Origin of the sequence: Streptomyces spiramyceticus (assembly GCF_028807635.1) — a bacterium.
GTDB classification, from domain to species: Bacteria; Actinomycetota; Actinomycetes; order Streptomycetales; family Streptomycetaceae; genus Streptomyces; species Streptomyces spiramyceticus.
Map to the genome: position 1 here is coordinate 4502182 of NZ_JARBAX010000001.1, position 114014 is coordinate 4616195.

Genomic DNA, 114014 nt, shown 5'->3' on the forward strand with positions numbered 1-114014 from the left:
GCCGCCCGGGCTGATGTCGAGCAGCCCGGCGAGCGTGTCGTCGGCTGTCACGTACCCGATGTCGAGGAGCTGGGACGTGGGCTCCAGGCCCTGTGCCCGCATGTCCTCGGTGTACGAGGTGAGTTGGAGGGCCTGCGAGACCTTGGGCTTGGCCACGAAGGTGCCCTTGCCCTGGATCCGTTCGAGACGGCCCTCGACGACCAGTTCCTGCAGCGCCTGGCGCACGGTCGTGCGTGACGTGTCGAACTCGGCTGCCAGGGTCCGCTCCGGCGGCACCGGCGTACCCGGCGGCAGCGTTTCCGTCATATCCAGCAAATGCCGCTTTAGCCGGTAGTACTTGGGTACGCGCGCCGTGCGAGTCGCCGGCCCGCCCTCGGCTTCTGTGCCGCCCCCGTCCGTGGCCATGACCCGCCTTCCCGACTTCTGTGCTGCTGCCGTCACCGGCTCCTCCGACTGTCGCGGCTCACATGGTGGCACGGCCTCGTCACGGGACGTCGCCCTTACTCAGGTGTCGGTCCGATAACGGACGCGAGTGCCCTTCTTATACACCCTTGACACCCCTAAAGGTCTAGGCCAAGCTCCCGGTACTGGTCTAAACCATTAAAGACCAGGTCCCAGCCCCACGGGCAGGCCCCTGTGCAGCGACTCCAGTTTCAGGAGTGATGCGACAGGAGCGATACGACGCAACTCCCGGGCGGTGTGGGGATTCTCTTGCATCCCTGAGGAGGGTGGCGTGAAGCGCAAGCTCATCGCGGCAATTGGTGCGACGGCCATGATGGCTTCGGTCGCGGCGTGTGGTTCCGGAGACTCCAACGCTTCCAAGGACCCCAAGGAGCGCAACGAGACGCTCACCGTCTGGCTGATGGTCGACGCTCAGAGCACGTGGCCCGAGCTGGTCAAGGACGTCAACGCCCAGTTCAAGGCGAAGTACCCCAAGACCAAGGTGAACGTCCAGTACCAGCAGTGGGGCGACAAGGCCAAGAAGCTGGACGCCGCGCTCGCCGGTGACAAGTACCCGGACGTCGTGGAGCTCGGCAACACCGAGACGATGACGTACATCCTCAACGGTGCTCTCGGCGAGATCGACCCGAAGAAGTACGAGAATTCCGACACCTGGATCAAGGGCCTCAAGGACACCTGTTCCTTCGAGGGCAAGCAGTACTGCGTGCCCTACTACGCGGGCGCCCGCGTCGCGCTCTACAACAAGGACATGTTCAAGGCGGGCACCGGCTCCGACAAGCTGCCCCAGACCGAGGCCGACCTGACCAAGGCCCTCGACAAGGTCGGCAAGAAGTACGACAAGGACAAGGCGTTCTCGCCGCTCTACCTGCCGGGCCGCTACTGGTACGCCGCCATGTCGTACGTCGCCGCGTACGGCGGCCAGATAGCCAAGTACGACGAGGGCACGAAGGAGTGGAAGTCCTCCCTCTCCACGCCCGAGGCGCAGAAGGGCATCAAGCACTTCACCGACCTGGTCGACACGTACAACAACGGCGACAAGACCAAGGACGAGCAGGACCACGCCAACGTCATGGCCAATGAGAAGACCGCTCTTCTATACGGCAACGGCTGGGAAGCCGGCAGCGTCATCGACCCCAAGGGCAACGGCAACGCCAAGCTGAAGGACAAGATCGGCGTCGCCGGTATGCCCGGCCCCGATGGCAAGGCCCTGCCGTCCTTCATCGGCGGCTCCGACCTCGCCACCATCTCCAAGTCCAAGGTCCAGGACCTCGGCGAGGAGTGGATCTCGATGTTCACGAGCGCGAAGTCGCAGGAGGTCCTCGCCTCCAAGAACATCCTGCCGAACAACACCAAGCAGCTCGCACCGCTGAAGGCCAAGCCGGAGACCGCTCCGATCGCCAACGCCGTGCCCGACGCCTGGTTCACGCCGATCGCCCCGGGCTGGACGGCCATCGAGAAGAAGGAAATTCTCGAAGTCATGCTGCTCGACATCATCAAGGGCAAGTCGGTCGAGGACGCCACCAAGGCGGCCGACGCGGAGATCGACAAGCTGATCAACGCAGAGTCCTGAACCAGAGCCTCTTGATCGCTCGCGGGGGTGGCGGTTCCTTCGGGAACCGCTGCCCCCGCCCTCCGGTATCCGGCCCGAACGGAAGGCAGCCAGCACAATGAGTGCCGCCGACATTCAAGCAGCAGACCCCCCGGCAACCATGGATCAGGCCCCCGAGGTCATCGGCCCCGAGCCGTCCGAGGGCGCGTCGCGCAGGCCGCGGAAGGCCGGCGCCCTGCTGCCGTACCTCCTGATAGCCCCCGCGTTCGTCGCGATCGCTGCCGTGTTCGTCTGGCCGCTGGTCAAGACGGTGATCATGTCCTTCCAGGACGTCGGCCGCCGCGAACTGTGGACCGGGGAAGCCGCCCCCTGGGTGGGATTCGACCAGTTCACCGAGATCCTCGGCGACGGCGAGTTCTGGGACGTCGTCGTACGCACGATCGTCTTCATGGCCGCCTGCGTGGTGTCCACGATGGTGATCGGGCTCGGCCTCGCCATGGTGATGCAGCGCATGTCCACCTGGGCCCGGCTGCTGCTCACGGCCGCGCTCATCGCGGCCTGGTCGATGCCGCTGCTCGTGGCGACCTCGATCTTCCGCTGGTTCGCCGACTCCGACTACGGCGTACTGAACATGGTGCTGACGGAGTATCTGGGCCTGGACTTCCAGGGCCACAACTGGTTCCTCGACTCCACGCAGGGCTTCACCATCATCGGCGGGGTCGTCGTCTGGGGCGCTGTCCCCTTCGTCACCATCACGCTCTACGCCGCCCTGACCCAGGTCCCCAAGGAGCTGGAGGAGGCCGCGTCGCTCGACGGCGCCGGCACCGGCGGCGTATTCCGTTATGTCACCTGGCCGGTCATCAAGCCGGTCTTCCAGATGGTCGCCACCCTGTCGGTGATCTGGGACTTCAATGTCTTCGGCCAGGTCTTCCTGATCCGCGGCAACAAGCCGGAACCGGAGTACGCGCTGCTCGGCCTCTACTCCTTCGAGAAGGCATTCGAGTCCAACTCCTTCAGCCAGGGCGCGGCGATCTCCCTCATCACGGTCCTGCTGCTGTCCGGCGTCGCCGTGTACTACCTGCGCCAGCTGCTCAAGATCGGAGAGGTCGAGTGAGCGTCTCCACTCCCCAGGTCCTGCGACCCGACCGCAAGAAGAACCGGCTGCTCTTCAATGTCGTAGGGCTGCTGGCCTTCGTCGTCATGGCCTTCCCGGTCTACTGGCTGGTCATCAGCGCACTGCGGCCGAACAGTGAAATCCGCAGCTACGACCAGACGTTGTGGCCCTCGTCGATCACCTTCGACAACTTCCAGCGGGCCATCAACATGCCGAACTTCGGCACGGCGATCCAGTCCAGCCTGATCATCTGTGTCACCGCGGTCGTCGGCGCCATGGTGCTCTCCACCATCGCCGCCTTCGCGATCGGCCGCTTCCGGTTCTTCGGCCGCAAGGCCTTCATGATGGTGCTGCTCGTCGTGCAGCTGCTGCCGCCGACCGCGATGCTCATCCCCATCTACATCCAGCTCAACGACCTGGGCGGGCTCAACGAGTACTGGGGCGTGACGACCATCTATCTCGTCTCCACGCTGCCCTTCGCGACCTGGATGATCCGCGGCTTCGTGATCAACATTCCGAAGGAGCTGGAGGAGTCCGCGATGGTGGACGGCTGCAGCCGGATGGGCGCCTTCTGGCGCGTCATCTTCCCGCTGCTCGCCCCCGGCCTCGCCGCCGCCTCGATCTTCTCGCTGATCAACGCGTGGAACGAGTACCTCCTCGCGTACGTCGTGCTCCAGGACAACGACAAATACACGCTCAATGTGTGGCTCATGAACTTCACCACCTCCCGCGGTGTGGACTACGGCGCGCTGATGGCCGCCTCGACGCTCATCGCCATCCCGGTCGTTGTCTTCTTCATGATCGTCCAGAAGAAGATGGCATCGGGTCTCACCTCCGGCGCAGTGAAGGGGTAACGCTCCCATGACGACCTTCGCACGTGGCACTGACACTCTGACGCGCGACGCCCTCGCCGTCCTCCAGCCGGGCTTCCTCGGCACCGCCGCCCCCGACTGGCTGCTGCGCCGTGTCGGTGAAGGGCTCACGTCCGTCGGCCTGTTCGGCCGCAACATCGCCTCTCCCGGGCAACTGGCGGCGCTCACCGCGCAGTTGCGCGCCGAACGCGACGACGTGCTCGTCGCGATCGACGAGGAGGGTGGTGACGTCACCCGCCTCGAAGTCCGGAACGGCTCGTCCTTCCCCGGCAATCTCGCGCTCGGCGCCGTCGACGACACCGAACTGACCAGGGCCGTCGCCCGCGAACTCGGCCGTCGGCTGGCAGAGTGCGGCGTCAACCTCAACTGGGCGCCGTCCGCCGACGTCAACTCGAATCCGGGCAATCCGGTCATCGGTGTACGTTCCTTCGGCGCCGACCCGCAGCTCGTGGCCCGGCACACGGCGGCGTACATCGAGGGTCTGCAGTCCTCCGGTGTCGCCGCGTGCACCAAGCACTTCCCCGGCCACGGCGACACCGCCGTCGATTCGCACCACGCGCTGCCCCGCATTGATGTGGATCTCGCCACGTTGCACGCCCGTGAGCTGGTGCCTTTCCGTGCCGCGATCGACGCGGGCTCCAAATCTGTGATGAGCGCGCATATCCTTCTTCCTGCGCTCGACCCGGCCCGCCCGGCGACTCTGAGCCCGCGGATCCTGACCGGTCTGCTGCGCGAGGAGCTGGGCTACGAAGGGCTTGTCATCACCGACGGCATGGAGATGCAGGCCATCTCCGCGACGTACGGCATCGAGCGTGGCAGCGTCCTGGCGATCGCCGCCGGCGCCGACGCGATCTGTGTCGGCGGCGGACTGGCGGACGACGAGACCGTGCTGCGGCTGCGCGATGCGCTGGTCGCAGCCGTACGGGACGGCGAACTGCCCGAGGAACGGCTGGCCGACGCGGCCGCCCGCGTGCGCGCGCTCGCGGGCTGGACGCGGCAGACCAGGGGGGCCCGGGGGGCTTCGGGGCCGGGCGTGGCTTCACAGGAGGGGACCGCGCCCGGCTCCGAAACCAGCATCGGCCTGGTGGCGGCCCGCCGCGCGCTGCGCATCACCCGGGGCGCGGACGCCACTCCAGCCATGGCAGCCGCTCCCGTCACCTCCGCGCCGTACGTCGCCGCCTTCACCCCCGTCGCGAACATCGCCGTCGGGGACGAAACGCCGTGGGGCGTGGCGGCCGAGCTCGCGCGACTGCTTCCGGGCACCGAGACGGACACGTACAGCAGCGAGGACTCCATGGCCGCGACGCAGGTTCTCGCAGCCGCCGGGGACCGCCGGATCGTCGCCGTTGTACGGGACATCCACCGCCACCCGTGGATGGGCGCGGCACTCGACGTCCTGCTCGCGGCACGCCCCGACACGGTCGTCGTCGAGATGGGAGTGCCCCAGGCGCCGCCGAGGGGCGCCCTGCACATCGCGACGCACGGCGCCGCGCGAGTGTGCGGGCTGGCGGCGGCGGAGGTCGTCGCGGGCGTCTGACCACACGAGCGTCTGACCACACGAGCGTCTGACGACACGAGCGTCTGACGACACGACGGTGCCGGGGTCCCACAGAGGGGCCCCGGCACCGTCATGTCATGCGTCTCAGTGCCTTACAGCCCCTGCCAGGCCGGCTTCGCCGCGTACGTCGCCCGGAAGTAGTCGGCGAGCTTCAGCTTGGACGCCGCCGCCTCGTCTACGACGACCGTCGCGTGCGGGTGCAGCTGGAGCGCGGAGGCCGGCACCAGCGCGGCGACCGGCCCCTCGACGGTCTGCGCCACCGCCTCGGCCTTGCCCTCACCGGTGGCGAGCAGCACCAGGTGGCGGGCCTCCAGGATGGTGCCTATGCCCTGGGTGATGACGTGGTGGGGCACCTGGTCGATGTCGCCGTCGAAGAACCGCGCGTTGTCGACGCGGGTCTGCTCGGTCAGCGTCTTGATCCGGGTGCGGGAGGCGAGCGAGGAGCAGGGCTCGTTGAAGCCGATGTGCCCGTCGGTGCCTATGCCGAGCAGCTGGAGGTCGACGCCGCCCGCCTCGGCGAGCGCACGGTCGTATGCCTCGCACGCGGCCTGGATGTCGTCGGCGGAGCCGTCGGGTCCCATGAAGGACGCCTCGGACAGGCCGAGCGGCTCGACGACCTCGCGCAGCACGACCGAGCGGTACGACTCGGGATGCCCGGCGGGCAGGCCGACGTACTCGTCCAGCTGGCAGATCCGGGCACGCGACGCGTCGACGGCGCCGGAGCGGACCTTGGCGGTCAGCGCTTCGTAGATGGGCAGCGGGGACGAACCGGTGGCCACGCCGAGCAGCGCGCCGGGCTTGCGGCCCAGCAGGTCGACGATCCCTGCCGCGATGAGCTCGCCGCCCGCTCCGGCGTCCGGAACGATGACAACTTCCACGCTGATCCTGCCGATCTGAAGAGGGAGCCAGTATGGTGGTATAGACCAATCTAGCAGAGCTCCGGTGTACGTCAGGGGGCTTTCGCCAGGCGGACAACAGGCGGACGAACGGACTCTCGTGGTCGACTGGGACCGTGGCGGCGTTCGTCACTCTGGAGGCACTGAGCATGGTCGAGCAGCCCGGCAGGATCATGTCCGGCGAGATGGCGGAGCAGCCCGCGGTGCTGCGCCGGATCCTCGAAACCGGCGCCCCGAGAATCCGTGAGACCGCACAGGCGATCGCCGCGAGGAAACCGCGCTTCGTGCTCCTCACCGCCCGCGGTACGTCGGACAACGCGGCGCTCTACGCGAAGTACCTGCTGGAGATCCGGCTCGGTCTGCCGTGCGGGCTGACCTCCATGTCCACGACGACGGCGTACGGCGCCAGGCCCGACCTCAGTGACGTGCTGGTCATCACGGTCAGCCAGTCCGGCGGCTCGCCCGACCTGGTGGCCTCCACCAGGGCGGCGCGCGCGGCGGGCGCGGTCACCCTCGCCGTGACCAACAATCCGGACTCGGCGCTGGCCGCGGTCAGTGAGTACCACATCGACATCCAGGCGGGCCCGGAGAAGGCCCTGCCCGCCACGAAGACGTACACCGCCTCGCTCCTCGCCCTCTACCTCTTCGTCGAGGGCCTGCGGGGCGGCGACGGCACGGCCGCACAGGTCCTGCCCGAACTCGCGGAGCAGATCCTGGCCCGCAAGGCGGAGATCAAGCAGCTCGCCGCCCGCTACCGTTTCGCCGAGCGCATGGTCATCACATCGCGCGGCTACGGCTATCCGACGGCCAAGGAGGCGGCGCTCAAGCTGATGGAGACGAGCTACATCCCCGCCCTCTCCTACTCCGGAGCCGACCTGCTGCACGGCCCGCTCGCCATGGTCGACAACATCTCGCCGGTCATCGCGGTCGTCACGGCCGGCAAGGGCGGCGAGGCGCTCCAGCCCGTACTGGACCGCCTGCGGGGCCGGGGCGCGGACCTGTTCGTGATCGGCCCGAAGGCACAGGTCGATGCCGCGTCGGCGGGCTTCGTCCTCTCCATGGAGGGCGTCGCGGAGGAACTCCAGCCGATTCTGGAGATCCTCCCGCTTCAGCTCCTGGCGTACGAGGTGACGATCGCCCGAGGTCAGGACCCGGACGCCCCCCGAGCCCTGGCCAAAGTCACCGAAACCCACTGACCCTGCGGGCCCGGCCATGATTTGATCCAGCAGGGCCATAGACACAAGTTAATGGTCTAGTCCACAATGTGCAGGTAAAAAGCTTCCTCCCTCCCCGCACAGGAGGGCGGAACGAGGCACCGGTCGCTCTCTGCCCTGACTGCGTACCGGTACCTCTGTCGGCCGCGCGGGACCGCACATCCGCCGGCCTGAGTAGCTCCGGGCTGCGGTGCCGGCAGGGCTGAGGGTCCCTGCCAGGCGCCGCGGCCATGGGGTCGCCCGAGCGGCGGTACGCTCGCACACGTGCCCTCCATGAACGACCTCGTCCGCCAGCACACCGCTCTGAGTGAAACCGACCTCGAGTGGCTCCACCTGCTGGTCTCGGAGTGGCAGCTGCTCTCCGACCTCTCCTTCGCCGACCTCGTCCTGTGGGTCCCCACGCTGGACGGCACCCGCTATGTGTCCGTCGCCCAGATGCGGCCCAACACCGGGCCGACCTCCTACCAGGACGACATGGTCGGCCACCTCGTCCCGCGCGGCCGCCGCCCCCTCCTCGACGCCGCCCTCGACGAAGGCCGGATAGTGCGCGAGGGCGACCCCGAGTGGCGGGAGGAGGTCCCGGTCCGGGTCGAGTCGATTCCCGTACGCCGCGAGGGCCGCGTACTCGGAGTGATCGCACGCAATACGAACCTGCTGACCGTACGCACGCCCAGCCGCCTCGAACTGACCTACCTCCAGAGCGCCTCCGACCTGGCCCAGATGATCGCCGCGGGGTCCTTCCCGTTCCCCGGCCAGCAGGTCGACATGGACGCGTCACCGCGCGCCGGAGACGGCCTGATCAGGCTCGACGCGGACGGCATCGTCCAGTACGCGTCGCCGAACGCCCTCTCCGCGTACCACCGCCTCGGCCTCGCCTCCGACCTCGTCGGCCACCACCTGGGCCAGGCCACCGCCGAACTCGCCCCCTCCCGCGGCCCGGTGGACGAAGCGCTGGTCAAGCTGGCCAGCGGCTGGGCGCCGCGCGAGACCGAAGTCGAGGGCAACGGCGGGGTGATCCAGCTGCGCGCGATCCCGCTCAAGCCCAAGGGCACCCGCATCGGATCGCTCGTACTGTGCCGGGACGTCACGGAACTGCGCCGCCGCGAGCGGGAGTTGATCACCAAGGACGCCACCATCCGGGAGATCCACCACAGGGTGAAGAACAACCTCCAGACGGTGGCGGCGCTGCTGCGCCTCCAGGCCCGCAGGATGGATTCGGAGCAGGGGCGCGAGGCGCTCAACGAGGCGGTACGCCGCGTCGGCTCGATCGCGATCGTCCACGAGACGCTCTCGCAGAACCTCGACGAGCGCGTGGAGTTCGACGACATCGCCGACCGGGTGATCGCGATGGTCGCCGAAATCTCGCCCGGCAAGGTCAAGTGCCGCCGTACGGGCCGTTTCGGCATCCTCGACGCCGAGGTCGCGACCCCGCTGGCGATGGTCCTCACCGAGATCATGCAGAACGCCCTGGAGCACGCTTTCGCACCTGCGGAGCAGGGATCGGTCGAGGTCGCGGCGGTGCGCGGCGGCGACCGCAAGGACGCGCGGCTGCTGATCACGGTGCAGGACGACGGGCGCGGACTGCCCGAGGGGTTCGACCCGAAGCGGACCGGCAATCTGGGGCTGCAGATCGTACGGACCCTGGTGGAGGGCGAGTTGGGCGGGACGTTCGACATGGTCCCCGGCCCGGAGGGCGGTACGCAGGTCCTGCTCGACATCCCCGTCAGGGCCGACAAGTAGAAAGCAGCGAGCCCCGGACCGAGAACGGTCCGGGGCTCACTGTGCGCATCGGGGGGTACTGCGCGCTGCGGCTCGGGGCGGGTGGTGCGTACGCGCTCTCAACGGTTTATGCCGTCAAGGCACACGCGCCGCCAAGCTCAGGCTCGAAGCAGGGGGAATCAGGCGGTCGCGTTACGCGCCCGGTTGCGGGCGGCGCGGCGCTTCATTGCGCGTCGCTCGTCCTCGCTGAGTCCACCCCAGACGCCGGAGTCCTGACCGGACTCGAGCGCCCACTGCAGGCACTGCTCCATGACGGGGCAGCGGCGGCAGACGGCCTTGGCTTCCTCGATCTGCAGCAGCGCAGGACCGGTGTTGCCGATGGGGAAGAACAGCTCCGGGTCTTCCTCACGACAAACGGCGTTGTGACGCCAGTCCATGGCTGCTACCTCTCCTTGGTATTACAAGCACGTTGCTTGTGAATGTGAACGCTTTCACGAATCCCCCCGCAAGTGAAGGGCCGACTGCCAGTTGCCTGGTGTGGTCCTTGTGAAGGAGGGGTTCTTGCTCTCAGTGGAGGCCGGTGTTGCGGGCCGTCCCGATCGCCATGTAGAGATTCGCAAACCTCGGCAGCGGATACAACCCCTTCCGGAAAGTTTTTTTTGATTCCTCGGTGTCGGCTAGGTCACAGCCGTACTTCCATGGGGTGGACCCCAGTAGATACGTTCGAGTTAAAGGACTTTTGCGCGTTCCGCTCACACAATCACACGCAGTGCACGGCGTACGCCTGTGAACGTCACGCTAGTACGCAGTCCTAGGTGGTCGCCGTCCATCTGGAAGGGCAGCGGAGCCTTTGAATGCAAGGTGAAGTCCGTCAAGTCATGCAGCGTTACCGCGTGCTTACCGTGCGGACCGCGATCAGGACTTGAAGTGAGCAGCTGGGTCGCATAACGGGCCACCGTGGGGGTGGACATCCGGCTGAGGGCGAGTACGTCCAGGGCCTTGTCGAAGGAGGCCTCGGGGGACGCGTACATCGGGCGATTCCCCAGGTAGGTCCATGGTGCGGTGTTGCAGACTATGGAAAGCACAAGATCTTTTACGGGGTCGTGGCCCGGCCGCTCCAGGGTGATCAGCCCGTGCAGGCGGTGCGGTTCCTCCAGGAATTGGCGTACCACCTGGCGCACGTAGAGGGCGTGGGTCGAGCGCTTTCCGCGCTCCCGCTGCTGCTCGACCCTGCCGATCACTCCCGCGTCGAAACCGAGCCCCGCCGTGAACGTGAACCAGCGGCCCGGGACGGATTCGTCCTCGGTGCCCGGCGTGCCGCCCGCGTGCCCGAGGCCGACCGTGCGCTCGCTGCGCGTGCTCAGGGCGTCCAGAATGGCGCCGGTCGCCTCGACGGCGTCGTTGGGCAGCCCCAGCGCTCGGGCGAATACGTTCGTGGAGCCACCGGGGACGACCGCGAGGCGCGGCAGCCGGTCGGGGTCGGGCCCGGCGTGCAGGAGCCCGTTGACGACCTCGTTGACGGTGCCGTCGCCACCGAGCGCGACGACCAGGTCGATCTCCTTGCTCTGCGCGGCCTGCCGGGCCAGGTCGCGGGCGTGTCCGCGGTACTCGGTGGTCACCGCTTCCAGCTTCATCTCGCTGGCGAGGGCATGAATCAGGACATCGCGGGTGCGTGCGCTGGTGGTGGTTGCTGCCGGGTTGACCACGAGGAGTGAGCGCATGCGCAGCAGCCTACCTACTTGGGGGTACCCGGCCCAGACCTGGCCCGCTGGGGCGGCCGCTACGCTGCAGGGGTGAGTACTGAGCAGCCCGAGCAAGAGCAGGCACCCGCCGCCGAACCCCGACCCTCCAGGCTGACGGCCGCCGCGGCGCTCGCCGCGCTTGAGGGCCTGGCCCTGATCGCCGGTGGCGCGTACATGCTCGTAATGGGACTGATCGGCAGCCCCGACAAGCCGGAGCAGGCGGAGATGGGCGGCCTGACCCTGCTCGTCCTCGCGGTGCTGCCGCTGGTGGCCGCGCGCGGACTGCTCAAGTGCCGGGCGTGGAGCCGGGGGCCGGCCATCATCACGCAGCTCATGGCGCTGCCGGTGGCCTGGACTCTGCTGCGCTCGGAGGGCTCACTGCTGATCCCGGCCGGAATCGTGCTCGCCGCGGTGGCCGTGACGTCACTGGTGCTGCTGGTCAACCCGCAGACCACGCAGGCGCTGGGAATCCGCAGCGCCCGCGACGCATAGCGTCACGGGCGCAGCGACAGCGTCAAGGATCACTCCTCGACGAGGAGCCTTTCGCGGAGCTGGGCCAGCGTGCGGGCCAGCAGGCGCGAGACATGCATCTGGGAGATGCCGACCTCCTGCGCGATCTGCGACTGCGTCATGTTCCCGAAGAAGCGAAGCAGCAGAATCCGCTTCTCCCGGGGCGGAAGATCCTCCAGCAGCGGCTTGAGTGACTCCCGGTACTCGACACCCTCCAGCGCCTCGTCCTCCGCGCCCAGCGTGTCAGCGACGGCCGGGGAATCGTCGTCCGTGTCCGGGACGTCCAGCGACAGCGTGCTGTACGCGTTGGCCGACTCCAGGCCCTCCAGGACCTCTTCCTCCGAGATCCCGAGGCGCTCGGCCAGCTCGTGCACCGTCGGGGAACGACCGTGCTGCTGGGAGAGCTCCGCCGTGGCCGTCGTCAGCGACAGGCGCAGTTCCTGAAGCCGGCGCGGCACCCGGACCGCCCAGCCCTTGTCGCGGAAGTGCCGCTTGATCTCACCGACGACGGTCGGTGTCGCGTACGTCGAGAACTCGACGCCGCGCTCCGGATCGAACCGGTCCACCGACTTGATCAGCCCGATCGTGGCGACCTGGGTCAGGTCGTCGAGAGGCTCGCCGCGGTTGCGGAACCGCCGCGCGAGGTGCTCGACCAGCGGAAGGTGCATCCGCACAAGACGGTTGCGCAGCTCCGCCTTCTCCATCGATCCGTCCGGCAGTTTGCGCAGCTCGATGAACATCGAGCGCGCACCACTGCGATCGTGCGGATCATGGCGTCCGTGATCCTTGGAGTGCTCTTCGTGCTCGCTCATCTGGCCCGCCCGCTCTGCCTGCTCCGCCGCCGCCGTGCCCACCAAGCCCTCCACCAGGCCGTCCACCGGGTGGGGGCGGGCCTGCTGCTCAGGGAGACCCGTCGGCTGGAGCGCGGACTCGACCGGAGTCGCGCGCCCTCCCGCGGGCGTCTTTGGGCTGAGCTCCTCGTTGCGCACCGGCCCGTCCCCGTTCCTCACGCCGGCCCGGGTCCCGCGCCGCGCTGTTTGTACAGGCTGATGGTGACCGTACGGTCCTCCGCGACCGTGGAGTCGACCTTGCCCGCGAGTGCGGAGAGCACCGTCCAGGCGAACGTGTCGCGCTCGGGCGCGCGCCCGTCGGTGGTCGGGGCCGACACCGTCACGTCGAGGGAGTCGTCGACGAGCCGGAAGACGCAGCTGAGGACGGAGCCCGGCACGGCCTGCTGAAGCAGGATCGCGCAGGCCTCGTCGACCGCGATGCGCAGGTCCTCGATCTCGTCGAGGGTGAAGTCCAAGCGCGCCGCAAGGCCGGCAGTGGCCGTACGCAGCACGGACAGATAGGCACCTGCAGCGGGCAGCCGGACTTCCACGAAGTCCTGGGTCCCGGGCTCGCCTGCGATCTGGGACACCCTCACCTCCAAGGTGGCACAAGCTCTTTCGGGGGTCCGAGAGGGGGCACCCCCCGGAGCCACGCGGTACGTCGTTCGCCGGTGACGCTATCGCGATCCACTCTTCCGTGTCGCCAGGGCCCCTGCCCGGCGACATGTCACTCATGGTAAGCACATGGGTACGGACAGTGGCTAGGGGTCTGCGGTGCCCAATTGCAGAGAACCAGCGCCGGGTTGACGTACCCACACGTCAGACGATCGAACCGTCCACCGTGCACCAACGCCAGTCTGCCCCCGGTTCCAAGCTGCGCAGTACCGGATGACGGGCCTCCTTGGAGTGCGCGGAAGCATGCCGGTACGGCGACGAGTCGCAGCACCCCACGTGCCCGCACTGCAGGCAGAGCCGCAGTTGTACGGGATGGCTGCCGACCGCCAGGCATTCCGGGCAGGTGTCACTCAGCGGAGTCGGTTCGGGGTGCGGCAGCTCGGCGACGTGCGGGCACTCGTTCATGATGGCCAGGTTACGACGTACGAACGGATGAGGGCGGGGCCGGAACCGATGGACGCATTGCCACTGCTGCTCCTGGTCGCGGGCAGCGCAGTCGTCGCCGGGGCGGCCCGCAGAACGCCAATCCCCGCACCGCTGCTGCTCGTCGCGGTCGGGCTCGCGGCGGCGTACATCCCGGGGGCGCCCGACTACACACTGCAACCGGACATCGTGCTGCCACTGCTGCTGCCGCCCCTGCTGCACACCGCGGCTCTGGACAGCTCGTACCTGGACCTGCGGGCGAACGTCCGGCCCGTCGCCTTCCTGTCGGTCGGCTATGTGCTGTTCGCGACCGTGATCGTCGGCTACCTCGCGTATCTCGTCGTTCCCGGCCTCCCGCTGACCTCCGCGCTGGTGCTCGGCGCGGTGATCGCGCCGCCCGACGCGGTGGCCGCGACGGCCATCGCGCGCCGGGTCGGGCTGCCGCCGCGCATCACCGCGATCCTCCAGGGCGAGTCGCTGGTCAACGACGCCACCGCGATCACCGCGTTCAAGGTGGCGGTCGCGGCGGCGGTGGGGGAGGGCGCGAGCTGGGTAGGCGGGATCGGGGAATTCGCGGTCGCTGCGGTCGGCGGGGTCGGGGTGGGCCTGCTGCTGATGGTGCCGCTGCACTGGCTCCGTACGCACCTCAAGGAGGCGCTGCTGCAGAACACGCTGTCGCTGCTGATCCCCTTCGTGGCGTACGCGGCGGCCGAGTACGTACACGCCTCGGGAGTGCTCGCGGTGGTCGTCGTCGCCCTCTACCTGGGACATCGCTCCTGGCAGGTCGACTTCGCGACCAGGCTCCAGGAGCACGCCGTCTGGAAGATGGTCTCCTTCGTCCTTGAATCGGCCGTGTTCGCGCTCATCGGGCTTCAACTGCCGTACGTCCTCGACGGACTCGGCCGGTACGGGGGCGGGCAGGCCGCCTGGTACGCGTTCGCGGTCTTCGCCGCGGTGGTCGTGGTGCGCTTCGTCTGGGTCTTCCCGGCGACGTATCTGCCACGGATCATGTCGGCGCGCATCCGCGAGCGGGAGCCCGGCGTGACCTGGACTTCACCGGTGATCGTGGGGTGGGCCGGGATGCGCGGGGTGGTCTCCCTCGCCATCGCCTTCTCGATCCCGCTGACCGTGGACCAGGGCGAACCGTTCCCCGAGCGGAACCTGGTGCTCTTCCTGACCTTTACGACTGTGATCGCGACACTCGTCGTCCAGGGCCTCACCCTCGCGCCGCTGATCCGCCTCCTCAAGCTGCCGAGGCGCGACACGTACGCCGAGACGCTCGCCGAGGCACAGGCCCAGAGCGAGGCGTCTGCGGCCGCCGAGGCCCGGCTCGACGAGCTCCTCGCCGACCCCCGCAACGCGCTGCCGCAGCCGCTCGCCGACCGGCTGCGCACGGTCCTCGAACGGCGGCGCAACGCGGTCTGGGAGCGGCTCGGCGGGGTCAACGAGGAGACGGGGGAGTCGGCGGACGACACGTACCGGCGGCTCGCCGGGGAGATGATCGCCGCCGAGCGCGCGGTCTTCGTGGAGCTGCGGGACCGGCGGCAGATCGACGACGAGATGCTGCGCTCGCTGATGAGGAGGCTGGACCTGGAGGAAGCGGCGGCCTACCGGGCGGATGCCGACTGACCGGGCCGGTCGGGCTGATCCGGCTGACCCGGCTAACCCGGCTGACCTGTGATGACGGCCGCGACGGTGGTGCCGGGCGGGAAGGCGCCCTCGGTGGCCAGCGTGGTCAGTCCGTACAGCATCTTGGCGACGTAGAGCCGCTCGACCGGCAGCCCGTGGCGGGCCTCGAAGTCCTCGGCGAACGCGTCGAGTTCGGGGGTGGTGCGGGCGTATCCGCCGAAGTGGAAGCGGTCGTCGAGGCGCCAGTCGCCGGTGGGGCCGCCGAAAGCGGTGAGCTGGAGGGCGCGTATGTCGTCGCCGAGGAAGCCGCCCTTGAGGACCGGGAACCCGATGGCCCGCTGCCCCGGCCCCAGGCCCGCCGCCAGGCCCGCGAGCGTCCCGCCGGTGCCGCAGGCGACGCCGACGACGTCGGCGGCCCCGCGCAGTTCCTTCCCGAGGGCGGTGCAGCCCTGGGCGGCGAGTGCGTTGCTGCCGCCTTCGGGGACGACATGGACGTCCCCGGCGGCCGCGCTGAGGATCTCCGCCAGGACCTCGGGGTCCGATTTGCGGCGGTAGGTCGCGCGGTCCACGAAGTGCAGGCGCATGCCGTCCGCCGCGCACTGGGCCAGGGAGGGGTTGAGGGGGCGGCCGGCGAGCTCGTCGCCGCGTACGACGCCGATCGTCGGGAAGCCGAGGAGGCGGCCGGCCGCGGCCGTCGCCCGCAGGTGGTTGGAGTACGCGCCGCCGAAGGTCAGCACGGTGCGCCCGGCCGCCGCGCGCAGGTTCGGCGCGAGTTTGCGCCACTTGTTGCCGGGGAGGTCCGGGTGGATCAGGTCGTCGCGCTTGAGCAGCAGACGTACGCCGTGACGGGCGAAGCGCTCGTCCTCGGCCTGCTGCAGCGGCGAGGGGAGCCGCGGCCGCAGGCGGGAGAGGTCGAGCGCTTCGGGGGGCACGGCCCCATTGTCCCAGTGGTCCCGCCGGTGCGCGTGCTTGAGGTGGTTGCTTACTTGAGGCGGTTGTGGATGCGCTCGCGCATGGTGTTCATCGAGAAGCCGCGCGGGTCGATCTTGCCGGGCTGCCATTCGCGATGGCCGATGACGGAGCGGGAGTTCCACCCGTGCCACCGGCAGACCGCGGCCGCCGCCCGCTCGATCGTTTCCAGCTGTGCCGCGGGCCAGGGGTCTTCGCCGTCACCGAGGTTCTCGCACTCGAAGCCGTAGAAGTGCCGGTTTCCGTCGGTGTTGGCCTCGTTGTCGGTCGGCAGGGCCCTCTCCGCGATGACGGCGCGCAGTACGTCGTCGTCGCCCAGTCCCGCGTGATTGGCGCGGCCGTAGCCGACGAGATGGAGCGAGCCGTTCTTGGCGATCACGCCGTGGCAGAGCGGTCCGGGGAGGCTCGCATAGCCGTCGCGGCAGATACGCACGGTGTTGGCGGTGCCTGAGGTGACGGTGTGGTGAATCATCACGCCGTGCACGGGGCCCCAAGGGCCCTTGTGGTTGCGGTTGTGCGTACGCCAGTCGCCGACCTCGACGACAGTGATTCCTTCGTCTCTCAGTACGTCGAGGAAGTTGCCCGCGGACATGGGTGAGGCCATGACCGCCTCCTTAGGTGAGATTCGGATCGTCTCGTACGCCGCTTGTACCGGAACACCGTTGGCAGGGCTATCCGTTCGGGACATGAGCGAGCTGTTTCAGTCAGTTGTCGGCGAGGAACTGTGCTCTGCCCCGGCATCGATGATCTAGTCACACTCTTTTGTGTAATGGCGCGTCGACTCCCCGCACTGCAAGGCTTTTCCGTGCAGGTCAGCTCATGATCGAGAGGGAGTCAGATGTCGGTCGAGGCAGGTTCCGAGGTCCGCGAAGAGCAGGTTCAGCCGCAGCAGAGTCTCGGTACGGCCGCTGCGCGGAACTTGGCCACCACCACCAAGTCCGCACCGCAGATGCAGGAGATCACCTCACGGTGGCTGCTGCGGATGCTGCCATGGGTTCAGGTCCAGGGCGGTACGTACAGGGTAAACCGTCGGCTCAGTTTCGCGGTGGGCGACGGACGGGTGACGTTCGTACAGACAGGAGACCGCGTCGAGGTCGTCCCAGCCGAGCTCAGCGAGCTGCCGGCGCTCCGGACCTTCGACGACGAGGCGGTGCTCGGTGAGCTGGCACAGCGGTGCGAGCAGCGGGAGTTCGCGTCCGGGGAAGTGATCGCTGCCGCCGGTGATGCCGCGGACACGGTGTATCTGCTGGCGCACGGCAGGGTCGAGAAGGTCGGCGACGGGCCGTACGACGACGAGGCGGTGCTCGGCTTCCTCGCCGACGGGGCGTACTTCGGCGACCAGGCACTCGTGGAGGAGGACGCCACCTGGGGGTACACGGTCCGCGCGGCGACCGCGTGCACCGTGCTGACGCTGTCCCGCCAGTCCGTACTGACGCTGGCGGACCGCGCGGAGTCGCTGGGCGACCATCTCGCGCAGGTCCGCTCCCTGCCGCGCCAGCGGACGAACAAATACGGCGAGGCGCACATCGACCTCTCCGCAGGACATGTCGGCGAGGCCGTTGTCCCGCACACCTTTGTCGACTACGAGGTGGCGCCGCGCGAGTACGAACTGAGCGTCGCCCAGACGGTGCTGAAGGTCCACAGCCGGGTCGCCGACCTCTACAACCAGCCAATGAACCAGACCGAGCAGCAGTTGCGGCTCACGGTCGAGGCGCTGCGCGAGCGTCAGGAAGACGAACTCATCAACCACCGTGAGTTCGGCCTGCTCAACAACTGCGACTACGGGCAGCGCTTCCAGCCGCACGACGGTGTGCCGACCCCGGACGACATGGACGACCTGCTGTCGCGGCGGCGCAGCTCCAAGCTCTTCCTGGCCCACCCGCGCGCCATCGCCGCGTTCGGGCGCGAGTGCAACAAGCGCGGCCTCTACCCGGAGAGCGTGGAGATCGGCGGCAGCCGGGTGGTCTCCTGGCGCGGCGTCCCGATCTTCCCCTGCAACAAGATCCCGGTGAGCGACGCCGGTACGACCTCGATCATCTGCATGCGTACGGGCGAGGCCGAGCAGGGCGTCATCGGGCTCCAGCAGAGCGGCATCCCGGACGAGATCGAGCCGAGCCTCTCGGTGCGCTTCATGGGCATCGACGAGCAGGCGATCATCTCGTACCTCGTTACGGCGTACTACTCGGCGGCGATCCTCGTGCCGGACGCGCTGGGTGTGCTGGAGAACGTCGAGATCGGCAGGTGGGGTTAGCGGGCGCAGTCGCGAGGCGGTTCGTGCGTCCGGTTCAGGGCATCACCGAAGCACTGCTGGAGGAAGTGACCGTGACCATGACCAGAGCGGAAGCGGCCGCCCCGGAGGGGCACGAGGCTGCGGCGCTTCTCGAACGGACCCGCAGCGCTGTCAATCCCCAACTGCGCAGTACCGTCGAGAGCCTGCCGGGTTCCATACGCCGTATCGCGATGTACCACTTCGGCTGGGAGCAGGCGGACGGTACGCCCGCCTCGGGGCAGGCGGGCAAGGCGATCAGGCCCGCTCTCGTCCTCGCTTCCGCCCAGGCCCTCGGCGGTGACCCGCGGCAGGCCGTGCGGGCGGCAGCGGCCGTGGAGCTCGCGCACAACTTCACCCTGCTCCATGACGACGTCATGGACGAGGACCCGACCCGCAGAAACCGGCCCACCGCCTGGACGGTCTTCGGTGTCCCGGACGCGATCGTCGCCGGGGACGCCATGTGCGCGCTCGCGCTGCGGCAGCTGGCCGAGGATCCGCACCCGGCGGCGGCCCAGGCGTCGGCGCGGCTCGCCGCCTGTGTCATCGAGCTGTGCGAGGGACAGCAGGCGGACTGCGAACTCGAACGGCGCGGCCCGCAGGATGTGTCGATCGACGAGTGCCTGTCGATGGCCGAGGCCAAAACGGGCGCGCTGCTCGGCTGCGCGTGCGCACTCGGCGCGCTCTACGCGGGAGCGGACGAGGAGGAGGTCGCGGCCATGGACGCCTTCGGGAGGGAAGCGGGCCTGGCGTTCCAGCTCATCGACGACCTGATCGGGATCTGGGGCGACCCCGACCAGACGGGCAAGCCGGTGGGCGCGGATCTGGCCGCCCACAAGAAATCGCTCCCGGTGGTGGCGGCACTGGCCTCGGGCACCGAGGCGGCCGACGAGCTGGCGGGGCTCTACCGGGGGCCGCTGGACGCCGCCGCCGTCCAGCGCGCCGCCGAGGCCGTCGACCGGGCGGGCGGCAGGGACTGGGCACAGGGACATGCGGCGGACCGGATGGCCCGGGCCGTGCACCATCTGTCGCGGGCGGTGCCCGACCTGGGGGCGGCGGGAGACCTCCTGTCGCTGGCGGAGTTCGTCACACGCAGAACCCGCTGATCAGCTGCCTCTGTGCGGGCGTCCGGGAGGGAGGCCCCGGGCGTCCGCGCATGCACTGATTCACCATGCAGGCGCCAACTCTAGGATCGCGTACGTCAGTTACGTACCCGAGAGAGGGCCGGACCGTGGGCGTGGGCGTGGACGTAGAGATACGGCAGGCGGGGGAGAGCGACCGCGAGGCGCTCGTACGGCTGCTGGACGAGGCCTTCATGGACGACCCGGTGAGCAGCTGGGTCTTCCCCGACCGGGAACACCGCCGTCGCGTGCACGGCACCTTCCTCGGCGTCTTTCTCGACGTGGCTCTCCGTGAGGGGCGTGTCGACGTCACCGAGGACGGATCGGCGGCCGCCCTCTGGCTCCAGGTGCCGGCCGGTCCGCCCGAGGAGGACGACACTCCCGTACGGATGAGGGAAACCGCCGACCCGGACAACGAACGGGCCGAACTGAGCGGCCGGTTGACGGGCGAGGTGCATCCGCACGACCGGGCCCACGAGTATCTGCTGCTCATCGCCGTCTCGCCGGAGCGCCAGGGAGAGGGGCTCGGCACCGCGCTGATCGAGCCGGTCCTGGAGCGCTGCGACCGCGACGGCGTGCCCGCCTATCTGGAGGCGAGCAGTGCGCGCAGCAGCAAGCTGTACGAGCGGCTCGGTTTCGCCTTCACCGGCCGTACGGTCGATCTTCCCGACGGCCCCCACATGTGGCCCATGTGGCGCGAGCCGCTCGCCTGACGCGGCGGCGCGCTCCTCAACTTTCCTGACCTCCCTAACTTCCCTCCAGGGAAAGGCCCTTGCGTAACCACTACGGATGGACCACTATGCACGGAGTGGTTGCGGGACGGGTGATGCACGCCGACCGGCTCCCGCATCCCCTCCTTGCCTTCCGACCAGAGGATCAGCTTGCGCAAGCTCACGTACTACGTCGGTATGTCCCTCGACGGTTTCATCGCGGCGCCCGACGGCGCCTACGACATGTATCCGCTGAGCGAGTCCTTCATCAAGGACTTCCTCATCGGTGAGTACCCGGACTGTCTGCCCACCCCTGCGCGTCAGCAGCTCGGCGTGGACGACCTGGAGAACAAGCACTTCGACACGATGCTTCAGGGGCGGGCAACCTATGACGCGGCTCTGGAGATGGGGATCGCCAGCCCGTACAAGCACCTGCGCCAGTACGTCGTGTCGCGCAGTATCGACAAGTCGCCGGATCCCGACGTCGAGATCATCTCCGGTGATGTCGCGGCCAAGGTCCGGGAGCTCAAGCAGGAGGACGGCCTCGGGATCTACCTGGCGGGCGGGGCGAATCTCGCGGCTCAGCTGCTGGACGAGATCGACGAGGTGGTCGTCAAGCTGTACCCGATCGTGCTCGGTTCGGGCATCCCGCTGTTCTCGGCCGGGTTCGGCGTCCACAACTTCACGCTCGACGCGGCGCCTCCGCGGACGTACGACAATGGGGCCGTGGTCCTGAAGTACAGCAAGGTCCGCTGACCCGGACCGGGGGCGGTGCCGTACTCGAACGGGCTAAAGTCCGGCCCATGACAGGAGAGCCATGGGCCGGCTGGTACCGCGATCGCAAGGGTTCCGTCGCCGTCGGGATCACGACGGACGGACAGCGGCTGCGCACGCGCATCAGGGGAGTCGACTTCGAGGGCGACAGCTTCGACGCGCTGGAGCCGGTGCAGGGGGAGGGCGGGGGCGGCAGTGCGATATTCGCGCTGTCGGACGGTGGCTCGCTCTGCGACTGCGTACTTGAGTGGGACATACCGATTCCGGTGTACGCGGACGGGCGGGTGCACCGGGCCACGCTCAGCTGCCTGCTGACCCTCGGCCGACCGCTTCCCACGGGTGGCATCGACCGTGAACACCTTTCCCTGACGCTGCACTTCGACGGCGCCGCGTACGAATCCGAGCGCGCCGAGAACGACTTCGAGCACGCGCTGACGGTGATACAGCGGCGGCTGCCGGAGGGGGCGTACATGCGGGCGTGCATTTCCTGCGCCTTCTCGGACTATCACCCTGCGGGCAGCGGGCTGTTCGGCAATCTCGCCTGCTTCCGGCGGATCAAGGACGAGTACCGGGCGATCGAGAGCGGGCGGGAGCTGCTTCGGCTGTGGGACCTGCGGTCCGGCTTCGTGCAGGAGACGTGGGCTTGCGCGGACTTTGAGCGGAGGCCGCCGGAGGGGGCGGGTTATCGGGGCCCGTTTCCGTATGTTCGGGCGGGGACAGGCGAGTTGGCCGCGTCTGGCAAGCGCGGGGTGCGGTCTGCGTCCTCCTCCTCGGCGGTGGGGTAGGGCGAGGCGGGGTCGCGGCGGAGGTTTCTGTTGCCGGGGCCGCCGTCGACGACGGACTCGGCATCCGTCCCTGCGGGCGGCCGGTCCGTCGTGAGGCGGTCACCTCGTATCCAGAAGGTCCGCTCTTCCCGCTCCGGCAGGACGATGCCCCGTACTCGCAAGTCGGCTCCCTTTGTTGCCGATTGGGAGCCGCCTGTACGTGTACGGGGCATCCAGGGGTCAGGAGGCCGCCGGGACGAACCCGTTCTGCCAGAGCTGGTTGACCCTGTTGCGCTCATTCCGGTCGGGGGTGGCGTTCTGGCAGGAGGTGCCGGGGCCGCCGCCGGACATCAGCTCGCTGCACGGGCCCGAGTAGTGGTCCGGCAGACCGAGGACATGGCCGGTCTCGTGGGCGGTGACGCGGGTCGAGTTGTACTGCTGGTTCTGGCGGTAGTCGAGGAAGATGTACCCGCTGCCGTGGCCGTCGGTGCTGGCGTACGAGCCGCGGGGGTCGTTGCCCTCGCGGTAGGTGAAGTCCGGGTTGGAGCCTTCCTGGAGCTTCACGTTGGAGACGGAGCTGTTCCATATCTGGGTGCTGCTGGCTATCTGGCTGCGGAAGCTGGGCGCGTTCGCCGCGGAGTAGACGACGGTGACGGCCTGCGCGCCGGGGTTCGCGGCGCGCTTCTCGGCGACCGACTTCTTCACGGCCTCGAAGAAGGCCTTGGTGGCCGCGGCGTTCTCCTTGGACTTCTCGTACGAGATGTACGAGACGTACGAGGGGTGCGAGCTGTACGAGCCGTACTGCGCGGGTGCGGCGTTGTGGGGGGCCGCCGCATTCGCGGGTACGGCGCCGAGGGTCGCAGCGGCGAGGCCGAGGCCGAGGGCGGTGGTGAGGACGGTCCTGGTGTGTCTCATGTGGGGGGCTCCTACTCGTCCGGGGAACGTGAAACGTGAACGGTTCGGTAGGGGAGAGTGTCGGGGAGCCCGGGCCGGTGCGGATGATGCCAACCGGCGATAGCGCGAGCGCATCACGTCGGCCAACCACCATGAAACCGGGGGCGATTCGTGTGGTTGTGGTGTCTGGTGTGACGCGAGGGGCCCGCTTACGCTCGGGGTATGGAGCTCGAGGTGAGGCACCTCCGTGCGCTGTGCGCCATCGCCGAGGCCGGCAGCCTGCACAAAGCCGCCCGAAGTCTCGGCATGAGCCAGCCGTCCCTGACCACGCAGCTCCGCCGCATCGAGAACTCCCTGGGCGCGGAGCTGTTCTCGCGCGAGCGCACCGGGTGCCGGCCGACGCCCCTGGGATACGCGGTGCTGAGCAGGGCGCGTCCGCTCGTCGAGCAGATGAGTGCGCTCGTGGCCGAGACGAGGGCAGCCGCGGCCCGTACGACGGAAGGCCCGCATCTGCGGATCGGCGCCACCGCCAGCCGTGTCATCGCGAACTGGCTGCGCAGGCTCCGTGTCCGGCTGCCCGGCACGGACACCTCACTCCATGTCGACGTATCGGCAAACGCGCTGCTGCGGAAGCTCGCGGCCGGGCAGCTCGATGTCGCCTTCGTGCACGAGGTGGAGGGCTCTCCGCTGCGGATGCCCGACGGCCTCGTGCAGCGCGTACTCGTCGAACGGGAGCCGCAGTTCATCTCGATGTCGCTGGATCATCCGGCGGCCGCCCGGCCGGTGGTGGAACTGGCGGATGTGGCCGCCGACCGGTGGATGGTCGACCCGACGGTGGACGGCGAATGGGACGGTCTGCGCCGCGTATTCGCCGAAGCCGGTCTCAATCCGCCTGTCCTGTACGGGGATTACCTCACTGCTGCCTCCCTGATCGTGATCGGCGAGGCGGTCGCGCCCTGCCAGCCGACGTCCGGTCCGCGCGACGACATGGCGATACGGCCGTTGCGCGGCGACCCGCTCGCCGTACGCCTGCTGCTGGTGTCGCGGCCCGGGTTCGCCGAGGCGGCGGCGGTGTACGCCGACCTGGAGGCGGCGTACCGCGACGCGGCGATGCGGGCGGCCGGGTACCGCCAGTGGCTACTGCGCAACGAGAGCCCGCTGCTGGCGGGGAGCGCGGTGGCGTGACGGAGCAGCCGTACGGCCCCGTCCCGTCGGTCCCGGTGCGATCCGCTCGGTCCGGAAGTTCCACCGGCGGCAGCCGTACACCTGATGGCGGTGCGAAGAAATGCGGCCCGGCCCCCGCCCCTTGATGCTGTACGGGCACCAGGCCACCGAAGCAGCTGAAGGGGATCCCTCATGACCCACGTCATCGCCGTCACCGGAGCCACCGGACAGGTCGGCCGCCGCGTCGCCAGGGGGCTCGCCGCCGCGGATCCGGACGCCCGCCCCGCCCTGCGCCTCCTCTGCCGCGACCCCTCCCGTCTGCCCGACCTGCCCGGCGCGGTCAAGGCGGCGCCCGCCGCCTATGGCGACGCTGACGCGATGCGCGCGGCCATCGACGGCGCCGACACGCTCTTCCTCGTCTCCGCGCACGAGAGCGCCGACCGCGTGCGCGAACACAAGAGCGCTGTGGACGCGGCGGTCGCGGCGGGCGTGCAGCGGATCGTGTACTTGTCCTTGCTCGGCGCGGCGCCGGACGCGACGTTCACCTTCGCCCGCGACCACTGGCACACCGAGCAGTACATCCGCGCCACCGCCCTGCGCCACACCTTCCTGCGCGACAGCTTCTACCAGGCCGCGTTCCCCGCCATGACCGGCGAGGACGGCGTGATGCGCGGCCCGGGCGGCGACGGGAGGGTCTCGGCCGTCGCGCACGAGGACGTGGCGGACGCGGCAGTCGCCGTACTCCTCGGCGAGGGCCACGACGGTGCGACGTACGACCTCACCGGAGGCGAGGCCCTGTCGCTCGCCGAGATCGCGCAGGAGCTGAGCCGGGTCACCGGGCGCACCGTCACCTACGTACCCGAGACGCGCGAAGAGGCGTACGCGTCACGGGAGCGGTACGGCGCCGAGGCGTGGGAAGTCGCGGGCTGGGTGTCGTCGTACGAGGCCATCGCGAACGGCGAGATGGCAGCCGTCTCCGACGCCGTGCCCCGCCTGACGGGTCACCCGGCCAAGACCTTCGCCGAGTACCTCAAGGAACACCCCAGGAGGTACCGGCACCTGGTCAGCGGCATGGGAGAGGGGCAGCGGCATGGGTGAGGTCCGCCCCCGCTGCCGACGGGCGTACGCCTCACAGCGCGCATGGGGCGAGACCTGGCTGGAGGAGGAAGCTGACCGCCTGAAACCGGCGGCGTCAGAGGCCGGTGGCGTCAGAGGGCGAGCTCGTAAGTGATCTCCTCCGTCGGACACTCCGCCACCATGTTCTCCAGCGCCGCCAGCTCTCCCGAATCCACAGCCAGCTTCCAACGCCCCTTCACCGCCGCCCACTCGGCGATGTACCGGCAGTCCGCACTGTCGTCGGACGGCTCCCACCGCGCCGGATCCCTGTCCCCCTTGAGACGCTTCTCGGCGGCGGTCACGGCCGCGAGCACCCTGGGGTCGGCCATGTCGTTCGCGTACCGCTCCCGCTCCTCGTCGCTCCACGCCGACGCACCGCTGCGCCACGCCTCGGCGAGCGGCACCAGGTGGTCGACGTCGAGCGCTCCGGCGCCGGTGTGGTCCTTCTTGTCGTAGTACGAGTGCCACGCGCCTCCCGTGATGGTGCACCACCGGTCGACGGCGGGCGGCGTCGTCGCCTCCGCGATGATCACCTCGGCACGGGTGTCGCAGCCGTCCTGGTCCGGATCGGTCCAGTGCCTGAACTTCCCCACGCTGTACCCGGCGCTGTCCTCGGCGGCGACCGGCAGATCGGCGATGGCCTTCTCGACCGTGGTACTGACCGTGTCACCGGGCGCGGCGGCGGCGCCTGGCGCCGAGCCTGCGGCGACTGCCGCCGTAATCATCAACACCGACACCAGGGAGCTGAGCTTGCGCATGCTGATCCCTCCAACTCGTACGGACGGACCAGTAGTAGCGGCCCCTGTCCGCCGGACGTACCGGACAGGTGCCGTAAACCACACGAATGTGGGTGCCGGGTGCGCCGCCCCTGCTCAAGTGCGCCGCAGGCTCCGCCCGCTCTGTCCCGGATGCCGAAGCCGAAGCCGAAGCCGAGGCCGAAGCTGAAGCCGCCACGCCCGGTCGCCCAGCAGCGACATCGCGGCCGGCAGCAGGACGCCGCGTACCACCGTCGCCTCCAACGGCACGAAAAACGCCGACAGCACCCGGCTCCGCGCGGATGCCGGGTGCTGTCGGTCGTACCGGAAAAGGTGACTTGGTGGAGGTCAGGCCTTCTTCGTCTCCTAGTAATGGACCGGGTTGGTGACCTGCGGGGATCTTCCCTGTGGGTCGCTGACCTGGCCTTTTATCGATTGCTTGCGATGGGGTACGACGGTCTTGATCGGGTGTCCTGCGGACTCTGTGCGGACTGCTGCTGCGGCGCTCCGCCGTCGGAGTAGTGGTTGGCCTACTCCTGAAGCGGGGCGTTGGTCCAGAAGGAGTGGGCCCTTCTCAGAAGCTCCTCGGCGGCGTCGCCGTACGATGCCGCACTGCTCAGCGCGGCGAAGGCTTTGTCGTACAGGTCGAGCTCACTCTGTTCCGTGATGTCCACGGAGGACGAGACGAGTTCCACGTGGGCCCGATCGCCATCGCCGTAGATGTTGAACCCGTGGACGGGGAACAGGTCCACCCGCGCGGTGGAGGGAAGGATCCCGAGTGTGAGACAGGCCAGGCCGAGCTCTCGCAGGAGGCGCTCGACCTGTTGTCGCATGACCTCGGGCCCGCCGATGTTCGTGTAGAGAGCCTGCTCCCCGAGGACGACGTCGTAGTGGTGCTCGCCGTCGTACAGAACCTGCTGTCGCTGCATGCGCTTGGCGACGCCCGCAGGCACGTCGTTCGGGACACCGAGGAAATCCACGACCTGGCCGAGGACCACGGTGGCGTATGCCTCGGTCTGGAGCGTGCCCCAGATCATCGTGGGCACGTACGCCTTGCCCTCGCGCGTGTTCTGGTACCAGCGCACCACGTCGTCCTGAGTCGCTTCCGTACCAGTGGACAGACGATCCGTCCAGGGAACTGAACTGGTCACCGCACCCCCTCCTGAATGGTGCCGCCGGAGCGGCTTCGATGGGCGTAGCCGTTCCGGTCGAGGATGGCGCCGAGCATCCGATCTTGTAAGAGCGGGAATCGGTCAGGTCACGCGCTCGATCTCGATGGTGAGGGCACCGAGGGCTTCCTTCTCGGGGCCGTAGATGGTGCGGATGTTGACGAGTTGCTGCTCGCGAGTGGCGGTTGGGTTGACGTTTACCGGGCCCTCGCCGTCGAGGAGGGCCTCGAAGTCGGGGTATTCGGTGACGCGGAGGACGTTCACGTCGCAGGTCTCGTCGGTTCCCTTGATGCGGAAGCGGATGATGTCGCCGGCTGCGAGGTCGGCGAGGTGCGGGTACTTGACCCGCACCTCGATGGTCTTGATGCCCGCGGCGACGAGCTCGAAGTACTGGCGGTAGAGGTTGAGCTCACGGACGCGGGCGGTGCTGTTGGTCATGGGGCGGGAACGTCCTGGAGGTTGGTGCAGTCATGATGCGGTTGAACTCGGCGGCCGACCCTAGTCGTGCCTCCGGGACACGGGCACGAGGGGAGGTGGAGCAGCAGCTGAAGTGTCGGCGCCGGAGACCTGGGGCTCATTCTCCGAACCGGGCTCGGAAGGGGGCGTCGCGAGGCCGGGAACGTGCCGCAGCGCGATAGGGACCCCGCCGGTGGCCAGATAGGGGATCTGGACCACCAGATAGATCAGCGGGGCGAGGAGAACCAGGTACTCGGCGCTGAGCCCTAGGGCCTTGAATCCCGCAACCAACCCGACCCCGGTGAGAAAGGCCAGGACGTGGCCCAGGACCATACGCCACGGCAGTGGTGCCTCGACCGATACGGAGTCCGCTGCAGTGGACTCCCCCGGAGGGACCATGTTCAGGGGCTCCTGGCGACCGAGGGTGTCGATCAGGCCCACGATGTGCTCGGCGAGGGCCGTCGCATGAGAACGATCACGCAGACAGGCTTCGAATTCGTTCTCCAGCCGATGGGACATGCCGACGCACTGCGTCAACAAGGCTGCGCGCGGGCCTGCTTTGCGAGATACACCGAACTGCGCGTAGGTGATGAGCGCCTCGCTGAGTCTCTCCACGTTCCTGCTCAGCTGCGCCGTTGTCGCGGATGTTGCCTTGCTCTCATCCGCATGGGTCTGGCACGCCACGAGAGTGCTCACAGCAGCCCACTGCACATACGCAGGCGATCGTCCGCGTCTGATCGCTATCAGGTCGAGCTGGACGTAACACACCGTGAGTAAGAAGAACGCATACGAAGGCAACCACATCTCCATCGCCATGTCCCAGTGGTGCTCCACGAGCGCCGTGAGCGATGCACCCGTGAAGATCGTGATGAGCGACAGGAGCAAGAGGGAGACAGAAGCCGCCCAGCGGCCCCGCTCCGCCAGAGCCCAGAGCTTCAGTTCGACCTCACCCCACTTCTTCGGATGCCGGATGCCCAGCCCGTTCAGCGCACCTTCGGCTTCGCGGATCAGCGCCCGCACCCGTGACTCCGTGCGGCCCCGCAAGAAGGGGGTTCGGTTGATCAGCCGACCTGGCTTTCTGACAGGACGGGCCACGAAGGCGAAGCCGGCCAGAACCGCCGCGGGGGTTACAACAGTGGCTAGAGCCGACATAGCCGCATAGAAGTGAAGGAGGAACTTCAACACCGGTCCCTTCAGCCCAGGAGGGGCATCGGCGTCTCTATCGCCAACCGTCGAGGGAGACTTCCGGGCCGCCGGCAAGATACCGATGGAGGGCGCTGGCGGTGGTGTCCACAAACTCCTCGGGGATGGCGTCGGCGTCGATCCAGCGGACCTGGGAGTGCTTGCGGGGTTCGCGGTTCTCGGGTTCGCCGGTCCATTCGTGGGCGGCGAAGACGACCGTGAGGAAGCCGTTAGGGGCTTCGACGCCCCAGGCGCCGTGGATGACATGGGCCACCTTGAGGGCATCCGGCTTCACTGTGAGGCCGGTCTCCTCGTAGAGCTCGCGAACTGCGGTCTCGGTGACCGGCTCGCCCGGCTCGCTCTTGCCGACGGGGAGATCCCACATGCCCTGGGCGAACTTGGCGTTCTCGCTGCGCTGGAGGAGGACGACGCGGTTGGTGGCCTTGTCGTGAACGATGACCGCGGCGACCAGCAGGGTCATCGATTCGAGCGCCGACTTGAGGGCATTCGGCTGGTCGTCGGTCTGCTGGGTCACGGTGTTCCTTTCGTCGGACGGGTTGTCCGGCATGTTAGGCGAGGGCCTCGCGGGCGCGGCGGGCGAGATCGGCGGCGCCGGGTACTTTGCGCCGCTGGTAGACCGCGAGGGTGGAGCGGATCGAGGTGATCGCCTTGCGGGTGCGGTCTGAGGTCATGCCTTCCATGAGAACCAGGGCTTGGGCCCAGGCGGCGACGGCTTCGTCGGCGCGGGCCTGGGCGGCGAGGCTGTCGCCGAGGTCGGCGTGGGTGAGGGCGTGGACGCGTTTGTACTTTTCCGGGTCCCAGCGGGTGAGGGCATCCCGGTGCTGTTGCTCGGTGCCGATGTGGTCGGCGAGGTCGGTCAATGTGCGGGCGGTGTGGCTGGCCACGGTGCCGGCGGCGGGGCCGCTGACGCGGGAGTAGCTGGGCTGGGGGCCGTCGTCCCGTAGGAGGGCGTCTTCGGCAGCGAGGAGGGCGCGTGCGGCCGAGGGGTGCTCGTTGACGGCCGCGTAGGCGCGGGCTTGGGTGATGTGGTGGAGGGCTTCGGTCTGGCCGTCGATGTGGCCGGTGCCTTGAGCAAGGGCGGCTGCGGCGAGGTCGACGCAGTGGTGGGGCTGTTTGAGGCTGAGGGCCTGGTGGGCGAGGGCTCTCATCATCCAGGCGGCGTGGCCGTGGGGGTCGGCTTCGCAGGCGAGCTGGTAGCCGACCTGGTAGTAGCGCTGGGCGGCGCCCTCCTGGCCGAGGTCGTGGTGCTTCCATCCTGCAAGGTAGGCGAGTTCGGCGACCGCGCCGAAGGCTGCCCGGCGTAAGGCTTCGCTGGGGAAGCGGGCGCGGAGCATGGGTGCTGCGGTGTCGGCGAGGTACGCGGTGACTGTGGTCAGGCCGTGGCCGCCGCCCAGGCGTTCGTCTGCGGCGCTGAAGGCCGTGGTGATCTGTCGTACGACGTCCACGTCCTCCACGCCGATCACGGATGTGCCTGTGCGGGCGCGGAGCATGCGGGTGGTGGCCTCGTGGTCGTAGCCGAGCGGCATCGCGACGCCGGCCGTGGTGAAGGCCGCGATGGCGAGGAAGCGGCGGCGCTCGACGTCGGCGCGCCCGAGGTCGGTGACGGCGAGAACGGGGTCGGATTCCGCCAGCTCTTCGGCGTCGGCTGCGCGGAGGCCGATCTCGGTCTGGGTGATCGTGCGTCGCGCTCGGCGGGAAAGCGCCTCGGCGAGGTACTGGCCCACTCGCCCGGACGGCGCGCGGGTGCCGTTCACCCAGTGGGAGATGGCCGACTTGTTGGTCTGGAGGATCTCGCCGTTCTCGGCGGCGATGCGCTGCACGTCCCTGGCGAGAGCCTCGTAGGTGCAGGCAACCGCGTCGATGACCTCGCGCAGACGGGAGTTGGGTTCTCGCTGCGCCGCCACGATCGCCTCCACTCCGGAGCTGTAAACCGCGTATACCGCTTCAACTGCCTTCCACCGTACCCACTGTGCGTGACCGCCGGTTCACTTATCAGCAGCCGCCCGGAACGGCGCAACCGTGAACCAGGCTCCCCCTGGGTCCGGGCGGCTCCCCGAAGTTCCGTACACCCACACCGGGGTCGGGCATTCCTGTGCCCGAATCCGGCCGAACAGAGACGGAGACACGGTGACCACCATCGACACCACGGCCATCACGGTCGAGCTGCCCGAGGCGTTCGACGCGCGCTGGAGCCGCCTGCCCGGCATCCAGGTCGACGGCCGGCGCATCACCATCGACCCGGCCGAGTACTTCTTCCGCTTCGAGTCGAACACCTGGCTCGTCGCCGACTGGGAGCTCGTCGAGGCCCAGCTCCTGGACGTGGCCGAGACGACCGAGAGCGCGGTCGAGCAGCTCGCGCTGGACTTCATCAAGCAGCACGGCGAGTCCACCGCAGACGCCGCTCGGGTGCTCAGCGTTGCGTACGAGGTGTACGCGTACCTCTTCCGCGACGAGCACCTGGCCGGTCTCGGCCTGCCGCAGATCACCGCCGAGCACCTGCGGATGCTCCGCGAGGCCGCCACGCTCATGGCGCTCAACAAGGTCGAGCTGGACGGGCACATCTCCAACGTCGGCCCGTGCTGGTTCTTCCCCGCCGCCACCTCCGTCGTCTTCGACCTGGACGACGAGATGGGCGGCATGCTCGACGAGGTCTACCACGGCGGCTGGTTCAACGAGCACCGCCGCATCGAGTCCATCAAGGCCCACGCCGCGCTCGGTGGACGGCTCGTGCACGGCTGCCAGTCCGTGCCGGACCAGACCGGCGGCGTCGTGGCGCCTTACGGTGCCTCGATGGCCAACTTCCGCGACGACCTGGCCGCGTTCAAGGCGGGCTGGATCGAGCAGGTCTACGCCCACCGCGTGAGCCCCGCCGCGTAACCCCACCGATCGGGCTCCGGGGCGGGCCGGCACCTCTTGCCCGCCCCGGCACGCCTTCCACCTCACCGGAGCCCCTCATGAACGCGAATCCCAGCGCCGAACTCCTGGACAACCTGCTCACCTTGGCCGGCCAGGCCACCGCCGTGCGTGAGGAGGTACGCGTGTGGTCCATGTCCGGCGTCGAACGCGTGACCTTCACCGACGGCACCACGGCCATCTTCAAGTACGCCAAGAGGCCCTTCGACAGCGAGGACCAGGCCCTCCGCCTGGCTCACACACTCGGCGTCCCCGTCCCTCAGGTCCACGCCTCCGCCGTCCTTGACGGCTGGCTCGGCATGCTCATGGAAGACCTCGGCCCCGCCGTCCGCGAGGCCGACGACCTCGACGGCGTCGCCGCGGCCGTGGTCCTGCACGGCACCCGTACGGCTCCCGCCCTGCCCGTCCTCGACCAGGGACGGCTGGGCACGCTGCCGGCCCGGGCGCTGGAGCACCTGGACCAACTGCGTAAGGCCGAACGGTGGCAGGACGCGGACGACGTCGAGGACGCGCTCGACCGGATCGCCCAGGCCGCCGAGGCCCGCTCGGCCGGAGCGATGCTGGCGCCGTTCGGCTGGGTGCACTCCGAGTTCCACCCGACCAGCCTGCACATCGGCGAGCGCGACTGGCGGCTGCTGGACTTCGCCCGCGCCTTCACCGGTCCCGGCCTGCTCGACCTCGCCAGCTGGCACGGCACCGTCGAGCCCCCGCACCCCGTACGTCTGCGCGTCTTTCTGGAGCAGTACGTCACGGCTGGCGGCACCTCCGACGCCCTCGCCCCGCGCGGCGGGCTCATCGCGGAGAACTGGGCCCTGGGCTGGCACCGCATGTGGGCCGTCGAGTGGTTCATGGAGCAGTCCATCCGCTGGATCGACGACCCGGCCACCGACCCCGCCTACATCAAGGCCGTCCGCCGCCACCTCACCGACGTCCTCCACCTCCTGGAGATCTGACGTGCTGGCCCAGGCTTCCCCGTGGCACGTCCACGCCCTCCAGCGCACCGCCACCGCACTCGCCGAACCGCTGTCCGTACCCGCGCGAATGGAGTGGACCACCCGGCCCGGCCAAGGACCCGGAGCCGACATCCTCGGCGTGGACCTGCGCGGCAAGCGGCTCCTGGAGCTCGGCTGCGGCCCCGGCCACAACGCCGCCCACCTCGCCACCCGCCACGGCGCACACGTCACCGGGGTCGACCTGGTCGGCCTCCAGGTCCGCCGCGCCCGCTCCCACTACGGGCGGCTGAACAACCTCACCTTCGTTGTCGGCCACGCCCTGCACTACCTGCAAGCCTCCGACGAGCAGTTCGACGCGATCTACTCCGTTTTCGGCGCCGCAGGTCTCGTCGCCCCTGAGCTCCTGCTGCCCGCCATCGCCCAGCGCCTCACGCCCGGCCGGGTGCTCGCCTTCTCCGTTCCGCACCCGCAGCGCGGCGGCCGCAGCCCCTCCGGCGACGACCGGCCTCGCCGCGACCATGTCACCCTCCCCGACCGCACGCGACTGCCCATCGCCCGCTGGGAGTTCGCCACCGAGCGCTGGGAGAAGCACCTCAGCCACGCCGGCTTCTGGCTTACCTCGGCTCAGGAGTTCCACGACCCCCGCATGGGCCACTGGCCCACCACCCTGCTGATCCGCGGCCGCAAGCTCTGACAGCCGCGCTCGCCCCGGCTCACCCCCTGGAGGACCGATGCGTCCGCCCTACCTGCTCCTCGACATCGACGGCGTCCTCATACCCTTCCCCGCAGCCGACGGGACCACCCCGGCCACACACGCACGCCACGACGTCGTCCCTACCGGCCGCAGCGCAGACAACCCCGTCACCGTCTGGCTCAACCCGGACCACGGTCACCTGCTGATGGAGGTCATTCGTACCGGCCTGGTCACTCCCGTCTGGTGCACCAGCTGGCGCCAGGACGCCACCACCCTTATCGGCCCCCTCCTCGGCCTCCCGACCGTGCCGTATGTCGATCTCCCGCGTCCGCCGATCACCACTAGCCACCCGAACGGCTACCTGTGGAAGCGCGACCACGTCGACACCTGGCTCGGTGATGCACCCGCCGTCTGGATCGACGACGACTTCACCGGCCTCGATCACGAATGGGCAGTAGAGCGCGCCGCCAGGGGAACGGCGACCCTCCTCGTTCAGCCCGACCCCCACCTCGGGCTGCAGCCCGAGCACCTGACCGAGGTCACGACGTGGGTCTCGCAGTTACCCACAGCCCGCGTCGCCTGACGACCGATGCCCTCGCTGCCACGGGCAGCGAGGGCATCAGGGTGCGCTGTGGGTCCTGACTGGCTGGGCGCCGTTCAGTGAGCTCTTTCAGCGTGGCCGCCGATCAAGTGACTTGCGGCTGAGGACTTCAGCCGGCAGCTGCGCAGCTCAATTGCCACTCGGATGCTCAGATCGGACCATCAGGGGTGACATTTCGAGATAGGTGACACCTGATCTTGATGGTTGACACCACCCTGGGAAACGCCGGAGCCGTACCGGTTTTCTGCCGTGCCCGTTTTCGCTGCCCGCACGGCGCTAGCGTTGGGTCCCGTGATCGTATGGCTCAATGGCACCCACGGCGCAGGCAAGACGACGACCAGTGCACTCGTGCAGCAGCTGATCCCGGATTCACGGGTGTTCGACGCCGAGAAGGTCGGCGAGACACTCATGGACATCACGCCGGGGCTGCCCTGGACGGACAACTTCCAGCACTGGCCGCCCTGGCGGCCGCTCGTCGTCGAGACCGCCCGCCGCGTTCTCGACCGGTGGCACTCTGGTGATGCCCTTGACTGTCCTGGTCGAGCAGTACTGGCGCGTTCATCGCCGGCGGAGCGAGCGTCAAGCAGGTCCAGCTTGTCCTCGGGCACGCGTCCGCCGTCATCACGCTGCGGATCTACGCGCACTTGTGGCTGGGGGGAAGAAGACCGCACCCGGACCGTCATGGACGCCGTGCTCGGCGGCCTGCGGACCGGATGCGGACAGCTAGGCGACGCGACCCACGAAAGTGCAGGTCAGGCAGCCTAGGGGGAGGTCAGGCCTTCTTCGTCTCCCAGAAGATCGTGTCGATCCGGGCAATGAGCTCCAGTGCCTTCTCGCCCGTCTTCGGGTCCGTCGACGCCTTCGCCGACGACAGCGCCTTCAGGGCGTCGTTGACGAGCTGGTGCAGCTCCGGGTACTTCTCGAAGTGCGGGGGCTTGAAGTAGTCGCTCCACAGCACCGAAACGTGGTGCTTGGCAAGCTCCGCGCGCTGCTCCTTGATGACCGTGGCGCGCGCCTGGAAGTGCGCGTCGTCGTTGGCCTGCATCTTTTCCTGGACGGCCTTGACCGACTCGGCCTCAATGCGGGCCTGGGCGGGGTCGTACACGCCGCAGGGCAGGTCGCAGTGTGCGCTGACCTTCACCTTGGGGGCAAACAGGCGGGAGAGCATGTAAGAGCTTCCTTCCTCGTGATCGTCTTCTCAAGGGGGACATTACTCGGTGAGAGACGTGTTTTGACGGGTGCCCCCATGGGCTTAGGCCAAAAGTCCAGGGTCAGTATGAGACTGGTGGAGGATCGGACCGGAGGTGCCGGATGGTGGATCAAGGGCGGGAGCCGACAGCGATGTTCGGGGTCGCCGAAGTGACGGGTCTTTCCATGGTGCCGACGCTGCTGCACCGGGATCAGTTGCTCGTGCATTACGGAGTGGAACTGCGGGCGGGTGATGTGGCCGTACTGCGGCATCCGTTGCAGCAGGATCTGCTCATCGTGAAGCGGCTGGTCGAGCGGCGCGACGGTGGCTGGTGGGTGCTCGGCGACAACCAGGACGCCGAGGTCACGGACAGCAGGGCGTTCGGCGTGGTGCCGGGCGAGCTGGTGCTGGGGCGGGTACGGGCGCGGTACCGGCCCATTGTGGCGGGGCGTCAGCGTTCGATCGGGGTGGTGGTCTCCTGGCTGGTGTCCGCCGTGCGGCCCGTGCTGAGCGAGCGCTCCGTCTCCAGGCGCTTGCGGGCGCGGTAGGCGGCGACGTTGGCCCGGGTCGCGCAGCGGTCGGAGCAGTAGCGGCGGGATCGGTTGGTCGAGGTGTCCAGGTAGGCGTTGCGGCACGGCGCTGCCTGGCACAGGCCGAGGCGGTCGGCGCCGTGCTCGGTGAGGTGGAAGGCGAGGCCCATCGAGGCGATGGCGGCGTAGCCGGCGGTCGCGTTGGAGGGGTGGTCGGCGAGGTGCATGTGCCAGTCGGGACGACCGTCCTCCTTGCGCATCTGGTGGCCGGAGATCTGCGGGCTGACCGGGAATTCCATGAGAAGTGAATTCAGCAGGTCCACGGCGAGCGTTTCGTCCCCGCCGTCGGCCGCCTCGAAGATTGCGCGCAGACGGGCCCGTACCGAGCGGAAACGGGTGACATCCGCTTCGGTGGTACGGCGGGCTGCCGACGAATTGGCGCCGAAGAGCGCGCGGACCGCTTCCACCGAGGTGAGGGTGTCTTTATTACGGGCCGGCTCCTCGCTGTTGACCAGGCGCACGGCGTAGTCCGAGTAATAGGCCAGTTCCACTTGTAGTCCTTACGAGGGCGGTCTAAGGTTTCGAGGTATTAGTGGGTAATAGCTGGTTGTACTTCGAGGGTATTACGGTGTGGAGGTTCCGGTGGCGGAGACAGTGACGGGCACCGACTGGCGGGCCTGGCAGGAGAGCTGGGACCGGCAGCAGGAGTGGTACATGCCGGACCGCGAGGAGCGGTTCCGGGTCATGCTCGACATGGTCGAGGCCCTGGTCGGCCCCGAGCCGCGGGTGCTGGATCTTGCGTGCGGTACGGGAAGTATCACGGACCGGCTGTTGAAGCGGTTCCCTAGGGCCACCAGCACGGGCGTGGACCTCGACCCGGCGCTGCTCGCCATCGCGGAGGGGTACTTCGACGGGGACGAGCGGGTCACCTTCGTGACGGCCGACCTGAAGGACCCGCAGTGGACCGATGCGCTGCCGTACGAGTCGTACGACGCCGTCCTGACCGCCACCGCCCTGCACTGGCTGCACAGCGAGCCGCTGACGACTCTGTACGGGCAGGTCGGCGGGCTCGTACGCCCCGGCGGCGTCTTCATGAACGCCGACCACATGAAGGACGAGCGGACCCCTCGCATCAACGAGGCCGAACGCGCCCACCGGCACATGCAGATGGACCGCGCCAAGGCCGCCGGCGCGCTCGACTGGGCCGAGTGGTGGGAGCTGGCCGCCAAGGACCCCGTACTCGCCGCGCCGACCGCCAAGCGCTTCGAGATCTACGGCGAGCATGCCGACGGGGAGACGCCGAGCGTCGAGTGGCACGCGCGGACGCTGCGCGAGGCGGGCGGGTTCGGGGAGGCGCGGGCCGTGTGGGCGTCCCCGTCGGACTCCCTGGTCCTCGGGCTGAAATAGCCACCCGGTGAAAAACAGAGGAGTGGTGCCGCCCCGGGCGGCACCACTCCTCTGTTTCGTCGTCTTATGGCAGCTTCAGCTTACGGCAGCTTCAGCCAGGGGCTGCGGTAAGGCAGAGTGTTGGTTCCGTTGGACCACGTGAGCTGCGTAAAGGTGGCGTAGGCCTCGCCCCCCTGGTGCGTGCTGTCGCGGAAGTCGGGAGCGGTGAACCGCTTCGCGCGAAAGCCCCCGGAGGGGCACCGGTGCGTCTTTTGCGACATCACCCTCGAACCGCCCGTCCGGAGCACCACAATGGAGATTTTACAGCTGGGATGGCCGGAGCGAAGCGTGAAGTAGGCGTCGGGTCGTCCCACCCCGCGGCTCGGCGCGCTGATACAGGTCTTGATGTCGACATAGGTGCCCCTGGTGGTCGAGCCCTCGGTGTAGCTGGAGCAGCCACCGCCGCTCGCCGCCTGGGCGCTGGACCCCGTCATGACCGACGCGGCCACAATTCCGGCGACACCGACCACTCGCGCGGTCGTTTGTATGAAGCGATTCAATGAAACCCCCAGATTTGTCTCGCCGGAGATCCGGCGAGACGGTCACCGCGCACGCTACGGCGGCCCGTAGCCCGCGCATAGCGATCTTCGCGGTTTCAGAGGTTTCCTTGAGGTTGCGCCGGTACCCGGGTTCGTGGCGGTCACCAAGGGCCGGGCTCCGCCGCATTTGCGCGGCGGAGCCCGTTCGGTCGGCTCCTCGGAAGAGGGACGCCGGTCAGAGAACCTTGGACAGGAACGCCTTCGTCCGGTCGTGCTGCGGATTCGTCAGTACGTCGCGCGGGTTGCCCGACTCGACCACGACACCGCCGTCCATGAAGACGAGGGAATCGCCGACTTCGCGGGCGAAGCCCATCTCGTGCGTGACGACGATCATCGTCATGCCGTCCTCGGCGAGGCCGCGCATCACGTCGAGCACGTCGCCCACCAGCTCGGGGTCGAGCGCCGACGTCGGCTCGTCGAAGAGCATCAGCTTCGGCTCCATGGCCAGCGCACGGGCAATCGCCACGCGCTGCTGCTGGCCGCCGGAGAGCTGCGACGGGTAGTTCCTCGCCTTGTCGGCCAGGCCAACGCGGTCCAGCAGACGCTCGGCCCGCTCGCGAGCCACCGCCTTCGCCTCGCCCTTGACCTGGATCGGGGCTTCCATGACGTTTTCGAGTGCTGTCATGTGCGGGAAGAGGTTGAAGCGCTGGAAGACCATGCCGATGTCCCGGCGGTGCGCCGCGACCTCGCTGTCCTTCAGCTCGTAGAGCTTGTCGCCCTTCTCGCGGTAGCCGACCAGTCGGCCGTCCACGGACAGCCGGCCGGCGTTGATCTGCTCCAGGTGGTTGATGCACCGGAGGAAGGTCGACTTGCCGGAGCCGGACGGGCCGACCAGGCAGAACACCTCACGCGGGGCGACCTCCAGGTCGATGCCCTTGAGGATGTGGGCGGCGCCGTAGGACTTGTGTACGCCCTCGGCCTTCACCATGGCGGTCATGTCACACCCCCCTGGGGCTGGTAAGGGACAGCAGGTTCGTCTTGACCTTCTGCCACGGAGTCGGCGGCAGGCTGCGCAGCGAACCCCGTGCGTAACGGCGCTCCAGGTAGAACTGACCGACGCTGAACACGCTGGTCAGGACCAGGTACCAAACGGAGGCCACGAGCAGCATCTCCATCACGGCGAACGAGGTGGAGCCGATGTTCTGCGCTGCGCGCAGCAGGTCCACGTACCCCACGACCGCCACCAAGGACGAGGTCTTGAGCAGGTTGATGAACTCGTTGCCGGTCGGCGGCACGATCACCCGCATCGCCTGCGGCAGCACCACCCGCCGCATGGTCTTGATGTTGTTCATGCCCAGGGCGTGCGACGCCTCGGTCTGGCCCTCGTCGACGGACTGGATGCCGGCCCGGACGATCTCGGCCATGTAGGCGCCCTCGTTCAGGCCGAGGCCCAGCAGGGCGACCATGAACGGCGTCATGACCTCGACCATGTTCTCCTTGTAGATCGGCCCGAGGTCGAGGGTCTTGAAGACGATCGCAAGGTTGAACCACAGCAGCAGCTGCACGAACACCGGGGTGCCGCGGAAGAACCAGATGTACAGCCAGGCCACCGCACCAGTGACCGGGTTCTTCGACAGTCGCATGACCGCGAAGACGATGCCCAGGACGAGTCCGATGAGCATCGAGAGCACGCTGATCAGGAGCGTGCGGCCCATGCCCGCCAGGATCCGGTCGTCGAAGATGAACTCCCCGACCGTGTCCCAGCGGACGTCGCCCTGCGAGAACGCGTAGATCAGCATGCCCAGCAGCGCGACCACGATCACACCGGAGACCCAGCGGCCCCAGTGCCGCACCGGGATGGCCTTGATCTGCTCGGGGTGAGCGGGGGCGTCTGCCACCTTGGCGGCCGCCGAGTCCTCCGGAGGCTCGTCGGCGGGCGCCTTGTCGAACTTGTCAGTCACTGTGACTGCCCTTCAGTGAAGCGCTTGAGGCGAGAACGCCGGGATTTACTTGCCGGCGTTGATGGTCGCCTCGGTGACGGCACTGTTCTTGACGTCCCACTTCTCCAGGACCTTCTCGTACTCACCGTTCTTGATGATCGCGTTGAGAGCGTCCTTGAGCGCGTCACGCAGCTGCGTGTTGTCCTTGTTCACGGCGATGCCGAAGGGGCCGGCACCGACCTGGCCGCCTGCGACCTCGAAGTCCTTGCCGCCGCCCGCGGTCTTCGCGATGTGTGCGGCGACCGGGTAGTCGTTCAGGTCGGCCACGGCGGCGCCGATCTTCACGCGGGTCTGCGCCTCGGCGTCGGTGTCGAACGACGCGATCTCAAGCGTCTTCTTGCCGCACTTCTTGGCCTGGTCCTTGAAGGTGGTCTCGTAGATCGTGCCGCGCTGGACGGCGACCTTCTTGCCGCACAGGTCGTCCAGAGACTTGATGTTCTCCGGGTTGCCCTTCTTGACCAGCAGCGAGACGCCCGAGTTGAAGTAGTCGACGAAGTCGACACCCTTACCGGCCTTCTTGCCCTTCTCGTCCAGGCCCTCCTGGCGGGCCTTGGTGTCACTCATGGCCGACATGACGATGTCCTGGCGGCCGGTGTTCAGCGACGTGATCAGGCCGTCGAAGGTGCCGCTGGTGAACGTGAACTTGACGCCGAGCTGCTTGCCGAGGGCCGCGGCGATGTCGGGGTCGATACCGACGATCTTTCCGCCCTCTTCGTACTCCATCGGAGCGTATGCGGCGTCCGTACCGACCTTGATCACGCCGGCGTCCTGGATCTTCTTCGGCAGCTTGTCGAAGAGAGGGGCGTCTGAGGTCTTGGTGGCGCCGCCGTTGTCGCCGGTCTGGTCGCCGCAGCCGGTCAGCAGCATGGTGCCCGCGACCGCGATCGCGCCGACCGCGACAATCCGGGACTTCGTAGCGGCCGTACGACGGGTGGTGCTAGCGGTCATGGTTCGTTCCTCCAGCGGGATGGGGGAGTGGCCTGAGGGGTCGGGCACACTGCTTCGAGTATCGCGACCTCGTGTGATTACGGCATCTTGCCATTCGGACTAGCCCATTCAGGGCTCCAGTCATGTCAAAATCGGGTAACGGGTGACCCCCGAATCCCAACAGGCCGGTACATCAGGGCCGGACCATCTGTTGGGCACTGCCTTTCCGGCCGGAAAATCTTCGGTCCGTCTCGCCATTTGAGCGCGTTTCGTGCCGCCAAACGGACTTGTCCGGATATGCGCGCATGAGTCGTAGCACGTAGGCGATATGGGCTCGTCGGCGGTGCCGTCGGTCAGGTAGAAAAGACGGTTACACCCCTCATCCGGGGCTCAGGGCGCGTGTGCGGCGCGCCCGCGCGTACGTACCTCCTCCCTGCCTGGGCGGGCCAACCGGCCGGCGCAGGGAACGGACGCGGTGCCCGCCCACCCCTCCTCAACCAGGAGTGGCCACCCTCAAATGATGAAGACTTAAGGGGTCAACAAATGGCAGCGGAGATCGTCAATCCTCGCAGCGACAGTGACAGCACCACAGAGGGCTCAGAGGAGCCCTTCGATCCGGCATTTGCCCTGCACCGCGGCGGCAAGATGGCCATCCAGGCAACCGTGCCCGTGCGCGACAAGGACGACCTGTCCCTCGCGTACACGCCGGGGGTCGCCAAGGTGTGCAGTGCGATCGCCGATGAGCCCGATCTGGTGAACGACTACACGTGGAAGTCGAACGTCGTGGCCGTCGTGACGGACGGTACGGCGGTTCTGGGACTCGGCGACATCGGTCCTGAGGCCTCGCTCCCCGTCATGGAGGGCAAGGCGATTCTGTTCAAGCAGTTCGGCGGCGTCGACGCGGTTCCGATCGCTCTCGCGACGACCGACGTCGAGGAGATCATCGAGACAGTCGTCCGCCTCGCGCCGTCCTTCGGCGGCGTGAACCTGGAAGACATCTCGGCTCCTCGCTGCTTCGAGATCGAGCGCCGGCTCCAGGAAGAGCTGGACATTCCGGTCTTCCACGACGACCAGCACGGCACGGCCGTGGTCACCCTGGCCGCGCTGCGCAATGCCGCCAGGCTCACCGGCCGTACGCTCGGCGACCTGCGGGCCGTCATCTCGGGCGCCGGCGCGGCCGGTGTCGCCATCGCCAAGTTCCTGCTTGCGGCGGGGATCGGCGATGTCGCCGTGGCCGACCGCAAGGGCATTGTCAGCCGGGACCGCGAGGACCTGACGGACGTCAAGCGCGAGCTGGCCGACATCACCAACCGGGCCGGTCTGAGCGGTTCGCTGGAGACCGCGCTGGCCGGAGCCGACGTCTTCATCGGCGTCTCCGGCGGTACGGTGCCGGAGCCTGCGGTGGCTTCGATGGCGCCGCGGTCGTTCGTGTTCGCGATGGCCAACCCGAACCCCGAGGTGCACCCGGACGTGGCGCACAAGTACGCGGCGGTCGTCGCGACGGGGCGCAGCGACTACCCGAACCAGATCAACAACGTGCTGGCCTTCCCGGGGATCTTCGCGGGTGCGCTCCAGGTGCGGGCCTCCCGTATCACGGAGGGCATGAAGATCGCGGCGGCGAACGCGCTGGCGGACGTCGTGGGCGATGCGCTCGCCGCGGACTACGTCATCCCCTCGCCGTTCGACGAGCGGGTCGCCCCGGCGGTCACTGCGGCGGTTGCCGCGGCGGCTCGCGCCGAGGGTGTGGCGCGGCGGTAGGCGTTCTGGGCTTCACCGGTACGGGCCGTGCCGCACCCCTGCGAGGGGGCGCGGCGCGGCCCGTGCGCTGTGCGGTGGGGGTCGCGGGTGCGTGAGGGACGTGTGTCACACCAATGCGCGGTTCCGTCGCGTACCGAGCCGTCCTATCGTCATGGTCATGTTCGCTGCCTACGCCGCCCGCATCGACCGTGACCAGCCGCTCAGCGGCCTTGAGCTGGGAGAGAGGCCGGCACCCGACGTACGACCCGGCTGGACCACCGTCACCGTCAAGGCCGCCTCCCTCAACCACCACGACCTCTGGTCGCTGCGCGGCGTGGGGCTCGGGGAGGGGGCGCTGCCGATGATCCTCGGGTGCGACGCCGCCGGGATCGACGCCGACGGCAACGAGGTCGTCGTGCACTCCGTCATCGGCGAGACCGGGCACGGCGTTGGCCCGCGCGAGAAGCGGTCGATCCTCACCGAGAAGTACCAGGGCACCTTCGCCGAGCAGGTCACCGTGCCCGTCTGGAACGTGCTGCCCAAGCCCAGGGAGCTGTCGTTCGCGGAGGCCGCGTGCCTGCCGACCGCCTGGCTCACCGCGTACCGCATGCTCTTCACGAATGCGGGCGTACGGCCCGGGGACGCGGTCCTCGTGCAGGGCGCCGGCGGCGGTGTCGCCACCGCCGCGATCGTCCTCGGCAAGGCGGCGGGGCTCAGGATGTACGCCACCAGCCGCGACGAGGGCAAGCGCAAGCGGGCGGTCGAACTGGGCGCGGTGGAGGCGTTCGAGCCGGGCGCGCGGCTGCCCCAGCGGGTGGACGCGGTGATCGAGACCGTCGGTGCCGCCACCTGGTCGCACTCGGTGAAGTCGCTCCGGCCCGGCGGCACGCTGGTCATCTCGGGCGCCACGAGCGGGACGAACCCGCCGTCCGCCGAGCTGAACCGGATCTTCTTCCTGGAGCTCAAGGTCATCGGCTCGACGATGGGGTCGAAGGACGAGCTGGAGGACCTGCTCTCGTTCTGCGCGGCGACGGGCGTACGTCCGGTCATCGACGAGGTGCTGCCGCTGGATCGGGCGCGCGAGGGCTTCGAGCGGATGGCCGCGGGCGATCAGTTCGGAAAGATCGTGCTTACTCCCTCTTGATGGGTCGTCAGTTCTGCTGATGTGCTCTCCGCACGTGACTACGCGACTACGTGCCGGAGGCCTTCTGTGCGAACTGTGCGATGTGTTGCTGCTGTTGTTTGTGCTTTCGCACTGGCGGGTGGGGCGCTTGCCCCGGCCGCCAGTGCGCGTGAGAGCCGTGAGACCGGCCGTGATGTGATCCCGCGGCTCACCGACGACCGCGGTCGCGTTCTCACCCTGCGCGGCTGGAACGTCGAGGACAAGAACAACCGTGGCGAGAACGCCCTCACCGCCATCACCGAGAAGCACTTCCGCGACATGAGCGCCAGAGGCTTCAACTTCGCCCGGCTGCTGGTCTTCTGGGACGACCTTGAGCCGCGGCGGGGTCAGTACAGCACGGCGTACCTCCGCAAGATCGAACGCATCCTGGACTGGGCCGAGAAGTACGACATACATGTACTGATCGACGCCCACCAGGACGTCTTCGGCCCCGCCTTCGGCCACCGCGGCATCCCGGAGTGGGCGACGCGCACCGACGGGCTGCCGTTCGAGCCGAACCCCGACGACTGGTTCTCGGAGTACTTCCAGCCCGCCGTGCAGCGCGCCTTCACCCACCTGTACGAGGACCCCGACCTTCAGCGGGCTCAGTCCCGGATGTGGCGGGTGATCGCCGATCGGTTCGAGGACCACCCGGCCGTTCTCGGGTACGACCTGATCAATGAGCCGATGGGTGAGCTGAGGCAGGGCGAGGATCTCGCGACCGCCGCCCGTCGCATCGAGCGCGACCAGATCACCCCCATGCACAACCGCCTCGCGGACGCGGTCCGTTCGGTCGACCGCGACAGCTGGGTTTTCGTCGAGCCGACGCCGATCGTGGGGGAGGGCGTTCCGACCGGACTCGGCAAGATCAAGGACCCCAAGGTCGTCTACGCCCCGCACTTCTACAACGCCGCGATGGAGGCGGGCGCGGACTACGACCCGTCGGCCCGCTGGATCGAGTCGTACGAGGCCGCCGTCACGGCGTATCCGAAGGAGCACGGCATCCCCGTGGTGGTCGGGGAATGGGGGCCGCTCAACAACTCGCTCCCGAACATGGGGCGTTTCTACCGCGAGGCGCTGGCGTCGCTGAACCGCTACAGCTCCGGCTGGGCCGGCTACGTCTGGTGTTACGGCGGTGGCTATTGCGCGGTCGACGGCGCGGGGGTCTTCCGTACGAACAAGGAGCAGACCGCATCGCCGTACGCGCGCGCCGTGGCGGGGAGGGTGAGCTCGGAGTCGTACGACGCTGCTTCCCGGACGTATCGCCTGTCGTACGTCGCCTCTGCGCGGCACGGAGTGACGGAGCTTGCGCTGCCTTCGCGTGCGGGTGACTGGCGGGTGGTGGCCGAGGGGGCGGCGTGGGTCGTTGGCGGGCGGATCTTTGCGTGGCCGGGTGCGCGGGTCTCTGTGACTGTCGCGCCGAGGGGTGATCTGGCTGTCAACCAGGGTTGACGCGATGATGGCTGTCAATGTAGGTTGACAGGCATGACCGAAGCAACGGATCTCGCCGAGCGCGCGGGCGACGGCGACCCGCGGGTCGGGCTGCGTGCCGTCGTCGCGCTGCGGCGGCTGCTTGAGCAGCTCGAAGCCGTACAAGTGAGAAGCGCCCGTGCCAAGGGCTGGTCGTGGCAGGAGATCGCTGCCGAGCTGGGCGTCAGCAGGCAGGCCGTGCACAAGAAGTACGGGAGGCATTGATGTTCGAGCGGTTCACGGAGAGCGCCCGGGGTGTGGTGGAGGGTGCGGTCGCCCAGGCGGAACGGGCGAACGCCGACTCCGTCACCGAGGAGCATCTGCTGCTCGCCCTGCTGGACCAGGAAGGGACGCGGTCGTCGTTCGCCTTCGCCTCGCTCGGGATCACCGGGCGGCGGGCCGCGGTGGAGGCGGCGCTGGCGGATGCGCGGCGCCGGGGCGGGCTCTCGAAGGCCGACACGGATGCGCTCTCCGGCCTCGGTATCGACGTCGCGGAGATCGTGTCGAAGGTCGAAGCGGTGCACGGGCAGGGGGCGCTGGCGGGCGACAAGAAATCGAAGCGGTGGTGGTCGGGGCACCGGTCGTTCACGCGGCCGGCGAAGGACACGCTGGTGAAGTCCCTGCGGATCGCGGTGGGGCGCGGTGACCGGCACATCGGCGACGAACACATGCTGCTGGCGCTCAGCGCGCAGCGGGGGGTGGTGGCCGAGGTGCTGGTGGAGTACGGGGCGGATTACGGGGCGTTGGAGCGGGCGATGTTCGGGGGTGGCGGGGCGACGGGTGCGGGTGCGGTGGCGGGCTGACCCGGTGCGGGTGCGGCGCCGTGCCGTGCCGGTGCGACGGGTGCGGGTGCGGTGCCGTGCGGGTCGCCTGCGGCGCTGTTCCCCTGCCCTTCCCCAAGCTCTCAACTTCGTTCGAGCAGGGGAGACCCCATTCTTCCCGCTGTGACATTTTGCGGCTGCCGCCCCGTGGGGGCTCCGGCCCGGACCCCGCTCCTCAGACTCCCCAAGGGTTCCGTCCAGGGGGGACCCCAGGGGCTGAAATCTTCCGGCCCGGCCGGAAAAACCAGCTCGTCCGGCGTTTGAGGACACTCCCCTCCGCCCTGTGGGCGTGGGGACCCCCAGAAGGGCGTCCACGGGGTCTGGGGGCTTGCCCCTCACGCGGCGGCAGCCGCAAATGTCACAGCCGGGAACAATGGGGTCTCCCCTGCTCGAACGAAGTTGAGAGCTTGGGGAAGGGCAGGGGAAAGGACCCCCTACGCCTTCGGGTTCCGCAGCACCGCTCCGATGTGCGCCGCCGCCGTCGACAAGTGGCGGCGCGCCTCGCGTAGCTGCTCCTCCGTTACGCCCCTGTCCCGCGCCGCGTCGCGGATGTCGTCGCGGAAGCGGTCCAGCAGGCGGTCGAGGTCACGGGCCGGGTCGCCGGAGGGCGCCTCGTGGGCCCACTCGGGCTCGGGCGGAGTGTCCGTACGCTCGACCTTGACCTCGGTGGCAGGCTCCGCGTCGCGCTGCGGCCGGCCGAAGAAGCCGAACTCCTTCGTGATCTCGGCCAGCCCCTCCCGTACCCCCTTCGGCCAGTCCCCCCGCGCAAACGTGTCCTGGACCTGCTCCTGCACCTGCTGGGCGATGCGCTGCACCTGCTCGCGTGCCTTCTCCTGCGCCTCCTTGGCCTGGCGGCGGGCCTGCTGCGCGTCCTCGCGGGCGCGGCGGCTCTCGTCCTTTGCCCGGCGTGCCTGCTCCTTCCACTCCTGCCTGGCCTTGCGCAGCTCCTCCTTCGCCGCCTGCCACGCCTCCTTGTCGCCGAACGCGCTCTCCCAGTCGCTGCTCCCGCTCCCGGCCTTGGCGTCCGTCCCGGTCGCTGCCGCCGCCGCCCGCATTTCGCGGCGCAGGTTGCCCGCCGCGCCGCGTACGTCGTCGCGGATCTCGGCGGCGAGCTCGGAGACCGACTCGCGGATCTCCAGCTCCAGGTCCGCCAGTTCTCCGCCGCGGCCCGCCAGTTCGGCACGCCCCGCATCGGTGATCGAGTAGACCTTGCGGCCGCCCTCGGTGGCGTGCGTGACCAGGCCCTCGGCCTCCAGCTTGGCGAGGCGGGGGTAGACGGTGCCGGCGGACGGGGCGTACAGGCCCTGGAAACGCTCCTCCAGGAGACGGATCACTTCGTAACCGTGGCGCGGCGCCTCGTCGAGCAGCTTGAGGAGGTACAGGCGAAGGCGGCCGTGGGCGAAGACGGGGGGCATGTCAGAGCACCTTCTTGTCGGCCGGGGCGGTGTCGTGGTCGGCGCGGGCGTCGTCCTCCGTCGGCGGGCGGCGGAGCAGGGCGATGGATCCGGAGACGGTCGTCGCCCGGAGCTTGCCGTTGCCCGCGCCCAGCGTGCCCGTGATCTTCTTGGCGCCGAACTGGCCCCCGACCCGCAGGTCGTCGAACGCGTTGGAGACGGAGCCGCTCGCGGTGTTCGCCTCGACCCGGGCGTCCGCCGGGTGCGGCAGGCGGATCGCGACCTCGCCGGAGACCGAGGTCAGGGCGATGTCGGTGGGGTTCCCCGCACGGTCGATGTCGACGGCCAGGTCGCCGCTGATCGATTCGGCCCGTACGGACGCACCGGCGCCGTCGATCACCGTCAGGTCGCCGGAGACCGACTTGAAGCCGAGGCTTCCGGTGACGGCCTGGGCTTCCAGGCTGCCCGTGACGGTGTCGGCGCGGACGGCGCCGGAGAGGCCCACGAGGGTGGTGTCGCCGTTGATGCCGCGTACGTCCGTACGCCCCCGGATTCCGGAAACGACGGCTCCCGCGCCGATCACGCCGACCTCTACGGAGGAGTCGGCGGGTACGGCGAGGGAGACGACGGCGCTGCGGTTCCAGCCCTTGCGGTCGAGCCACTTGAGGAAGCCCTTCCAGGGCAGGTCCTCGTAGGCGACGGTCAGGGTGCCGCCGTTCTGGGTCACGGTCAGCGGGGGGCCCGCGATGTCGGACACCTCCAGGCGGGCGGGGCCCTCCTCGATGCCGACGACGTTGACCGTCCCGTTGACGATGCGCACGTTGAGCGCCGTCACCGGGTCCTCGAACGTGAGCTTCTTCGGCTCAGCGACGGACCACTCGGGCATGCTGACCTCCTCGACGGGCATGGACGCAACATATCGCGTCTCTATGAAAACACGATATATCGCGGCCCTGGGAAGTCAAGGGCGGAGGCGTGGACGGGCGGGCCTTACGCGTCAAACACGGGCAAATTGCCCTAGCGTAAAGGCATGAACGCGACACCCCGACCCGGCCACGGACCCGGCCCCGGACCCGTAGGAGCGCTCCTGCTCTGCCGGGCCGACACCGACGCCGTCCGCCCCGCCGCACATCTGCTGCGCGAACGGCTGCTGCTGGCCCCGGCGGCCGGGACCGGTGAGCGGTGGAGCGTGCTGGTGCCCGAGGGCAAGCCGTGGCTGGACGACGGTGAAGCCGTCGACGGGGTGATCGCGGGCTGGGCCACGGCGCTTGCCGTCGGCGTCAACTGGCCCGTTCTGGCCCTGTGGTGGGACGCCGACCGGACCGGTTTCACCCTGGCTTCGGGCTTCCGGCGCCATGTGGGTTACGTATGGCTCGCGGACGGGACACCGGTCGGCGAGGACGAGGCGATGCGTACGTTCGCGGCGCGGCTCGGCCTCGATCCCGTACTCGACATGGAGGCCCTGGAACCGCTCACCCGCCCCGACCCCGACGCGGACGGCCGGGCCCGCCTGCTCGGGCTGCTGGCGGTCCTGTCCCGCTCGGGCCTCACCCTGCCCGGGGGCCTCGCCCCCGGCGAACCCGCCGACCGGCTGCGCGAGGCGGCACGCGTGCTGCCCGGTGCGGAGACGGTCGAGTGGCCGGGCTGGCGCGACGCGGTCCGCGCGGAGCTCGACGTGGTCGACGCCGGCCCCTTCGGTCCCTGGGTCCGTGGCCCCAAGGCCCGCCTCCTCGGCAGGGCCCAGCTGGCGTTGGGCGTACCGCTGGCGTTGTGGGGCCTGTGGCGGCGCAGCGGCGGCTGGGCGTTCGCGGGCGGCGTGCTGATGGCGCAGGGTGCGCTGGGTCTGGCGTACGACCGCTTGCGGGCACGGGACTGACCGCCGGTACCGGCGGGTTGCCTGCCTACCGGCCGACGGTCGTCACTCCTCGTCGTCCTCGTCGTCCAGGCGGGCCAGCCAGGTGGCAAGGCGCTCGACCGGGACCTCGAAGTCCGGGTTGAGGTCGACGAACGTACGCAGCTGCTCGGCGAGCCACTCGAAGGTGACCTCCTCCTCGCCGCGTCTCTTCTCCAGTTCCTCGATGCCACGGTCAGTGAAGTACATGAAAATCAGGATAGACGGCGGCCGCACACGTCCTGAAGCGTCCCTTTCGTGGGGCTCGCCCGCAACCGCGCAGGCCAGTAACCTCGTCAAAGCTCAAAAGTGCTTGCACGCAAGCCAGTTGCAACGAACACGGGGGGCGTCATGGCCGCGCAACTGCGTCAGATCGAACTGCCCGGGGGATCCGTCGTCATGGCTCGGATCACACCGGCAGGCTACGACGGCGAGGACCAGGACATCGGTGTCATGGACCGGGCCGTGGCCAAGGTGGAGCAGCTCAACGAGCTGATCGTCGGCGTCGGCTCGGCGGTCCTCGACGCGGCCGCCGCCGTCCGCCCGGACGAGGCGAGCATCGCCTTCGGGGTCGAGCTGTCGGCCAGGACCGGTGGCGTACTCGCCGTACTCGCCGAGGGTGAGGCGAAGGCATCCGTCCAGGTCACGCTCACCTGGCAGCTCAACGGAGCCGACCCGGCGCCCAGCGCGGATGCCTGAGACGAGCACGCGCCTGGCCCAGCTCACCTGGGCCGCCACCGTCCACTTCACCGCCGACCTTCCCGGCGTACCGCCCGTGTGGGGCAGTGGCTTCTTCGTCGCGCCCGGGTGGCTGCTCACCTGTGCGCACGTACTGCGCGGGAAAGTGCGAAGCGGCTCGGACAAGGCATTTCTCGTGCGCGGCGACGGGTTCAACGGCGGGGCGCCGGCCCGGGCCCGGCTGGTCGAGTCGCTGTACGACCTCGATGCCGAGGGGCGGATTCCGGAGGCCAGGGACCTCGCCCTGGTCCGGCTGCTTGACGAGGACATCGGCCACGAGTGCGTCTGGCTCGCGGACTGGTCCGAGCAGCCCGCGGGCAACGCCCGCGTCGTCCACGGGTACATCCCCGAAGGGCCGGAGGGAACGGGGCGCGGCAAGTCCTGGTCGGGCACGGCCGACGTCGATGTGCACGAGGGCGACTACGGGCGCCGGTTCGAGGAGGACATCCGGTTCCTGCCCGGTCTCTCCGGCGGCCCGGTGCTCGACCCCGCGGGCGGCGCGGTGGTAGGCGTCATGAAGGCCCGCCGCGAGACCGGTCCCGGTGGTCTCGCCATCGCCATTCACGCGCTGCGGGGTTTCCAGGAGCGGTACCAGGAGGTCATGAAGGCCCACGACACCTGGCATCACGCGCAGGGCAAGCACGCGCACGGCACAGGGGACGACTGGATCGCCGAGCAGTCCGGGCTGCCGGGAGCCGGACACGCGTACGACGCCAATCTGTGGACCCCGGAGGACCGGCGCCACGCCCTCGGGCTGCTCGCCGCCCTGCCCGTCCCAGAGGCTGCAGCCAGTGTCAGTGCGCTGTCCAAGGTCGCGCATCCTCGCCGCTGGGTGAAGCCACCGCCGCGGCCGTGCGCCTGGCGGGACGGGCACGGCGAGCTGTACGACGGTTCGCGGCCGCTGCGGGCCGAGATCTTCCTGTGCTACCTGGAGCTGGTCCGGCGGTTTGCTGAGTCTCAGGGGGTGGATACCCGCGAGCTCGCCGACTGGGTCGAGCGGCGCGGCGAAGGCGTGAGCAACGGAGAGAGGGAGGGAGCGCCCCTGTCCCTGCCGCCGGTGCTGCTGCCGAACGACGAGACCGGCGACGGGCCGGTCCCCTATCCGGGGCCGGGGGAGGGCGCCGTCGTCATCCTCGAACTGGAGCGGCTGGAGGGCGAGCGCCTCTCGTACGACTGGACCATCCGCATCGACGACGGCGACGAGGACAGCGGATTTCCCGTCGACTACGAACGGGACCGTTCGGGCGTTTCGGCCGAGGACCTCATCCACCGGCTCAGCGGGCCGCTTGCCGACGCCTTCGCCCAGCTCGACCTCGACGGACGGCCCGCGCCGCTCGAAATCGCCCTGGACATCGGTGAATTCGACACGGCCGTGCACCGCTGGCAGATCCATCAGCAGGCCAACCTGAACGAGCAGGAGCTCAAACAGCTGCTCGGCGTACGCCGGCCCGTCGTACTGCGCCATCTGGAACGCCGAGGCGTGTCCGACGACGAGTGGACCAAGCGCTGGTCCGCCGCGCACGCAGCCCGCAGCGTCACACCGCGCCGAGTCCCGCCGCCCGGCGGGCGGTTCAGGAAACAGCAGGTCACCGGCATGGGCGCGGGGGAGATCCCGGTGCTCTGCCGCTCGGCCGGGGACGACATAGGCCGCGAGGTGCTGCGCGCGGCGCTGGACGCCGGGCACGGCATCGCGCTGTGGCACATAGAGGGGCACCCCGGCGCACGATGCAGAAAGGGCTGCGACGCCCTGCACGAATTCGCCGTCAGTGAGTTCGCCGAAGCCGCCGGCGCCGCTGAACTTCCCGACCGGATCCGGCGTATCAGAGAACGCATCAGCGCGCGGGACGTGGCACACCCCGCGGAGGCCGTCGCCCTGCTCTACGACGATCCACGACGGCCGGTCCCCGGCGACACGGAGGTGTACGACTCCCCGTCATGAACACCAACAGCAGCTTGAGCAACTGTCCGAAAACCGACGTTCACAGGTCGCCGATTGGGTACGTTTTCAGGGGCCCGTTGCGGGCACCGACTGCCCCCGTCGGTCAGGCCGCGGTACACCACCGACCGTCGACGAGGAGCGAGCCATGCGTGAGTGGCTGATCTACCAGGGCAAGGGAGCCCCCGCTCCCGAACGTATCGACGAGCTCCCCGAACCGCCCCGCTGGCGCCGGTTCGACGGCACCCCGCTGTCCGGCGACAAGGGTGAGGCGCCACCCCTCGACGCCGCCTCCGTCCGGCGGCTCGGCGACCGCACGGCGCTGTCCGCGCAGGACGTCAAGGCGCTGCAGCTCATCAACGCCGCCCTGTACCTGAGGCGCCCCCTGCTGGTCACCGGAGACCCGGGCACGGGCAAGAGCACGCTCGCCCACGAAGTCGCGTACGAGCTGGGCCTCGGCCGCGTACTCCAGTGGCCCGTCGTCAGCCGGACCGAGCTGAAGGAGGGCCTGTACACGTACGACGCGATCGGGCGGCTCCAGGACGCACAGCTCGACGGCGGGCAGCAGCAGACCGACATCGGCCGGTATGTCCGTCTCGGGCCTCTCGGCACCGCACTGCTGCCGACGAAAAAGCCCCGGGTGCTGCTCATCGACGAACTCGACAAGAGCGACATCGACCTGCCGAACGACCTGCTCAACGCGGTGGAAGAGGGCGAGTTCGGCATCCCGGAGCTGGAGCGGATCGCCGACAGGCCGGGGCAGAGCACGGTGAACGTGCTGAGTGACGACGGGCGGCGAATTCCGGTCACCGGTGGACGCGTGCGCTGTCACGCCTTCCCCTTCATCGTGATGACCAGCAACGGCGAACGGGAGTTCCCCGCACCGCTGTTGCGCCGGTGCATTCACGTCCACCTCGACCCGCCGCGCGACGAGCGCCTCGCCGCCATGGTCCAGGCGCACTTCGGCGAACGGGCCGACGACACCCACCGGGACCTCGTAGACCTGTTCACCACCGGCGGCGGGGGCGAACTCCGGCCCACCGACCAGCTCCTCAACGCCATCTACCTCACCCGTCACGCGGACCGGCAGGACATCGGCAAACTGCTGCTGCGCCCCGCCGACCACGGGCAGCGTTAGACCGCCATGAAAACCCGCAGGCACACGCCGGTCGCCGACGCCGTGAGCGGGCCGCTCACGGCGCTCGTCACGGGCCTGCGCGACCTCGGGATCGAGCCGCACGCCGACGAGCTCGCCGACGCCCTGTGGCTGGCGCGCTGGGTTCCCGCCGTACGGCCGGAGGGAGCGCCGGAACCCGGCGGCCTGCCGTGCGAGACGGCGGACGAAGACAGCGGCCCGCCGGAGCCCGCACCGGCCGGGGCGGACGACACCGCCCCGCGCGGTACGCCGCTGCCGACAGCCCCCGCGGCCGAACTGACCGTACCCACGCCGGGCGAGGGCGCGGCCGGCCCCGGCGCCGGAACGGTGCGGGTGCCCACGGCCTCCGCACTGCCCGAACCGCTCGCTCTGCAGCGCGCGTTACGCCCCCTGCGCCGCTACCGGTCCCCGACCAGGCCCGTACGCACACAGCTCGACGAACGGCTCACGGCGGAACGCGCCGCCGACACCCGGATCGTCGTCCCCGTCCTGTGCGGAACCCGGCGCCGCGAGGCGCGGCTGCAGCTCGTCATGGACGCCTCGACCTCCACGGTGGTGTGGGGAGAGACGCTCCAGGAACTGCGCCAGATCTGCGAACGTGCCGGAGCCTTCCGTGAAGTGCGCGTCCACCATGTGCGGGAGGGCGACGACGGCGAGGCCAGGATCGCGCTGTCGGACGCACCCGATGCCGTCCGGTGCCGACCGGAGGAGCTGCGCGACCCCACCGGACATCAGCTGACCCTCGTCCTCAGTGACTGCGCAGGCCCGCTGTGGCGCGGCGGACAGATGCAGCGCTTGCTGCATTCCTGGGCCGCCACCGCACCGGTCGCCGTGGTGCAGCCGCTGCCGCAGCGCATGTGGCGCCGTACGCATCTGCCCGCCGTCCCGGGGGAGCTGGTGCGCCGCGAAGGTCCTGCGGGGCGGCTCGCGTTCCTGCCCGGACGGGGCGGGTCGCCGGCGGACGGGGCACTTCCGGTACCGGTCATCGCACCGCGCCCCGGGCCGCTGCGCGCCTGGGTCCGTCTCGTCTCCGGCGCGACCGGCCAGAGCCTGTACACCGTCGCCGGATGGGTGCGGCCCGACCACCCGGAATCGACGGCCGCGCGCCGCACGGACCGGGAGGTGTCGCCGCGCGACCGGGTGCGCGCGTTCCGGCGTACGGCCTCCCCGGACGCCGCGCGGCTCGCCGTGTATCTGTCGGCGACCCCGCTCGTACTGCCGGTGATGCAGCTCGTGCAGCGCGCCATGCTCGCCGACAGCGGACCCGAGGTACTCGCCGAGGTGGTGCTGGGCGGGCTGCTCAGGCAGAGCGGCGACTTCGACGGCCTGCCGGGCTACGAGTTCGTCGACGGGGTGCGCCAGGAACTGCTGGCGCAGATCGCGGTGAGCGACGTGCAGCTGGTGCTCAAGCACTGCTCGCAGTACGTCGAGTCCCGCTACGGGCGTACGGCACGCAACTTCCCGGCGCTGGCCGCCGGATACCTCGCGGGCGAGGCCCAGGCACAGCCGGGCACCGAGGGCGCCACCGAGGACCACGGACTGCGGGCCTTCGCCCGCGTCTCGGCGGAGGTACTGCGCCGGTTCGGGCACGCGCCGGTACCGGGGCGGGGGCCGGGGAACCCGGCGGGGGACGCCGACCCCGGCGCGCTGGCGCTGCGGGCGCAGAACGTACTGCTCAGGTACCACCGGGAGCACTCGGCGCGCGATCTCGACGAGGCGATCGTATTGCTGAAGGCCGCCATCGAAGGTCAACGTGCGACAGCTGAACGGCAGGCACTGCAAGGGGAGTTGGGCGGCGCACTGCTGTCCCGCTGGAACGCGCGACGGACGGTTCAGGATCTGCGCAGTGCGCACGAGGCCTTCCGGCAGGCGGACGTCGACTCTCCGCACCTGCTGCTGTTGTGGGCAACCGCACTGATGGCCATTGCCGCCGAGGTGGACAACAACGGTCTCGGTACAGAGGCCCTGCCGGACCACTTCGGCGAGCGCGCGGCAGGGGAACGCTCCGCGGAGGCGGCGCTCATGGACCTGTACACGGAGGCGGAGCGCTGCGTCGTCGTCGTACGGGACCGCGAACCCGAGGGACTCGGAGAAGCGGGATATCGCATCCTGAACCACCTGCTGGGCACATCGGCCCAATGGGCGTCCCGGCCGGCCTTCGCGCAACTGCTGACCGAGTACGGCGGGGCGGGCCCGTGGGCCGCCGAGAGGCTCGAAGGCGCCCTGGAGGCAGCGCAGGCGTGGCAGTCCCACGAAGAGGAGACCGAGCGCCTGACCCACCGGGCACAACTGCGGCTGGACCTGGCGAAGCACTATGCGGGCCGGGGCCCTGTCGACTGGGATCCCGACGAGGAGCAGCGCGCACAGGGGTACCGGCACGCGGCCGATGCAGTCACCGGCCTGCGCCAGGTCATCGACAGGCTGTCGCGTCTGAAGGCCGCACCGGCCGGCGCGCTCTGCGACGCCTGGATCGACCTGGCGACCGCCCTGCGCCTGACCCGTGAGGGCGCCACGGACTCGGCACTGGAGGAGAGGCTGTCCGCACTGCGACGGGCTCTGCACCTGGCGGGTGACGACTACATCCGGTGCAACCGCTGCTACCAGGATCTGGGCCTGGTGCTGGACGAAAAATTCGTGCGTACCGGAGACCGCGCCTTCCTCGACGAGGAAGTGGCAGTCTGGCGCGCGATGCTGAGCCGACTGTCCCCCGACGACAGCTTCCGGGCCCAGGCTCTGAGGATGCTGGGGCACGCGCTGCTCCAGGCGGAGGAATGGGACGAGGCCGTCCGGGCCATACGGGATGCCGTGGACGAGACCGCCGAGTCGGATTCCGACATGCCCGAACTGCGGATGTCCCTCGGGCTCGCGCTGCACCGGCGGTATGCGGCCCGGGGCGGACTGTCCGACCTCCACGAGGCCGACTGGGTCCTGGGCGCGGCGGCACGGGCGGCCGGAGATCCCGAAGTGGCCGTGGCCTGCTGGCAGTTGCGTGCCCTGGTCGCCGAGGAGCAGGCCAAGAGGACCACGACGTCGGCCCGATGGCACGAGGCCGGCGACTACTACCGGCGCGCTGCCGAGACCGCCGGGGAAGCGGGCCTCACCGGTCTGGAAGCCGCCTCCCGGCGCCGGCGTGCCCCACTCCTGGAGCGCACCGCGGGACCCGCCCGCGCGCTGGAGGAGTACCGAATGGCCCTGCGCCTCTTCGAGGCGGCCGGCGGGGGCGACTCCGCCGACGCGGACGCCGTACGAGCGGCCGTCCACCGCATCGAGGCGGGCGACGTATGACCCCGTCCGCCGAGCTCTCCGGCTTACCCCTGCCCGCATTCGGCCGCCCCGCGCCCGAGGACGTCGCGCATCCCGCCCTTGCCGCCGTCCTGGCCGAGCTGCGCGAGCGCGAGGCCAGTGGCGAGCCCGTCGTCGCGTACTACGAAGACGCTCCATGAGCGGCGACGGCCCGGCCGTCCCCTTCCACCAGTTCGTGCTCAAGGTGCACAGCCGGTGCAACCTCGCCTGCACGTACTGCTACATCTACCGGAGCCCCGACGCCAGCTGGCGCGAGCGGCCCGCCCGTGTCTCCGACGACACCGTGCGCCGCACCGCCCACTGCATCGCCGAGCACACCGCCGCCCACCGGCTGTCCCGTATCCGGATCGAACTGCACGGGGGCGAGCCGCTGCTCCGCGGCCCGGAGCCGGTGATCGCCTACGCGGAGGCCGTACGCCGCGCCGTGTCCACTGCGTCCGCTGCGTCCACTGCGGCCCCGGCCACCGAGGTGACCGCCACCGTGCAGACCAACGGCACCCTGCTCACCCGCCCCGCCCTCGACCGCCTCGCCGCCGCCCGGATCCGCGTCGGCCTCAGCCTCGACGGCGGTACGCCCGCGCTCAACGCACGCCGCACAGACCACGCCGGACGCCCGTCCTGGCCCGCCGCCTCCCGGGCCGCCCGCCTGCTCGTCGAGGAGTACCCGGCCTCGTACGCCGGCGTGCTGTGCACCGTCGACGCCGCGACCGACCCGGAGGAGGTGTACGGATCCCTGGCCGCGCTCGGACCGCCCGCCGTCGACTTCCTCCTGCCGCACGCCCACTGGGGCGGCGCGCGACCGGGCCGGTTCCGGCCGCGACCCACTCCGTACGGCGACTGGCTGGCCCACGCCTTCGACCTGTGGTGGCAGTCACCGGACGGCGTCCGCCCCCGCGTCCGGCTGTTCACCGAGATCGTCGCACTGCTGCTCGGCGCGGAAAGCGCCGCCGAGTCCGTCGGGCTCTCCCCACTCGCCGCCGTGGTCGTCGACACCGACGGGAGCATCGAACAGGTCGACTCGCTCAAGACCGCCTACGCGGGCGCCCCCGGCACCGGCCTGGACGTCACCCGCAACTCCTTCGACGAGGCACTGCGCCACCCCGGCATAGCCGCCCGCCACCTCGGAGCGCGCGCGCTCGCCGACGAGTGCCTAGCCTGCCCCGTCCTGCGCGTCTGCGGCGGCGGCAACTACGCCCACCGCTACGCGACGGACTCCGGCTTCCGGCACCCCAGCGTGTACTGCGCCGACCTGGAGCGGCTCATCAGACACGCCGCAGGACGGGTCGCCGAACAGCTACCGTCCGTATTGGCACGGACCCAGTCAACTCACGTTCTTTAATGAGAACTTGACGCACAATGAAATAGCTTTCCGGACGCTGAACACCGTACGTCTCCGGGACCGAGGAGAGCCGCAGAATGCCCAGCGCGCCACAGCAGTACGTCACAGTCGTCTACGCGGGACAGTCCCAGTCCTGGGTCGACTGGATGAAATACCAGCTGGCCGGCACGGACGCACGACCTGGCCTGGTCCGATGGGACCCCCTGCGCCGGGCGGCCGAGGAGTCGGTCCTCACCGAGCTCCTGGAGCGCCCCGGACGCCTCCTCATCGTCATCGACGACTGGTTCCTGCGCCTCACCGACGAGCGCCGCCGCGCCTGGGAAGCCGTACTGCGCCAGGTCGTACGGGTGCACGGGGAGCGCATCGCCTCCGTCACCGTCACCGCCGCCACGCTGCCCGACGAGGCCGCACCGCTCGCCCCGGTCCGCCTGCGCGGCCTGGGGCCCGCCGAAGCGTCCCGCCGGCTGCTCGCCACCGCCGGAGTGGCGGCCGAAGCGGGGCGGCCGGTCGACCTGGCCCGCGGCCCCCGCTTCCCCGACGACTTGCAGGACGTCCACAACGCCCCTCGCCACAACCGCCGTTTCACCGGCCGTGAAGAGATCCTCGAACAGCTCCACGACGCGTTCGCCGCGGGCGGCGAAGGGGCCCGCGTCGCCCTGCACGGTCCCCCCGGCGTCGGCAAGACGCAGGTCGCGATCGAGTATGTGCACCGGCACGCGGGCGAGTACGACATCGTGTGGTGGGTCAGCGCCTCCGTCCGCCTGCGCGCCCGCTCCGAGTTCGCCGCACTCGCCGACCAGCTCGGCGTCGAACACGACGGCCGCGCCGAACTCACCGACCTCATCGAGGCAGCCAAGAACGCCCTGCGCGGCCGGCGCCGCTGGCTCGTCGTACTCGACGGCGCCGAGGACCCCGAGGCACTGGACTCCCTGCTGCCCGAGGGGCCCGGGCACCTCCTCATCACCACGCCCCGGACCACCTGGTCCCAGAAGGGCGCCGAACTCGTCGGGCTTCCGTCGTTCACACGCGAGGAAAGCGTCGCCTTCGCCTGCCTGCGCACCAGACGCCTCACCCCCGAACACGCCGACCGGCTCGCCTCGGCCGTCCAGGACCTGCCGCTCCTCATCGACCAGACGGCGGCCTGGCTGGACACCCACCCCACCGCATCCGTCCCCGACTACGTCCGCCACCTCCAGTACGGCGACCCCCATGTCGCCGACGTGGAACCCTCGCGCGAGTACCCGGTCGGCTTCCAGGCCGCCTGGGGCAGGACCGTCAACGGCCTGCGGGAGCAGCATCCGCCGGTGTACGAACTGCTCGTCCTGCTCTGCTTCTTCTCCCCGGACGTGGTGCCCGCACGGCTGCTCCGCGTCGCCCGCGCCGGCGATCTGCCGGACCATCTGGCAGCGCTGATCGGCGAGCCGAGCACGTGGAACTCCGCGCTGCGCACCCTCTCCGAGGCCACCTCGATGCGCGTGGAGTACGAGCCCGGGCCGCGCATGGACATCGTCACCGTCGGCACACTGCGGATGCACCGGCTCTTCCACCGTTTCGTACGCAACCACCTGGCGCCCGGCGAGCACGCCCAGGCATCGGCCATCGCCTGCCGCGTGCTGGTCGCGGGCGACCCGCGGGACCCGGGCTGCGGTCGCCACTGGCAGCGGTACGCCGAGCTCGTGCCGCACCTGGCCCAGGCCGGGGCGCTGGAGTCCACCGACCGCGATGTGCGTGCCGTCGTACTCAACTGCGTCGAATATCTGCGGGTGCGCGGCGAATACACCGAGGGCCGGCGCCTCAGCCGGGCCGCCGTCGACTCCTGGCAGGCCCTCTCCGGGCCCACCGACCCGGACGTACTGGTCGCACTGCACCAACTGGCCAACATGGAACGGCGACTCGGCGACTACACGGCGGCCGAGAACATCGGCAGGACCACCCTGGAGCGCGTCAGCGCCGCCCCCGAGGCCCGTCCCATCGAGCTCGTACGCGCCAAGAACGGCCTCGGCGGCACGCTGATGGCCCTCGGCGCGTACGACGAGGCGCGCGCCCTCTTCCAGGACGCCGCGGACAGCGCCACCGACCTGCTCGGCGAGTTCCAGGTGCCCCGGATCCTCTCGATCCGCTCCAACCTGGCCATCGCGATCGGGCTCCTCGGCCGCTATCAGGAAGCCCACAACCTGCACAACGAAATCCTCGAATCGAGCATCGCGCTCTTCGGGGGCAAGAGCCGGCTCACCCTGCACGCGGGCCTGCACACCGCCTGGATGCTGCGGCTCCTCGGCCGCTACGGCGAGGCGCTCGCCGTACAGGAGCAGAACTGCCGACTACACGCCCAGGTACTCGACAAGAACCACAGCCAGACCCTCCTGGCCGAACACAACCTGGCCCTCTGCATGCGCCGCGACGGCAACCTCGGCTACGCCGCCGCGCTGATGCGTTCCGTCCGCGACCGGATCACCCGGCGCCGCGGCGCGGCCCACCCGGAGGCGCTGCTGGTCAGCACCGACTACGCCATGCTGCTGCGGAACATGGGCGACCTGCCCGCGGCCCGGGAGATCGCCGAAACCACCGCCGAGCGGTACGCCGTACTCCTCGGGGAAACACACCCGTACGCCGCGGGGGCGCTCGACAACTGCGCCCTCATCCAGCGCGACGCGGGCGAACACGACGCCGCGCTGATACGGGCCGAGCAGGCCAGGAAGAACATGCAGGCAGCGCTCGGCCCCGCGCACGTCTGGTCCGTGGGCTGCGCGATGAACACCGCGTCCGCGAGGGCCGCCGCCGGTGACGTGGAGGGCGCCGCGGCGCTCGGCAAGGACGCCCTGGAGCGGGCACGGCGGGCCGTCGGCGACGCCCATGTCCTGACGCTCAACCTCGCCGCCGGTCTGGCCCAGGACCTGCGCACCCTGGGCGACGCCGACGCGGGCGAAGCGATCCAGAGGGGCGCCGTGGAGCGCCTCACGGAGAACTTCTTCCAGGAGCACCAGCAGGTGCGGCACATGCTCGAAGGACAGCGACCGTACTGGGACTTCGAGCCGCAGACGATCTGACCGTACGCCGGAGGGTCGTACGCCGGACCGTACGCCGGAGGGCCCGGCACCGCGTGCTGCGGTGCCGGGCCCTCCGGGTCGTACGCGTCCGGTACTACGCCTCGAAGACCTCGTTGAGCAGCTGCTGCTGCTCGGCCTGGTGGCGCTTCGCCGAGCCGACCGCCGGGGACGAGCCGTGCGGGCGCGAGATGCGCCGCAGGCGCTCGCCGTGCGGGATGTCGGCGCCGACCGCCAGGTCGAGGTGGTCGATCAGGTTGAGCGCGATGAACGGCCACGCACCCTGGTTCGCCGGCTCCTCCTGCGCCCACAGGTACTTCTCGGCGTTCGGGTACTTGGCGATCTCCTCCTGGAGCTCCGTGCCCGGCAGCGGGTACAGGCGCTCAAGGCGGATGATCGCGGTGTCCGTGGTGCCGCGCTTCTGACGCTCGGCCTCCAGGTCGTAGTAGACCTTGCCGGTGCAGAAGACGACCTTGCGGACGGCGGCCGCCTCGACGGCCGAGTCGCCGATCACCGGGCGGAAGCCGCCGTTGGTGAACTCTTCCGCCTTCGACGCCGCGGCCTTCAGACGCAGCATCGACTTCGGGGTGAAGACGATGAGCGGCTTGTGGTGCGGGTTGTGGACCTGCCAGCGCAGCAGGTGGAAGTAGTTCGACGGCAGCGTCGGCATGGCGACCGTCATGTTGTTCTGCGCGCACATCTGGAGGAAGCGCTCCGGGCGGGCGGACGAGTGGTCCGGGCCCTGGCCCTCGTAACCGTGCGGCAGGAGCAGGGTCACACCCGAGGTCTGGCCCCACTTCTGCTCGGCCGAGGAGATGAACTCGTCGACGACGGTCTGCGCGCCGTTGACGAAGTCACCGAACTGGGCCTCCCACATGACCAGCGACTCCGGGCGGGCCAGCGAGTAGCCGTACTCGAAGCCCATCGCCGCGTACTCGCTGAGCAGCGAGTCGTAGACGTTGTAGCGGGCCTGGTCGTCGCCGAGGTACTGGAGCGGGGTGTAGTCCTCGCCGGTCACCTGGTCGACGAGCACCGCGTGGCGCTGGCCGAAGGTGCCGCGGCGGGTGTCCTGGCCGGACAGCCGGACCGGGACGCCCTCCATCAGCAGCGAGCCGATGGCGAGGGTCTCGCCCATGCCCCAGTCGATCGTGCCGTTCTCCACGGAGGCCGCGCGGCGCTGCATCTGCGGCAGCAGGCGCGGGTGGACGGTGATCCGCTCCGGGATGCTGACCTGCGACTCGGCGATCCGCTTCACGACCTCCTGGGAGACCGCGGTGGTGACCTGCACCGGGAACTCGGCCTGCGGGCCCGTGACCGGCGGCGCGGCCGGGTGCGAGGTGGCCTCGCGGACCTCGGTGAAGACCTTCTCCAGCTGGCCCTGGAAGTCCTGGAGCGCCTGCTCCGCCTCTTCCAGCGTGATGTCGCCGCGACCGATGAGGGACTCGGTGTAGAGCTTGCGCACCGAGCGCTTCTTGTCGATCAGCGTGTACATCTGCGGGTTGGTGAACTCCGGGTTGTCGCCCTCGTTGTGACCGCGGCGGCGGTAGCAGATGAGGTCGATCACGACGTCCTTGTTGAACGCCTGGCGGAACTCGAAGGCGAGCCGCGCGACGCGGACCACGGCCTCCGGGTCGTCGCCGTTCACGTGGAAGATCGGCGCCTCGATCATGCGGGCCACGTCCGTGGCGTACATGGAGGAACGCGATGCCTCCGGGGCGGCGGTGAAGCCGACCTGGTTGTTGATGACGACGTGGACGGTGCCGCCGGTGCGGTAGCCGCGCAGCTGCGACATGTTCAGCGTCTCGGCGACGACACCCTGGCCGGCGAAGGCCGCGTCACCGTGCAGGGCGATGGGCAGGACTGTGAAGTCCGTACCGCCCTTGTTGATGACGTCCTGCTTGGCGCGGGTGACACCCTCGACGACCGGGTCGACCGCCTCCAGGTGGGAGGGGTTGGCGACCAGCGAGACCTTGATCTGCTCGCCGTCGAGACCGGTGAAGGTGCCCTCGGCGCCCAGGTGGTACTTGACGTCGCCGGAGCCGTGCATCGACCGGGGGTCGAGGTTGCCCTCGAACTCGCGGAAGATCTGGGCGTACGACTTGCCGACGATGTTCGCCAGGACGTTCAGGCGGCCGCGGTGGGCCATGCCGATGACGACCTCGTCGAGGCGCGACTCGGCCGCGGAGTCGATGACCGCGTCGAGCAGCGGGATGACGGACTCGCCGCCCTCCAGCGAGAAGCGCTTCTGGCCGACGTACTTCGTCTGCAGGAAGGTCTCGAAGGCTTCGGCCGAGTTCAGCCGGCGCAGGATGCGCAGCTGCTCCTCGCGCTCCGGCTTGGAGCTCTGGCGCTCGACACGGTCCTGGATCCACTTGCGCTGCTTGGGGTCCTGGATGTGCATGAACTCGATGCCGGTGGTGCGGCAGTACGAGTCGCGCAGCACGCCGAGGATGTCGCGCAGCTTCATCATCGACTTGCCGCCGAAGCCGCCGACCGCGAACTCGCGCTCCAGGTCCCACAGCGTGAGCCCGTGCTCGTTGATGTCGAGGTCGGGGTGCTTGCGCTGGCGGTACTCCAGCGGGTCGGTGTCGGCCATGACGTGGCCGCGGACCCGGTAGGAGTGAATCAGCTCGAAGACGCGCGCGGCCTTGGTGACGTCGTCGTCGTGCGAGACGTCGATGTCCTTGAGCCAGCGGACCGGCTCGTACGGGATGCGCAGGGCCTCGAAGACCTGGTCGTAGAAGTCGCTCTCGCCGAGCAGCATGTTGGCGAGGATCCGCAGGAACTCGCCGGAGGCGGCGCCCTGGATGACCCGGTGGTCGTACGTCGAGGTCAGGGTCATGACCTTGGAGATGCCCAGCTTGTTCAGGGTGTCCTGCGACGTGCCCTGGAACTCGGCCGGGTAGTCCATCGCGCCGACGCCCATGATGAGGCCCTGTCCGGGCATCAGGCGGGGCACGGAGTGGACGGTGCCGATGCCGCCGGGGTTGGTCAGCGACGCGGTGACTCCGGTGAAGTCGTCCATCGTCAGCTTGTTCGCGCGGGCGCGGCGGACGATGTCCTCGTACGCCTGCCAGAACTCGAAGAAGTTGAGCGTCTCGGCCTTCTTGATGGCCGCGACGACGAGCTGGCGGTCGCCGTTGGGCTTCACGAGGTCGATGGCCAGGCCCAGGTTCACGTGCGGGGGCTTGACCAGGGTCGGCTTGCCGTCCTTCTCCGAGAAGGAGTAGTTCATCGACGGCATGGCCTTGAGGGCCTGCACCATCGCGAACCCGATGAGGTGCGTGAAGGAGACCTTCCCGCCGCGGGCGCGCTTGAGGTGGTTGTTGATGACGATGCGGTTGTCGAACAGCAGCTTCACCGGGACGGCGCGCACGGACGTGGCCGTGGGGAGTTCCAGGGAGGCGTTCATGTTCTTGGCGACCGCGGCGGACGGGCCGCGCAGCGTCACGAACTCGGGGCCGGCAGGGGCCTCGGCGGGCTCGGCCTTGGGCTCCGCCTTCGCCGTCGCGCCGGCCTGCTGTGCGGCGGCCGGTGCGGGGGCGGGGGCGGGCTTGGCGGCGGGAGCGGCCGGGGGTGCGGCCGGTGCGGCCTTGGCGGGGGCCGGAGCCGGTGCCTGCGCTGCGGCCGGAGCCGGAGCCGGAGCCGGGGCGGCGGGCGCGGCAGGTGCCGGTGCGGCAGGGGTCGGTGCGACCTGGGGTGCGGCGGTGGTGGCCCCGGTGGTGTCCGGGGCGGCGGTCTTCTCCGCCGCGGGCGTGGTACCGGGCTTGTAGTCGGCGAAGAAGTCCCACCAGGCGCGGTCGACCGAATTCGGGTCCTGGAGGTACTGCTGGTAGATCTCGTCGACGAGCCACTCATTGGGACCGAAGGCAGCGGCAGGATTCTTTCCCTGCCCGTCTTGGTCGGTCGAGATGCTCGAGCTACTGGGGGACTGAGACGACACGGCGTTAACCGCCCTCTTCCGCTTCGCAAGGTGATGGACAGCGGAAATAAAGGCTACGCCTCCCCGGCCGAGAGGTGCAGGCCGGGCGGGCCATCCGTCGCGTAAGTCACACCGGAGTGCTGGTTTCGGCGCAGGAAATGGCGGGAAACATGCGTGGTTCCGCTGTGGCCCGGGCAGGCCGGACCGTGGACACGGCCCCGCCGGACCGTACCTCCCATGGAGCACACGCAGAACGTGTGGCTCCGGTTCGAACCCTACGTCAACTGGACGGTCGCACGATTCCCGGAAGAGTGACCTGGATCCTGCAACCACGAGAAGATTCGGCCACCCCGATGCGTCCGCCGTGCAGATCCACCGCCCAGCGCGCGATCGCCAGGCCCAGGCCCGTGCCGCCGTCGCTGCCGGGACCGTGCGGGGACGGCAGTGTGCCGCGGTTGAAACGCTCGAACACCCGGTGCCACTCGGACTCGGGGATGCCGGGCCCCTCGTCCAGTACTTCCAGGTCCAGGCTCTCCGGCTGCGGCCCGCGCCGGGCGCGCACGGTGACGCGGCCGTGCGGGGGGCTGTGCTTGACCGCGTTGTCGAGGAGATTCGCCACAACCTGATGCAGCCGCTCGATGTCCGCGTGCGCGGTCAGCTCGGGCGGCGAGACGTCCAGGTGCAGATGCACGTCCGTACGCGTATGACTGCCCGAACCGGAGGCGAGACCGCGCTGCGAGGCGAGGACGTTCGCCTCCTTCAGTACGCCCGAGAGGTACGGCCAGACCTCGAAGCGGTGCGCCTTCAGCGGTACGACGCCGTTGTCGAGCCGTGACAGGTCCAGCAGCGTCTCGACGAGCCTGCCGAGGCGCTCGGTCTGTTTCAGCGCCGTACGCATCGTCTCGGGGTCGGCGGCCGAGACCCCGTCCACGACGTTCTCCAGCACGGCTCTCAGCCCCGCGATCGGGGTTCTCAGCTCGTGCGAGACATTGGCGACCAGTTCCTTGCGGTGCCGGTCCACGGACTCCAGGTCGTCGGCCATGCGGTTGATCGTGGCCGCCAGGTCGCCCAGCTCGTCCCTGCGGCCCGCGCCGCGCACCCGCCGGGTGTAGTCGCCGTGCGCGATGGACTTGGCCACGGTCGTCATCTCGTCCAGCGGCGAGGTCAGGCTGTGCGCCACGAACTGGGTGATCAGCATCGAGGCGATCACCGAGAAGACGGTGATGAAGCGCAGCTCGGTCTTGGTGCGCAGGGCCACCAGGATCAGGCCGGTGGTGATGAAGACCGAGACGACGACGAGGGTGCCGAGCTTGGTCTTGATCGAGAAGGGACGCAGCCCGTTCCCCGGACGGCTCATGCCGGTGGAGTCTCCAGTGCGTACCCCACGCCGTGCACCGTGCGGATACGTTCCGCTCCGATCTTCCGGCGCAGGGCCTTGATGTGGCTGTCGACCGTCCGGGTGCCCGACGCGTCCGCCCAGTCCCACACCTCGGCGAGCAGCTGCTCGCGCGAGAGCACGGCGCGCGGCGTGTTCGCCAGGCACACCAGCAGGTCGAACTCGGTGGGCGTCAGGTGCACGTCCTCGCCGCGCACCCGCACCCGTCGCTGTGCGTGGTCGATCTCCAGCTCGCCGAGGCGCAGGATGCCGCTGCGCGGCGTCGAGGCGGCGAGCGTCGCCCGCTCCACCCGGCGCAGCAGGACATGGACCCGGGCCGCGAGCTCGCGCATGGAGAACGGCTTGGTCATGTAGTCGTCGGCGCCGACGCCGAGACCGACCAGCATGTCGGTCTCGTCGTCGCGGGCCGTCAGCATCAGAACGGGAACGGGACGCTGCGCCTGCACACGGCGGCAGACCTCAAGGCCGTCGAAGCCGGGCAGCATGATGTCGAGAACCATGAGATCGGGCTGCCACGCCTCGGCAGCGTCCACCGCCGCCGGGCCGTCCACGGCCGTCTGCACCTGAAAGCCCTCGGCGCGCAGTCGCGCTGCAATGGCGTCGACGATGGTCGCGTCGTCCTCGACGACCAGCACCCGGCGCTGCGCGCCCGGAGTGGCCGCGAGGCCGTTGTGGCTGGTGTGTGTCTGCTCCATTGCCCCGCCCCTGGGAGTTCTCTGCTAGTTCCCACGTGTAGGGCAGCAGCGTAGAGGCAGTGAAGGTGTCCCGGCTACGCAGGGCGATTCGCGAGATGAACCACGTCAGGAACGCCCCGGGCAACTTGGATCTCTTCCGTCCTTACCAAGTTGAATCCGGCATTCCGCAACGCATCCTCGAAGCCGGCGGACGGCTGGGCCGACCAGACGGCGAGGACTCCGCCCGGTCTCAGCCGCCTCATGCAGGCCGCAAGCCCTTGCGGGGAGTAGAGAGTGGCGTTGTCGTCGGTCACGGTCCAGTCCGGTCCGTTGTCGATGTCGAGGCAGAGCGCGTCGTACGCATCCTGGTACGGACCAAGTCCCCCGATTCGGTTTTCCCGGACGTAATCCACGAGATCGGTGTGAATGATCTCGCATCGTGGATCGGCGAGCGCATCGCCGGAGATCCGCGACAGCGGCCCCTCGCGATGCCAGTCGATGACGGCCCGCTCACGCTCGACGACCGAGATCCGCCCCCAGCGCGGCTGCGCGGCTGCGCGGGCCAGCGAGAAGCCGACGCCGAGGCCGCCGATGAGAAGGGCGGGGGAGTGGCAGTCCGCGGGAAGTGCCTCCAGGGCAGCATCGATGAGGAGGCGCTCGGAGCGGCCGTCGGATGTATCCATCAGGAAGCAGCCGTTGGCGATGATCTCGAAGTGCGCACCGCGCTCACGCAGGACGACTTCGCCGTACGGGCCTTGGCGCCGGTCGACGGTGACTGCGGTGGGGGCGGTGTCGGCGATGTGGGCGGCGTGCGCGGCGGTGGATACGTAGGGGGCCTGCATGGGGCGGGAACCTCCCGGGCGGTTCGTGACGCATCGTGACTGCGTCGGTCGTCCCCGCCATTTTTGCGGGGCTGGGCGCCCGGCGACAAAGTCTTTGCCGAGGCCGGGGCATGAAGGCTGCGTTGTGACGCGCGCCATAGCCCGGGGCGGAGATGATCGCGGAGGGTGGGCGTTGTCCGTAAGGAACACCGGTGCGAAGTCGGCCGAAGGGGCCTGACGACCGACGACGGGCTGTCGCACGGCCGCTTCCAGCAGTGGCTCGACAGCCGCTACGCCCCGCGATCCGGCCGCCCCGCCGGGGTCGCGGTCACGGCGACCGGCACCTGGCACACCGGCTCGCCGACCGACCACCGCGGCTCGGTCACCATGCGCACCCGGGTGGCCATGGGTGACGTCACGCACACGTACGAGCTCGACGAGACGAACCTCGGCCCGGTGCTCGACGGCGCGGCCGAGTTCATCGCCTGGTCGGTACTCCGCGCGCTTCACAGGTGACGCCGACCAGCGGGGCGTACACCTCCCAGCCCAGCGACGCGTAGAGCCCCCGCCCGTCGGTCGTCGCGCCCAGCACCCCCACGGTCGAGCCCTGTTCGTACGCCGCGTTCTGGAGCGTACGCATCACCAGGCGGCCGAGGCCCTTGCGGCGGTGCGCGGGGTCCGTCTCGACCTGGTCGATCACTGCCGTCCGGCCGGTCGGGGCGACCTGGCCGCGTGCGGCGAATCCGCCGTCGGGGGCGAGGACGAGGAGGCGGGTTACGCCCCCGCGCTTCCATGACTTGAGGGTGTACCCGTCGGCGAGGCCGGTCTGTGCGGTGGCGGTGGCGGCAGCGGTACGGGACGGACGCAGGGGCGTCGTCATCAGCCAGCCCGGGCCGTCCGATATCCACTCCGGGCCGAGCCACGGTGCGACGGTCTCCGGTTCCAGGAACATCTTGAGTACGACGCCGTGCGCGGCGTACACCTCCGCCAGCTTGCGGACCGTGGCCTCGTCGGCGTGGGTCATGACGTGCCGGGTGGCGTGGCGGGGGAGGCCGACGTCGAAGGTGAAGCCCCAGGGCTGGGGTACGGGGTCGGCCGCGCCACGCGACACGACCCATCCGTCCACCCAGGCGCGGATGGCTTCGGCGGTGGAATCGAAGGGTGCCTGGGCCATTCCGTACTCCTCGATCGAGTAATAGATCGTCGGCTATTGAGCCTATTACATCCAAAGGCTGCCCGGTGATCGCTCAGAGCGAACGCCTCCCCAGGAACATTCGGCGGCTCACAAGCATTGAGCCGGTATAGCTCAACTTGACTGCCGAAGGGGAGATCATGGCATCGACGTCCAATCCGCTCACCCTGCCCGTGCTGCCGCTCGATGACGAGGTCGTGCTGCCCGGCATGGTGGTGCCCCTCGACCTTTCCGATACGGACGTACGCGCCGCGGTGGAGGCCGCGCAGGCCGCCGCGCGTTCCAGTGGCAACAAGCCGCAGGTGCTCCTCGTTCCCCGCGTGGACGGTACGTACGCGGCGACCGGCGTCCTCGGAACCGTCGAGCAGGTCGGCCGTCTCTCCGACGGTGACCCCGGCGCCCTGATCCGCGGCCGCAGCCGCGTCCAGATCGGCGCGGGCACGACAGGGCCCGGCGCCGCGCTCTGGGTCGAGGGCACGAGCGTCGACGAAACGCTGCCCGACCCCCTTCCCGGCTCGGTCACCGAACTCGTCAAGGAGTACAAGGCACTCGCCACCAGCTGGCTGAAGAAGCGCGGCGCCTGGCAGGTCGTGGACCGCGTACAGCAGATCGACGGCGTCTCCGCTCTCGCCGACAACTCGGGCTACTCACCGTTCCTGACCACCGGCCAGAAGGTGGAGCTGCTGGAGACCGCCGACCCGGTGGTCCGGCTGAAGCTCGCCGTGAAGTGGCTGAGTGAGCACCTCGCGGAACAGGACGTCGCCGAGTCCATCGCCAAGGACGTACAGGAGGGCGTGGACAAGCAGCAGCGCGAGTTCCTGCTGCGCCGCCAGCTCGACGCCGTACGCAAGGAACTGCGCGAGATCAACGGCGAGGCCGGCGAGGACGAGTCCGACGACTACCGGACCCGCGTCGAGGCCGCCGACCTGCCCGAGAAGGTGCGCGAGGCCGCCCTCAAGGAGGTCGACAAGCTGGAGCGCTCCTCCGACCAGTCGCCCGAGGGCTCCTGGATCCGCACCTGGCTCGACACCGTTCTCGAACTCCCCTGGAACGAGCGCACCGAGGACCAGTACGACATCCGGGGCGCCAAGGAGATCCTGGACGCCGAGCACGCCGGCCTGGACGACGTGAAGGAGCGCATCACCGAATACCTGGCGGTGCGCAAGCGCCGGGCCGACCGGGGCCTGGGCGTCGTGGGCGGCCGTCGCGGCGGCGCGGTGCTGGCGCTGGTCGGCCCGCCGGGCGTCGGAAAGACATCCCTCGGCGAATCCGTCGCGCACGCGATGGGCCGCAAGTTCGTACGCGTCGCGCTCGGCGGCGTACGCGACGAGGCGGAGATCCGCGGACACCGGCGTACGTACGTGGGCGCCCTGCCCGGCCGGATCGTGCGCGCCATCAAGGAAGCCGGGTCGATGAACCCCGTCGTCCTCCTCGACGAGATCGACAAGGTCGGCTCCGACTTCCGCGGCGACCCGGCCGCGGCGCTCCTCGAAGTCCTCGACCCCGCCCAGAACCACACCTTCCGCGACCACTACCTGGAGGTCGAACTCGACCTCTCCGACGTCGTCTTCCTCGCCACAGCCAACGTCCTGGAAGCCATCCCCGAGGCGCTGCTCGACCGCATGGAACTGGTCACGCTCGACGGCTACACGGAGGACGAGAAGGTCGTCATCGCCCGCGACCACCTGCTCCCGCGCCAGCTGGAGCGCGCGGGCCTGGAGCCCGGCGAAGTCACCCTCGACGACGACGCGCTGCGCAAGCTGGCGGGCGAGTACACCCGGGAGGCGGGCGTACGAAACCTGGAGCGCTCGGTGGCCCGCCTGCTGCGCAAGGTGGCGGCCAAGCACGAACTGGGCGACCAGAAGCTCCCGTTCACGATCACGGACGAGGACCTGCGCGCCTTGATCGGCCGCCCCCACCACGTCCCGGAGTCCGCCCAGGACCCGGCGGAGCGCCGTACGGCGGTCCCCGGCGTGGCCACGGGTCTCGCGGTCACGGGCGCGGGCGGCGACGTCCTGTTCGTCGAGGCGTCCCTCGCCGACGAGGAGACGGGCGGCGCGGGCCTGACCCTCACGGGCCAGCTCGGCGACGTCATGAAGGAGTCCGCCCAGATCGCGCTCTCCTTCCTGCGCTCGCACGGCGCGGAACTGGAACTCCCCGTCGCCGACCTCAAGGACCGGGGCGTACACATCCACTTCCCGGCGGGCGCGGTCCCGAAGGACGGCCCGAGCGCGGGCATCACGATGACGACGGCCCTGGCATCGCTCCTGTCCGGCCGACTGGTCCGCACGGACGTGGCGATGACGGGCGAAGTGTCCCTGACCGGACGCGTCCTGCCGATCGGCGGCCTGAAGCAGAAGCTGCTGGCGGCGCACCGGGCGGGTACGACGACGGTCGTGATCCCGAAGCGGAACGAGGCGGACCTGGACGACGTCCCGGCCGAGATCCTCGACAAGCTGGAGATCCACCCGGTGACGGACGTACGCCAGGTCCTGGAGATCGCACTGGCCCCGGCGGAGGTGGCAGTGCCGGTGGCGGCGTAACGCAGGCCGGTCCGGTGACCGGTGGCGGCCCCCTTCCCCTCTCGCACGACGGGGAAGGGGGCTTTTGCGTGGGAGGGCCCGGTCGTCGGGTGACGGGCCCTGTGACACTTCTGTGACGGCAGCGCATTGGGAGCGTTGCCGGAGAGTGGGTAGCGTCGTTCCGGTAATGCTGTTGCGATATGCGGACCGGGAGGGCACGTGGCCGAGGGCCCGGAGTCGACCAGGCGGGTCGACGAATCCGAATTCCTTGAGATGAGCGGGCAGTGCCCCGCGCAGGCGAGAGTGCTGCGCAAGTCCCTGGAGGAGCTCGCCTCGGGACGGGGCGGGGACGCCCTCAAGGAAATGGCCCGGGAGGTCCTCTCGGGGCGTACGAGCCTCCGGGACGCGGTGAACATTTCGGCCTACTCCGACCAACTCGTCGCACAGGCCGCCCCCATGGCCGAGAAGTGGGCGGCGCTCTCCGAGGCCGAGCGCGAGGCGCTCGCCGCCGAAGGCGAGCGGAGCATGGCCGAGGAGCAGGGCCGGATCGACGAGGAGCGCCGCGCGGCGCCGGGCGACAGCGGCAAGAAGTCCCGCCACGACGGCCGGGGCTGGTCGCTGTACTGACCGGCCGCGGGGCGTGGGACAACGCCCCGGCCCCACTTACCTTTCATTGGCACTCACGCACTCACCTTTCAGGGGCAGGAGCAGACGGTGGGCTTTCGAGTCGAGCCGGGCGCGATCGACGGCTTTTCGAAGCTCGTGGGTCGTGCTGCCGACGGCAGTACGCAGGCCGTCTCGTACACGGGCAACGCGCAGATCGACACGGTGGCGGGCGGACAGCTCTGGGACCTCGTCACGGGTGATCACGACAAGTACGTGAACGACGCCAAGGGCGCCCTGCAGAAGGTGCAGAAGGTCCTCGACTCCTCGCAGCAGGAACTGGCCAAGTCCGCCAAGTACTACCGCGAGACGGACAGCGGCGTAGCAGCGAAGATGGACGCCACCTATCCGGGGTCCAAGGGGGCCGGCGGGCAGCCGGACGGCGGCGACGTACAGGACTTCTCCGATGCGAGCAACGCCACGGACCTGCTGAAGAAGTCCGGCGAAAGCGACAACCCGCTGGTCAAGTACGGCCAGGGGCACGCCGACGAGTACATGATGAGCCCCGTCCAGAAGACCCTCGGCTCCGTCCTCGACCTGGGCAGCCCTTCGGCCATGGCGGTGGAGGCGTCCAAGCTGCTCTTCGGCTTCGACCCCTTCGGCGAAGTGAACAACTGGATCTTCGGGGACTGGAACAAGTACAACGACTGCGCCGACGTCTGGGACGGTCTCGGGGGCTTCTGCGACGCGGTGGCCGCCAATCTGAAGAAGGGCAACGGGAACGTCGGCCTGAGCTGGGCCGGCAACGCCTCGGACGCCGCCAGGGTTTACTTCGAAGAATTCGCCGGGAAGCTCGCCGAGATCAAGGAGACCTTCGAGTCCCTGCGGACCTGCTACAAGCAGGCCGCGCAGATGGCGTTCCAGTTCGGCGAGTTCCTGAAGTCCTTCATGGTCATGTTCTGCGACGCCCTGGTCATCTGGCTGGTGAATCTGGCCGCCGCCCAGGCCGCCAATCTGATTCCCGTCGGCGGTCAGGTGGCGTCCGTCGCGATGTTCGCCCTCGCGGCGGCGCAGGCCATCCGGATCATGCAGATGTGGGCCGAGGCGTCGAAGGCCTTCGACGCGATGGCGACCGCCTTGAGCGCCATCGCGCTGACCATGTCCACGGCGGTGAACGGCTTCTCCGCGGCGGACGGTTTCCCCGAGGTGAGCTCCGGCGGCTACGACCACCGCGCGGTCTGAGAACGGAGACTCGTGTCCTTCATGTTCGGCGACATCGACGATCTTGACCTGTTCCTCACCCGCGTGCGCAACTGGGTCGTCGGGTGGGCACCCGCCTGCCTGGTGCTCGTGTGGTTCCTGACCAAGGAAGAGGGCTGGCACATGAGCTTCCTCGCCCTCTGCGTACTGCCGCCCGTCGCGGCGTACCTGGGAATCCGCGCCAAGCGCGAGATCCTCGTCGGCCTTGCATGGACGGCGGGCGCCCTGGCCGTCGCGCCGCTCCCGCTCGTCGCCGCGATCGAGCTCCTTTAGACATTCGGGCCGTTCAGGGTGTGACCCCGGCCCCCTGGCGCCCGAGCGCCGGGGGTCCTCTCGTCTCGTCGCCTGTCAGCCGTAGGCGAGGGCCTGGACGCGGTCGAGGGCGCCGTTGAACTTGTTGTGGTCGCCGACGATCGGGCCGCTGGAGGTGTACTGCCACATCGTCTGGTACGCCCAGCCCGCCGGGAGTTCGCCGGGCGTGGTGTTGTAGCGGGCGATCCACAGCGGGTTGCTCGCGCCGAAGCCGCCGTAGTTGCCGGTGCAGGTCTTCCACCAGCTGGTCGCCGTGTAGATCACGGCGTCGCGGCCGGTGCGCGCCTTGTAGGTGTTGAGGAAGTCGCGGATCCAGCTGACCATGCCGCTCTGCGTCTTGCCGTAGCACTGCGCGCCGTACGGGTTCCACTCGATGTCGAGCGCGCCCGGCAGCGTCCTGCCGTCGCGCGACCAGCCGCCGCCGTTGTCCACGAAGTAGTTGGCCTGGTTGGCGCCGCTGGAGTCGTTGGGGGTCGCGAAGTGGTAAGCGCCGCGGATCATGCCGACGTTGTACGAGCCGTTGTACTGCTGCGCGAAGTAGGGGACCACTGGTGTGGACATGCCATAAATGAAGCTACGCACGTAGAACGGCGGCGCGGAAGGGGCCCTGGGTGCCGCCGTTGGTCTACGCCTGCGAAATACTGGCCGAGCTGCGGCAATGGCCGCCGTTGAAGGAAACTTTCGGGGTGAGGAAAGCTCGCAATGAGTGCTGACGTGCACGGAAGCGGGGGAGCGGGCGACGCCGGTTCCGCGGAGGGAAGTGGTGTGGACCACGAATTCCTGGCCCTGGAGCGGGAGTTGGCGGTCTTCCTGCGTCGAGCCCGCGCGTCGTCGGGCGACATGGCCCGCGAGGTTCACCCGGAGCTGGAGCCCGCGGCGTACGGGCTGCTCGTACGGCTCGACGAGGTGGAACGGCAGAGAGCGACCGATCTGGCGGCCTGGTTCGGGGTCGGCAAGGCGACGATGAGCCGGCAGCTGCGCGCGCTGGAGGAGCTCGGCCTGGTCACGCGCGAGCCGGACCCGGCCGACGGGCGGGCCTCGCTGGTGGCGCTCACGGCGGAGGGGCGGGCGCGGTTCCGGCGGGTGCGGGATGCGCGGCGGGCGAGGTATGTGCGGAAGCTGGCGGACTGGGACCGGGCGGAGGTCGCGGAGCTGGCGCGGCTGCTGCACCAGTTGAACGAGCGGGCGGAGGGCTGACGCGGGAGCGGCGGGGCCCCAGCTGTGAGGTCGGTCCCCGTTACGAGGCCGGGCTCAGCTGTGAGCTCGGGCCTGTTGTGAGGTCGGCCCAGCTGTGAGGCCGGGCCCCATTGCGAGGCCGGGCCCAGCTGTGAGGTCGGGCCCCCGTTACGAGGCCGGGTTCAGGGTGAGGTTGGTCCCCGTTACGAGGCCGGGCTCCGCTGTGAGCTCGGGCCTGTTGTGCGGTCGGCCCAGCTGTGAGGCCGGGCCCCACTACGAGGCCGGGCTCAGTTGTGAGGTCGGGCCCCCGTTACGAGGCCGGGCTCAGCTGTGAGCTCGGGCCTGTTGTGCGGTCGGGCTCAGCTGGGGGCCGGGCCCGTATATGAGACCAGGCCCAGCCATGAGGCCGCGCCTCACAGCTCCGCGTAGATCACCGCCGCGTCGTCGTGGCGCTTCCAGCGGCGTACCAGGGGAGCCGTCGCCCCGTCCGTCTCCAGCGCCCGCACCCGGTCGATCAGCGCCTGCGCGTTCTCCTTGCGCAGTACGCCCACGCAGTCCTCCCAGTCGCCCCGGCCGAACATGTCGACCCACCGCGACGCGCCGTCGCTCAGCGCCGCCAGCGCCCGTACCTCCACCCGCGGGGTCACCCCCGACACCGCCCGCACCGCCACCGAAGGATCGGCGGCTGCCGTGAAGAAGCCGCCCTCCTTGTTGCGCAGGGCGTCGGTCGCGGCCAGGGAGGAGAGGATCTCGCGGGGGAGCAGGTCGAGGCGGTTGTCCAGGATCGGGCGAACCGTGCCGTTCGGGGACTCCAGGAGCAGCGTCGAGTCCGAGAGCACCAGGTGTTCGACCGTCTCCGCGCCCCACCGCGCCACGACCACCGTCGCCTGAGGCGTACGCACGTGAGAAAGGTCACACGTCGTACGGTGGGCGTCGGCGGTGCGGCGAATGGACTCCGCGAGGACCTCTTCCAGAGTCAAATCCCGCCTCGAAGTGGACAATTCGATCAACGCGCCGCCGAGTCGCGCGGTGAACCACGGAACCGAATGCAGGCACCCGTCGTCGCCCGCGGGCGGCGTCACGCCGTCCAGCAGGACCAGCGCCCCGCCCTGGCCGACGGCGGGCAGGGCGACAGACACCCAGTCCTCGTTGGGGCGTTCGGGATCACCGGAGACCGTGGCCAGTTCGATGCGCATGCGGCCAAGCATGCCTGAGGGCCGGGACAGGGCGCGGTGGTCGGCTCTGTGGGGCGCTGCGCCGACCAGTTGGCCCGTACCAGCAGGTGGGTGCAGGTTGTTTGGGCGGAATAGGACACTCCGCGAAGCTGCGGGGGCGCATCTTGCCAAAGGCCGGGCGGAACTTCCAGCCGGCACTCCGCGCCCGCGCAAGACGTGGCGGATCGGGAGTTGTTCGCCAACTCCTGAGTGATGTTCACTCGTTCGTGTGGCGGCCTGGGGGATGCGCGTCTTCTTCCCATAAGCACTGGAATGGTCTGAAGCCATTCCAGGGGTGGGGGCGCTCTCTCGTGTGACCAGTCGTCACCTCGGCCACATGGGCAGACGAGTCAAGCAAGAATGCGAGCACCGGTGCAGAAAAAGCGGCCTCGGGGCGGTAGCGGTAACAGCGGTAATGGCGAGATTGGCGAGCGGACCGAACGCACCGTACGGGTACGCAGCCGGCTGGTCGCCGGCGTGGCCGTCGTCGGCGTCGTCGTCCTCGCCGCCGGTGCCCCCGCCATCATCAGCGCCTCCTCGGAACTGTCCGAATCCCAGCGTCTGGTCACCCTCGCCGAGCTGAACCGGCAGGCCGTCACCCTCGCCCACTCCCTCGCCGACGAACGCGACGACGTCACCGCGTACATCGCGGCCGGACGCGGCAGCACGGACACGGACGGCGCCGAAGGCGGCAAGGGGCTCTCCGAGGCCCGCAGCGCCCGCGTCGACCGGCAGATGGACGAGATCGAGGCCGCCGCCCCGGCCGGTCTGCGCCGCGACCTGGCCAAGATCCCCGGCATCCGCAGGGCCGCCCTCACCGGCAAGGGCACCGCCCTTGAGGCCCACAAGGCGTACAGCCAGGCGATCGAGAAGCTCCAGGACCTCGCCGACGAGCTCGCCGACAAGACGCCCCCGCGCGCCGCCGACGCCACCCGGGCGCCCGGCGCGCTCGGCAAGGCGACCGAGCAGGCCGCCGCCACCCGTGGCCTGCTGATCGCCGCGCTGTCCGTGCCCCGCGAGAACACCGGCAGCCGCATCGACCCCGTCACCGGGCTCCTCGTCCCCGCCGAAGAGGACCCGAACTCCGAGAGCGCCCGCACCCGCAACGCCCTGACCGCCGCCGCCCAGCAGTCGCGCGTACGCGAACTCGCCGCCCTCGCGGACTTCGACCAGGTCGCGGGCTCGCGCGTACGCGAGAACTTCAAGACCACCGTCACCGGGCACGAGGTCAAGACCGCCGAGCAGTTCCTCGCGAGCCTCACCGACCAGCCCACGCTTTCCGACGCCGAGAGCAAGACCGATCCGGCGAAGGCCGAGGCCGCGTTCTCGGCCCGTATCGAACTGATGCGCGGCGCCGAGTCGGCGCTCGGCGCGGTGCAGGCCGAGCGGCTCGCGCAGCTGCGCGACGACGACGTCACCGCACTGGAAATCCGGATCGCGCTGGCCGGCGCCTGCTTCCTGTTCGCCGTCGCCGTCAGCACGGGCGTCGCCCGTACGCTCACCCAGCCGCTGGCCGTGCTGCGGATCGGGGCCGCGCGCCTGGCCACCGAGCCGGAGTCCGACGACGCGGAGGCGTTCGAGCCCGTCCGCTTCACCGGCCGCAACGACGAATTCGCCCAGGTCGTACGCTCCCTCAACACCCTGCACGGCAGGCTGGCGGAGGTCGGCGCACGCGCGGAGAAGCTCGCCGGCGACCGTACGCACCTGATCGGCCAGCGCGAGACCCTTGCCACCCAGCGCGCCGAACTCCAGGAGCAGGTCGCCGAGGCCGCCGCGCAGCTGGAACGCATGCGGCACACCATCCACTCCACCTTCGTCAACCTCTCGCTGCGCACGCTCGGCGTCGTCGACCGCCAGCTCGGCGTCATCGAGAGCCTGGAGGAGCGCGAGCAGGACCCCGAGCGCCTCGCGACGCTGTTCAAGCTCGACCACATGGCGACCGTCATGCGCCGCCACGGCGAGAACCTGCTCGTCCTGGCCGGTACGGATCACGGGCACGCGCACGGTCACGGTCACGGGCAGCAGGGTCCTGTGCCGCTCGTCGACGTACTGCGCGCCGCCGTCAGCGAGATCGAGCGGTACGAGCGGGTGGTCATCCAGTCCCTGCCGCCGCACACCCAGGTCGCGGGCTTCGCCGCCAACGACCTCAGCCACCTGCTCGCGGAACTCCTGGAGAACGCCACGTCGTTCTCGCCGCCGGACGCCAAGGTCGAACTCTCCGGCTGGCTCCTTGAAAGCGGCGAGGTCATGCTCTCCGTACAGGACGAGGGCATCGGCATGGCGGCCGAGCGGCTCACGGAGCTGAACGCGCGCCTCGCCGAGCCCGCCGCGTACGAGCCGGGCGACGGCATCGAGGGCGGCATCGGCCTCCACGTGGCCGCACTGCTGGCCGCGCGCCACGGCGTACGCGTGCAGCTGCGCGAGCAGAAGGGCGGCGGGATCGCCGCGGTCGTCGTACTGCCCGACGCACTGCTCCCCTCGTCACCACCGGCGGCCGTCCCGCCCGCGGTGACGGTGGCCGGGGACGCTCCGACGCTGAACCTGCCGGGTTCGGTGGCCGAGGCCAACTCGAACGCGCTGCCTGGGCGCTCGGCACGCGAAGGGGTACGGAAGGACGCGGAGCGGGAGGCACAGGCCGACCCGCAGGAGGACCTGCACGCCGACCCGCAGGCCGACCTGCAGAAGGACCAGCAGGAGGCCCCGCCGGCCGACGATCCGCAGAAGGACCCGCTGGTGGCGGCGGCCGAGCGCACGATCCGCGAGAAGGCGGCGAAGGCGGAGCCCGAGCTGGAGCAGGAGCGGGAGCAGGATCCGGCGCGAGAGCCGGAGCCGTTGGCCGAGGCCGTGCCGGAGCGCGAGCCGGAGCCCGGGCCCGAGCTGTTGGCCGCGCCCGAGCCTGCGGCTGAGCACGAGCCGTTGGCTGGGCCTGGGCGCGAGCTGTTCGCTGAGGCCGAGCTGTCGGCCGAGCCTGAGGTCGAGCGTGAGCAGTCGACCGAGGCCGAGGGGGAGCCCGAGTCACAGTCTGACGCTGAGTCGTTGGCCGCGTCCGAGCCTGCGCCTGAGCGTGAGCCGCTGACTGAGGCCGAGCTGTCTGCTGACGTTGAGAGCGAGCCGTTGGCTGCGCCTGGGCGCGAGCTGTTCGCTGAGGTTGAGCCACAGCCCGACCCCGAGCTTCTGGCCGACTCCGAGCCTGCGGCCGCGTACGAGCCGTCGGCTGAGGCTGAGGCCGAGTCCACTCCCGAAGCCGAGCGCGAGCCGGAGTCGCAGCGCGAGGGGTTGGCTGATGCCGACCCGCAGACAGAAGCGTTGGCTGACGCCGACCCGCAGCCGGAGTCGGCGAGCGGGCGACGCGCGGAGCTGCACCCGCAGCCGGAGCCGGAGCCTGGGCCGGAGCTGCCCTCGCAGCGCGAGCCGCTCGCCGAGGGCAAGTCCGTGGCCCTGGGCGGCGGGCCGGTTGCCCGTCCGTACGCCATCGGGCCCGACACGCACGAGCGCACCGACGACGGCGATCCCGACACCGAGGCCCCGGTCGACGAGCCGACCCGCACAATGCGTCTGCCACGGCAGTCCGCCGAGGCCGTGCCCGCAGAGCCGCAGCCGGAGCCGAGGGCGGAGCACGTGGCCGTCGGCGCAGCCGGGCTCGCCGGTGCCGACGATTCCGCACCCGCGACCGCATCCGCCCCCGTCCCCGCCCCCGCCAGAACCACCGTGGAGCGGATCACCGACAAGGGGCTGCCCAAGCGGACCCCCAACGTGGTCCAGTCCGGCCCCGAGAAGCCCTCGGAGCGCACCCGCAGCGTCGACGCCGATGCCTTGCGCCGCCGTCTCGGAGGGTTCCACCAGGGCGCGAAGGACGGGAGGCGTGACGTCGAAGCAGAGATCTCATCCAACGGGGACCGTACCGATACCGAGGGGGACACCGTTGAGGAGGAACGCAGTTGACTGCGTCGAGCACATTCGGGCTGAGTAGCGAAGCCCGTAATCTCCACTGGCTGTTGAGCAACCTGGTCGAGGAGGTGCCGGGGCTCCAGTCGGTCGCCGTCGTGTCCTCCGACGGGTTGCTCCTCCTGTCCTCCGACCCCGAGCGCAACGTCGGTCCCGACCCGGCCCGCCGCCAGACCGGCCCGAAGGGTTCGAGCGCCGACCTGGCCACCATCGTCTCGGGCCTCGCCAGCCTCACCCAGGGCGCCGCGAAGCTGATGGACAGCGGGGTCGTCAAGCAGACGATGATCGCGATGGAGGAAGGCAGCGTCTTCGTCATGTCGATCAGCGACGGTTCGCTGCTCGGTGTGCACGGGGCCCCCGACTGCGACATGAGCGTCGTGGCGTACCACATGGCGCTCTTCGTCGGCCGCGCCGGCCACGTCCTCACCCCCGAACTCCGCAGCGAGCTGCGCAAATCGATGGAGAGCGCCCTGTGACGCCGTCCCCCAAACTTCCGGTAAGGGGTGACGGCCGCAGGCCCGCCCGCGTACGCCCGTACTCGCTCACAGGCGGCCGCACCCGCTTCACGCACGTCCTGCTCGTCGAGACCTTCGTGGCAGCGCTCGAAGCGCCCGAAGAGCGGCGCGAGCTGACGAACGGCGGGCTCCAGACGCGCGTCATGCCGGAGATGCGGGCGATCGTCGAGCTGTGCCGCCGGATGCGTACGGTCGCGGAGATCTCCGCACTGCTGAAGATGCCGCTCGGCGTTGTCCGCGTGCTGCTCAGCGATTTGGCCGACCAGGGAAAGATCCGTGTGTACGGGACCGGGCACGCCCCCGGCCAGCCGAACCGCGCGCTGCTCGAAAGGGTGCTGAGTGGACTCCGTCGTCTCTGAGACCGGGACCCAGACCTTCCATGCCCACGCCGGGCACACACCGCTGATCCCGACGCAGCCCCTCCCTCCCCAGGCGGAAGAGGGCGCCCAGGACTGGCAGACCGACCGCACCCGAGCCCCGGTCGCGACCAAAATCGTGGTCGCGGGCGGCTTCGGCGTAGGCAAGACGACCTTCGTCGGGTCGGTCTCCGAGATCACGCCGCTCCAGACCGAGGCGCTGATGACCACCGCCAGCGAGGAGACGGACGATCTCACCGCGACGCCGGACAAGGTCACCACGACCGTCGCGATGGACTTCGGCCGCGTCACCCTCGACGACGACCTCGTGCTGTACGTGTTCGGGACACCGGGCCAGCAGCGCTTCTGGTTCATGTGGGACGACCTGGTGCGCGGCGCGATCGGCGCGATCGTGATGGCCGATACGCGCCGCCTGTCCGACTGCTTCCCGGCCCTCGACTACTTCGAGAGCTGCGGCCTGCCGTACATCGTCGCCGTGAACCACTTCGAGGGCACGCCGGCGTACGAGGCCGAGGACGTCAGGGAGGCCCTGACGGTGCCGCCGCACGTACCGGTCGTGATCATGGACGCGCGCAACCGGATCACGGTGGTCGAGTCGCTGCTCGCCCTGGTCGGTCACGCGCTGGAAGTCACCCCCGAATAGCTACTCAACGGAGAACCCCGTCATGCGGAAGATACTCATAGTCGGAGCCGGTCAGTCCGGGCTCCAGCTCGCCCTCGGACTCCAGGCCCGCGGGTTCGAGGTCACCCTGATGTCCAACCGCACGGCGGACGAGATCCGGTCCGGCCGGGTCATGTCGACGCAGTGCATGTTCCACACCGCGCTCCAGCACGAGCGCGACCTCCAGATCAACTTCTGGGAGACGCAGGCCCCGAAGATCGAGGGCCTCGGCGTCTCGGTCGCCGCCCCGGATTCCTCCCGCGCCGTCGACTGGGTCGGCAAGCTGGACGGTTACGCCCAGTCCGTCGACCAGCGCGTGAAGATGGCCGGCTGGATGGAGACGTTCGCGCAGCGCGGCGGCCAGCTCGTCATCCACGGCGCGGCGGTCTCCGACCTGGACTACTTCTCCCGTACGTACGACCTGGTCATGGTGTCGGCGGGCAAGGGCGAACTGGTCTCCATGTTCGGCCGCGACGCGTCCCGCTCGCCGTACGACGCCCCGCAGCGCGCGCTCGCCGTGGCGTACGTCCACGGTCTCGGCCCGCGCCCCGAGCACCCGGAGTACGACGCGGTCCGCTGCAACCTGGTGCCGGGTGTCGGCGAGCTCTTCGTGATGCCCACCCTCACCACCTCCGGCCGCGCGGACATCCTCTTCTGGGAGGGCGTCCCGGGCGGCCCGGTCGACGCGTTCAAGGGCATCAAGGACCCGTCGGAGCACCTCGCGCTCACGCTGGAACTGATGGAGAAGTTCCTGCCGTGGGAGTACGCCCGCGCGACGAAGGTCGAACTGACCGACGCGAACGCGACACTGGCGGGCCGGTACGCCCCCACGGTCCGCAACCCGATCGGCCAGCTGCCGGGCGGCGGCCTGGTACTGGGCGTGGCGGACGTGGTCGTGGCGAACGACCCGATCACGGGTCAGGGCTCCAACTCGGCGTCCAAGTGCGCGGCGTCGTACCTCTCCTCGATCACCTCGCACGGCGACAAGCCGTTCGACGAGGAGTGGATGCAGTCCACGTTCGACCGCTACTGGGACACGGCCCAGCACGTCACCAAGTGGACGAACGCGATGCTCGGCGTCCCCCCGGAGCACGTCCTGAACCTGATCGGCGCGGCGGGCGGTCTCCAGCCGGTGGCCGACCGCTTCGCCAACGGCTTCAACGACCCGGCAGACTTCGAGAACTTCTTCTACGACCCGGAGAAGACGAACGCGTACCTGGCCTCGGTCGCCATGGCGTGACGGGCTTCTGACCAGCGATCCAACCGTCGTCGTTGGCGGTTACTGGTCGTCGAACCGGTTCACCTCGGACGGCCCAGAGACGGCCCGGCGCCACACGAAACGATGAGATCGGAGACCCGGACACAGCGTCCGGGTCTCTTCGTTTTGGGCCCCTCTACGCTCGCAATGGGCTCTGATGGTGACCAGACAGGAAAGAGCCCCGGCCGTCCGCCTCGGGGGCAGCGACGGCCGGGGCACGAGTCGGGGCTAAGGACGGCTCCGTTGCGCGGAGGCGATGACCCTTCTCGGGTCGATCACTCGTCCCGGGTGGGTAAGCCACACCTCCTGACCCCGAGCGCTGACGGTCAGCCCGAACTCGTCGGCTTCCGGCAGGCCCAGAGCCTCATACTCCTGGTACGTCTCCTCGACGTCCCGCCACAAGTCGCGCTCGCCGTACTGCCACGCTTGCTCACCAGCCTCGGCGAAGGCGCCCGACCCGGCCTGGTCGATCAGCCACACCTCGGTGGTGCCATCGTGCTCGGCGTGGACCATCGAGACGCCGGGCATCCGGGCACCCGCATAGATGGAGAACCCGATGGTGAGCAGCCGACGGGGATCGACCGTGGTGTCGGTCGCCCTCGCCGTACCGTCCACCGGCGGTCCTTCCGGGGCACGGTGAGAGCGCATCGGCATGTACGACGCACCGCCCCGGAACGGTCCCGACGCCCGGCCTTCCCGCACGGACAGCTGGACTACCGCGCCGCTCCAGAACTCCCGGGCCAGTGGGGCGACCAACATTCCGCCCGACTTCACCTGCCGCACCAACTCGTACGGCACGCGCCGCAGTGCGCAGGTGGCGATCAGCCGGTCGTACGGTGCTGCTTCCGCGTAGCCGTGTTCGCCGTCGGCCACCGCCACTGTGGGTGCGTAACCCAGAGCCGCGAGGTTCTCCCTCGCCTGGTGAGCCAATGGCGGGTCGATCTCGACGCTGAAGACCTGTTCGTCTCCCAGGCGCTCGGAGAGAAGCGCCCCGACGTAGCCGGTTCCGGTGCCGATCTCCAGCACCTTCTCGCCATCCTGCACGTCGAGATGCTGAAGCATGGTGGCCACCATGCTGGGTTGGCTGTTGGAGCACGTGGCTACGCCGGGGCCGTCGGTCGCCCCGTCGTCCACCTGGGTTACAACAGGCTCGTCGCGGTAGACGAGCTGCCACCACTCGGCTTCCGTGGTGACCGGCTCGCAACGCCCGGGCCCTTGACGCCAGATGGTTGGTGGGATGAACAGGTGGCGGGGGATTCGCTCCCAGACCTCGCGCCAGCGCTCGGACATGAGGCCTTGCTTGGCCAGTAACTCGACGAGCGCGGCGTGCTGCGGGTGCACCTGCACGGTGCTGCCCACCGTCAGTCCTCCGTCTGCTGGTTGGTGGCCTTGGGCGGCGGCCCGTCAGGGGACGGCGACGGGGGCGGAGGCGTCCACGGTTTGTCGCTGGGCTGACCGGCGTGCTTGCCGTCATCGGACATATGACTCTCCCGGTTCGATGTGATGGGTGAACACCCTGCCTCGGCTGTCGACGTCCCCAGGAGCGTGGCAGCCGAGGCAGGAGTCATGGGTGGCGCGGGCGCGGTGAGGGGCTGCTCGCTTGAGTACAACGGGTTGCCGGGCGCGGGGCTCGCCCGCCAGAACGTCGTCTGCACAGCTCGATAGCCGCGATGCGTCGGCTTGAGCCCGGTGTGTTTCAGCGCCCAGATCTCGGCCGGCAGACGGTCGCCCACGGCGCAATCGGGGCTCTCCCCGCAGGTGGTGCACTCAACGTCGTGCAGCGGCTGGTCGGGTGCACCGTCGGACACATCGGGGCCCAAGGTCCAGTCCGCTGCCCGGATGATCGCCTTGACGGTCACCGTGCCCCCTCAGTGAGCCGCGCGTGCCCGAGGTGAATCAGCTCGGCGACCGCGATGGGCGAGCACAGGTCACCCGCACGCGCCATGGGCACGGCCCAGTACGGGCGGTACGAGGTGCGACGGTCTGTGCGCGGCACACCGAGCCAGGAACCCCGGCCGATGCACCGTGCTAGCGGTGATCGCCATGTCTCCGTTGTCTGGGGCGGCACCAGGGCGTAGTACCAGGTGAACGGGTCATGGATTACGGGGCCGTCGATGACGTCGGTGAGGAACTCTGAGATCGTCCGCCAGTCGTCGCTGCTCGCCGCCGCCTGTACGACCTCGGGACGGATGCGCACGGCATCGAAGCGGTTCCCCAAGGGCAGCATCGCGACGAGGTCGGAGGCCCACTCTCGGGCCGCGACTGAGGACGTCTTATGGGCGCGAGCGAGCCAGTCGGCAATCTGGGCGTCTGTACTGGTGATCACGGTGTCTCCCGGATCATCCTCGGTTCCGGTCCGCCCATGCAGCGGCGGCCGAATCGTGCAACTGCGGGATGACCAGCGGGGGTTACTGGCCTGGTGATACACGCGCGAAGACGCTCGCGATCTCCTGCCGGACGGCCATCTTCCGGTCGTGCGTGCCACTCTGCGCCGCCGTGCGGTGGTCGCATCTGCACGTACGGCCCCATGTGTCCAATGACTTGGCCGACCCGGCCCGTCTTGGCATCCCGCGCCAGCGTTCCCACTTCCGGAAGTCGTTTGTCGCTCATGCAGTGAGGGTCACGCCCCTCGCCAGGACGTGGATACCTCCCCCAAAACCCATTTGGGGACGTCCTGCACGCGGTAGAACGTCCCTGGCAACGTCCTCGACTTGAGGGAGAGACTGCGATGCCGAACGAGAGGCTTCGAGCCGCCATGGCAGCCGGAGGGTGGACCTACGCCACTCTCGCTGCGAAGGCAGAGGTGGACCCCAAGTCCATTGAGCGCTGGGTCAATCTGGGCCGCACACCACGTCGTGCCACGGCCATGCTGGCGGCCGAGACATTAGGAGAAGACGTGCATGCGCTTTGGCCGGCACTCCGGCAAGCACGCGCAGCACGCGCGGTCAGTCCGGAGTTGGTTGCCTTGTACGACCAGCGCGCCGATGTCCTGGTGTCTGCGTTCACCGACATGTTGGCCCAGGCTCGCGAGCACATCGACGTCCTGGTCTATGCCGCGGTCTTCCTGCATGAGGCGTATCCGCGTCTCAACGGTCTTCTGCTTGAGCGCGCCGCCGAAGGCTGTTCCGTACGGATCGCTCTGGGCGACGCCGAGAGCGAGAACGTCCGGCAGCGCGGCATGGAGGAACGCTTCGGCCATGGCATCGAGTCGAGGTGCCGATTGGCCTTGATGCACTACCGGCCGTTGGTCGGTGTGCCGGGCATCGATCTCCGGACCCACGAGACGACGCTCTACAACTCGCTCTACCGGGCAGACGACCAGCTGTTGGTCAACGCCCATGTCTGGGGAGTGAACGCCTACGGTGCACCTGTGTGGCACCTGCGCCGTAACGGTGCCGGAGGGATCTTCGGCACCTACGCTCAGAGCTTCGACGCGGTATGGGCGACGGCAACGCCCGTCCAGGAGGAGTAGCCCGTGGCACGCACCGAGTACTACGACGATCCGCAGGCTCCCGAACCGAACAGTTTGGTCGTCGCCGCATCAGCCGTCGTGACCGACGACCAGGGGCGTATCCTCCTCCAGCGCCGCCGCGACAACGACCTGTGGGCACTGCCCGGCGGCGGCATGGAGATGACCGACTCCCTCCCCGGCACGGCGGTGCGCGAGGTCAAGGAGGAGACGGGTCTTGATGTGGAGATCACCGGGCTGGTGGGCACGTACACCGATCCCCGCCACGTGATCGCCTACACGGACGGGGAGGTACGTCGACAGTTCAATGTGTGCTTCACCGCGCGCGTGATCGGCGGGAAACTCGCGATCTCGGAGGAATCCACCGAACTGCGGTTCATCGCGCCGGGCGACGTCGCAGACCTCCCCATGCACCACACACAGCGGCTTCGCATCCAGCACTTCCTCGAAGAGCGGGACCGGCCGTACCTGGGCTGACGCTCTGGAGACCAGTCCTCCGCAGGCGCGATGCCCGTCGGGCAGGAGCGGCCCCAGTTCGTCGAGGCTCACACAGTCCGGGCGGGTGCGTACGCAGCTCGGCCAGCTCTACCCGTACACCGTTGGGCACAGTGCCTCGCGGGCTGTACGCGAGGCGCGCGATAGTATCCGCGACCTGCTGTCGAGCTGAGGGGGAGGGCCGCATGGTGACGCTGGGCGTAACCGGTCATATGGACTTGACCGAAGAGAGCGTGCCGCTGGTGAAAGCTGCCCTGCGCGAGCTGCTCCAGCCGTACGGGGGCGAGCTCGTCGGTGTGTCGTGCATCGCGGCCGGCAGCGACTCGCTGTTCGCCGAGGCAGTGGTCGAGGCGGGTGGCCGGCTCGTCGTCGTGCTGCCCTCCCAGGACTACCGGCAGGCGAAGGTGAAGCCGGACCACGCCAAGCTCTTCGACCGGCTGCACGCGGCTGCCGAAGAGGTACTCGTCATGCCGTACGAGACCGCGAACCGGGCGGCGTACGAGGTGGCAAATGCGGCCCTGCTTGAGCGGGCCGACCGCCTCGTCGCGGTGTGGAACGGATCGCCTCCGTCTGCCAAGGGCGGTGGCACAGCAGACGTCGTGGCCGCTGCGCGCGCGGCTGGTCTGCCCGTTGACGTCGTCTGGCCGGACGGCGCCGAACGGCGGGCCTGACCCGAACGCACGAAAGCGCCCAACGCGGCTATCCGGCGTGACCATCGCGGCGGCATGTCGATGCGGCAGCTTGAGCGCAACCAGATGCTCTGGTCTCGGGGCTGGGCTGACCAGATACGCCAGCAAGTCGCCACCGCAGCTTGATCATTGGGATCACGGTTCGTACGATCGGACCATGAACAAACTGTTGAAGAAGGGGTCGGTGGCGGCCCTGGGCGCCGTGATGCTGGTGGCAACGGCAGGTTCGGCACAGGCCGCCTCCTGGGGACCCGAGACCATCTACAAGCGCCACTGGGACCGAAGCGGCGGCGTGATCGGGTCGGCGAAGTGGACCGACTCCGGAGACAAGTTGACCGTGTGCGACAAGCGCGCGGACGGCAAGGCGGTGATGGTCTACGTGGTCAAGAGCGGCGGTACCACTCCCGTCCTCAAGGTCACTGCGTCCGGCAAGGGCAAGTGCAAGTCCGGGTCGAAGAACCTGGACGAGAGCAAGAAGTACGAGTGGTGGGTCTCCCACGGCCTGGACGGTGACGACAGGGTCTGGGTCGGCAAGCCCTAAGGGGGTGTGACCCAGATACGCTCGGAGGGCCGCCATGATCATGGCGGCCCTCCGGCATATCTGCCACACCCCGATCTCGGTGAACTCCGGGTCCAGAAGCCCCGAGACCAGGACCGGCGAAGCACGCACGTCAGGGTCGAGAAGCCGCAGCTCCGCTTCAATAGCCGCCCGAACGGGCCCGCAAGCTCTCGTCTGCCATGCACGCACCTTACGGACGACCCCCATCCCGTCACAGGGCATAGTTGACGCGGTGCGGGGAGCAACCGGCAGTGCCATCACTTCTCGTCAGTAATCCGAGTTGGGCTGACCGTCAACTGCCTTCGGAACCGGTGCACAGTCCGCACCAGGCATGTGCTGCCGCCTCCGCATCGATGATGTCGTCGAGCGGCGCCTCGGTGTCATCGGGCCTGGGCGGCGAGGAACTGCCCCACGAGCGTGCCGAAGGGCATGTCCAGGTCCCCGTACAGGTGCGGCGCGATGGGGTGGGCATTGTCGGCGAGCATCTCGACCACGAGGCTCGCGTAGTCGCTGACGATCACACCGGCCTGCTGGAGCCGCAGCAGGCCCGTCTCCCGCTTGGTCGCGGAGAAAGTTCCCGAGGCGTCCACGGCGACGTATGCGGTGTATCCGGCGGCGGTGGCCGAGATCGCCGGCAGCGTGGCGCAGACTTCGAGGGACGTGCCCGCCACGATGAGCCGCTTGCGGCCGAGGGCCTCGATCGCGCCCCGGACGCGCTCGTCGTGCCAGGCGTTGACCGTGGACCGGTCGATCACGTCCAGGTCCTTGGGCAGGACGGACTGCAGCTCCGGGACGAGCGGGCCCCACATGCCGTCGGCCGACGTCGTCGTGGCGACCACCGGGACGCCCAGGCGCAGGGCCGCCCGTGCCAGGGCTGTGACGTTGTGCTTGAGCTCGTCGACGCCCATGTCCCGGACGCCCGTGAACAGTCCGATCTGGTGATCGACCAGCAACAGGGCCGCGTTGTCGGTGGTGAGGGGCTCGTGGAACGGGTTCATCATGACGGGCTCCTTTACGGGAGGAAGGGTTGGGCATCGGCCCCGCCGTGCGGCGCGGGCCGTTGGCACGATGGTTGACCACAGGCAGTCGGCTCAGGGAATGTTTCATCCGTGCCTGAATCCTCAACCGCCTTGTCCACGCCGTACGCCGAGTTCGACTTCACACCCGGGGACCTGGCGCGGCTGCGGTTCGCCTTCTCCCCGGTGTCCGAGGCGGTCGCGAGCCTGCGGATGCTCCAGGACCCCGGGCGCCACGCGCTGCATCTGCCGTGGATCCGCGGCGTACGTCCCCGGCTGCGCGCCATGGACCTGCGCCTGCTGTTCGCGCTCGCCCCGCTCGGTGCCTACATCCCCGATTTCCTCACCCCACCTCCCACGGGGCCGCTGCCGGACATCGCCGCCGAACTCGACCTCGTGGCCTCAGCCGATCCGGACGAGGCGGCGCGCGAGGTCGCCCGCGTCCCGGCAGCGGACACCCGGCCGGTGCAGGAGTTCCTCGCCGACCCCGCCGCAGGTACGGCCCGCGCCGCCGCCCAGTTACGGCAGTACTGGGACACTGCCCTCGCCCCGTACTGGCCCCAGATCCAGGGCCTTTTCGAATCCGAGGTGCTGCGGCGCTCCCGCCAGCTCACCCGCGAGGGCGCGGCGGCGATGTTCAATGATCTGCACGAGAACGTCCGTTGGGACGACGGTGTCCTTCGGGTCCGCACCACGGCGTGGCGGCGGGACGGCCCGCTGTGCGGAGACGGGATGATCCTCGTACCGAGCGTCTTCCAATGGCCGGACACACTGGTGATGGCGGAGCCCTACCAGCCGATGCTCGTCTACCCCGCGCCCGGCGTCGCCACGGTGTGGCAGCAGGGAACGGTCCCCACACCCGACGCCCTCGACGCGCTCATCGGCCGCACCCGGGCCAGAATCCTCGTCGCCCTCACAGAACCCGCGACCACGGTCATCCTCGCCCGTCGACTGTCCATGACCCCGGGAGCGGTCAGTCAGCACCTCAAGGTGCTGCACGCCGGCGGACTGCTGACCCGCAACCGCAGCGGCCGCGAGGTCTTCTACGGCCGCTCACCCCTGGGCCACGCTCTGTGCGGGCGGTCCTGTTAACAGCCGTCGGCACAACGCACACGCCCAGCCGAAGGCCGAGTTCGCCCCGAACCCAACCATCAGAACCTGGACCGATTACCCGGCCAAGGCCGCGTGACGAGCCACTGGTCCCCAGCTTCTGGCCACCGTGCAGGCAGAGCCCCGGACATTGTGTCCGGGGCCAGGCGCGTCAGCGCAGGCGCACCGGGACCGGGCCACCGGGGATGGGGGCTTCGTCCGGGGGACTCACGCCCTCGGCGCCGCCTCCACCCCGTACCCCCGGTCCGACCCGATCGACGCACCGCTCGGGAGCCTCGGCGGGCTGTACGACGCCAGTGACCTCAGGCTCGGGTCGGGGCGGACCGCGCCCAGCAGGGGATTCGCCGCGATCGGGGAGACCTTGACGCGGGCGCCGGGGCGCGGGGCCTGGATCACCTTGCCCTTGCCGAGGTAGATCGCCACATGCGTGGCCTTGGGGAAGTAGATCACCAGGTCACCGGGGCGCAGCTCCTTGAGCGAAACCTTCGGCAGCTGCCGCCACTGCTCCTGGCTCGTCCGCGGAATCTCACGCCCCGCATGTGCCCACGCCTGCGAGGTGAGCCCCGAGCAGTCGAAGGAGCGCGGCCCCTCCGCGCCCCACACATACGGCTTGCCGATCTGCCGGGCGGCGTACGCCACCGCCGCCCGGCCCAGCCGCGAAGGCTTCCGCGCGTAGGCCGACGCCGGACTGCCGAGCGCCCCCGAGGTCAGCAGGTCACGCTGCCTCTCACCCGTCTCTCGCGCCTCCAGCAGCGCGATCTCCGCGAGCTGATCCTGGGTCAGCGAAGCCAGCAGCCTTTCTACTTCGGACAGCCGCGCGCGCACCGCGTCCTGCTGCTTCTTCTGCTGCCGGGCGAGCGTCTGCTGCCGGTCGAGCGCGTACCGCTCCCTCGTCGCCAGCGCGTCGGCCTGCTTCTCGCCGCTCTCCAGCCGGGCGATGGTCGCAGCCCGGTTGGTCGCGGCCCGCTGGAATACGTGTCCTTGGGACAGTGCACGCTCCGGGTTCTTCGCCAGCAGCAGCCGCAGGTAGGGGGAAAGGCCGGTACGCCCCTGGTACTGCTCGCGCGCCAGCCTCCCCGCCGCACTCCGGCTTGCGGCGAGAGAGGTCCGGGCCCTGGAGAGACCGGCGGTCACCGTCCTGACCTCGCCGAGCTGTTTCTTGATGGTCTCCTGAGTCGCTTTGTACGCCTCACCGGCCTCCTCGGCTCGCTGGTACAGCTTCTGGAGTTCGGTCAACAGCTCCGCGACGGTCGGCTTGGCGGACAGAGAGGCGGACAGAGAGGCGGACAGAGATTCGGCCGTCAGGGACGCGGTGGGCAGCGGCTCGGCGGGCGGCGTGGGCATGGCGGGTACTGCGGCGGCGGATGGTGCCGGTACCGCCGCGATCACCGTTGCGGCAGCCAGGGCCACCGTACAGACGGACCGGGAAAGCTTGCCTGACACGTCATCACCTCCGGTTTCGCGGCCGGAAGCTCCGGCCTACTGGCGATGATGTGCAGGCCCGCGAGCGGGGCGGATGGTGAGTCGTCGGGTTGGGCCAACACCGTCACCCGTGGAGGGCCAATACGCGACGCCACCGGCGTGGCGCCGCGGGCCCCGACCCGCCCTCTGTTAGTCGAGAGGCAGCGCGTAGAAGTTGCGGCCGCGCCACAGGACTGCCGTGCTGCCGGACGTCTGTGCCCGGTACGAGGTGGCGGTCCCGGCGTCGTCGGCGCCCGCGTCCTGGAACTTCCACAGGCGCCGGCCGTCGCGCGCGTTGATCGCGGTGGCCTGCGTGTCGTTCAGGGCGAAGACGGTACGGCCGCTGCCGCTCAGGACGACCGAAGGCGTGGACCGGCCCGGGTACTCCGTGTCGCGCTTCCACTGCTCGGTGCCGGTCGCCGTGTCGATGGCGTACACCTCGCTGCGGCTGTCGGCGAGGTACAGCGTCTTGCCGCTCACGACGCCACGGCCGAAGCGGCCGGAGGTGTTCTTGAGCTTCCAGAGCTTCTTGCCCTTGCGCGTGTCGTACGCCTGCAAGTCGTCGTCCACCGCTGCGTACAGCTGCCCCGACGTGTCGTCCGTCGTGTCCGCGCCCTCACGCACTCCGTCGAAGTACTTCTGCCACAGTGTCTTGCCGCTCTTGCGGTCGACGAGGACGAAGGACGACCTGCCCTTGGCCTTCTTCTTCTGGGCCGGGGTGAGGGAGTCCGCCTCCTGGCGCAGGAGCAGGCTGTCGGGGCGGATGCCGACCGCTTCGTAACGGGGGAAGGGTCCGGAATGCGCATCCGCCAGCTCGGACCGCCACAGTTCCTTGCGCGCGGCCATGTCGAACGCGAAGAGGTAGACGCGCGTACGCGTCACCTTCTCGGTCTTCTTCCCCTTCCTCTTTACGTCGGGGGTCTCGATCCTTCCCGCGAACCAGGCCACGGTGCCGTCCACGGCCAGTTTCGCCCCGAGGGTGAACTCGCCGTCCTCTCCCTTGGCCAGCAGCGGGCCGTACGGGAGACGGTGCTTGACCTGCCCGTCCTTCGCGGACAGCCACACGAAATCGGTGCGGGTGATGACGAAGCAGTGGGTGTCGTCGGCGGCTTCGGGCCTGTACCCGGTGCCTGCGGCCTTCTGTTCCCAGAGGCGGCGGCCGGTACGCAGGTCCAGTGCGGTGGTCTGCTCCCTGCCAGGGATCAGCAGCAGCTTGTCGCGCCAGATGCGGGCGGAGGGACTGCCCGAGGTGAGCTCGACACGGTGCCGGTAGTGCCAGAGGGGGGCCGGAGCCATGCCGGGCAGCGGCTTCTTGGCGGCGGCGGTGGGCTCGGCGTCGGGGCCGGGCGATGCGGACGGGTTGTCGTCACCGCCGGCGATGGCCAGCGCACCGCCCCCGCCGATCACGAGCCCGGCGGCGCCGGCCGCGATCGCGGCGAAGAGGCCGCGCCGGCTGAGGCCGCCGAGGCCGTTGCCGACCGGAGCGGTGGTGGTGTGGGTGGATGGCAGGGCCGGAAGCTGCGGGGGCTGTGCGGGAGCGGCGGGTGGGAGGGCGAGTGCGGTGGCGGGGTGCGTGAGGGCGGTGCCTGCGGCGCTTTCCCCCACCCCGCCCCTTCCCGAACCGGGGGCTCCGCCCCAGACCCCCGGACGGGCTGGATCTACCAGCCCCTGGGGGTCCCCCCGGACGAAGTCTGGGGGAGTGTCCTCAAATGCCGGACGCGCTGGAATACCCAGCCCCTCCGGCGGAACATTCAGCCCCTCCGGCGTTTGAGGAGCGGGGTCCGGGGCGGAGCCCCCACGCGGCGCCAGCCGCAAATTGTCAGAGCGGGAAGGGGCGGGTAGGGGAAGAACTCGCTCCCCGCGCCCGCCACGCAGCGCCCCCGCACGGATAACCATGGTCGCGCCCGACCTCAAGTCACCACCGGCGTCCGAGTCGGCACCCGCGCCCGAGTCACCACCGGCGTCCGAGTCGGCACCCGCGCCCGAGTCACCACCGGCGTCCGAGTCGGCACCCGCGCCCGAGTCACCACCGGCGTCCGAGTCGGCACCCGCGCCCGAGTCACCACCGGCGTCCGAGTCGGCACCCGCGCCCGAGTCACCACCGGCGCCCGAGTCGGCACCCGCACCCGAGTCAGCACCGGCACCCAAGTTGCCACCCGCGCCCGCGCCCGCACCCGAATCCGCACCAGCCCCCAGCCCCATCACCCGTCCCGCCTGCTCCGCCAGCGCCGTCAGCAGGCTCTCCGGGAGCCAGCCCGTTCGGGCCATCGCCGCCGCGCCCTCCAGGGCCAGTTCCGCGGCCACCGTGCCCGGCGTCGGCCGGTCCTCCGGTGACTTCGACAGGCACCGGGCGATCAGCGGACGCAACTCTTCCGGCACCGCGGCCAGTTCGGGGTCGCCGTGGGCGATGCGGTCGGCGGCCGCGTCCTGCGGGCCCGCCGCCAGTGGGGTCGTGCCCGTCGCGGCGTACGCCAGCAGCAGGCCGAGTACGAAGATGTCGGACGCGGGGCCGGGCTCCTGGCCCGCCACCTGCTCCGGCGTGAGGTAGTCGAGGCGTACGGACAACTGGCCACCGGGGCTCGCCTCCGCAGCCGTCGCCGCACCCAGCGCACCGAACGCGGTCAGGCGCGGCCCGTCGGAGGCCAGCAGCACGGTGTCGGCGGCGAGGCCGTGGAGCACCGCGCCGGTGGCGTGCGCCCGGGAGAGGGTCTCGGCGAGGCCCGCACCAAGGATGCGTACCGTCCGCTCCGGCAACGGCCCGGCGAGCGCGATCGCCTCGCCCAGGGTCAGCCCGGGCACGTACCCGCTCGCCGTCCACAGTTCGGGCCCCTCGGTACGGGAGCCGAGCTGCGCCTCCACCCAGCCGCCGGCCAGGCGTTCGGCGGTCTGCGCCTCCGCCTGGAAACGGCGCCGGAAGGCGGGCGACCCCGCGAGTGCGGGCCGGGCGACCGACACCACGGCCGGGGCACCGTCAGGGGCGTGCGCGAGGTACTGCACGGCGCTCGCGGTCTCGCGCAGGCGCAACAGCGGGGCGTACGGCCCGATTCGGCGTGGATCGTCCTGACGCAGCGCTTCCAAGGCGCACCCCCCGTGGTCACCGTGCCGGGGCCGCTCCTCCGTCCACAGCGGCCACATCCGGCACGACAGCCGATCTTATGGTGTGCCGTCGGGCTTCGACCAGGGCCACCTCGGCCGGTGACGACGCTCGCGCCCGTCCGGCGCGTACTCGTACTTCCAGCCGCGCTGGAGCCCGAGCCGCTTGGTGTGACCGGCGGGGACGCGGAGGTAGGCGTGCACGGTCGGCGGCCCGCCGGCGTCGTCCGGCACCGGCACCTCGTACCACTTCGGCGGGTGTCCGGTCGGCCCGACGAGGACCGGCAGCACGCGCCCGTCCAGGGGTCCGCCCACGAAGGGCGTGTTCTCGCTTCTCACCCCGTCAGTCTTGCAGGGTCACAGGAGGTGGGCCGCCTCCGCGATCACCGGCAGCACGCGCCGCGCCAGCACCCCCGCCGAGCCGTCCGCCGTCTCGGTCGCCAGCGCGGCCCTCGTGACGGCCGCCGTCTGCGCGTCCGTGGCCGCGGTCGCGGTGAGCAGGGCGACGAAGTGGTCGACCAGCCAGTCACGCAGCTCACTGACCGGCGGCTGCTTGCCCTCGTCGAGCCAGATGAGGGAGGCCGCCTCGACCGCCGTGATCCAGGTGCGGACCATCATCCGCAGCCGGGGTCCCGCCGTGCCCGCGACGCCGAGGTGCGTCAGGATGTGCTCGGCCGCGGCCCGCCGCACCCCGTCGACGGTCGCGGTCGTACGGGAGGTCTCGGCGACGCTGCCGCCCTGGAGCAGTGCGCTGAATCCGGTGTCGTGCTCGTCGACGAAGGTCAGATAGCGGTCCAGGGCGCGGATCAGGCGCCGGGTGAGGGGCCCGGTCTGCGGTTCGGCGAAGCACAGCGTGAGTTCGTCGGCGGCGGAGCCGAGCGCGGCCTCGTACAACTGCTGCTTGCCGCCGGGGAAGTAGCGGTAGACGAGCGGCCGTGACACCCCGGCCGCCTCCGCCACGTCGTCCAGCGAGACGTCCTCGGGCGCCCGGTGTGCGAAAAGCGACAGGGCGGCGCCGAGGAGCTGGCTGCGACGCTCCTCGACGCTGAGCCTGCGGTACGCGGGGGACGCTGCTGCCGGGGTCATGTCCGCAGCGTATCCCTGCGTTTGGACGGTTTGCGGTGTGCGGTCCGCGGCTTACGCGAGGAGGCCTGAGCTCTTCCAGAGCCTGCGGCCGACGCCCTGCAGGACGCCGATGTCGTCCAGGAAGTCGGTGAGCCGCTTGGCGCCGCTCTGCATGACCTCGGCGCGGTGGCCGCTCGCCTTGACCTGTGCGACGGCCTCGCGGCGGTCGAGGCCGACGTTCTCGTACACCTTCGGGTTCACGAAACAGGTGGAGAAGACGCGTGCGGCCTCGCCGCAGCTGACCCGGGTGAGCTCCCGCTCCCAGAGCGGCGCGGTCACCATCTGGCGGCGCAACTCCTCGCGGGCGTACCGGACATGGCGCGCTTCCTCGACCACATGGATACGCGTGACCCCGCGCACCAGCGTCTGCACGCGCTCGTCGGGGAACGTCAGCCGCTGCATCCAGTCGAGGATCTCCTCGCCGAGCAGCGTCGCCGCGAACGACCCGGGCGTGGTCGACACGGTCTTCAGGACGCGGGCGAGGTTGTGGTAGAGCCTCGGCACCGGATACGACGGCGCTCCGCCCTTCTGGATCATCTTGGCGAACATCATCGAGTGCCGGCACTCGTCGGCGATCTCGGTGAGGGCGTATCGGACGTGGTTGCTGGTCAGCGACTTGTCGTAGATGTGCCTGACCAGCAGCTGCATCAGGATGATCTCGAACCAGATGCCGAGCGAGGCGAGCGAGGCGGCTTCGTGCCGGGCGAGGTCCATGCGCTGGTCCTCGGACATCTTGTGCCAGAGCGGAGTGTCGTAGAGCGATACGAGCTCGGGCGGCCAGAACCACTTGCCTTCCTCGACCGGGGCGGCCCAGTCCAGTTCGGTCTCGGGGTCGAACGAGTGCTTGGCGGATGACTCCAGCAGGCGCTCGGCGACCTGCTCACGGTCCTTGAGGAGGCCGAGTGCGTCCCTGAGTACGTCGCGTTCGGTCACTGTCGTCATGGCGGGGGGGGCACCTCACGAGTGGGTTACCTGGGGTCACATCTTATGAGACTGCTTGTCAGCAAGGCAGTCAATCCCTCGCGCGCGACTTGTTGACCCGCTGTCTACCAACGTGTGAGTCTGCCAACTGTCCGTCCTGTTGAGGGATATGCGGCAAGGGAGACGTCAATGTCGACGTACGAGCTCTACACCACAGCCCCGTCGGACCCCCAGTGGCAGGTGCCGGCCTCCGGCGCGGCCCGCTTCAGCTGGGAGTACGACGAAGGGCGCGCCCGCCTCCTGGCCCTCTACCAGAAGGGCAAGGACAAGCAGTGGAACGGCGCCACCCGCATCGACTGGGACGTCGAGGTCGACCCGTACGACCCGCTCGGCACCCCCGACGACGCGCTGAGCCTCTACGGGACCCGCCACTGGGCCAAGATGACCGAGAAGGACAAGGGCGTGCTCCGCCGCCACTACGCGTCCTGGCAGTTCAGCCAGTTCCTGCACGGCGAACAGGGCGCCATGGTGTGCGCGGCGCGGATCGTCGAGTCCGTCCCCGACCTGGACGCGAAGCTGTACTCGGCGACGCAGACGATGGACGAGGCCAGACACGCGGAGATCTACGGCCGCTTCCTGCACGAAAAGGTCGGGATGCTCTACCCGGTCAACGACAGTCTCCAGAGCCTCCTGGGCGACACGCTCCGCGACTCCCGCTGGGACATGCCGTACCTGGGCATGCAGGTCCTCATCGAGGGCCTCGCGCTCGCCGCCTTCGGCATGATCCGCGATACGACGGACAAGCCGCTGCCGAAGCAGATTCTGGCGTACATCATGCAGGACGAGGCCAGGCACGTGGCCTTCGGGCGGATGGCGCTGCGCGACTACTACAAGCAGCTGAGCGACGCCGAACTGCGCGAGCGCGAGGAATTCGTCATCGAGGGCTGCTACTTGATGCGCGACCGGCTGCGGGGCGTCGAGGTGCTGGAGAACTTCGGCGTGACGAAGAAGGAGGCCGAAGAGTACACGGAGCAGTCCGAATTCCTGCACCTCTTCCGGAAGCTGCTGTTCAGCCGGATCGTGCCGTGTGTGAAGGACATCGGCCTGTGGGGCCCGCGCCTCCAGAAGGCGTACGTCGACATGGGAGTCTTCGAGATGGGCAATTCCAACCTGGACCTCCTCATGACCCAGGACGAGGAGATCGCCGAACAGCTCGACAAGGAGCGCTTCGAGGCGGAGGAGCGGGAGCGGCTCGCGGAGATCGGGGAGGCGATCGCGCAGGCGTGACGGCTCAGCGCGTCTGCGCGGCGGCGGGCGGCGGGAACGACGTACGCAGCGTGAACGCGTGCGGTGTCGGCCCGTGTTCGCGCAGGTGGAGGAGCGCCTTTTCGGCGTCCCGCAACGTCGGGCGGCTGCCGGCCTCCACCCACCACAGTGCGGTCATGGCCTCGTGCACGTGCTCGAACCACTCGCGGCGCCGCGCCATGATCTCCCGGTGCCGGCCCTGGTACATGTAGGCGGTCAGGGCGTTGGTGTCCCGCCACACCGACATATTGGCCAGCAGCCACTCGTCCCCGAAGATCTGCAGCTCGGTCGCGTTGCCGGCGTCGCTCTGGAGCCGCCAGATGAAGCCGTCGGCGGCGTCGGCGTCGGCGTTGACGGGGTCGAGAGCGTCGACGAAGTCCTTGAACTCGGGGGAGTCCAACGGGAACTTCATGCGGGATATGTTGACTTGGGCTAGTTCGTGAGTGGTGGTCATGGCCATGCGGGCAGAGTAATGATCGCCTCGGCGAGGCCGGGAGGGCGTTTCGCGGAGCGAGACCGAGGGCCCCGTACCCGTACTGCCACCCGCGCCCCCTCACCTCCCCCACTCACCCACCCAACGCCGCCCCCATGACCGCCCGAGCGATCGGCGCCGCGCTTCCGCCGCCGCTGATGTCCCCGCGATCCGCAGACGCGTCCTCGACGACCACCGCCACCGCGACCCCCGGCAGACCCGCACCTGCCTCCTGCGCCCAGGAGATGAACCAGGCATACGGCGTACCCGTGTTGTCCGTGCCGTGCTGCGCCGTGCCCGTCTTGCCTCCGACCCTGGTGCCGGAGATCGCGGCGTTCGTGCCCGTGCCCTTCTCGACGACGTCGACCATCATCTGCTGCAGCAGCCCCGCAGTGGCCGGGCTCATCACCTGGTGCAGGGTCTTCTGGTCGGTCCGCGAGACGGCATCGCCGTCCGCCTGCGTCGCCGTGTCGACCAGATACGGCGCCTTGAGGTCGCCGCCATTGGCGACCGCCGCCGCGACCATCGCCATCTGGAGCGGCGTCGCCCTCGTGTCGTACTGGCCGATGGCGGACAGCGCGAGCTGGTCGTCGGTCATGCTCGTGTCGAAGTTGCTCTTGGACACCCCCGAAGGGATCTTCAGCCCGCTGTCGTTGAAGCCGAACTTCCGCACTGTGTCGAGCATCCCCGCCATCCCCACCTTCACGCCCAGGTTCGCCATCACCGTGTTGCAGGAGAACCGGATCGCGAACGCCAGCGACGCGTTCCCGCAGCCGCTCACCTCGTTGGGGAGCACGGTGTTCGTGTTGGGCAGGACATACGGATCGGGCGTCTTCGTCGGCGCGTCGATGTCCGTCACCTCACCGGATTCGAGCGCCGCCGCCGCCGTCACGATCTTGAAGCTGGAACCCGGCGGATACGTCTGCCGGATGGCCCGGTTGAGCATCGGCTGATCCGGCGAGCCGTTCAGCCGCGACCAGGCGTCCTTGACCGCCTTCCCGGTCCCGGACAGCTGCTCCGGATCGTACGAAGGGCTGCTCACCAGCGCCAGGATCTTCCCGGAGTACGGCTCGATCGCGGCCACCGCGCCCTTCCTCCCGCCGAGCCCCTTGTACGCCGCCCGCTGGACCGCGCCCTTGATGGTGGTGACGGCGTGGCCGCCGGGCTGCTGGGAGCGGGTGATCTCGTTCCACAGGGGGAGCGGGGCCAGCATGGGATCGGTGCCGGAGAGGACGTCGTCCTCGGCGTTCTCGATGAGGGTGGTGCCGTACGTCTGCGAGGCGTACCCGGTGACCGGCGCGTACAACGGCCCGTGCAGATAGGTCCGTTCGTACCGCAGCTGCTCGCCCGTGTCCTTCGACCCGGTGACCGGCTTCCCGTCGACGATGATGTTCCCGCGCACCTGCTGGTAACGGGTGATGGTCTGGCGGCGGTTGGCGGGATTGTCGTTCAGCGACTCCGCCTCGAAGACCTGGATGCGGGCAGTGTTCACCAGCAGCGCGACGAGCAGCAGCAGACAGAGACCTGCGGCGCGGCGGATGTAGCGGATCACTTGCCGTCCTCCACGGTCACGACGGGCGCGATGACTCCCGTCTCGACGTGCTCGGGGCGCGGACTGCGGGCCGAGTCGCTGACCCGGATCAGCAGCGCCACGATGATCCAGTTGGTGACGACGGAGGAACCGCCCTGTGCCAGAAACGGCATCGCCATGCCGGTCAGCGGGATCAGCCCCATCACGCCGCCCGCGATGACGAACACCTGGAGGGCGAGGATCGAGGCGAGGCCGATCGACAGCAGCCGGCCGAACGGGTCGCGCAGCGCGAGGCCCGCCCGGTAGCCGCGCGCCACGAGCAGCGCGTACAGCAGGAAGATGGCGGTGAGTCCGGACAGGCCGAGCTCCTCGCCCGCCGTCGCCAGGATGAAGTCGGACTTGGCGGCGAAGCCGATGAGGATGGAGTGGCCGAGGCCGAGCCCGGAGCCGAGCGTGCCGCCGGCTGCGAACGCGAAGAGCGACTGGGCGAGTTGGCCGGGGCCCTCGCCCGCGTCGATGGAGGCGAAGGGGTTCAGCCAGTCCTCGACGCGGCTGTTGACGTGCGGTTCGAGCGAGCCGACGACGAACGCGCCGACGGCGGCGAGGAGGAGCCCGACGGCGATCCAGCCGGTGCGGCCGGTGGCGACGTACAGCATGATCACGAAGAGGCCGAAGAAGAGCAGCGAGGTGCCGAGATCGCGCTCCAGGACGAGTACGCCGACGCTGAGCAGCCAGATCGCGACGATTGGGCCCAGGACGCGGCCGGTGGGGAGCTGGAGCTTCCAGAACTTGCGGCCGGTGTAGGCGAGAGCGTTGCGGTTCGCGGCGAGGTAGGCGGCGAAGAAGACCGCGAGAAGGATCTTCGCGAACTCGCCCGGCTGGAAGGAGAGGCCACCGATCCGGATCCAGATCTTCGCGCCGTTCACGGCGGGGAAGAAGATCGGCACGATCATCAGGACCAGGGCGGCGGCGACGGAGATGTACGCGTACCGCTGGAGGATGCGGTGGTCGCGCAGCAGGATCACGACCCCGATGAAGAGCGCGACGCCGAGGGTGGACCAGATGAGCTGGGTGGGCGCGGCCTGGTCCTTCGGGGTCTCCAGGTCGAGGCGGTAGATCAGCACCAGGCCGAGGCCGTTGAGGAGGACCGCGATGGGCAGGAGCAGCGGGTCGGCGTACGGGGCGCGGATGCGTACGGCGAGGTGGGCGAGGAGCGCGAGGACGCCGAGGCCCGCGCCGTAGCCGGCGACGTCGGGCGGCACGGCGCTGTTCTTGGCGAGGCCGACGGCTGCATAGCCGTACACGGAGATGAGGACGGCGCAGACGAGGAGCGAGAGTTCGACGCCGCGCCGCTTGGGGAGGCGTACGCCGGGTGGGGGAGCATCCGTCGTCGTTGCGGTCATGTCAGGCAACGTAGCAAGCAGGCAGGCCGTATGTCCGTATATGTACGCTTCACGCCCGAGGGGTTCGGTGACCGCTTCGCTGTGGAGTAAGTGCCGGACTCCTCGGGGCGCGAGTGGAAGGGTTGTGTCCGCGCGGCCTCAGCACCAGCGCGGAGCGCGCCCGATGTTCTCGATGTACTTCGCCGAGCCCCAGGCCCAGGTGCCGTCGGTCAGCAGGTACCAGTGGTTGTTGCCCCGCACGTTGCCGCCGGTGGTCTTGCAGAAAATGCGGACGATTGCTCCATGCCGCTTGAAGCCGATGACCCGGCTGCTACGGGTGGGCTTGTCGCGCAGGAGCAGCCCCTTCTTGGCGGTCACGCGGCCCTTGTACAGGCGGTGGCTCTCGATCTCGGCCTGAGCCTCCGTCCGGGGCTCGGTCTGGGGCTCGGTCTGAGGCTCGCCCGGAGCCTCGGCCTGGGGCTCGGCCTGCGAGGGCTCAGTCTGGAGCTCAGCCTGGGGGACGGTGTGGGGCTCGGGCTGGGTCTGGCTCTGGGGCTGGGCGGGATCGGCCGCGCCGGGCACGGGGTCCGCTGCGAGCGCCGGGCCCGCGGCGGTCATGGCAGCGACGGCGCCGGCCGCGGCGTACAGACCGATCCTGCTGAGGGGGGAACGCACAGACATGCTGCCTCCATGGGAGGTGGGGGGCCTCCGCCACGGCTGACTGTGGCGAAGAGCGGCGGAGGCTCCGGTCCGTGACTGACTGGCGAACTGGTCCTCAACTCGCGCGATTCACGCTAAATGCGACACACAGTGTTCGCAAAGTGTCACTCCGTGTGCAAATCACCCGATGGGAGGCTGTCCCCGTCTTCCACATGCGGTGCCTCCGGCAGTTCCAGCGTCGCGACCGCTCCGCCGTCCGGGGCGTTCGAGAAGGTCAGCTCCGCGCCGATGGCCCCCGCCTGGCCGACGGCGATCGTCAGCCCCAGACCGTGCCCCTTGCTCCCGGCGCGCGGCTCGGTCCTGAAGCGCTGCGGCCCGTGCTCGACCAGGTAGTCCGGATAGCCCTCTCCGTGATCCCGGACCGTCACCACAGGCCCGTCCACGGTCAGTACGACCGGGGGCAGGCCGTGCTTGTGCGCATTGCCGAGCAGATTGCCGAGCACCCGCTCCAGCCGCCGCCGGTCGGTCTCCACGAAGGCGTCCCGTACGATCCGCACCTCCGTCGGGCCCCCGGAGCCGCGCACCACGCGCTCCGCGAGCGGCCCCAGCCGGAACAGGTCCGGGCTGATCTTCTCGTTGCCCGCGTCCAGCCGGGAGATCTCCAGCAGGTCCTCGGTCAGCAGCCGCATGGCCCGTACCCGGTCCTGGACGAGCTGGGTGGGGCGGCCGGCGGGCAGCAGCTCGGCAGCCGCGTGCAGACCGGTCAGCGGGGTACGCAGTTCGTGCGCCACATCGGCGGTGAAACGCTGCTCGCTCTGGAGCTTGCCCTGGAGCGTGGAAGCCATCGCGTCCAGGGCGCCGGAGACCGTGGCCACCTCGTCCTGCGGGCGGGAAGGGTCCTTGGTGCGCGGATCGTTGACGCGCGCGTCGAGGTCGCCCGCGCTGATCCGCCGCGCGACCCCGGCGGTCTGGTGCAGCCTGCGCGTCACCCGGGTGACGGCGAAGACGCCGACGATCAGGGTGACGCCGATGGCGAGAACGGACGAGCCGACGATGGCCCGGTCGAGGCCCGTGATGGTCCGTACGCTCTGGGTGTAGTCGACCTCGGCGGCGATCGCCCTGCCGTCGGCAGGCCCCGCCGCCCACATGGTCGGGCGGCCTTCGTGGTCGCTGACGAGGCTGCCGCGCCTGCCTCGCAGGGCGAGGTCGCGCAGCGAGCCGGGCAGCCCGTCCGGGTCGATGCCCGCGCCGGGCGGCAGCGGCTCGCCCGCCTCGTACGCCCGGGTGGCGTCCCCCAGTTTGGTCAGCGCCTTCTCGCGGGCCTCGCTCACCGTCTGGTGGGTCACCGACACGTGTACGAGGGCGCCGAGGAGCGCCGCGAGCGCGCAGCACATTACGGCGATGAAGGCCGCGGCCTTCCAGGTGAGGAGGGCGGTCCAGGCGGGCAGACGGGGCCTCATGCGGCACCACCTGCGCTCGGCGTGGCGGACTCCGGGCTGTGTGTCGGCGTCGGCTCCGGTGTACGAGGCGCCGTCCGCGTCGGCTCCGGACGCGGGGAGGCCGAGGGCGTTGCGTCGTCCCGGTCCATACGCAGAATCTCGTCCCGGGTGGGCAGCATCGCGCGCTGCCGGTCGTCCCAGGACCAGGCCGTCCTGTACTCGTATCCGGGAAGGATGGACGGAGCCCGGATGATCACGTCCCGGCCGGCCAGTGCCACGCTGATGACGGCGTCGGAGGTGGACATGATCCGGATCAGCCGGCCCTTCTCGGCCAGATAGCAGCGCACCACGAGCTGATCCTCGGGCATGGAGATGCCGAGGATCAGCTCGTCCTTCCCGTCGCCCGTCAGGTCCCGGTAGTAGGCCTTGAGGACCGGGCAGGCCTTCGGTTTCGTATCGCACTCACGGAGGCGTCGGGCGGTCTCCTCGTACATCCCGTCCGCCCCGCTGTACTCGCCGGGGTTCGCCGCCTCCTCCGCCTGCGCGACGGCGACCGGCCGCACCTTGCGCACGTCACCGCCCGGCACCTTGATCCCCTGCACCGTCTCGGTCTCGCCCTCGCCGTAGTCCAGGGGAGGGGTCGTCGCGGTAGGCCGGTCGGGCCAGAGCTGAGTGGGCCCGATCGCGGTGGGCGTGGCGCCCGCACTCTGGAGACCGCCCTCGTCGTCGCAGCCGGGCAGTGCCAGCAGCACGGCGGCGACGGTCAGGAGCAGCAGGGCTCCACGGGTGGTGCGGTGGGCGCTCAAGGCTCCCCTCTCGGCGGTGCGGTGTGTTTTGGGCAGATTCGTCTCTCCGTAGACCTTATTCGGAGGGAAGTGCCTTTTCTGTACTCAGCTCTGCCGGTCTACGGGTTCTACTGGCTCTGCTCTGTGTCAGCTCTGTGTGCTGGATCAGCGCTGATACGGGTTCCGCCCGGGCTGCTGCGGCGCCTGCCCGTGCCCGTACCCCTGCCCATGTCCCTGTCCGTCTCCGCCGCCCTGCTGCGCCTGCACCTGAAGCTGCTCCGCCTGCTCCTTGGGCACCTGCTGTTCGGCGCCGCAGAAGGTGCACTGTGTCGCGTACTTCGTCGAGAACGGGAACAGTGGAACGAAGAAGAGCGTGAACTTGCTGACCCGCTTCTTGAGCGTGTGCGCGGCCGGATTGCCGCAGCGCCCGCAGACGAGCGTGAGTATGGCGAGCTGGTAGAGATAGCTCCTGCTGCCAAAGATGATCATGCGTGGTCCCCTCCGCGGTCGGTGCGTGCCGTGCCGTCGAGTCTGCACCAAGCCGAACGGCAAGAGTTATTGCCCCTGCCGTGCGGGGGCTGTTCCCATGGGCGTGGGGTGATGGGACATGACGGAACTGCGGATCGTACATGCGCGCCACCAGGGCCAGGACCGGCTGTACGTGAGCCTGCCCGACGGCAGGAACATCGCCTGGTACGACAGGGAAACCGGCCGCGTAAGCCTGCTCGACGCCGACGCCAGGGACGCCGTACTGGCCGCCATCGCCCCGTACGCCACAGGCCCGGTCACCATCGGCCCCCCTCCGGTCCCCACCGCCGCCGACCTGGCCCGCCTGACCCTGCACCCCGACGACGACCTCGCGCCCAACCGCCCCGGCGAGGCCCTGCACGCAGAACTGGACCACACCCCCCACGCCACGGCCCGCCGCTTCCGTACCCGCCGCTTCCGTACCGACCCGCGCAGGGACGCCCTCGCGGCGCAGGAGCTGCTGGGCGGCGAGCTCGACCGTCTGGAGGACGCCGGCTGGCGCGTACTCCACTCGGTACCGCTGCCTGGTGGGGCGTACATCGCCCACCTCCTGATCGGCCCGGCGGGCGCGATGAGCGTGCGCACGCTGTACGGGGGGAACGCGAGGCAGCGGGTCAGGATCGCCGACCCGCTCGTCGCGATCGGCCGAGCCGCCCCCCTGCCCCAACTGCGCTGGGCCCGCCGAGAAGCGGAACGCGCGTCACTGGCCCTGGCGGCGGCGGTACGCCCGATCCTGGCGCTGACCGGGCAGGCCAGAGTGGACCCGGCGCCGACGCTGCGCGACGTAAGGATTCTCAGGGAACACGAGGTGAGGGACCTGGCGAGGGCGGGCGGCGTACTGAAACCGGCAGACATCGAATCCCTGTACGCGGCGGCGCGGGACCGGAGGACGTGGCTACGGGTGTAAGGCGCGTCCGGCGGCTCACCGCCCCTCGAACCGCAGCCTCCGCACCACGGTCGTCGCATGCCGCCCCACAAACTGCTGCACCTCGGCCATGACCCCCGCCCCCACCCGCCGGTACGCCACCTCACCGATCCCAATCGCCACGATCCGCCCCTCCCCACCACCACTCACACCCGCACCCTCCCCCTCGGCCAGCAACTCCCGCGCCTGCACCCGCACATCCGGCGCCAGCGGGCTGGACACCACCGGGGTGTCGTCCTCGCCCGCCAGCACCAACACCAGCGCACGCGGCCGTTCCGCACTCCCCGTGTAGCCGATCACGGCCGCATCGTGCGTATCCGAATGCCGCACCTTCACCCACGCCTTGCTGTCCCGCGGCCGGTAGCGGGACGCCAGCGCCTTGCACACCAGCCCCTCCACCCCCGAGGTCACCAGCGTTTCGTACCAGAGCAGCGCACGATCCCGGTCGGTCGTCGCCATTACGACCTGCACCTGCGGATTCACCCCCTCAAGCGCGGCGCCGAGCAGCTGCCACCGCTGCGTGAGCGGCAGTTCGCGTACGTCCTGCCCCGGCACGGCAAGCACGTCGAAGGCGACGTACGACACGGCGACACCGTCGGCCACCCGCGCCGCGTGCGGCCGCATCAACTGCACGAAGGAGAACGCGCCGTCCACCCAGGCGCATACCTCCCCGTCGAGTACGAGCCCCTCGGGCAGCCCGGCGACGGCGGCGGCGATGTCCGGAAATTCGAGCGCCATGTTCCGCCCGGACCGCGACTGCAAGAAGACAGCACCACCCGGACCGCCACCCCCGCCCCCGAAGGCCACGCACCGGAACCCGTCCAGCTTGACGCTGTACTGCACGCCACCCGGCAGTCCGTTCTCCGCCGGAACCTCACTCACCGCCCGAGGCCGCATCACGTCAACAGGCGGCACCAAAATGACGGCATCACGGTCACCCACGCCACCACCACCCACGACTCCTCACCCACGCACCCACTCACTCACCACCGCACCCACCCGCTCACGCATGCGGCAAAGGCCGAGCCCGACCCGGATCGTTGAGCGCCCCCAGCAGATCCCCGAAGCGCTCAAGCCGCCCGCCGATGTCCCCCGCCAGAAAGACGAGCCGCCCCGGATCCGCCCGCCCGTCCTCGACCTCCTCCCAGGTCACAGGAGCCGACACGGTCGGCTGTTCCTTGGCCCGCAAGGTGTACGGCGTGGCCGTCGTCTTCGCGGCGGCGTTCTGGCTGAAGTCGACAAAGACCTTCCCGGGCCGCAGCGCCCGTTTCATCCGATGGAGCACCAGCCCCGGAAGCGCACGCTCCGCCTCCACCGCGAGCTTCTTCGCGTACGCCGAGACCTCCTCGGACGGCGTCCGCTCCAGCGCCGCGAGCAGATGGAGCCCCTTGGACCCCGAGGTCTTCGCGTACGCCTCGATCCCGTCCGCCGCGAGCCGGTCACGCAGCCACAGCGCCACCTCGCAGCACTCCGCGACGGTCGCCGGGGGCCCGGGGTCGAGGTCGAGGACGAGCCGGTCGGCGCAAGCGCGCTCGTCGGCCAGCCACTGCGGGGTATGGAACTCCACCACCAGATTCGCCGCCCACACCAGCGTCGCCATGTCCTGTACGAGCACCTGCTGCGTCGTCGTCGCGTCCGAGTGCCGTACCTCCACCGTCTTCACCCACTCAGGTGTCCCCGGCGGCGGATTCTTGGTGAAGAAGAGCTGCCCGTCAGGTCCGTCCGGGTAGCGGAGAAAGGAAACGGGCCGGTCGCGAAGGTGCGGAAGCAGGGCTCCGGCCGTGACGGCGTAGTAGTGGACCACCTCGCCCTTGGTGGTCCCGGTGGCGGGGTACAGGACCTTTTCCAGATTGGAGAGGGCCAGGCGCCGCCCCTCCACCTCCGTGATCGGCGACATACGATGAGAATCCCACGAATCTCGACCAAAGGGGACGAATCGTGAGATCCATATGGAACGGCGCCATCTCGTTCGGCCTGGTCAGCATCCCGATCAAGCTGGTCAACGCCACCGAGCACCACTCGGTCTCGTTCCGCCAGATCCACACGACCGACGGCGGCCGGATCCGTTACCGGAAGGTCTGCGAACTCGACGGTGACGAGGTTCCGCCGCCCGAGATCGGCAAGGGGTACGAGGAGGCCGACGGCGCGATCATCCCCATTACCGACGACGACCTCGCCGCGCTCCCGCTGCCCACGGCCAAGACGATCGAAATCGTCGGCTTCGTGCCCGCTGCCGAGATCGACCCCCTCCAGATGGACGCGGCGTACTACCTCTCCGCGAGCGGCGTCCCCGCTGCCAAGCCGTACATCCTGCTGCGCGAGGCGCTCAAGCGCAGCGACAAGGTCGCCATCGCCAAGTTCGCCCTCCGCGGCCGCGAACGGCTCGGCATGCTGCGCGTAGTGGGCGACGTCATCGCCATGCACGGCCTGCTCTGGCCCGACGAGGTCCGCGAACCCGAGGGCGTCGCGCCGGAGACGAACGTGTCGGTCCGCGAGGCCGAACTCGACCTGGCGGACGCCCTGATGGACACGCTGGGCGGGGTCGACCTCGACTCGCTGCACGACGACTACCGGGAGGCGGTCGAGGAGCTGATCGCCGCGAAGGTCGAGGGCGGCGGGAGGGTCCCGGAGTCCGAAAAGGCGGCTGCCGGAGCGGGTGGCAAGGTCATCGACCTGATGGCCGCACTGGAGAACAGCGTCCGCGCGGCCAAGGAATCCCGGGGCGAGCGCGAGCCGGAGGCCGAGGTCAGGCCGATCAGGGGCCGCAAGAGGCAGCCGGCAGCGACCGGAACAGACGCAAAGAAATCAACGTCAACGACACAAAAGAAATCAACAGCAGCAAAGAAGACAGCAGCGGCGAAGGAATCGACCACGGCAAAGAAGTCGACCGCAACGAAAAAGTCGACGGCAGCAAAGAAGACAACGAGGAAGCGCACATCCGCCTGACGGGCACGCGACCAGCGGCGACGGCACCCACGCCAACCACCCGCACCTCTCGCCCAGTTAGCAGCAAATAGCGCAACCTTTCACACGCAAGACACCACTCCTTCCCGCCCCCTTCCTTTCCACCGGGTCCTCTTGGAACATTCTGTTCGGTTCCGTTTCCTCACACCCCAAGAGGGCCCACAGTCATGCCTGAACTCAATCGGCGGCGCTTCCTCCAGATCGCCGGCGCGACCGCGGGATTCGCCGCCCTGTCGAGCAGCATCGACCGCGCCGCCGCCATCCCCGCCAGCCGCGTCTCCGGCACGATCCAGGACGTCGAGCACATCGTCGTACTGATGCAGGAGAACCGTTCCTTCGACCACTACTTCGGCGCGATGAAGGGCGTACGCGGCTTCGGCGACCCGCGCCCGGTGACGCTGCCCAGCGGAAAATCGGTCTGGCACCAGGCGGACGCCAACAAGAAGGAAACGCTCCCCTTCCACCCCACGGCCGACGACCTGGGAATGCAGTTCCTCCAGGGCCTCAACCACGACTGGGCGGGCGGCCACAAGGCGTACAACAACGGCAAGTACGACCAGTGGATCCCGGCGAAAACGCCGACAACAATGGCGTACCTGACGCGCGAGGACATCCCCTTCCACTACGCCCTCGCCGACAAGTTCACCGTCTGCGACGCATACCACTGCTCGTTCATCGGAGCCACAGACCCGAACCGCTACTACATGTGGACGGGCTACACGGGCAACGACGGCACAGGCGGCGGCCCCGTACTCGGCAACGAGGAGCTGGGCTACGGCTGGACGACGTACCCCGAGCGGCTGGAGCAGGCCGGCGTCTCCTGGAAGATCTACCAGGACACGGGCGACGGTCTGGACGCCGCGGGCCACTGGGGCTGGATCAGCGACGCGTACCGCGGCAACTACGGCGACAACTCGCTCCTCTACTTCAACAAGTACCGCAACGCCAAGCCCGGCGACCCGCTCTACGACAAGGCGCGCACCGGCACCAGCGTAAAGAACGGCGACGCCTACCTGGCCGACCTGAAGGCCGACGTACAGGCCAACACCCTGCCGAAGATCTCCTGGATAGCAGCGCCCGAGGCCTTCACCGAACACTCCAACTTCCCGTCCAACTACGGCGCGTGGTACATAGCCCAGGTGCTGGACGCCCTCACCTCCAACCCGGAGGTCTGGAGCAAGACGGCGCTGTTCATCACGTACGACGAGAACGACGGCTTCTTCGACCACGTAGTCCCGCCGTACCCGCCCGCGTCCTCGGCCCAGGGCCTGTCAACAGTGGACACGACGACGGAGCTCTACAAGGGCGGGTCGTCGTACGCGGCAGGCAACTACGGCCTGGGCCCGCGCGTCCCGATGCTCGTGGTCTCCCCCTGGAGCACCGGCGGCTACGTCTGCTCAGAGGTCTTCGACCACACGTCGATCATCCGCTTCATGGAAAACCGCTTCGGTGTACGCGAGCCGAACATCTCCCCATGGCGACGGGCGATCTGCGGCGACCTGACCTCGGCCTTCGACTTCGCAACCACGGACGCCACCCCGGCCGAGCTCCCCGACACGGCGGCCTACGAGCCCCCGGACCACAACCGCCACCCGGACTACAGGCCGGTACCGCCGGCCACGGGCACGCTCCCGAAGCAGGAACCGGGCAGCCGCCCGGCGCGGCCACTCCCGTACGCCCCCTACGTAGACGCAGCGGTAAACATAAGTGACGGCCGAATAGCCCTGACCTTCAGCCCGGGCACGGCGGCAGGAGCGCAGTTCTACGTAACGTCGGCAAATCGCACGGACGCCCCCTGGACGTACACCACGGAGGCGGGCAAGAAGCTAACCGACACCTGGAACTCGGCCTATTCAAAGGGCACACACAACCTCACGGTCCACGGCCCGAACGGCTTCCTGCGCACGTTCAAGAGCCCGGCGAAAACGAAAACCCCAGAAGCCACGGCCCGCCACAACGCAACAACAGGCAACCTGGACGTAACGCTGACGAACCCCACGACAGCGGACGCCCACCTCACCATCACCAACACCTACGGCGGCGAGCCCCAAACCTTCACGGTCCGCCCGTCCGCCACAGTCACCCACTCGGTGGACCTGCGCGCGACAAAGCGCTGGTACGACGTATCAATAACCACCGACACGAACACGACGTTCCTACGCCGCTTCGCGGGCCACGTGGAAACGGGCGCGGCGAGCGTAAGCGACCCGGCGCTCATCACCACCTGAGAAACACCAGAACCGGGCCGCCCAATAACTCAAACGGGCGGCCCGGCCTCAAACGACGTAACAGACGGGCCGACATTTTCCACAGTCACTCGGACAGTGAAGGTCAGAACCGCAGTCATGCGTCTTCGCCCCAGTAGCGTGCTGTGGGTGATTGAGACCATCGTGTTCGACATCGGCGAGACCCTTGTCCGCGACGACCGCTACTGGGCTTCATGGGCCGACTGGCTCGGCGTCCCCAGACACACCATGTCTGCCCTGGTCGGAGCCGTAGCCGCGCAAGGCAGGGACAGCGCAGACGCGTTGCGCCTCGTAAAGCCCGGCATCGACGTCGCTGAGGCGTATCAGGCTCGCGAAGCGGCCGGCCGGGGTGAGCACCTCGACGAGTCCGACCTGTACCCCGATGTACGCCCTGCCCTCGCCGGACTCCGCAAGCAAGGCATTCGCGTCGTCATCGCCGGAAACCAGACCGCAAGGGCAGGCGAATTGCTACGCGGCCTGGACCTCCCGGCCGACCTGATCGTCACGTCCGCCGAATGGGGCATCGAGAAGCCCTCGCCGGAGTTCTTCGAGCGAGTCCTAGAAGTCGCCCAAGCCGAGCCGCACGAGACCGTGTACGTAGGGGACAACCCTGCGGAGGACCTGTTCCCCGCCAGGACCGCAGGCTTGCGGGCGGCGCACATCCGCCGGGGACCGTGGGGCTACCTGTGGGCAGAGGACCCGACAGTCGTAGGGACGGCGGACTGGGCTATCGACAACCTCACCAAGCTGACTTCGATCACCGCCGACTGAGCATCACGCATGGCCCCGGGGGAGCGGCGGGCGCGCGCGTCGGTGACGCGGGCGCCCGCGCACGTACGGCTGCGTCTGAGCTCATCCGGCAGGGCCTCCGATTACGCAGAGCTCGGCCCAGACGGTCTTCCCGGAGGGAGGCCGCGGGTCGGCACCCCAGCGCACTGCCAGAGCCTCGACCAGAAGAAGCCCACGCCCGTGCTCCGCCGTCGACTCCGGCTTGAGCGGAACCGGCGGCCTTTCGCCCCCACAGTCGGCGACCTCGATACGGAGGGTGGTGGTCTCGCCCGGCTGTCGTGTGACCACGAGGCTCAGCAGAAAGTTACGACCGGGTACGCGACCATGCGTGACCGCGTTCGTGGCCAGCTCGGCAACGAGCAGCGCGGCAGTCTGCACAGTCTCGCTGTCCCTGGCCCACCCCCAGTCAGCCAGTTGCTGTACGGCGAGCAGCCGCGCGAGGCGGGCGCCGCGACGGGTGGAGCTGAGCTGCTGACTGAAACGAGCTGCCGGGACGCCGAGTTGAGGCGCCTGGATTTCCGACTTCATGTGACAGAGCGTGGCCGGATGCCCGTACGCTGACCAGGGAAGCAGCCGGTACGCAGAGTGGGTGTACCGGTACGGTCGGTTGCCTGTCCGGGGTGGCGGTAGTAACCGGGCGGGCGGGTGCGCGGGTTGGGCGGTGGTCACGATGACGGACGGAATTCATCAGAGGGACGCGGAGCGCCGCCCCGATCCGCCGGAGGACGCGGATGGCGCAGCGGATCTGAACCGGGCGGTGGGCAAGCAGCTCAAGCTGTTGCGGGAGCGGGCCGGTCTGACGCAGAAGGAGCTGGGCGACCGCCTGGGGTACGGCGAGGACCTGATCTCGTCGCTGGAGCGCGGCCGCAGGACGCCACAGCCGGAGCTGCTGGACGCGGCCGACGAACTGCTGGGCGCGGGCGGCCTGTTGAAGGCGACGAAGGACGATGTTGCGCGGGCCAAGGCGCGGGCACGGGTGCGGCATCCGGCGTGGTTCCGGGATTACGCGCGGCTGGAGGCGGATGCCGTTGAGGTCAATGACTACAGCAGCCATGACATTCCCGGCCTGTTCCAGACCGAACGGCGGGCGCGGGCCCTGTACCAGATGCGTAAGCCCCTGCTGGACGAGGAGACGATCGAGCAGCGGGTGGCCTCTCGTATGGGCCGTCAAGAGATCCTGACCCGCTGGCCGTCTCCGATGGTCACAGCGGTAATGGAAGAGGCCGCGCTGCGGCGGCCGATCGGTGGGTGGGAAGTGCACAAGGAGCAGCTCGAACAGCTGCTCAGGCTGGGAAGGCTGCGCAGTGTCGAGCTCCAGGTCATGCCGATGGACAGAAGCGAGCACGCCGGTATGGGCGGGCCTTTCATCCTGTTGACGCCCAAAGCGAAGCCGCAGGTTGGCTACACGGAAGTCCAGAACCATACGCGTCTGGCGACGGATGCCGAGGAGGTCCGTATCCTGGCCGCACGCTACGGCAGTATCAGGGCTCAAGCACTCACTCCGCGAGAGTCCCTCGAACTGATCGAGAGGATGCAGGCAGACCGATGAGCACCGAGGGTTCCGCGCAACTCGCCTGGTTCAAGAGCAGTTACAGCGGCAACGAGGGTGGCGCGTGCCTGGAAGTGGCTGCCACAGCCGATGCCGTTCACGTGCGGGACTCCAAGGTACCGACGAGGTCACAACTCGCTTTCCGTCAGAAGGACTGGGCTGCATTCGTGGATTTCGCAGCCGGACGCTGAGCCGCTGAGGATGCTACGGACAGACAGGCCGCATCACCCTGCCTCGGTGACGGTCAGCCAATGACCTTGGCGATGGCGAGAGCGATCCGCTCGATCGCACTTCTGCAGGTCAACGGGTTGATCACGCTGATCCGGCTTCTGTGCCCCGGCAGGATTCGAACCTGCGCACACGGCTCCGGAGGCCCCGTGTGTCTCATACGTTTCAGCAGGTCAGGCCCCTAGGGGCGGCCTGCGTCATCTCGCCGGTCCACGTATAGGCCTCAGCTCACGGATGGCAATGTTGGTCATCCGCTGGCATTGATGTGGGCGCAGGGGCCGCGTTGCTGGTAGCCGCCGGGTACGTCGGCACCTATGGCGGCCCAGAATCCCTTGGACTCGGTGAGGTGTCCGCCCAGGGTGTGCCATGCCAAGCCGGGGTGCTCGATCCGCAGCGCGGCGAGGCCGGCCGCAGCCAGACCACATCGCTGATACTCCGGCAGGGTGTGAGGCTGCTCGACCCACCCGAGTCGACAACGGCGGCAGAGTTGATAGTCGACGGCGAACACGAACTCGCCGTCCAGGTTGGCGGCGCGCTGACGCCAGCCGATCCGCTCTGCCGAGATGGTGTCCTGCCACGGGGTGCCTAACTCTGGCGCCGTCGGGCACCCGTGCCGCCGCCCCAGTCGCCCGCCGCTGATCCACTGCAGTACCTCGCGCCAAGGCTCCCGCCCAGACACCCGCCCTACTTCCTGGGCCTGACTAGCCAAGTGCTTCGCTGCTTTCCCGTCGTCGCCGATGGTCATGCCGCCATCGTTCCCCGATCCGATGGAAGGGGAGCTCCGTTTGCCGGGCGAAGGCTGGGAATCTCCCCAGGACGCGCGCAGTCTGAGGATCCCCCGGACCACCGCTTTGGGAGAGCGGCGGGGGCAACGCGTGGGCTGGCTGCGAGAACGCTGCTACGGCTTGCTCCGACCTTCGTGGCTGCCAGGAACGCAGATTCCCCGTGGTTCCCCGCCTGTTCTGGCACGGGTTTGGCACGCCCGCCTGACCCCCTCTATGCGAACTACCGGCAGCCACGGCCGCTGAGGTCCGCTTGGCTGGTCATCCGTCCGCCTGAGGTCGTTGTCGATCGCCTGCGGTTGCGGTGGTTGCTGGACTTCTCTGCTGTACAGCAGAGAAGTAAGGTCACGCGAACCTTGGGCAGAG

108 protein-coding genes, 1 tRNA gene and 3 pseudogenes (1 of these 112 running past the window's edge) are annotated in these 114014 nt (G+C 69.5%); 59 read left to right on the forward strand and 53 right to left on the reverse strand.

The genetic code is table 11. The annotated features are described in order from the left end of the window. On the reverse strand, positions 1-405 hold the 5' portion of the coding sequence (locus PXH83_RS20750; protein ID WP_214920334.1) for a GntR family transcriptional regulator. It extends 363 nt beyond the left edge of the window; 405 of the gene's 768 nt are visible here — the first part of the coding sequence; the start codon lies at positions 403-405; its stop codon lies beyond the left edge, outside the window. Between the two features lie 328 nt (positions 406-733). Between PXH83_RS20750 and PXH83_RS20755 the strand changes: the two genes are divergently transcribed. The 4 genes from PXH83_RS20755 (at position 734) to PXH83_RS20770 (ending at position 5534) form a co-directional block, all read left to right on the forward strand. Beyond that, positions 734-2032 carry a sugar ABC transporter substrate-binding protein gene (locus PXH83_RS20755; RefSeq protein ID WP_274561899.1) on the forward strand — a complete coding sequence of 433 codons (1299 nt, stop codon included), beginning with the start codon at positions 734-736 and terminating at the stop codon, positions 2030-2032. 97 nt (positions 2033-2129) lie between these two features. After that, entirely contained in the window at positions 2130-3125 is a 996-nt protein-coding gene (locus PXH83_RS20760; protein ID WP_274561900.1) for a carbohydrate ABC transporter permease, read from the forward strand. Further along, positions 3122-3979, forward strand: a complete 858-nt coding sequence (locus PXH83_RS20765) for a carbohydrate ABC transporter permease (protein ID WP_274561901.1) — start codon at positions 3122-3124, stop codon at positions 3977-3979. Before PXH83_RS20760 ends, PXH83_RS20765 begins: the two co-directional genes overlap by 4 nt. 7 nt (positions 3980-3986) lie before the next feature. After that, a complete protein-coding gene (locus tag PXH83_RS20770) occupies positions 3987-5534 on the forward strand; it encodes a glycoside hydrolase family 3 protein (RefSeq protein ID WP_274561902.1) in 1548 nt (515 codons plus the stop codon). Between the two features lie 113 nt (positions 5535-5647). On the opposite strand, the gene nagB is transcribed toward PXH83_RS20770, so the two are convergent. Beyond that, a complete protein-coding gene (gene nagB, locus PXH83_RS20775) occupies positions 5648-6433 on the reverse strand; it encodes a glucosamine-6-phosphate deaminase (RefSeq protein WP_214920339.1) in 786 nt (261 codons plus the stop codon). 167 nt (positions 6434-6600) lie between these two features. Between nagB and PXH83_RS20780 the strand changes: the two genes are divergently transcribed. Together PXH83_RS20780 and PXH83_RS20785 are read left to right on the forward strand one after the other, a co-directional pair. Further along, positions 6601-7647, forward strand: a complete 1047-nt coding sequence (locus PXH83_RS20780; RefSeq protein ID WP_274562923.1) for an SIS domain-containing protein — start codon at positions 6601-6603, stop codon at positions 7645-7647. 291 nt (positions 7648-7938) lie between these two features. Further along, positions 7939-9405, forward strand: a complete 1467-nt coding sequence (locus PXH83_RS20785) for a sensor histidine kinase (protein WP_274562924.1) — start codon at positions 7939-7941, stop codon at positions 9403-9405. A 158-nt stretch (positions 9406-9563) separates the two neighbouring features. Here the strand turns inward: PXH83_RS20785 and PXH83_RS20790 are convergent, their stop codons facing one another. Together PXH83_RS20790 and PXH83_RS20795 are read right to left on the reverse strand one after the other, a co-directional pair. Then, positions 9564-9821, reverse strand: coding sequence for a WhiB family transcriptional regulator (locus tag PXH83_RS20790; protein WP_004937597.1), 258 nt, complete (start codon positions 9819-9821; stop codon positions 9564-9566). Positions 9822-10136: 315 nt separating this feature from the next. Next, the gene (locus PXH83_RS20795; protein ID WP_274561905.1) at positions 10137-11105 is read right to left on the reverse strand and encodes a diacylglycerol/lipid kinase family protein; all 969 of its coding nucleotides are present in this window, start codon (positions 11103-11105) and stop codon (positions 10137-10139) included. Positions 11106-11177: 72 nt separating this feature from the next. Between PXH83_RS20795 and PXH83_RS20800 the strand changes: the two genes are divergently transcribed. Further along, the gene (locus tag PXH83_RS20800) at positions 11178-11618 is read left to right on the forward strand and encodes a hypothetical protein (protein WP_274561906.1); all 441 of its coding nucleotides are present in this window, start codon (positions 11178-11180) and stop codon (positions 11616-11618) included. 29 nt (positions 11619-11647) lie between these two features. Here the strand turns inward: PXH83_RS20800 and PXH83_RS20805 are convergent, their stop codons facing one another. From PXH83_RS20805 to PXH83_RS20815, 3 genes are all read right to left on the reverse strand, one after another. After that, positions 11648-12754 carry an RNA polymerase sigma factor SigF gene (locus PXH83_RS20805; RefSeq protein ID WP_420803235.1) on the reverse strand — a complete coding sequence of 369 codons (1107 nt, stop codon included), beginning with the start codon at positions 12752-12754 and terminating at the stop codon, positions 11648-11650. After that, complete coding sequence (locus PXH83_RS20810; RefSeq protein ID WP_214920344.1) at positions 12643-13056, reverse strand: ATP-binding protein; 414 nt, start codon at positions 13054-13056, stop codon at positions 12643-12645. Before PXH83_RS20810 ends, PXH83_RS20805 begins: the two co-directional genes overlap by 112 nt. A gap of 229 nt (positions 13057-13285) precedes the next feature. Continuing rightward, positions 13286-13546, reverse strand: coding sequence for a UBP-type zinc finger domain-containing protein (locus PXH83_RS20815; RefSeq protein ID WP_274561909.1), 261 nt, complete (start codon positions 13544-13546; stop codon positions 13286-13288). A gap of 48 nt (positions 13547-13594) precedes the next feature. On the opposite strand from PXH83_RS20815, the gene PXH83_RS20820 reads away from it, so the two are divergent. Further along, positions 13595-15193, forward strand: a complete 1599-nt coding sequence (locus tag PXH83_RS20820) for a Na+/H+ antiporter (RefSeq protein WP_274561911.1) — start codon at positions 13595-13597, stop codon at positions 15191-15193. Between the two features lie 32 nt (positions 15194-15225). Here the strand turns inward: PXH83_RS20820 and PXH83_RS20825 are convergent, their stop codons facing one another. After that, the gene (locus tag PXH83_RS20825; RefSeq protein ID WP_274561912.1) at positions 15226-16125 is read right to left on the reverse strand and encodes a 1-aminocyclopropane-1-carboxylate deaminase/D-cysteine desulfhydrase; all 900 of its coding nucleotides are present in this window, start codon (positions 16123-16125) and stop codon (positions 15226-15228) included. 50 nt (positions 16126-16175) lie between these two features. Continuing rightward, positions 16176-16766, reverse strand: coding sequence for an N-acetylmuramoyl-L-alanine amidase (locus PXH83_RS20830; protein WP_274561913.1), 591 nt, complete (start codon positions 16764-16766; stop codon positions 16176-16178). Positions 16767-17000: 234 nt separating this feature from the next. Between PXH83_RS20830 and PXH83_RS20835 the strand changes: the two genes are divergently transcribed. From PXH83_RS20835 to PXH83_RS20855, 5 genes are all read left to right on the forward strand, one after another. After that, positions 17001-18413, forward strand: coding sequence for a family 2B encapsulin nanocompartment shell protein (locus PXH83_RS20835; protein WP_274561915.1), 1413 nt, complete (start codon positions 17001-17003; stop codon positions 18411-18413). A gap of 77 nt (positions 18414-18490) precedes the next feature. Further along, entirely contained in the window at positions 18491-19534 is a 1044-nt protein-coding gene (locus PXH83_RS20840; RefSeq protein ID WP_274562926.1) for a family 2 encapsulin nanocompartment cargo protein polyprenyl transferase, read from the forward strand. Between the two features lie 137 nt (positions 19535-19671). Continuing rightward, on the forward strand, positions 19672-20262 hold the full coding sequence (locus PXH83_RS20845) for a GNAT family N-acetyltransferase (RefSeq protein ID WP_274561917.1): 591 nt from the start codon (positions 19672-19674) through the stop codon (positions 20260-20262). A 168-nt stretch (positions 20263-20430) separates the two neighbouring features. After that, complete coding sequence (locus PXH83_RS20850) at positions 20431-21015, forward strand: dihydrofolate reductase family protein (RefSeq protein ID WP_274561919.1); 585 nt, start codon at positions 20431-20433, stop codon at positions 21013-21015. 47 nt (positions 21016-21062) lie between these two features. Continuing rightward, positions 21063-21818: a DUF6304 family protein gene (locus PXH83_RS20855; protein ID WP_274561920.1), complete on the forward strand. Its 756-nt coding sequence runs from the start codon at positions 21063-21065 to the stop codon at positions 21816-21818. Between the two features lie 219 nt (positions 21819-22037). Here PXH83_RS20855 and snpA read toward each other — a convergent pair whose 3' ends face one another. Next, positions 22038-22712 (reverse strand): snapalysin, encoded by a 675-nt coding sequence (snpA, locus tag PXH83_RS20860; protein WP_274561921.1) that lies wholly within the window; start codon positions 22710-22712, stop codon positions 22038-22040. Positions 22713-22913: 201 nt separating this feature from the next. Between snpA and PXH83_RS20865 the strand changes: the two genes are divergently transcribed. Then, positions 22914-23876: a LysR family transcriptional regulator gene (locus tag PXH83_RS20865; RefSeq protein WP_274561922.1), complete on the forward strand. Its 963-nt coding sequence runs from the start codon at positions 22914-22916 to the stop codon at positions 23874-23876. A 171-nt stretch (positions 23877-24047) separates the two neighbouring features. Next, entirely contained in the window at positions 24048-24953 is a 906-nt protein-coding gene (locus tag PXH83_RS20870; RefSeq protein ID WP_274561923.1) for an SDR family oxidoreductase, read from the forward strand. A 110-nt stretch (positions 24954-25063) separates the two neighbouring features. On the opposite strand, the gene PXH83_RS20875 is transcribed toward PXH83_RS20870, so the two are convergent. The 6 genes from PXH83_RS20875 to PXH83_RS20900 all read right to left on the reverse strand — a co-directional run bounded on the left by PXH83_RS20875 (position 25064) and on the right by PXH83_RS20900 (position 30458). After that, positions 25064-25729 carry a GmrSD restriction endonuclease domain-containing protein gene (locus PXH83_RS20875; protein WP_274561924.1) on the reverse strand — a complete coding sequence of 222 codons (666 nt, stop codon included), beginning with the start codon at positions 25727-25729 and terminating at the stop codon, positions 25064-25066. 527 nt (positions 25730-26256) lie between these two features. Beyond that, positions 26257-26877, reverse strand: a complete 621-nt coding sequence (locus tag PXH83_RS20880) for a DUF5753 domain-containing protein (RefSeq protein WP_274561925.1) — start codon at positions 26875-26877, stop codon at positions 26257-26259. A 102-nt stretch (positions 26878-26979) separates the two neighbouring features. Beyond that, positions 26980-27333: an ASCH domain-containing protein gene (locus tag PXH83_RS20885; protein WP_274561927.1), complete on the reverse strand. Its 354-nt coding sequence runs from the start codon at positions 27331-27333 to the stop codon at positions 26980-26982. Positions 27334-27393: 60 nt separating this feature from the next. Then, positions 27394-28371, reverse strand: a complete 978-nt coding sequence (locus PXH83_RS20890) for a hypothetical protein (RefSeq protein WP_274561928.1) — start codon at positions 28369-28371, stop codon at positions 27394-27396. 199 nt (positions 28372-28570) lie between these two features. Then, entirely contained in the window at positions 28571-29101 is a 531-nt protein-coding gene (locus PXH83_RS20895; protein ID WP_274561929.1) for an NUDIX domain-containing protein, read from the reverse strand. A 1-nt stretch (position 29102) separates the two neighbouring features. Next, the gene (locus tag PXH83_RS20900; protein WP_274562927.1) at positions 29103-30458 is read right to left on the reverse strand and encodes an NsdA family TPR-like regulatory protein; all 1356 of its coding nucleotides are present in this window, start codon (positions 30456-30458) and stop codon (positions 29103-29105) included. A 223-nt stretch (positions 30459-30681) separates the two neighbouring features. On the opposite strand from PXH83_RS20900, the gene PXH83_RS20905 reads away from it, so the two are divergent. From PXH83_RS20905 to PXH83_RS32360, 6 genes and pseudogenes are all read left to right on the forward strand, one after another. After that, the gene (locus PXH83_RS20905; protein ID WP_274561930.1) at positions 30682-31431 is read left to right on the forward strand and encodes a hypothetical protein; all 750 of its coding nucleotides are present in this window, start codon (positions 30682-30684) and stop codon (positions 31429-31431) included. 77 nt (positions 31432-31508) lie between these two features. After that, complete coding sequence (locus PXH83_RS20910; RefSeq protein WP_274561932.1) at positions 31509-32420, forward strand: phosphotransferase family protein; 912 nt, start codon at positions 31509-31511, stop codon at positions 32418-32420. Between the two features lies 1 nt (position 32421). Next, positions 32422-33114 carry a class I SAM-dependent methyltransferase gene (locus PXH83_RS20915; RefSeq protein ID WP_274561933.1) on the forward strand — a complete coding sequence of 231 codons (693 nt, stop codon included), beginning with the start codon at positions 32422-32424 and terminating at the stop codon, positions 33112-33114. A gap of 37 nt (positions 33115-33151) precedes the next feature. Continuing rightward, entirely contained in the window at positions 33152-33697 is a 546-nt protein-coding gene (locus PXH83_RS20920) for an HAD domain-containing protein (protein WP_274561934.1), read from the forward strand. Positions 33698-34006: 309 nt separating this feature from the next. After that, positions 34007-34271: pseudogene (locus PXH83_RS20925) on the forward strand (ATP-binding protein); the annotation flags it as partial. Beyond that, positions 34270-34480 (forward strand): annotated as a pseudogene (locus tag PXH83_RS32360) (tyrosine-type recombinase/integrase); the annotation flags it as partial. The pseudogenes PXH83_RS20925 and PXH83_RS32360, both read left to right, overlap by 2 nt. A gap of 7 nt (positions 34481-34487) precedes the next feature. On the opposite strand, the gene sodN reads toward PXH83_RS32360, so the two are convergent. Continuing rightward, entirely contained in the window at positions 34488-34883 is a 396-nt protein-coding gene (gene sodN / locus PXH83_RS20930) for a superoxide dismutase, Ni (protein ID WP_214920357.1), read from the reverse strand. A gap of 143 nt (positions 34884-35026) precedes the next feature. Here sodN and sodX point away from each other — a divergent pair, with 143 nt between their 5' ends. Then, positions 35027-35452, forward strand: a complete 426-nt coding sequence (gene sodX, locus PXH83_RS20935) for a nickel-type superoxide dismutase maturation protease (RefSeq protein ID WP_274561935.1) — start codon at positions 35027-35029, stop codon at positions 35450-35452. Here sodX and PXH83_RS20940 read toward each other — a convergent pair. After that, complete coding sequence (locus tag PXH83_RS20940; protein ID WP_274561936.1) at positions 35356-35985, reverse strand: CGNR zinc finger domain-containing protein; 630 nt, start codon at positions 35983-35985, stop codon at positions 35356-35358. The two genes, sodX and PXH83_RS20940, sit on opposite strands and share 97 nt — an antisense overlap. A 79-nt stretch (positions 35986-36064) precedes the next feature. Here PXH83_RS20940 and PXH83_RS20945 point away from each other — a divergent pair, with 79 nt between their 5' ends. Beyond that, positions 36065-36841: a class I SAM-dependent methyltransferase gene (locus PXH83_RS20945; protein ID WP_420803192.1), complete on the forward strand. Its 777-nt coding sequence runs from the start codon at positions 36065-36067 to the stop codon at positions 36839-36841. Between the two features lie 80 nt (positions 36842-36921). On the opposite strand, the gene PXH83_RS20950 is transcribed toward PXH83_RS20945, so the two are convergent. The 4 genes from PXH83_RS20950 to PXH83_RS20965 form a co-directional block, all read right to left on the reverse strand. After that, positions 36922-37350, reverse strand: a complete 429-nt coding sequence (locus tag PXH83_RS20950) for a hypothetical protein (RefSeq protein WP_274561937.1) — start codon at positions 37348-37350, stop codon at positions 36922-36924. A 244-nt stretch (positions 37351-37594) separates the two neighbouring features. After that, positions 37595-38356: an amino acid ABC transporter ATP-binding protein gene (locus PXH83_RS20955; protein ID WP_274561938.1), complete on the reverse strand. Its 762-nt coding sequence runs from the start codon at positions 38354-38356 to the stop codon at positions 37595-37597. Position 38357: 1 nt separating this feature from the next. Continuing rightward, positions 38358-39320 carry an amino acid ABC transporter permease gene (locus PXH83_RS20960; protein ID WP_274561939.1) on the reverse strand — a complete coding sequence of 321 codons (963 nt, stop codon included), beginning with the start codon at positions 39318-39320 and terminating at the stop codon, positions 38358-38360. 45 nt (positions 39321-39365) lie between these two features. Further along, positions 39366-40307 carry an ABC transporter substrate-binding protein gene (locus PXH83_RS20965; protein ID WP_274561940.1) on the reverse strand — a complete coding sequence of 314 codons (942 nt, stop codon included), beginning with the start codon at positions 40305-40307 and terminating at the stop codon, positions 39366-39368. Between the two features lie 522 nt (positions 40308-40829). Here PXH83_RS20965 and PXH83_RS20970 point away from each other — a divergent pair. From PXH83_RS20970 to PXH83_RS20990, 5 genes are all read left to right on the forward strand, one after another. Then, on the forward strand, positions 40830-42044 hold the full coding sequence (locus tag PXH83_RS20970) for an NAD(P)-dependent malic enzyme (RefSeq protein WP_214920019.1): 1215 nt from the start codon (positions 40830-40832) through the stop codon (positions 42042-42044). Between the two features lie 151 nt (positions 42045-42195). Next, on the forward strand, positions 42196-43167 hold the full coding sequence (locus tag PXH83_RS20975; RefSeq protein ID WP_274561941.1) for a zinc-binding dehydrogenase: 972 nt from the start codon (positions 42196-42198) through the stop codon (positions 43165-43167). A 66-nt stretch (positions 43168-43233) separates the two neighbouring features. Continuing rightward, positions 43234-44637, forward strand: coding sequence for a cellulase family glycosylhydrolase (locus PXH83_RS20980; RefSeq protein ID WP_274561942.1), 1404 nt, complete (start codon positions 43234-43236; stop codon positions 44635-44637). A 33-nt stretch (positions 44638-44670) separates the two neighbouring features. Next, the gene (locus tag PXH83_RS20985; protein WP_214920016.1) at positions 44671-44880 is read left to right on the forward strand and encodes a helix-turn-helix domain-containing protein; all 210 of its coding nucleotides are present in this window, start codon (positions 44671-44673) and stop codon (positions 44878-44880) included. Further along, complete coding sequence (locus PXH83_RS20990) at positions 44880-45458, forward strand: Clp protease N-terminal domain-containing protein (RefSeq protein ID WP_274561944.1); 579 nt, start codon at positions 44880-44882, stop codon at positions 45456-45458. The genes PXH83_RS20985 and PXH83_RS20990 overlap by 1 nt, the downstream gene beginning before the upstream one ends. 452 nt (positions 45459-45910) lie before the next feature. On the opposite strand, the gene PXH83_RS20995 is transcribed toward PXH83_RS20990, so the two are convergent. Next, positions 45911-46891: a PadR family transcriptional regulator gene (locus PXH83_RS20995; RefSeq protein ID WP_274561945.1), complete on the reverse strand. Its 981-nt coding sequence runs from the start codon at positions 46889-46891 to the stop codon at positions 45911-45913. 1 nt (position 46892) lies between these two features. Beyond that, on the reverse strand, positions 46893-47756 hold the full coding sequence (locus PXH83_RS21000; protein WP_274562930.1) for a DUF4097 family beta strand repeat-containing protein: 864 nt from the start codon (positions 47754-47756) through the stop codon (positions 46893-46895). Positions 47757-47900: 144 nt separating this feature from the next. On the opposite strand from PXH83_RS21000, the gene PXH83_RS21005 reads away from it, so the two are divergent. After that, positions 47901-48746, forward strand: a complete 846-nt coding sequence (locus PXH83_RS21005; protein WP_274561946.1) for a hypothetical protein — start codon at positions 47901-47903, stop codon at positions 48744-48746. Positions 48747-48788: 42 nt separating this feature from the next. Here the strand turns inward: PXH83_RS21005 and PXH83_RS21010 are convergent, their stop codons facing one another. Then, a complete protein-coding gene (locus PXH83_RS21010) occupies positions 48789-48971 on the reverse strand; it encodes a DUF6104 family protein (protein WP_005312030.1) in 183 nt (60 codons plus the stop codon). Between the two features lie 141 nt (positions 48972-49112). Here PXH83_RS21010 and PXH83_RS21015 point away from each other — a divergent pair, with 141 nt between their 5' ends. The 7 genes from PXH83_RS21015 (at position 49113) to fxsT (ending at position 60280) form a co-directional block, all read left to right on the forward strand. Next, positions 49113-49460 carry a CU044_2847 family protein gene (locus tag PXH83_RS21015; RefSeq protein ID WP_274561952.1) on the forward strand — a complete coding sequence of 116 codons (348 nt, stop codon included), beginning with the start codon at positions 49113-49115 and terminating at the stop codon, positions 49458-49460. Next, the gene (locus PXH83_RS21020; RefSeq protein ID WP_274561953.1) at positions 49453-51438 is read left to right on the forward strand and encodes a VMAP-C domain-containing protein; all 1986 of its coding nucleotides are present in this window, start codon (positions 49453-49455) and stop codon (positions 51436-51438) included. Before PXH83_RS21015 ends, PXH83_RS21020 begins: the two co-directional genes overlap by 8 nt. A 145-nt stretch (positions 51439-51583) precedes the next feature. Then, positions 51584-52573, forward strand: a complete 990-nt coding sequence (locus PXH83_RS21025; RefSeq protein ID WP_274561954.1) for an AAA family ATPase — start codon at positions 51584-51586, stop codon at positions 52571-52573. A gap of 6 nt (positions 52574-52579) precedes the next feature. Continuing rightward, positions 52580-55876, forward strand: a complete 3297-nt coding sequence (locus PXH83_RS21030) for an SAV_2336 N-terminal domain-related protein (RefSeq protein ID WP_274561955.1) — start codon at positions 52580-52582, stop codon at positions 55874-55876. Next, positions 55873-56034 (forward strand): hypothetical protein, encoded by a 162-nt coding sequence (locus tag PXH83_RS21035; RefSeq protein WP_251020344.1) that lies wholly within the window; start codon positions 55873-55875, stop codon positions 56032-56034. The genes PXH83_RS21030 and PXH83_RS21035 overlap by 4 nt, the downstream gene beginning before the upstream one ends. Further along, positions 56031-57233, forward strand: coding sequence for an FxsB family cyclophane-forming radical SAM/SPASM peptide maturase (locus PXH83_RS21040; RefSeq protein ID WP_274561959.1), 1203 nt, complete (start codon positions 56031-56033; stop codon positions 57231-57233). Before PXH83_RS21035 ends, PXH83_RS21040 begins: the two co-directional genes overlap by 4 nt. A 77-nt stretch (positions 57234-57310) precedes the next feature. Beyond that, positions 57311-60280, forward strand: coding sequence for an FxSxx-COOH system tetratricopeptide repeat protein (gene fxsT, locus PXH83_RS21045; protein WP_274561961.1), 2970 nt, complete (start codon positions 57311-57313; stop codon positions 60278-60280). Positions 60281-60374: 94 nt separating this feature from the next. On the opposite strand, the gene PXH83_RS21050 is transcribed toward fxsT, so the two are convergent. The 4 genes from PXH83_RS21050 to PXH83_RS21065 all read right to left on the reverse strand — a co-directional run bounded on the left by PXH83_RS21050 (position 60375) and on the right by PXH83_RS21065 (position 67111). Then, positions 60375-64220: a multifunctional oxoglutarate decarboxylase/oxoglutarate dehydrogenase thiamine pyrophosphate-binding subunit/dihydrolipoyllysine-residue succinyltransferase subunit gene (locus tag PXH83_RS21050; RefSeq protein WP_274561963.1), complete on the reverse strand. Its 3846-nt coding sequence runs from the start codon at positions 64218-64220 to the stop codon at positions 60375-60377. 259 nt (positions 64221-64479) lie between these two features. Then, the gene (locus PXH83_RS21055; protein WP_274561964.1) at positions 64480-65556 is read right to left on the reverse strand and encodes a HAMP domain-containing sensor histidine kinase; all 1077 of its coding nucleotides are present in this window, start codon (positions 65554-65556) and stop codon (positions 64480-64482) included. Further along, positions 65553-66290 (reverse strand): response regulator transcription factor, encoded by a 738-nt coding sequence (locus PXH83_RS21060; protein WP_214920005.1) that lies wholly within the window; start codon positions 66288-66290, stop codon positions 65553-65555. Before PXH83_RS21060 ends, PXH83_RS21055 begins: the two co-directional genes overlap by 4 nt. A 74-nt stretch (positions 66291-66364) precedes the next feature. Continuing rightward, positions 66365-67111 (reverse strand): spermidine synthase family protein, encoded by a 747-nt coding sequence (locus PXH83_RS21065; protein WP_274561967.1) that lies wholly within the window; start codon positions 67109-67111, stop codon positions 66365-66367. A gap of 165 nt (positions 67112-67276) precedes the next feature. Here PXH83_RS21065 and PXH83_RS21070 point away from each other — a divergent pair, with 165 nt between their 5' ends. Beyond that, positions 67277-67606 carry a hypothetical protein gene (locus PXH83_RS21070; protein WP_274561969.1) on the forward strand — a complete coding sequence of 110 codons (330 nt, stop codon included), beginning with the start codon at positions 67277-67279 and terminating at the stop codon, positions 67604-67606. Here PXH83_RS21070 and PXH83_RS21075 read toward each other — a convergent pair. Beyond that, positions 67569-68264 (reverse strand): GNAT family N-acetyltransferase, encoded by a 696-nt coding sequence (locus PXH83_RS21075; protein WP_274561971.1) that lies wholly within the window; start codon positions 68262-68264, stop codon positions 67569-67571. The genes PXH83_RS21070 and PXH83_RS21075 overlap by 38 nt on opposite strands. Before the next feature lie 158 nt (positions 68265-68422). Here PXH83_RS21075 and lon point away from each other — a divergent pair, with 158 nt between their 5' ends. The 4 genes from lon to PXH83_RS21095 all read left to right on the forward strand — a co-directional run bounded on the left by lon (position 68423) and on the right by PXH83_RS21095 (position 72940). Beyond that, positions 68423-70825 carry an endopeptidase La gene (gene lon / locus PXH83_RS21080; RefSeq protein WP_274561973.1) on the forward strand — a complete coding sequence of 801 codons (2403 nt, stop codon included), beginning with the start codon at positions 68423-68425 and terminating at the stop codon, positions 70823-70825. Between the two features lie 198 nt (positions 70826-71023). Continuing rightward, positions 71024-71431 carry a hypothetical protein gene (locus PXH83_RS21085; protein ID WP_274561974.1) on the forward strand — a complete coding sequence of 136 codons (408 nt, stop codon included), beginning with the start codon at positions 71024-71026 and terminating at the stop codon, positions 71429-71431. Between the two features lie 87 nt (positions 71432-71518). After that, positions 71519-72649, forward strand: a complete 1131-nt coding sequence (locus PXH83_RS21090) for a WXG100 family type VII secretion target (protein ID WP_274561975.1) — start codon at positions 71519-71521, stop codon at positions 72647-72649. 21 nt (positions 72650-72670) lie between these two features. After that, the gene (locus tag PXH83_RS21095) at positions 72671-72940 is read left to right on the forward strand and encodes a hypothetical protein (RefSeq protein WP_274562932.1); all 270 of its coding nucleotides are present in this window, start codon (positions 72671-72673) and stop codon (positions 72938-72940) included. Positions 72941-73015: 75 nt separating this feature from the next. Here the strand turns inward: PXH83_RS21095 and PXH83_RS21100 are convergent. Then, positions 73016-73522, reverse strand: a pseudogene (locus PXH83_RS21100) (GH25 family lysozyme); the annotation flags it as partial. A 159-nt stretch (positions 73523-73681) separates the two neighbouring features. Here PXH83_RS21100 and PXH83_RS21105 point away from each other — a divergent pair. After that, on the forward strand, positions 73682-74176 hold the full coding sequence (locus PXH83_RS21105) for a MarR family winged helix-turn-helix transcriptional regulator (protein ID WP_274561976.1): 495 nt from the start codon (positions 73682-73684) through the stop codon (positions 74174-74176). A 392-nt stretch (positions 74177-74568) separates the two neighbouring features. Here the strand turns inward: PXH83_RS21105 and PXH83_RS21110 are convergent, their stop codons facing one another. Beyond that, positions 74569-75351, reverse strand: a complete 783-nt coding sequence (locus PXH83_RS21110; RefSeq protein ID WP_274561978.1) for a hypothetical protein — start codon at positions 75349-75351, stop codon at positions 74569-74571. Between the two features lie 390 nt (positions 75352-75741). Between PXH83_RS21110 and PXH83_RS21115 the strand changes: the two genes are divergently transcribed. The 5 genes from PXH83_RS21115 to PXH83_RS21135 are packed head-to-tail and all read left to right on the forward strand — an operon-like array spanning position 75742 to position 82107. Next, positions 75742-79311, forward strand: a complete 3570-nt coding sequence (locus tag PXH83_RS21115; protein ID WP_274561980.1) for a nitrate- and nitrite sensing domain-containing protein — start codon at positions 75742-75744, stop codon at positions 79309-79311. After that, positions 79308-79790: a roadblock/LC7 domain-containing protein gene (locus PXH83_RS21120; protein WP_274561981.1), complete on the forward strand. Its 483-nt coding sequence runs from the start codon at positions 79308-79310 to the stop codon at positions 79788-79790. The genes PXH83_RS21115 and PXH83_RS21120 overlap by 4 nt, the downstream gene beginning before the upstream one ends. Next, a complete protein-coding gene (locus PXH83_RS21125; RefSeq protein ID WP_274561983.1) occupies positions 79787-80188 on the forward strand; it encodes a DUF742 domain-containing protein in 402 nt (133 codons plus the stop codon). Before PXH83_RS21120 ends, PXH83_RS21125 begins: the two co-directional genes overlap by 4 nt. Next, entirely contained in the window at positions 80169-80849 is a 681-nt protein-coding gene (locus PXH83_RS21130) for a GTP-binding protein (protein ID WP_420803193.1), read from the forward strand. Before PXH83_RS21125 ends, PXH83_RS21130 begins: the two co-directional genes overlap by 20 nt. Before the next feature lie 22 nt (positions 80850-80871). Then, positions 80872-82107 carry a styrene monooxygenase/indole monooxygenase family protein gene (locus tag PXH83_RS21135; protein WP_274561985.1) on the forward strand — a complete coding sequence of 412 codons (1236 nt, stop codon included), beginning with the start codon at positions 80872-80874 and terminating at the stop codon, positions 82105-82107. 246 nt (positions 82108-82353) lie between these two features. On the opposite strand, the gene PXH83_RS21140 is transcribed toward PXH83_RS21135, so the two are convergent. From PXH83_RS21140 to PXH83_RS21150, 3 genes are read right to left on the reverse strand one after another with little or no spacing between them, the layout of a single operon-like run. Then, positions 82354-83484 (reverse strand): methyltransferase domain-containing protein, encoded by a 1131-nt coding sequence (locus PXH83_RS21140; protein ID WP_274561987.1) that lies wholly within the window; start codon positions 83482-83484, stop codon positions 82354-82356. A gap of 2 nt (positions 83485-83486) precedes the next feature. Beyond that, positions 83487-83984 (reverse strand): DUF7848 domain-containing protein, encoded by a 498-nt coding sequence (locus PXH83_RS21145; RefSeq protein WP_274561989.1) that lies wholly within the window; start codon positions 83982-83984, stop codon positions 83487-83489. Next, complete coding sequence (locus tag PXH83_RS21150; RefSeq protein WP_274561990.1) at positions 83981-84451, reverse strand: hypothetical protein; 471 nt, start codon at positions 84449-84451, stop codon at positions 83981-83983. Before PXH83_RS21150 ends, PXH83_RS21145 begins: the two co-directional genes overlap by 4 nt. A 402-nt stretch (positions 84452-84853) precedes the next feature. On the opposite strand from PXH83_RS21150, the gene PXH83_RS21160 reads away from it, so the two are divergent. The 4 genes from PXH83_RS21160 to PXH83_RS21175 all read left to right on the forward strand — a co-directional run bounded on the left by PXH83_RS21160 (position 84854) and on the right by PXH83_RS21175 (position 87319). Further along, positions 84854-85597 carry a helix-turn-helix domain-containing protein gene (locus PXH83_RS21160; RefSeq protein WP_274561992.1) on the forward strand — a complete coding sequence of 248 codons (744 nt, stop codon included), beginning with the start codon at positions 84854-84856 and terminating at the stop codon, positions 85595-85597. Positions 85598-85600: 3 nt separating this feature from the next. Next, complete coding sequence (locus tag PXH83_RS21165; RefSeq protein WP_274561994.1) at positions 85601-86071, forward strand: NUDIX domain-containing protein; 471 nt, start codon at positions 85601-85603, stop codon at positions 86069-86071. Positions 86072-86274: 203 nt separating this feature from the next. After that, the gene (locus tag PXH83_RS21170; protein ID WP_274561996.1) at positions 86275-86760 is read left to right on the forward strand and encodes a hypothetical protein; all 486 of its coding nucleotides are present in this window, start codon (positions 86275-86277) and stop codon (positions 86758-86760) included. 175 nt (positions 86761-86935) lie between these two features. Continuing rightward, entirely contained in the window at positions 86936-87319 is a 384-nt protein-coding gene (locus tag PXH83_RS21175) for a hypothetical protein (protein ID WP_274562991.1), read from the forward strand. Between the two features lie 398 nt (positions 87320-87717). On the opposite strand, the gene PXH83_RS21180 is transcribed toward PXH83_RS21175, so the two are convergent. Beyond that, on the reverse strand, positions 87718-88338 hold the full coding sequence (locus PXH83_RS21180) for an isochorismatase family protein (protein ID WP_274561997.1): 621 nt from the start codon (positions 88336-88338) through the stop codon (positions 87718-87720). A 108-nt stretch (positions 88339-88446) separates the two neighbouring features. On the opposite strand from PXH83_RS21180, the gene PXH83_RS21185 reads away from it, so the two are divergent. Next, entirely contained in the window at positions 88447-89445 is a 999-nt protein-coding gene (locus PXH83_RS21185; protein ID WP_274561998.1) for an ArsR/SmtB family transcription factor, read from the forward strand. A 225-nt stretch (positions 89446-89670) separates the two neighbouring features. Here the strand turns inward: PXH83_RS21185 and PXH83_RS21190 are convergent, their stop codons facing one another. The 5 genes from PXH83_RS21190 to PXH83_RS21210 all read right to left on the reverse strand — a co-directional run bounded on the left by PXH83_RS21190 (position 89671) and on the right by PXH83_RS21210 (position 96084). Continuing rightward, a complete protein-coding gene (locus PXH83_RS21190; protein WP_274561999.1) occupies positions 89671-90906 on the reverse strand; it encodes a C40 family peptidase in 1236 nt (411 codons plus the stop codon). Between the two features lie 168 nt (positions 90907-91074). Next, the gene (locus tag PXH83_RS21195; protein WP_274562000.1) at positions 91075-94002 is read right to left on the reverse strand and encodes an outer membrane protein assembly factor BamB family protein; all 2928 of its coding nucleotides are present in this window, start codon (positions 94000-94002) and stop codon (positions 91075-91077) included. A gap of 75 nt (positions 94003-94077) precedes the next feature. After that, complete coding sequence (locus tag PXH83_RS21200; protein WP_214928163.1) at positions 94078-94356, reverse strand: hypothetical protein; 279 nt, start codon at positions 94354-94356, stop codon at positions 94078-94080. 18 nt (positions 94357-94374) lie between these two features. Continuing rightward, positions 94375-95103 (reverse strand): TetR/AcrR family transcriptional regulator, encoded by a 729-nt coding sequence (locus tag PXH83_RS21205; RefSeq protein ID WP_274562001.1) that lies wholly within the window; start codon positions 95101-95103, stop codon positions 94375-94377. A gap of 51 nt (positions 95104-95154) precedes the next feature. Next, the gene (locus tag PXH83_RS21210) at positions 95155-96084 is read right to left on the reverse strand and encodes an AurF N-oxygenase family protein (protein WP_274562004.1); all 930 of its coding nucleotides are present in this window, start codon (positions 96082-96084) and stop codon (positions 95155-95157) included. Positions 96085-96252: 168 nt separating this feature from the next. Here PXH83_RS21210 and PXH83_RS21215 point away from each other — a divergent pair, with 168 nt between their 5' ends. Beyond that, positions 96253-97350, forward strand: coding sequence for a ferritin-like domain-containing protein (locus PXH83_RS21215; RefSeq protein WP_274562005.1), 1098 nt, complete (start codon positions 96253-96255; stop codon positions 97348-97350). Between the two features lie 4 nt (positions 97351-97354). Here PXH83_RS21215 and PXH83_RS21220 read toward each other — a convergent pair whose 3' ends face one another. From PXH83_RS21220 to PXH83_RS21250, 7 genes are all read right to left on the reverse strand, one after another. After that, positions 97355-97822 (reverse strand): DUF3291 domain-containing protein, encoded by a 468-nt coding sequence (locus PXH83_RS21220; protein WP_274562936.1) that lies wholly within the window; start codon positions 97820-97822, stop codon positions 97355-97357. A gap of 112 nt (positions 97823-97934) precedes the next feature. Further along, positions 97935-99392, reverse strand: coding sequence for a penicillin-binding transpeptidase domain-containing protein (locus tag PXH83_RS21225; protein WP_274562006.1), 1458 nt, complete (start codon positions 99390-99392; stop codon positions 97935-97937). Continuing rightward, the gene (locus PXH83_RS21230; RefSeq protein ID WP_274562007.1) at positions 99389-100774 is read right to left on the reverse strand and encodes an FtsW/RodA/SpoVE family cell cycle protein; all 1386 of its coding nucleotides are present in this window, start codon (positions 100772-100774) and stop codon (positions 99389-99391) included. The genes PXH83_RS21225 and PXH83_RS21230 overlap by 4 nt, the downstream gene beginning before the upstream one ends. A gap of 138 nt (positions 100775-100912) precedes the next feature. Next, positions 100913-101434: an SH3 domain-containing protein gene (locus PXH83_RS21235; RefSeq protein WP_274562008.1), complete on the reverse strand. Its 522-nt coding sequence runs from the start codon at positions 101432-101434 to the stop codon at positions 100913-100915. Positions 101435-101577: 143 nt separating this feature from the next. Next, positions 101578-102873: a sensor histidine kinase gene (locus PXH83_RS21240; protein WP_274562009.1), complete on the reverse strand. Its 1296-nt coding sequence runs from the start codon at positions 102871-102873 to the stop codon at positions 101578-101580. Next, the gene (locus tag PXH83_RS21245) at positions 102870-103658 is read right to left on the reverse strand and encodes a hypothetical protein (protein ID WP_274562011.1); all 789 of its coding nucleotides are present in this window, start codon (positions 103656-103658) and stop codon (positions 102870-102872) included. The genes PXH83_RS21240 and PXH83_RS21245 overlap by 4 nt, the downstream gene beginning before the upstream one ends. 144 nt (positions 103659-103802) lie before the next feature. After that, the gene (locus PXH83_RS21250; protein WP_274562012.1) at positions 103803-104126 is read right to left on the reverse strand and encodes a zinc-ribbon domain-containing protein; all 324 of its coding nucleotides are present in this window, start codon (positions 104124-104126) and stop codon (positions 103803-103805) included. Positions 104127-104244: 118 nt separating this feature from the next. On the opposite strand from PXH83_RS21250, the gene PXH83_RS21255 reads away from it, so the two are divergent. Continuing rightward, positions 104245-105072 (forward strand): NERD domain-containing protein, encoded by an 828-nt coding sequence (locus tag PXH83_RS21255; protein ID WP_274562013.1) that lies wholly within the window; start codon positions 104245-104247, stop codon positions 105070-105072. 15 nt (positions 105073-105087) lie between these two features. Here PXH83_RS21255 and PXH83_RS21260 read toward each other — a convergent pair whose 3' ends face one another. Beyond that, a complete protein-coding gene (locus PXH83_RS21260) occupies positions 105088-105972 on the reverse strand; it encodes an ATP-dependent DNA ligase (protein WP_274562014.1) in 885 nt (294 codons plus the stop codon). A gap of 121 nt (positions 105973-106093) precedes the next feature. After that, positions 106094-106987 (reverse strand): non-homologous end-joining DNA ligase, encoded by an 894-nt coding sequence (gene ligD, locus PXH83_RS21265; protein WP_274562015.1) that lies wholly within the window; start codon positions 106985-106987, stop codon positions 106094-106096. A gap of 41 nt (positions 106988-107028) precedes the next feature. Here ligD and ku point away from each other — a divergent pair, with 41 nt between their 5' ends. The 3 genes from ku to PXH83_RS21280 all read left to right on the forward strand — a co-directional run bounded on the left by ku (position 107029) and on the right by PXH83_RS21280 (position 111071). Beyond that, a complete protein-coding gene (ku, locus tag PXH83_RS21270; protein WP_274562018.1) occupies positions 107029-108036 on the forward strand; it encodes a non-homologous end joining protein Ku in 1008 nt (335 codons plus the stop codon). Between the two features lie 185 nt (positions 108037-108221). Then, positions 108222-110282 (forward strand): phosphocholine-specific phospholipase C, encoded by a 2061-nt coding sequence (locus tag PXH83_RS21275; protein WP_274562019.1) that lies wholly within the window; start codon positions 108222-108224, stop codon positions 110280-110282. Positions 110283-110429: 147 nt separating this feature from the next. Further along, complete coding sequence (locus PXH83_RS21280; protein ID WP_274562020.1) at positions 110430-111071, forward strand: HAD family hydrolase; 642 nt, start codon at positions 110430-110432, stop codon at positions 111069-111071. An 81-nt stretch (positions 111072-111152) separates the two neighbouring features. Here the strand turns inward: PXH83_RS21280 and PXH83_RS21285 are convergent, their stop codons facing one another. Continuing rightward, positions 111153-111617 carry an ATP-binding protein gene (locus tag PXH83_RS21285; RefSeq protein ID WP_274562021.1) on the reverse strand — a complete coding sequence of 155 codons (465 nt, stop codon included), beginning with the start codon at positions 111615-111617 and terminating at the stop codon, positions 111153-111155. A gap of 142 nt (positions 111618-111759) precedes the next feature. Between PXH83_RS21285 and PXH83_RS21290 the strand changes: the two genes are divergently transcribed. Further along, entirely contained in the window at positions 111760-112638 is an 879-nt protein-coding gene (locus PXH83_RS21290; RefSeq protein ID WP_274562022.1) for a helix-turn-helix domain-containing protein, read from the forward strand. After that, complete coding sequence (locus PXH83_RS21295) at positions 112635-112829, forward strand: DUF397 domain-containing protein (protein ID WP_274562023.1); 195 nt, start codon at positions 112635-112637, stop codon at positions 112827-112829. Before PXH83_RS21290 ends, PXH83_RS21295 begins: the two co-directional genes overlap by 4 nt. Before the next feature lie 141 nt (positions 112830-112970). Here PXH83_RS21295 and PXH83_RS21300 read toward each other — a convergent pair. Together PXH83_RS21300 and PXH83_RS21305 are read right to left on the reverse strand one after the other, a co-directional pair. After that, positions 112971-113055: transfer RNA gene (locus PXH83_RS21300), tRNA-Arg, on the reverse strand. 58 nt (positions 113056-113113) lie between these two features. Next, complete coding sequence (locus PXH83_RS21305) at positions 113114-113611, reverse strand: hypothetical protein (RefSeq protein WP_274562024.1); 498 nt, start codon at positions 113609-113611, stop codon at positions 113114-113116. Positions 113612-114014 lie beyond the last annotated feature (403 nt).

Excerpts from the sequence above, each read along its gene's own strand:
- PXH83_RS20760 (WP_274561900.1), top strand. The coding sequence starts at position 2,130 with ATGAGTGCCGCCGACATTCAAGCAGCAGACCCCCCGGCAACCATGGAT.
- PXH83_RS20770 (WP_274561902.1), top strand. The coding sequence starts at position 3,987 with ATGACGACCTTCGCACGTGGCACTGACACTCTGACGCGCGACGCCCTC.
- PXH83_RS20780 (WP_274562923.1), top strand. The coding sequence starts at position 6,601 with ATGGTCGAGCAGCCCGGCAGGATCATGTCCGGCGAGATGGCGGAGCAG.
- PXH83_RS20785 (WP_274562924.1), top strand. The coding sequence starts at position 7,939 with ATGAACGACCTCGTCCGCCAGCACACCGCTCTGAGTGAAACCGACCTC.
- PXH83_RS20790 (WP_004937597.1), bottom strand. The coding sequence starts at position 9,821 with ATGGACTGGCGTCACAACGCCGTTTGTCGTGAGGAAGACCCGGAGCTG.
- PXH83_RS20795 (WP_274561905.1), bottom strand. The coding sequence starts at position 11,105 with ATGCGCTCACTCCTCGTGGTCAACCCGGCAGCAACCACCACCAGCGCA.
- PXH83_RS20815 (WP_274561909.1), bottom strand. The coding sequence starts at position 13,546 with ATGAACGAGTGCCCGCACGTCGCCGAGCTGCCGCACCCCGAACCGACT.
- PXH83_RS20820 (WP_274561911.1), top strand. The coding sequence starts at position 13,595 with ATGGACGCATTGCCACTGCTGCTCCTGGTCGCGGGCAGCGCAGTCGTC.
- PXH83_RS20830 (WP_274561913.1), bottom strand. The coding sequence starts at position 16,766 with ATGGCCTCACCCATGTCCGCGGGCAACTTCCTCGACGTACTGAGAGAC.
- PXH83_RS20835 (WP_274561915.1), top strand. The coding sequence starts at position 17,001 with ATGTCGGTCGAGGCAGGTTCCGAGGTCCGCGAAGAGCAGGTTCAGCCG.
- PXH83_RS20840 (WP_274562926.1), top strand. The coding sequence starts at position 18,491 with ATGACCAGAGCGGAAGCGGCCGCCCCGGAGGGGCACGAGGCTGCGGCG.
- PXH83_RS20855 (WP_274561920.1), top strand. The coding sequence starts at position 21,063 with ATGACAGGAGAGCCATGGGCCGGCTGGTACCGCGATCGCAAGGGTTCC.
- snpA (WP_274561921.1), bottom strand. The coding sequence starts at position 22,712 with ATGAGACACACCAGGACCGTCCTCACCACCGCCCTCGGCCTCGGCCTC.
- PXH83_RS20865 (WP_274561922.1), top strand. The coding sequence starts at position 22,914 with ATGGAGCTCGAGGTGAGGCACCTCCGTGCGCTGTGCGCCATCGCCGAG.
- PXH83_RS20870 (WP_274561923.1), top strand. The coding sequence starts at position 24,048 with ATGACCCACGTCATCGCCGTCACCGGAGCCACCGGACAGGTCGGCCGC.
- PXH83_RS20875 (WP_274561924.1), bottom strand. The coding sequence starts at position 25,729 with ATGCGCAAGCTCAGCTCCCTGGTGTCGGTGTTGATGATTACGGCGGCA.
- PXH83_RS20885 (WP_274561927.1), bottom strand. The coding sequence starts at position 27,333 with ATGACCAACAGCACCGCCCGCGTCCGTGAGCTCAACCTCTACCGCCAG.
- PXH83_RS20895 (WP_274561929.1), bottom strand. The coding sequence starts at position 29,101 with ATGCCGGACAACCCGTCCGACGAAAGGAACACCGTGACCCAGCAGACC.
- PXH83_RS20910 (WP_274561932.1), top strand. The coding sequence starts at position 31,509 with ATGAACGCGAATCCCAGCGCCGAACTCCTGGACAACCTGCTCACCTTG.
- PXH83_RS20920 (WP_274561934.1), top strand. The coding sequence starts at position 33,152 with ATGCGTCCGCCCTACCTGCTCCTCGACATCGACGGCGTCCTCATACCC.
- sodN (WP_214920357.1), bottom strand. The coding sequence starts at position 34,883 with ATGCTCTCCCGCCTGTTTGCCCCCAAGGTGAAGGTCAGCGCACACTGC.
- sodX (WP_274561935.1), top strand. The coding sequence starts at position 35,027 with ATGGTGGATCAAGGGCGGGAGCCGACAGCGATGTTCGGGGTCGCCGAA.
- PXH83_RS20955 (WP_274561938.1), bottom strand. The coding sequence starts at position 38,356 with ATGACCGCCATGGTGAAGGCCGAGGGCGTACACAAGTCCTACGGCGCC.
- PXH83_RS20965 (WP_274561940.1), bottom strand. The coding sequence starts at position 40,307 with ATGACCGCTAGCACCACCCGTCGTACGGCCGCTACGAAGTCCCGGATT.
- PXH83_RS20970 (WP_214920019.1), top strand. The coding sequence starts at position 40,830 with ATGGCAGCGGAGATCGTCAATCCTCGCAGCGACAGTGACAGCACCACA.
- PXH83_RS20975 (WP_274561941.1), top strand. The coding sequence starts at position 42,196 with ATGGTCATGTTCGCTGCCTACGCCGCCCGCATCGACCGTGACCAGCCG.
- PXH83_RS20985 (WP_214920016.1), top strand. The coding sequence starts at position 44,671 with ATGACCGAAGCAACGGATCTCGCCGAGCGCGCGGGCGACGGCGACCCG.
- PXH83_RS20990 (WP_274561944.1), top strand. The coding sequence starts at position 44,880 with ATGTTCGAGCGGTTCACGGAGAGCGCCCGGGGTGTGGTGGAGGGTGCG.
- PXH83_RS20995 (WP_274561945.1), bottom strand. The coding sequence starts at position 46,891 with ATGCCCCCCGTCTTCGCCCACGGCCGCCTTCGCCTGTACCTCCTCAAG.
- PXH83_RS21000 (WP_274562930.1), bottom strand. The coding sequence starts at position 47,756 with ATGCCCGAGTGGTCCGTCGCTGAGCCGAAGAAGCTCACGTTCGAGGAC.
- PXH83_RS21005 (WP_274561946.1), top strand. The coding sequence starts at position 47,901 with ATGAACGCGACACCCCGACCCGGCCACGGACCCGGCCCCGGACCCGTA.
- PXH83_RS21010 (WP_005312030.1), bottom strand. The coding sequence starts at position 48,971 with ATGTACTTCACTGACCGTGGCATCGAGGAACTGGAGAAGAGACGCGGC.
- PXH83_RS21015 (WP_274561952.1), top strand. The coding sequence starts at position 49,113 with ATGGCCGCGCAACTGCGTCAGATCGAACTGCCCGGGGGATCCGTCGTC.
- PXH83_RS21020 (WP_274561953.1), top strand. The coding sequence starts at position 49,453 with ATGCCTGAGACGAGCACGCGCCTGGCCCAGCTCACCTGGGCCGCCACC.
- PXH83_RS21025 (WP_274561954.1), top strand. The coding sequence starts at position 51,584 with ATGCGTGAGTGGCTGATCTACCAGGGCAAGGGAGCCCCCGCTCCCGAA.
- PXH83_RS21030 (WP_274561955.1), top strand. The coding sequence starts at position 52,580 with ATGAAAACCCGCAGGCACACGCCGGTCGCCGACGCCGTGAGCGGGCCG.
- PXH83_RS21035 (WP_251020344.1), top strand. The coding sequence starts at position 55,873 with ATGACCCCGTCCGCCGAGCTCTCCGGCTTACCCCTGCCCGCATTCGGC.
- PXH83_RS21040 (WP_274561959.1), top strand. The coding sequence starts at position 56,031 with ATGAGCGGCGACGGCCCGGCCGTCCCCTTCCACCAGTTCGTGCTCAAG.
- fxsT (WP_274561961.1), top strand. The coding sequence starts at position 57,311 with ATGCCCAGCGCGCCACAGCAGTACGTCACAGTCGTCTACGCGGGACAG.
- PXH83_RS21055 (WP_274561964.1), bottom strand. The coding sequence starts at position 65,556 with ATGAGCCGTCCGGGGAACGGGCTGCGTCCCTTCTCGATCAAGACCAAG.
- PXH83_RS21060 (WP_214920005.1), bottom strand. The coding sequence starts at position 66,290 with ATGGAGCAGACACACACCAGCCACAACGGCCTCGCGGCCACTCCGGGC.
- PXH83_RS21065 (WP_274561967.1), bottom strand. The coding sequence starts at position 67,111 with ATGCAGGCCCCCTACGTATCCACCGCCGCGCACGCCGCCCACATCGCC.
- PXH83_RS21075 (WP_274561971.1), bottom strand. The coding sequence starts at position 68,264 with ATGGCCCAGGCACCCTTCGATTCCACCGCCGAAGCCATCCGCGCCTGG.
- lon (WP_274561973.1), top strand. The coding sequence starts at position 68,423 with ATGGCATCGACGTCCAATCCGCTCACCCTGCCCGTGCTGCCGCTCGAT.
- PXH83_RS21095 (WP_274562932.1), top strand. The coding sequence starts at position 72,671 with ATGTTCGGCGACATCGACGATCTTGACCTGTTCCTCACCCGCGTGCGC.
- PXH83_RS21105 (WP_274561976.1), top strand. The coding sequence starts at position 73,682 with ATGAGTGCTGACGTGCACGGAAGCGGGGGAGCGGGCGACGCCGGTTCC.
- PXH83_RS21110 (WP_274561978.1), bottom strand. The coding sequence starts at position 75,351 with ATGCGCATCGAACTGGCCACGGTCTCCGGTGATCCCGAACGCCCCAAC.
- PXH83_RS21135 (WP_274561985.1), top strand. The coding sequence starts at position 80,872 with ATGCGGAAGATACTCATAGTCGGAGCCGGTCAGTCCGGGCTCCAGCTC.
- PXH83_RS21160 (WP_274561992.1), top strand. The coding sequence starts at position 84,854 with ATGCCGAACGAGAGGCTTCGAGCCGCCATGGCAGCCGGAGGGTGGACC.
- PXH83_RS21170 (WP_274561996.1), top strand. The coding sequence starts at position 86,275 with ATGGTGACGCTGGGCGTAACCGGTCATATGGACTTGACCGAAGAGAGC.
- PXH83_RS21175 (WP_274562991.1), top strand. The coding sequence starts at position 86,936 with ATGAACAAACTGTTGAAGAAGGGGTCGGTGGCGGCCCTGGGCGCCGTG.
- PXH83_RS21180 (WP_274561997.1), bottom strand. The coding sequence starts at position 88,338 with ATGATGAACCCGTTCCACGAGCCCCTCACCACCGACAACGCGGCCCTG.
- PXH83_RS21205 (WP_274562001.1), bottom strand. The coding sequence starts at position 95,103 with ATGACCCCGGCAGCAGCGTCCCCCGCGTACCGCAGGCTCAGCGTCGAG.
- PXH83_RS21210 (WP_274562004.1), bottom strand. The coding sequence starts at position 96,084 with ATGACGACAGTGACCGAACGCGACGTACTCAGGGACGCACTCGGCCTC.
- PXH83_RS21215 (WP_274562005.1), top strand. The coding sequence starts at position 96,253 with ATGTCGACGTACGAGCTCTACACCACAGCCCCGTCGGACCCCCAGTGG.
- PXH83_RS21220 (WP_274562936.1), bottom strand. The coding sequence starts at position 97,822 with ATGACCACCACTCACGAACTAGCCCAAGTCAACATATCCCGCATGAAG.
- PXH83_RS21230 (WP_274562007.1), bottom strand. The coding sequence starts at position 100,774 with ATGACCGCAACGACGACGGATGCTCCCCCACCCGGCGTACGCCTCCCC.
- PXH83_RS21235 (WP_274562008.1), bottom strand. The coding sequence starts at position 101,434 with ATGTCTGTGCGTTCCCCCCTCAGCAGGATCGGTCTGTACGCCGCGGCC.
- PXH83_RS21240 (WP_274562009.1), bottom strand. The coding sequence starts at position 102,873 with ATGAGGCCCCGTCTGCCCGCCTGGACCGCCCTCCTCACCTGGAAGGCC.
- PXH83_RS21250 (WP_274562012.1), bottom strand. The coding sequence starts at position 104,126 with ATGATCATCTTTGGCAGCAGGAGCTATCTCTACCAGCTCGCCATACTC.
- PXH83_RS21255 (WP_274562013.1), top strand. The coding sequence starts at position 104,245 with ATGACGGAACTGCGGATCGTACATGCGCGCCACCAGGGCCAGGACCGG.
- ligD (WP_274562015.1), bottom strand. The coding sequence starts at position 106,987 with ATGTCGCCGATCACGGAGGTGGAGGGGCGGCGCCTGGCCCTCTCCAAT.
- PXH83_RS21275 (WP_274562019.1), top strand. The coding sequence starts at position 108,222 with ATGCCTGAACTCAATCGGCGGCGCTTCCTCCAGATCGCCGGCGCGACC.
- PXH83_RS21285 (WP_274562021.1), bottom strand. The coding sequence starts at position 111,617 with ATGAAGTCGGAAATCCAGGCGCCTCAACTCGGCGTCCCGGCAGCTCGT.
- PXH83_RS21290 (WP_274562022.1), top strand. The coding sequence starts at position 111,760 with ATGACGGACGGAATTCATCAGAGGGACGCGGAGCGCCGCCCCGATCCG.
- PXH83_RS21295 (WP_274562023.1), top strand. The coding sequence starts at position 112,635 with ATGAGCACCGAGGGTTCCGCGCAACTCGCCTGGTTCAAGAGCAGTTAC.
- PXH83_RS21305 (WP_274562024.1), bottom strand. The coding sequence starts at position 113,611 with ATGACCATCGGCGACGACGGGAAAGCAGCGAAGCACTTGGCTAGTCAG.